The organism is Salmonella sp. SAL-020 (assembly GCF_017372215.1).
Lineage (GTDB): Bacteria > Pseudomonadota > Gammaproteobacteria > Enterobacterales > Enterobacteriaceae > Salmonella > Salmonella enterica.
This window is the reverse complement of sequence record NZ_CP071690.1, coordinates 4,078,795-4,191,367: the sequence shown is the minus strand read 5'-3', so window position 1 is coordinate 4,191,367 and position 112,573 is coordinate 4,078,795. Positions and strand designations below refer to the sequence as shown.

114 protein-coding genes, 4 tRNA genes and 6 pseudogenes (2 of these 124 running past the window's edge) are annotated in these 112,573 nt (G+C 52.2%); 77 read left to right on the top strand and 47 right to left on the bottom strand.

Annotated elements, in window-relative coordinates; translation table 11 throughout:
• A protein-coding gene (locus J1G48_RS20415) for a sensor histidine kinase (RefSeq protein WP_000682894.1) crosses the window boundary here: on the bottom strand, window positions 1-455 show its 5' portion. It extends 1,177 nt beyond the left edge of the window; only the first 455 of its 1,632 coding nucleotides appear in the window; its start codon is at window positions 453-455; the stop codon falls past the left edge of the window.
• A gap of 374 nt (window positions 456-829) precedes the next feature.
• On the opposite strand from J1G48_RS20415, the pseudogene J1G48_RS20410 reads away from it, so the two are divergent.
• From J1G48_RS20410 to J1G48_RS20395, 4 genes and pseudogenes are all read left to right on the top strand, one after another.
• A pseudogene (locus tag J1G48_RS20410) lies at window positions 830-3,259 on the top strand (DMSO/selenate family reductase complex A subunit).
• Between the two features lie 13 nt (window positions 3,260-3,272).
• Window positions 3,273-3,899, top strand: coding sequence for a DMSO/selenate family reductase complex B subunit (locus tag J1G48_RS20405; RefSeq protein ID WP_000816143.1), 627 nt, complete (start codon window positions 3,273-3,275; stop codon window positions 3,897-3,899).
• On the top strand, window positions 3,892-4,665 hold the full coding sequence (locus tag J1G48_RS20400) for a DmsC/YnfH family molybdoenzyme membrane anchor subunit (RefSeq protein WP_000544915.1): 774 nt from the start codon (window positions 3,892-3,894) through the stop codon (window positions 4,663-4,665). Before J1G48_RS20405 ends, J1G48_RS20400 begins: the two co-directional genes overlap by 8 nt.
• Before the next feature lie 74 nt (window positions 4,666-4,739).
• The gene (locus tag J1G48_RS20395) at window positions 4,740-5,333 is read left to right on the top strand and encodes a molecular chaperone (protein ID WP_001676223.1); all 594 of its coding nucleotides are present in this window, start codon (window positions 4,740-4,742) and stop codon (window positions 5,331-5,333) included.
• A gap of 83 nt (window positions 5,334-5,416) precedes the next feature.
• Here the strand turns inward: J1G48_RS20395 and J1G48_RS20390 are convergent, their stop codons facing one another.
• Window positions 5,417-6,817, bottom strand: a complete 1,401-nt coding sequence (locus J1G48_RS20390) for a DUF1996 domain-containing protein (RefSeq protein WP_000773795.1) — start codon at window positions 6,815-6,817, stop codon at window positions 5,417-5,419.
• Window positions 6,818-7,120: 303 nt separating this feature from the next.
• Here J1G48_RS20390 and J1G48_RS20385 point away from each other — a divergent pair, with 303 nt between their 5' ends.
• Window positions 7,121-8,026, top strand: a complete 906-nt coding sequence (locus J1G48_RS20385) for a YjiK family protein (RefSeq protein WP_001268200.1) — start codon at window positions 7,121-7,123, stop codon at window positions 8,024-8,026.
• A 293-nt stretch (window positions 8,027-8,319) separates the two neighbouring features.
• On the opposite strand, the pseudogene J1G48_RS23470 reads toward J1G48_RS20385, so the two are convergent.
• Window positions 8,320-8,451: pseudogene (locus J1G48_RS23470) on the bottom strand (hypothetical protein); the annotation flags it as partial.
• Between the two features lie 111 nt (window positions 8,452-8,562).
• Window positions 8,563-8,811: pseudogene (locus tag J1G48_RS20380) on the bottom strand (Ig-like domain-containing protein); the annotation flags it as partial.
• On the opposite strand from J1G48_RS20380, the gene J1G48_RS20375 reads away from it, so the two are divergent.
• Entirely contained in the window at window positions 8,810-9,118 is a 309-nt protein-coding gene (locus J1G48_RS20375) for an ABC transporter ATP-binding protein (protein WP_072095651.1), read from the top strand. The pseudogene J1G48_RS20380 and the gene J1G48_RS20375 overlap by 2 nt on opposite strands.
• Here J1G48_RS20375 and rtsB read toward each other — a convergent pair.
• From rtsB to J1G48_RS20360, 3 genes are all read right to left on the bottom strand, one after another.
• Window positions 9,111-9,398, bottom strand: a complete 288-nt coding sequence (gene rtsB / locus J1G48_RS20370) for a transcriptional regulator RtsB (RefSeq protein ID WP_001541332.1) — start codon at window positions 9,396-9,398, stop codon at window positions 9,111-9,113. The genes J1G48_RS20375 and rtsB overlap by 8 nt on opposite strands.
• Complete coding sequence (locus J1G48_RS20365; RefSeq protein WP_000921676.1) at window positions 9,395-10,270, bottom strand: AraC family transcriptional regulator; 876 nt, start codon at window positions 10,268-10,270, stop codon at window positions 9,395-9,397. The genes rtsB and J1G48_RS20365 overlap by 4 nt, the downstream gene beginning before the upstream one ends.
• 265 nt (window positions 10,271-10,535) lie before the next feature.
• Window positions 10,536-10,757: a hypothetical protein gene (locus J1G48_RS20360; protein WP_001576552.1), complete on the bottom strand. Its 222-nt coding sequence runs from the start codon at window positions 10,755-10,757 to the stop codon at window positions 10,536-10,538.
• A 316-nt stretch (window positions 10,758-11,073) separates the two neighbouring features.
• Between J1G48_RS20360 and J1G48_RS20355 the strand changes: the two genes are divergently transcribed.
• Window positions 11,074-11,367, top strand: coding sequence for a DUF1778 domain-containing protein (locus J1G48_RS20355; RefSeq protein WP_001110452.1), 294 nt, complete (start codon window positions 11,074-11,076; stop codon window positions 11,365-11,367).
• Window positions 11,364-11,855 (top strand): GNAT family N-acetyltransferase, encoded by a 492-nt coding sequence (locus J1G48_RS20350; protein ID WP_000626100.1) that lies wholly within the window; start codon window positions 11,364-11,366, stop codon window positions 11,853-11,855. The genes J1G48_RS20355 and J1G48_RS20350 overlap by 4 nt, the downstream gene beginning before the upstream one ends.
• Window positions 11,856-12,102: 247 nt before the next feature.
• Here the strand turns inward: J1G48_RS20350 and J1G48_RS20345 are convergent, their stop codons facing one another.
• Together J1G48_RS20345 and J1G48_RS23465 are read right to left on the bottom strand one after the other, a co-directional pair.
• Complete coding sequence (locus J1G48_RS20345) at window positions 12,103-12,855, bottom strand: non-specific acid phosphatase (RefSeq protein ID WP_000842433.1); 753 nt, start codon at window positions 12,853-12,855, stop codon at window positions 12,103-12,105.
• A 99-nt stretch (window positions 12,856-12,954) separates the two neighbouring features.
• Window positions 12,955-13,032, bottom strand: a pseudogene (locus J1G48_RS23465) (porin family protein); the annotation flags it as partial.
• Between the two features lie 379 nt (window positions 13,033-13,411).
• Here J1G48_RS23465 and J1G48_RS20340 point away from each other — a divergent pair.
• Window positions 13,412-13,486: pseudogene (locus tag J1G48_RS20340) on the top strand (helix-turn-helix domain-containing protein); the annotation flags it as partial.
• 79 nt (window positions 13,487-13,565) lie between these two features.
• Here J1G48_RS20340 and J1G48_RS20335 read toward each other — a convergent pair.
• The 6 genes from J1G48_RS20335 to aspA form a co-directional block, all read right to left on the bottom strand.
• Window positions 13,566-13,641, bottom strand: a tRNA-Phe gene (locus J1G48_RS20335).
• A gap of 115 nt (window positions 13,642-13,756) precedes the next feature.
• Window positions 13,757-14,332, bottom strand: coding sequence for a transcriptional regulator (locus J1G48_RS20330; protein ID WP_001188509.1), 576 nt, complete (start codon window positions 14,330-14,332; stop codon window positions 13,757-13,759).
• 36 nt (window positions 14,333-14,368) lie between these two features.
• The gene (locus tag J1G48_RS20325) at window positions 14,369-16,072 is read right to left on the bottom strand and encodes a protein-disulfide reductase DsbD (protein ID WP_000068885.1); all 1,704 of its coding nucleotides are present in this window, start codon (window positions 16,070-16,072) and stop codon (window positions 14,369-14,371) included.
• Entirely contained in the window at window positions 16,048-16,395 is a 348-nt protein-coding gene (cutA, locus tag J1G48_RS20320; protein WP_000887832.1) for a divalent cation tolerance protein CutA, read from the bottom strand. Before cutA ends, J1G48_RS20325 begins: the two co-directional genes overlap by 25 nt.
• A gap of 120 nt (window positions 16,396-16,515) precedes the next feature.
• On the bottom strand, window positions 16,516-17,817 hold the full coding sequence (gene dcuA, locus J1G48_RS20315; protein WP_000637595.1) for an anaerobic C4-dicarboxylate transporter DcuA: 1,302 nt from the start codon (window positions 17,815-17,817) through the stop codon (window positions 16,516-16,518).
• A gap of 114 nt (window positions 17,818-17,931) precedes the next feature.
• Window positions 17,932-19,368: an aspartate ammonia-lyase gene (gene aspA, locus J1G48_RS20310; protein WP_000069440.1), complete on the bottom strand. Its 1,437-nt coding sequence runs from the start codon at window positions 19,366-19,368 to the stop codon at window positions 17,932-17,934.
• A 340-nt stretch (window positions 19,369-19,708) separates the two neighbouring features.
• On the opposite strand from aspA, the gene J1G48_RS20305 reads away from it, so the two are divergent.
• A complete protein-coding gene (locus J1G48_RS20305; protein ID WP_001267291.1) occupies window positions 19,709-20,185 on the top strand; it encodes an FxsA family protein in 477 nt (158 codons plus the stop codon).
• Between the two features lie 58 nt (window positions 20,186-20,243).
• Here the strand turns inward: J1G48_RS20305 and yjeH are convergent, their stop codons facing one another.
• Window positions 20,244-21,485: an L-methionine/branched-chain amino acid transporter gene (gene yjeH, locus J1G48_RS20300; protein WP_001670701.1), complete on the bottom strand. Its 1,242-nt coding sequence runs from the start codon at window positions 21,483-21,485 to the stop codon at window positions 20,244-20,246.
• Window positions 21,486-21,760: 275 nt separating this feature from the next.
• Between yjeH and J1G48_RS20295 the strand changes: the two genes are divergently transcribed.
• From J1G48_RS20295 to J1G48_RS20285, 3 genes are all read left to right on the top strand, one after another.
• A complete protein-coding gene (locus J1G48_RS20295; RefSeq protein WP_000027827.1) occupies window positions 21,761-22,054 on the top strand; it encodes a co-chaperone GroES in 294 nt (97 codons plus the stop codon).
• A gap of 43 nt (window positions 22,055-22,097) precedes the next feature.
• On the top strand, window positions 22,098-23,744 hold the full coding sequence (gene groL, locus J1G48_RS20290; RefSeq protein ID WP_000729126.1) for a chaperonin GroEL: 1,647 nt from the start codon (window positions 22,098-22,100) through the stop codon (window positions 23,742-23,744).
• Window positions 23,745-23,987: 243 nt separating this feature from the next.
• Window positions 23,988-24,341 (top strand): DUF4156 domain-containing protein, encoded by a 354-nt coding sequence (locus J1G48_RS20285; protein ID WP_000558210.1) that lies wholly within the window; start codon window positions 23,988-23,990, stop codon window positions 24,339-24,341.
• 47 nt (window positions 24,342-24,388) lie between these two features.
• Here the strand turns inward: J1G48_RS20285 and J1G48_RS20280 are convergent, their stop codons facing one another.
• The gene (locus J1G48_RS20280; RefSeq protein ID WP_001229228.1) at window positions 24,389-25,246 is read right to left on the bottom strand and encodes a YjeJ family protein; all 858 of its coding nucleotides are present in this window, start codon (window positions 25,244-25,246) and stop codon (window positions 24,389-24,391) included.
• Between the two features lie 281 nt (window positions 25,247-25,527).
• Window positions 25,528-26,556 carry an EF-P beta-lysylation protein EpmB gene (epmB, locus tag J1G48_RS20275; RefSeq protein WP_000940482.1) on the bottom strand — a complete coding sequence of 343 codons (1,029 nt, stop codon included), beginning with the start codon at window positions 26,554-26,556 and terminating at the stop codon, window positions 25,528-25,530.
• Window positions 26,557-26,596: 40 nt separating this feature from the next.
• Between epmB and efp the strand changes: the two genes are divergently transcribed.
• From efp to ecnB, 3 genes are all read left to right on the top strand, one after another.
• Window positions 26,597-27,163: an elongation factor P gene (gene efp / locus J1G48_RS20270; protein WP_000257282.1), complete on the top strand. Its 567-nt coding sequence runs from the start codon at window positions 26,597-26,599 to the stop codon at window positions 27,161-27,163.
• A gap of 60 nt (window positions 27,164-27,223) precedes the next feature.
• The gene (locus tag J1G48_RS20265) at window positions 27,224-27,358 is read left to right on the top strand and encodes an entericidin A/B family lipoprotein (RefSeq protein ID WP_001595192.1); all 135 of its coding nucleotides are present in this window, start codon (window positions 27,224-27,226) and stop codon (window positions 27,356-27,358) included.
• Window positions 27,359-27,465: 107 nt separating this feature from the next.
• On the top strand, window positions 27,466-27,612 hold the full coding sequence (ecnB, locus tag J1G48_RS20260) for a lipoprotein toxin entericidin B (protein ID WP_000239598.1): 147 nt from the start codon (window positions 27,466-27,468) through the stop codon (window positions 27,610-27,612).
• A gap of 30 nt (window positions 27,613-27,642) precedes the next feature.
• Here ecnB and J1G48_RS20255 read toward each other — a convergent pair whose 3' ends face one another.
• Entirely contained in the window at window positions 27,643-28,230 is a 588-nt protein-coding gene (locus J1G48_RS20255; protein ID WP_000912957.1) for a LuxR C-terminal-related transcriptional regulator, read from the bottom strand.
• Window positions 28,231-28,486: 256 nt separating this feature from the next.
• Here J1G48_RS20255 and sugE point away from each other — a divergent pair, with 256 nt between their 5' ends.
• Entirely contained in the window at window positions 28,487-28,804 is a 318-nt protein-coding gene (gene sugE, locus J1G48_RS20250) for a quaternary ammonium compound efflux SMR transporter SugE (protein ID WP_000119127.1), read from the top strand.
• A 16-nt stretch (window positions 28,805-28,820) separates the two neighbouring features.
• Here the strand turns inward: sugE and J1G48_RS20245 are convergent, their stop codons facing one another.
• The 5 genes from J1G48_RS20245 to frdA form a co-directional block, all read right to left on the bottom strand.
• Window positions 28,821-29,354: a lipocalin family protein gene (locus J1G48_RS20245; protein ID WP_001221670.1), complete on the bottom strand. Its 534-nt coding sequence runs from the start codon at window positions 29,352-29,354 to the stop codon at window positions 28,821-28,823.
• A 111-nt stretch (window positions 29,355-29,465) separates the two neighbouring features.
• Window positions 29,466-29,825, bottom strand: coding sequence for a fumarate reductase subunit FrdD (gene frdD, locus J1G48_RS20240; RefSeq protein WP_000609650.1), 360 nt, complete (start codon window positions 29,823-29,825; stop codon window positions 29,466-29,468).
• A gap of 10 nt (window positions 29,826-29,835) precedes the next feature.
• On the bottom strand, window positions 29,836-30,231 hold the full coding sequence (gene frdC / locus J1G48_RS20235) for a fumarate reductase subunit FrdC (RefSeq protein WP_000208749.1): 396 nt from the start codon (window positions 30,229-30,231) through the stop codon (window positions 29,836-29,838).
• Between the two features lie 10 nt (window positions 30,232-30,241).
• Entirely contained in the window at window positions 30,242-30,976 is a 735-nt protein-coding gene (gene frdB, locus J1G48_RS20230) for a fumarate reductase iron-sulfur protein (RefSeq protein ID WP_000829509.1), read from the bottom strand.
• On the bottom strand, window positions 30,969-32,759 hold the full coding sequence (gene frdA / locus J1G48_RS20225) for a fumarate reductase (quinol) flavoprotein subunit (RefSeq protein WP_001192954.1): 1,791 nt from the start codon (window positions 32,757-32,759) through the stop codon (window positions 30,969-30,971). Before frdA ends, frdB begins: the two co-directional genes overlap by 8 nt.
• 322 nt (window positions 32,760-33,081) lie before the next feature.
• Between frdA and epmA the strand changes: the two genes are divergently transcribed.
• From epmA to J1G48_RS20210, 3 genes are all read left to right on the top strand, one after another.
• Entirely contained in the window at window positions 33,082-34,059 is a 978-nt protein-coding gene (gene epmA / locus J1G48_RS20220) for an elongation factor P--(R)-beta-lysine ligase (protein ID WP_000004794.1), read from the top strand.
• 225 nt (window positions 34,060-34,284) lie between these two features.
• Complete coding sequence (gene yjeM, locus J1G48_RS20215; RefSeq protein WP_000149872.1) at window positions 34,285-35,787, top strand: glutamate/gamma-aminobutyrate family transporter YjeM; 1,503 nt, start codon at window positions 34,285-34,287, stop codon at window positions 35,785-35,787.
• 51 nt (window positions 35,788-35,838) lie between these two features.
• Window positions 35,839-36,153 carry a YjeO family protein gene (locus J1G48_RS20210; protein ID WP_000074661.1) on the top strand — a complete coding sequence of 105 codons (315 nt, stop codon included), beginning with the start codon at window positions 35,839-35,841 and terminating at the stop codon, window positions 36,151-36,153.
• A gap of 66 nt (window positions 36,154-36,219) precedes the next feature.
• On the opposite strand, the gene mscM is transcribed toward J1G48_RS20210, so the two are convergent.
• The 3 genes from mscM to rsgA all read right to left on the bottom strand — a co-directional run bounded on the left by mscM (window position 36,220) and on the right by rsgA (window position 41,677).
• Window positions 36,220-39,546 (bottom strand): miniconductance mechanosensitive channel MscM, encoded by a 3,327-nt coding sequence (mscM, locus tag J1G48_RS20205; protein WP_001236755.1) that lies wholly within the window; start codon window positions 39,544-39,546, stop codon window positions 36,220-36,222.
• An 18-nt stretch (window positions 39,547-39,564) separates the two neighbouring features.
• Complete coding sequence (gene asd, locus J1G48_RS20200; RefSeq protein WP_000934949.1) at window positions 39,565-40,533, bottom strand: archaetidylserine decarboxylase; 969 nt, start codon at window positions 40,531-40,533, stop codon at window positions 39,565-39,567.
• A gap of 91 nt (window positions 40,534-40,624) precedes the next feature.
• Window positions 40,625-41,677, bottom strand: coding sequence for a small ribosomal subunit biogenesis GTPase RsgA (rsgA, locus tag J1G48_RS20195; RefSeq protein WP_000041953.1), 1,053 nt, complete (start codon window positions 41,675-41,677; stop codon window positions 40,625-40,627).
• 106 nt (window positions 41,678-41,783) lie between these two features.
• Here rsgA and orn point away from each other — a divergent pair, with 106 nt between their 5' ends.
• The gene (orn, locus tag J1G48_RS20190) at window positions 41,784-42,329 is read left to right on the top strand and encodes an oligoribonuclease (RefSeq protein WP_001271546.1); all 546 of its coding nucleotides are present in this window, start codon (window positions 41,784-41,786) and stop codon (window positions 42,327-42,329) included.
• 61 nt (window positions 42,330-42,390) lie between these two features.
• Here orn and J1G48_RS20185 read toward each other — a convergent pair whose 3' ends face one another.
• Window positions 42,391-43,110, bottom strand: a complete 720-nt coding sequence (locus tag J1G48_RS20185; RefSeq protein ID WP_000922811.1) for an arginine ABC transporter substrate-binding protein — start codon at window positions 43,108-43,110, stop codon at window positions 42,391-42,393.
• Between the two features lie 295 nt (window positions 43,111-43,405).
• On the opposite strand from J1G48_RS20185, the gene J1G48_RS20180 reads away from it, so the two are divergent.
• The 3 genes from J1G48_RS20180 to J1G48_RS20170 all read left to right on the top strand — a co-directional run bounded on the left by J1G48_RS20180 (window position 43,406) and on the right by J1G48_RS20170 (window position 43,945).
• Window positions 43,406-43,481: transfer RNA gene (locus tag J1G48_RS20180), tRNA-Gly, on the top strand.
• 156 nt (window positions 43,482-43,637) lie between these two features.
• Window positions 43,638-43,713, top strand: a tRNA-Gly gene (locus J1G48_RS20175).
• A gap of 156 nt (window positions 43,714-43,869) precedes the next feature.
• A tRNA-Gly gene (locus J1G48_RS20170) sits at window positions 43,870-43,945 on the top strand.
• A 269-nt stretch (window positions 43,946-44,214) separates the two neighbouring features.
• On the opposite strand, the gene queG is transcribed toward J1G48_RS20170, so the two are convergent.
• Window positions 44,215-45,354 carry a tRNA epoxyqueuosine(34) reductase QueG gene (queG, locus tag J1G48_RS20165; protein ID WP_001676220.1) on the bottom strand — a complete coding sequence of 380 codons (1,140 nt, stop codon included), beginning with the start codon at window positions 45,352-45,354 and terminating at the stop codon, window positions 44,215-44,217.
• On the opposite strand from queG, the gene nnr reads away from it, so the two are divergent.
• The 22 genes from nnr (at window position 45,353) to J1G48_RS20055 (ending at window position 68,223) form a co-directional block, all read left to right on the top strand.
• Complete coding sequence (gene nnr / locus J1G48_RS20160; RefSeq protein ID WP_000968664.1) at window positions 45,353-46,900, top strand: bifunctional ADP-dependent NAD(P)H-hydrate dehydratase/NAD(P)H-hydrate epimerase; 1,548 nt, start codon at window positions 45,353-45,355, stop codon at window positions 46,898-46,900. The genes queG and nnr overlap by 2 nt on opposite strands.
• A complete protein-coding gene (gene tsaE / locus J1G48_RS20155; RefSeq protein WP_000981984.1) occupies window positions 46,872-47,333 on the top strand; it encodes a tRNA (adenosine(37)-N6)-threonylcarbamoyltransferase complex ATPase subunit type 1 TsaE in 462 nt (153 codons plus the stop codon). Before nnr ends, tsaE begins: the two co-directional genes overlap by 29 nt.
• Before the next feature lie 16 nt (window positions 47,334-47,349).
• Complete coding sequence (gene amiB / locus J1G48_RS20150; protein ID WP_000640374.1) at window positions 47,350-48,669, top strand: N-acetylmuramoyl-L-alanine amidase AmiB; 1,320 nt, start codon at window positions 47,350-47,352, stop codon at window positions 48,667-48,669.
• 9 nt (window positions 48,670-48,678) lie between these two features.
• On the top strand, window positions 48,679-50,535 hold the full coding sequence (mutL, locus tag J1G48_RS20145; RefSeq protein ID WP_001122550.1) for a DNA mismatch repair endonuclease MutL: 1,857 nt from the start codon (window positions 48,679-48,681) through the stop codon (window positions 50,533-50,535).
• Window positions 50,528-51,478, top strand: a complete 951-nt coding sequence (gene miaA / locus J1G48_RS20140; RefSeq protein ID WP_001000736.1) for a tRNA (adenosine(37)-N6)-dimethylallyltransferase MiaA — start codon at window positions 50,528-50,530, stop codon at window positions 51,476-51,478. The genes mutL and miaA overlap by 8 nt, the downstream gene beginning before the upstream one ends.
• Before the next feature lie 82 nt (window positions 51,479-51,560).
• Window positions 51,561-51,869, top strand: a complete 309-nt coding sequence (gene hfq / locus J1G48_RS20135) for an RNA chaperone Hfq (RefSeq protein WP_001051875.1) — start codon at window positions 51,561-51,563, stop codon at window positions 51,867-51,869.
• 71 nt (window positions 51,870-51,940) lie between these two features.
• The gene (gene hflX / locus J1G48_RS20130; RefSeq protein WP_000460338.1) at window positions 51,941-53,221 is read left to right on the top strand and encodes a ribosome rescue GTPase HflX; all 1,281 of its coding nucleotides are present in this window, start codon (window positions 51,941-51,943) and stop codon (window positions 53,219-53,221) included.
• Between the two features lie 214 nt (window positions 53,222-53,435).
• Window positions 53,436-54,695 carry an FtsH protease activity modulator HflK gene (gene hflK, locus J1G48_RS20125; protein WP_000312505.1) on the top strand — a complete coding sequence of 420 codons (1,260 nt, stop codon included), beginning with the start codon at window positions 53,436-53,438 and terminating at the stop codon, window positions 54,693-54,695.
• A 2-nt stretch (window positions 54,696-54,697) separates the two neighbouring features.
• Complete coding sequence (gene hflC, locus J1G48_RS20120) at window positions 54,698-55,702, top strand: protease modulator HflC (protein WP_001232417.1); 1,005 nt, start codon at window positions 54,698-54,700, stop codon at window positions 55,700-55,702.
• Between the two features lie 78 nt (window positions 55,703-55,780).
• Complete coding sequence (locus tag J1G48_RS20115; RefSeq protein ID WP_001089290.1) at window positions 55,781-55,978, top strand: DUF2065 family protein; 198 nt, start codon at window positions 55,781-55,783, stop codon at window positions 55,976-55,978.
• 102 nt (window positions 55,979-56,080) lie between these two features.
• Complete coding sequence (gene purA, locus J1G48_RS20110) at window positions 56,081-57,379, top strand: adenylosuccinate synthase (RefSeq protein ID WP_000527976.1); 1,299 nt, start codon at window positions 56,081-56,083, stop codon at window positions 57,377-57,379.
• Window positions 57,380-57,586: 207 nt separating this feature from the next.
• Window positions 57,587-58,012, top strand: a complete 426-nt coding sequence (gene nsrR / locus J1G48_RS20105; RefSeq protein WP_001177632.1) for a nitric oxide-sensing transcriptional repressor NsrR — start codon at window positions 57,587-57,589, stop codon at window positions 58,010-58,012.
• 37 nt (window positions 58,013-58,049) lie between these two features.
• Entirely contained in the window at window positions 58,050-60,488 is a 2,439-nt protein-coding gene (gene rnr, locus J1G48_RS20100) for a ribonuclease R (RefSeq protein WP_000076357.1), read from the top strand.
• A gap of 90 nt (window positions 60,489-60,578) precedes the next feature.
• Window positions 60,579-61,310, top strand: coding sequence for a 23S rRNA (guanosine(2251)-2'-O)-methyltransferase RlmB (gene rlmB, locus J1G48_RS20095; protein ID WP_001293277.1), 732 nt, complete (start codon window positions 60,579-60,581; stop codon window positions 61,308-61,310).
• A 132-nt stretch (window positions 61,311-61,442) separates the two neighbouring features.
• On the top strand, window positions 61,443-61,847 hold the full coding sequence (locus J1G48_RS20090; protein ID WP_000312605.1) for a DUF2170 family protein: 405 nt from the start codon (window positions 61,443-61,445) through the stop codon (window positions 61,845-61,847).
• A 14-nt stretch (window positions 61,848-61,861) separates the two neighbouring features.
• Window positions 61,862-62,560 (top strand): PspA/IM30 family protein, encoded by a 699-nt coding sequence (locus J1G48_RS20085; RefSeq protein ID WP_000511974.1) that lies wholly within the window; start codon window positions 61,862-61,864, stop codon window positions 62,558-62,560.
• Window positions 62,560-63,630: an ion channel gene (locus J1G48_RS20080; RefSeq protein WP_000899675.1), complete on the top strand. Its 1,071-nt coding sequence runs from the start codon at window positions 62,560-62,562 to the stop codon at window positions 63,628-63,630. The genes J1G48_RS20085 and J1G48_RS20080 overlap by 1 nt, the downstream gene beginning before the upstream one ends.
• Window positions 63,603-64,286 carry a YjfK family protein gene (locus tag J1G48_RS20075; RefSeq protein WP_000090290.1) on the top strand — a complete coding sequence of 228 codons (684 nt, stop codon included), beginning with the start codon at window positions 63,603-63,605 and terminating at the stop codon, window positions 64,284-64,286. The genes J1G48_RS20080 and J1G48_RS20075 overlap by 28 nt, the downstream gene beginning before the upstream one ends.
• A gap of 17 nt (window positions 64,287-64,303) precedes the next feature.
• Window positions 64,304-64,702 (top strand): DUF350 domain-containing protein, encoded by a 399-nt coding sequence (locus J1G48_RS20070; RefSeq protein ID WP_000547737.1) that lies wholly within the window; start codon window positions 64,304-64,306, stop codon window positions 64,700-64,702.
• Between the two features lie 9 nt (window positions 64,703-64,711).
• Complete coding sequence (locus tag J1G48_RS20065; RefSeq protein ID WP_001085598.1) at window positions 64,712-65,350, top strand: DUF1190 domain-containing protein; 639 nt, start codon at window positions 64,712-64,714, stop codon at window positions 65,348-65,350.
• Between the two features lie 2 nt (window positions 65,351-65,352).
• Complete coding sequence (locus J1G48_RS20060) at window positions 65,353-66,516, top strand: glutathionylspermidine synthase family protein (RefSeq protein WP_000943930.1); 1,164 nt, start codon at window positions 65,353-65,355, stop codon at window positions 66,514-66,516.
• An 84-nt stretch (window positions 66,517-66,600) separates the two neighbouring features.
• Window positions 66,601-68,223: an isovaleryl-CoA dehydrogenase gene (locus tag J1G48_RS20055; protein WP_000118980.1), complete on the top strand. Its 1,623-nt coding sequence runs from the start codon at window positions 66,601-66,603 to the stop codon at window positions 68,221-68,223.
• A 44-nt stretch (window positions 68,224-68,267) separates the two neighbouring features.
• On the opposite strand, the gene yjfN is transcribed toward J1G48_RS20055, so the two are convergent.
• Together yjfN and bsmA are read right to left on the bottom strand one after the other, a co-directional pair.
• Window positions 68,268-68,543, bottom strand: a complete 276-nt coding sequence (gene yjfN / locus J1G48_RS20050; RefSeq protein ID WP_001518964.1) for a DUF1471 family protease activator YjfN — start codon at window positions 68,541-68,543, stop codon at window positions 68,268-68,270.
• Between the two features lie 130 nt (window positions 68,544-68,673).
• Window positions 68,674-69,003, bottom strand: coding sequence for a biofilm peroxide resistance protein BsmA (gene bsmA, locus J1G48_RS20045; protein WP_000586832.1), 330 nt, complete (start codon window positions 69,001-69,003; stop codon window positions 68,674-68,676).
• Window positions 69,004-69,186: 183 nt separating this feature from the next.
• On the opposite strand from bsmA, the gene yjfP reads away from it, so the two are divergent.
• Window positions 69,187-69,936 (top strand): esterase, encoded by a 750-nt coding sequence (gene yjfP / locus J1G48_RS20040; RefSeq protein WP_000560303.1) that lies wholly within the window; start codon window positions 69,187-69,189, stop codon window positions 69,934-69,936.
• Here the strand turns inward: yjfP and ulaR are convergent.
• Both ulaR and ulaG read right to left on the bottom strand, forming a co-directional pair.
• The gene (gene ulaR / locus J1G48_RS20035; RefSeq protein WP_000133618.1) at window positions 69,933-70,688 is read right to left on the bottom strand and encodes an HTH-type transcriptional regulator UlaR; all 756 of its coding nucleotides are present in this window, start codon (window positions 70,686-70,688) and stop codon (window positions 69,933-69,935) included. The two genes, yjfP and ulaR, sit on opposite strands and share 4 nt — an antisense overlap.
• Window positions 70,689-70,792: 104 nt before the next feature.
• Window positions 70,793-71,857, bottom strand: coding sequence for an L-ascorbate 6-phosphate lactonase (ulaG, locus tag J1G48_RS20030; RefSeq protein WP_000049161.1), 1,065 nt, complete (start codon window positions 71,855-71,857; stop codon window positions 70,793-70,795).
• A gap of 362 nt (window positions 71,858-72,219) precedes the next feature.
• Between ulaG and ulaA the strand changes: the two genes are divergently transcribed.
• The 6 genes from ulaA to J1G48_RS20000 are packed head-to-tail and all read left to right on the top strand — an operon-like array spanning window position 72,220 to window position 76,626.
• Window positions 72,220-73,617, top strand: coding sequence for a PTS ascorbate transporter subunit IIC (gene ulaA / locus J1G48_RS20025; protein WP_000404873.1), 1,398 nt, complete (start codon window positions 72,220-72,222; stop codon window positions 73,615-73,617).
• 15 nt (window positions 73,618-73,632) lie between these two features.
• Window positions 73,633-73,938 (top strand): PTS ascorbate transporter subunit IIB, encoded by a 306-nt coding sequence (gene ulaB / locus J1G48_RS20020; RefSeq protein ID WP_000218362.1) that lies wholly within the window; start codon window positions 73,633-73,635, stop codon window positions 73,936-73,938.
• 9 nt (window positions 73,939-73,947) lie between these two features.
• On the top strand, window positions 73,948-74,412 hold the full coding sequence (gene ulaC / locus J1G48_RS20015) for a PTS ascorbate transporter subunit IIA (RefSeq protein ID WP_000776531.1): 465 nt from the start codon (window positions 73,948-73,950) through the stop codon (window positions 74,410-74,412).
• A gap of 13 nt (window positions 74,413-74,425) precedes the next feature.
• The gene (gene ulaD, locus J1G48_RS20010; protein ID WP_000056761.1) at window positions 74,426-75,076 is read left to right on the top strand and encodes a 3-keto-L-gulonate-6-phosphate decarboxylase UlaD; all 651 of its coding nucleotides are present in this window, start codon (window positions 74,426-74,428) and stop codon (window positions 75,074-75,076) included.
• A 9-nt stretch (window positions 75,077-75,085) separates the two neighbouring features.
• Window positions 75,086-75,940, top strand: a complete 855-nt coding sequence (gene ulaE, locus J1G48_RS20005) for an L-ribulose-5-phosphate 3-epimerase UlaE (RefSeq protein WP_000949530.1) — start codon at window positions 75,086-75,088, stop codon at window positions 75,938-75,940.
• Window positions 75,940-76,626, top strand: a complete 687-nt coding sequence (locus J1G48_RS20000) for an L-ribulose-5-phosphate 4-epimerase (protein WP_001170769.1) — start codon at window positions 75,940-75,942, stop codon at window positions 76,624-76,626. The genes ulaE and J1G48_RS20000 overlap by 1 nt, the downstream gene beginning before the upstream one ends.
• Before the next feature lie 128 nt (window positions 76,627-76,754).
• Here J1G48_RS20000 and yjfY read toward each other — a convergent pair whose 3' ends face one another.
• Entirely contained in the window at window positions 76,755-77,030 is a 276-nt protein-coding gene (yjfY, locus tag J1G48_RS19995; RefSeq protein WP_001680087.1) for a DUF1471 family protein YjfY, read from the bottom strand.
• Between the two features lie 193 nt (window positions 77,031-77,223).
• On the opposite strand from yjfY, the pseudogene J1G48_RS23460 reads away from it, so the two are divergent.
• The 6 genes and pseudogenes from J1G48_RS23460 to J1G48_RS19970 all read left to right on the top strand — a co-directional run bounded on the left by J1G48_RS23460 (window position 77,224) and on the right by J1G48_RS19970 (window position 80,013).
• Window positions 77,224-77,429, top strand: a pseudogene (locus J1G48_RS23460) (hypothetical protein).
• Window positions 77,430-77,499: 70 nt separating this feature from the next.
• A complete protein-coding gene (gene rpsF, locus J1G48_RS19990; RefSeq protein WP_001216673.1) occupies window positions 77,500-77,895 on the top strand; it encodes a 30S ribosomal protein S6 in 396 nt (131 codons plus the stop codon).
• A gap of 6 nt (window positions 77,896-77,901) precedes the next feature.
• Window positions 77,902-78,216 (top strand): primosomal replication protein N, encoded by a 315-nt coding sequence (gene priB / locus J1G48_RS19985; protein ID WP_001519453.1) that lies wholly within the window; start codon window positions 77,902-77,904, stop codon window positions 78,214-78,216.
• 4 nt (window positions 78,217-78,220) lie between these two features.
• Window positions 78,221-78,448, top strand: a complete 228-nt coding sequence (rpsR, locus tag J1G48_RS19980; RefSeq protein ID WP_000135199.1) for a 30S ribosomal protein S18 — start codon at window positions 78,221-78,223, stop codon at window positions 78,446-78,448.
• A 41-nt stretch (window positions 78,449-78,489) separates the two neighbouring features.
• Entirely contained in the window at window positions 78,490-78,939 is a 450-nt protein-coding gene (rplI, locus tag J1G48_RS19975) for a 50S ribosomal protein L9 (RefSeq protein WP_001196059.1), read from the top strand.
• A gap of 147 nt (window positions 78,940-79,086) precedes the next feature.
• The gene (locus J1G48_RS19970; RefSeq protein ID WP_000381072.1) at window positions 79,087-80,013 is read left to right on the top strand and encodes a DMT family transporter; all 927 of its coding nucleotides are present in this window, start codon (window positions 79,087-79,089) and stop codon (window positions 80,011-80,013) included.
• A gap of 49 nt (window positions 80,014-80,062) precedes the next feature.
• Here J1G48_RS19970 and J1G48_RS19965 read toward each other — a convergent pair whose 3' ends face one another.
• Entirely contained in the window at window positions 80,063-80,698 is a 636-nt protein-coding gene (locus J1G48_RS19965; protein WP_001119448.1) for an OapA family protein, read from the bottom strand.
• A 219-nt stretch (window positions 80,699-80,917) separates the two neighbouring features.
• On the opposite strand from J1G48_RS19965, the gene fklB reads away from it, so the two are divergent.
• The 4 genes from fklB to J1G48_RS19945 all read left to right on the top strand — a co-directional run bounded on the left by fklB (window position 80,918) and on the right by J1G48_RS19945 (window position 86,117).
• Window positions 80,918-81,538, top strand: a complete 621-nt coding sequence (gene fklB / locus J1G48_RS19960) for an FKBP-type peptidyl-prolyl cis-trans isomerase (RefSeq protein ID WP_000235161.1) — start codon at window positions 80,918-80,920, stop codon at window positions 81,536-81,538.
• Between the two features lie 295 nt (window positions 81,539-81,833).
• Entirely contained in the window at window positions 81,834-83,237 is a 1,404-nt protein-coding gene (gene cycA / locus J1G48_RS19955; RefSeq protein ID WP_000228326.1) for a D-serine/D-alanine/glycine transporter, read from the top strand.
• 337 nt (window positions 83,238-83,574) lie between these two features.
• Window positions 83,575-84,714 (top strand): DKNYY domain-containing protein, encoded by a 1,140-nt coding sequence (locus J1G48_RS19950; protein ID WP_000155543.1) that lies wholly within the window; start codon window positions 83,575-83,577, stop codon window positions 84,712-84,714.
• Window positions 84,715-84,728: 14 nt separating this feature from the next.
• Window positions 84,729-86,117, top strand: coding sequence for a hypothetical protein (locus J1G48_RS19945; protein ID WP_000944340.1), 1,389 nt, complete (start codon window positions 84,729-84,731; stop codon window positions 86,115-86,117).
• Between the two features lie 66 nt (window positions 86,118-86,183).
• Here the strand turns inward: J1G48_RS19945 and ytfE are convergent, their stop codons facing one another.
• The 3 genes from ytfE to J1G48_RS19930 all read right to left on the bottom strand — a co-directional run bounded on the left by ytfE (window position 86,184) and on the right by J1G48_RS19930 (window position 88,843).
• Window positions 86,184-86,846: an iron-sulfur cluster repair protein YtfE gene (gene ytfE / locus J1G48_RS19940; RefSeq protein ID WP_000331471.1), complete on the bottom strand. Its 663-nt coding sequence runs from the start codon at window positions 86,844-86,846 to the stop codon at window positions 86,184-86,186.
• A 102-nt stretch (window positions 86,847-86,948) separates the two neighbouring features.
• Entirely contained in the window at window positions 86,949-87,914 is a 966-nt protein-coding gene (locus J1G48_RS19935; protein ID WP_000623276.1) for a DMT family transporter, read from the bottom strand.
• An 80-nt stretch (window positions 87,915-87,994) separates the two neighbouring features.
• Window positions 87,995-88,843 (bottom strand): SDR family oxidoreductase, encoded by an 849-nt coding sequence (locus tag J1G48_RS19930; protein WP_000560612.1) that lies wholly within the window; start codon window positions 88,841-88,843, stop codon window positions 87,995-87,997.
• A gap of 87 nt (window positions 88,844-88,930) precedes the next feature.
• Between J1G48_RS19930 and J1G48_RS19925 the strand changes: the two genes are divergently transcribed.
• Entirely contained in the window at window positions 88,931-89,317 is a 387-nt protein-coding gene (locus tag J1G48_RS19925) for a helix-turn-helix domain-containing protein (protein WP_001201297.1), read from the top strand.
• Between the two features lie 57 nt (window positions 89,318-89,374).
• On the opposite strand, the gene J1G48_RS19920 is transcribed toward J1G48_RS19925, so the two are convergent.
• The gene (locus J1G48_RS19920; RefSeq protein ID WP_000589390.1) at window positions 89,375-91,318 is read right to left on the bottom strand and encodes a bifunctional 2',3'-cyclic-nucleotide 2'-phosphodiesterase/3'-nucleotidase; all 1,944 of its coding nucleotides are present in this window, start codon (window positions 91,316-91,318) and stop codon (window positions 89,375-89,377) included.
• A gap of 267 nt (window positions 91,319-91,585) precedes the next feature.
• Between J1G48_RS19920 and cysQ the strand changes: the two genes are divergently transcribed.
• Window positions 91,586-92,326: a 3'(2'),5'-bisphosphate nucleotidase CysQ gene (gene cysQ / locus J1G48_RS19915; RefSeq protein ID WP_000893398.1), complete on the top strand. Its 741-nt coding sequence runs from the start codon at window positions 91,586-91,588 to the stop codon at window positions 92,324-92,326.
• Here the strand turns inward: cysQ and J1G48_RS19910 are convergent.
• Window positions 92,316-92,873 carry a YtfJ family protein gene (locus J1G48_RS19910; RefSeq protein ID WP_000175300.1) on the bottom strand — a complete coding sequence of 186 codons (558 nt, stop codon included), beginning with the start codon at window positions 92,871-92,873 and terminating at the stop codon, window positions 92,316-92,318. The genes cysQ and J1G48_RS19910 overlap by 11 nt on opposite strands.
• Before the next feature lie 326 nt (window positions 92,874-93,199).
• Here J1G48_RS19910 and J1G48_RS19905 point away from each other — a divergent pair, with 326 nt between their 5' ends.
• The gene (locus J1G48_RS19905) at window positions 93,200-93,406 is read left to right on the top strand and encodes a DUF1107 domain-containing protein (RefSeq protein WP_000689229.1); all 207 of its coding nucleotides are present in this window, start codon (window positions 93,200-93,202) and stop codon (window positions 93,404-93,406) included.
• An 84-nt stretch (window positions 93,407-93,490) separates the two neighbouring features.
• Here J1G48_RS19905 and J1G48_RS19900 read toward each other — a convergent pair whose 3' ends face one another.
• Window positions 93,491-94,834 carry a hemolysin family protein gene (locus J1G48_RS19900; protein ID WP_000934972.1) on the bottom strand — a complete coding sequence of 448 codons (1,344 nt, stop codon included), beginning with the start codon at window positions 94,832-94,834 and terminating at the stop codon, window positions 93,491-93,493.
• 182 nt (window positions 94,835-95,016) lie between these two features.
• Complete coding sequence (gene msrA, locus J1G48_RS19895) at window positions 95,017-95,655, bottom strand: peptide-methionine (S)-S-oxide reductase MsrA (RefSeq protein WP_000051467.1); 639 nt, start codon at window positions 95,653-95,655, stop codon at window positions 95,017-95,019.
• Between the two features lie 212 nt (window positions 95,656-95,867).
• On the opposite strand from msrA, the gene tamA reads away from it, so the two are divergent.
• From tamA to J1G48_RS19880, 3 genes are read left to right on the top strand one after another with little or no spacing between them, the layout of a single operon-like run.
• On the top strand, window positions 95,868-97,601 hold the full coding sequence (tamA, locus tag J1G48_RS19890) for an autotransporter assembly complex protein TamA (RefSeq protein WP_001120233.1): 1,734 nt from the start codon (window positions 95,868-95,870) through the stop codon (window positions 97,599-97,601).
• A complete protein-coding gene (gene tamB, locus J1G48_RS19885; protein WP_000060826.1) occupies window positions 97,598-101,377 on the top strand; it encodes an autotransporter assembly complex protein TamB in 3,780 nt (1,259 codons plus the stop codon). The genes tamA and tamB overlap by 4 nt, the downstream gene beginning before the upstream one ends.
• A 2-nt stretch (window positions 101,378-101,379) precedes the next feature.
• Window positions 101,380-101,724 carry a gamma-glutamylcyclotransferase gene (locus J1G48_RS19880; protein ID WP_001219167.1) on the top strand — a complete coding sequence of 115 codons (345 nt, stop codon included), beginning with the start codon at window positions 101,380-101,382 and terminating at the stop codon, window positions 101,722-101,724.
• Between the two features lie 53 nt (window positions 101,725-101,777).
• On the opposite strand, the gene J1G48_RS19875 is transcribed toward J1G48_RS19880, so the two are convergent.
• The 4 genes from J1G48_RS19875 to fbp form a co-directional block, all read right to left on the bottom strand.
• Window positions 101,778-102,986, bottom strand: a complete 1,209-nt coding sequence (locus J1G48_RS19875) for an MFS transporter (protein ID WP_000200803.1) — start codon at window positions 102,984-102,986, stop codon at window positions 101,778-101,780.
• Window positions 102,983-104,146, bottom strand: coding sequence for a metallo-dependent hydrolase (locus J1G48_RS19870; RefSeq protein ID WP_000977208.1), 1,164 nt, complete (start codon window positions 104,144-104,146; stop codon window positions 102,983-102,985). Before J1G48_RS19870 ends, J1G48_RS19875 begins: the two co-directional genes overlap by 4 nt.
• A gap of 409 nt (window positions 104,147-104,555) precedes the next feature.
• Window positions 104,556-105,086, bottom strand: a complete 531-nt coding sequence (ppa, locus tag J1G48_RS19865) for an inorganic diphosphatase (protein WP_000055079.1) — start codon at window positions 105,084-105,086, stop codon at window positions 104,556-104,558.
• 226 nt (window positions 105,087-105,312) lie between these two features.
• Window positions 105,313-106,311, bottom strand: coding sequence for a class 1 fructose-bisphosphatase (fbp, locus tag J1G48_RS19860; RefSeq protein WP_000853764.1), 999 nt, complete (start codon window positions 106,309-106,311; stop codon window positions 105,313-105,315).
• Between the two features lie 174 nt (window positions 106,312-106,485).
• Here fbp and mpl point away from each other — a divergent pair, with 174 nt between their 5' ends.
• Window positions 106,486-107,859, top strand: coding sequence for a UDP-N-acetylmuramate:L-alanyl-gamma-D-glutamyl-meso-diaminopimelate ligase (gene mpl / locus J1G48_RS19855; RefSeq protein WP_001219836.1), 1,374 nt, complete (start codon window positions 106,486-106,488; stop codon window positions 107,857-107,859).
• Window positions 107,860-107,965: 106 nt separating this feature from the next.
• Here mpl and yjgA read toward each other — a convergent pair whose 3' ends face one another.
• Entirely contained in the window at window positions 107,966-108,517 is a 552-nt protein-coding gene (yjgA, locus tag J1G48_RS19850) for a ribosome biogenesis factor YjgA (RefSeq protein ID WP_000166287.1), read from the bottom strand.
• Between the two features lie 95 nt (window positions 108,518-108,612).
• On the opposite strand from yjgA, the gene pmbA reads away from it, so the two are divergent.
• From pmbA to J1G48_RS19815, 7 genes are all read left to right on the top strand, one after another.
• Window positions 108,613-109,965, top strand: coding sequence for a metalloprotease PmbA (pmbA, locus tag J1G48_RS19845; protein WP_000852993.1), 1,353 nt, complete (start codon window positions 108,613-108,615; stop codon window positions 109,963-109,965).
• Window positions 109,966-110,063: 98 nt separating this feature from the next.
• The gene (cybC, locus tag J1G48_RS19840) at window positions 110,064-110,450 is read left to right on the top strand and encodes a cytochrome b562 (protein ID WP_001232231.1); all 387 of its coding nucleotides are present in this window, start codon (window positions 110,064-110,066) and stop codon (window positions 110,448-110,450) included.
• A 277-nt stretch (window positions 110,451-110,727) separates the two neighbouring features.
• Entirely contained in the window at window positions 110,728-111,066 is a 339-nt protein-coding gene (locus tag J1G48_RS19835; RefSeq protein WP_001255104.1) for a glycine dehydrogenase, read from the top strand.
• A gap of 10 nt (window positions 111,067-111,076) precedes the next feature.
• Window positions 111,077-111,439, top strand: a complete 363-nt coding sequence (locus tag J1G48_RS19830; protein WP_000435389.1) for an SFCGS family glycine-rich protein — start codon at window positions 111,077-111,079, stop codon at window positions 111,437-111,439.
• Entirely contained in the window at window positions 111,439-111,741 is a 303-nt protein-coding gene (locus tag J1G48_RS19825) for a DUF4312 family protein (RefSeq protein ID WP_000975187.1), read from the top strand. The genes J1G48_RS19830 and J1G48_RS19825 overlap by 1 nt, the downstream gene beginning before the upstream one ends.
• 22 nt (window positions 111,742-111,763) lie before the next feature.
• Window positions 111,764-112,540 carry a DUF4311 domain-containing protein gene (locus J1G48_RS19820; RefSeq protein WP_000478578.1) on the top strand — a complete coding sequence of 259 codons (777 nt, stop codon included), beginning with the start codon at window positions 111,764-111,766 and terminating at the stop codon, window positions 112,538-112,540.
• Between the two features lie 11 nt (window positions 112,541-112,551).
• Window positions 112,552-112,573: the 5' portion of a DUF4310 family protein gene (locus J1G48_RS19815; RefSeq protein ID WP_000392127.1), read on the top strand. It continues 623 nt past the right edge of the window; the window shows 22 of its 645 coding nt (coding positions 1-22); it begins with the start codon at window positions 112,552-112,554; its stop codon lies off the right edge, out of view.

Below are 112,573 nucleotides of genomic sequence, written 5' to 3'. Positions count from 1 at the left end.
ACCGGTGTGAAAACGCGCAGCGCTTTGGCAAGAAAGCCGCGATTAATGGCAACGTTTTCCTTTCCCTGCAGCGCGAGCAGAATATCATCGCCTTTGAACGGTTGGCCGATTCGCTGCGTTTCTGGGTGCGAATAACGGATGCCCTGCATATTGGTCACCACAATAAACAAAAAGCCATTATGCTGGCTCACCGCTTCGGCGAGCGGCTGAATGCCGCTTTCCGCAGGCGGTTTTTTCAGCCCCTCGCGAATTGCCGGAGAGTCCGCCAGCGAGCGAGCCACCGCCAGCGCTTTATCTGCCAGCGCGTCGCGCGTCATGCTGCTGATTTGCGAAAAATAGATCAGATGGACCACAACGAGCACCGAAAACAAAACGGCGCTGACCATCAGAATGACGGTAGTGCCGAGTTTCATGGGGCGTTTGCGTAACGCCCGGCATGGCAGGGAGTGTTTCATAGTGGACCTGAGCGGACGAATCGTAAGGTTATTATCCCTGATGAGGCGTCTAATTCAAAGGCATAGGCGATGTTGCTCCAGTGTTGAAAAGCCCGTCTTGCCTTGCAGGGGGCGCTACCTGCTCATGTCGACTGGCAAACGTCATGTCGTTAATTAATATCGCCGGATACCGTGATGGGTAATTTATTTTCATCAGAATTACATAAAATAATTTTTCATTAATTTTTATAATAACGTATGCGGTATCACATTTTATTTTTACTGACGTTCAGAATGCGTTTGATCACAATCAATCAGCGCTAATATTTAATCTATTATGATTAGTTTTCATTACATATTATTAATAATTATGGAAGCAATGTGAGAAATAAAAAATGGAAATAAAAAAATGGCTGAACACAACCATAACCCGACGTGATGCTATTGTCGCTACTGCAAAAGTAGGGGCGGCGGTGACGCTAAGCTAGGCGATTACGCTGCCTTTTGCTACCACTGCCCAGGCGCAGGATACCCCGATACCGAAGGATGCCAACGGCGAAACCGTCAGGCACAGCGCCTGTCTGGTCAACTGTGGCAGCCGATGCCCGCTTAAGGTTATCGTGAAAAATGATCGCATTGTGCGTATTGAACCGGAAGACGCGAAAGATGACGCGGTATTCGGCGAGCATCAGATTCGTCCCTGCCTGCGCGGGCGTTCCAGTCGCTGGCGCGTCTATAGCCCGGATCGCATTAAGTATCCGATGAAAAGAGTGGGAAAACGCGGCGAAGGAAAATTTAAACGTATTTCATGGGATGAGGCCACAGCCTTTATTGCGGCAGAATTAACGCGCGTTAGCGAAAAATATGGCCGGGAAGCTATTTATTATAATTATCAATCCGGCGCGTATTATCACACGCAGGGCAGACCCGCCTGGATAAGATTACTAAATCTCACCGGCGGTTATTTAAATTATCACAACACCTATTCCACGGCGCAAATCGCCACCGCCACGCCTTATACCCACGGTGATTATGTCGGTAGCCATTTTACGCAGATCGCGCATTCCGATCTGGTGGTGCTATTTGGCCTGAATCTCTCAGAAACGCGGATGTCCGGCGGCGGTCAGGTTGAAGAGCTGCGCCGGGCGCTGGAGACCTCGAAAGCCCGGGTCATTATTATCGATCCGCGCTATACCGATTCGGTGATTACCGAACACGCCGAATGGCTACCGATTCGCCCAACCACGGACGCTGCGTTAGTCGCCGGCATAGCGCATACGCTGATTACCGAACAGCTTCTCGACGAGGCGCTGGTAAACCGCTATTGCGTCGGCTATGACCGTAGCACCTTGCCGGACACGGCTGCGCCTAACGCCAGCTATAAAGATTATGTTCTTGGCACGGGCGACGACGGTATCGCGAAAACCCCGGAATGGGCGGCGGATATCACCGGTATTCCGGCAACGCGTATTCGCCAACTGGCGCGCGAAATCGCCTCGGCGCGCGCCTGCTATATTTGCCAAGGCTGGGGGCCGCAGCGTCATGCCAACGGCGAACAAACCGTGCGTGCTATTCAGACGCTGCCAGCGTTAACCGGCCACTTCGGGCGGCCCGGCACCAACAATGGCAACTGGCCTTACGGTACGCCGTATGGCGTGCCATTGTTGCCTGTCGGTAAGAATCCGATCACAACCTCTATTCCTTGCTATCTGTGGACGGACGCCATTCAGCATCCGGAGAAAATGACCGCGACGACAATGGGTGTGAAAGGCGCGGACAGGCTAAAAACCGGAATTAAGCTGTTTTTCAACCAGGCCGGTAATACCTTGCTGAATCAGCACGGCGAAACGAACCGCACCCGACAAATTCTCGCGGATGAATCGCTGTGTGAAACCATTATCGTGATTGAAAACCATATGACGCCCAGCGCGATGTATGCGGATCTGCTGTTGCCGGAGACCAGCTATCTTGAGGCGGAAGACCTGGTGGACAGCTCCTATGCGGCGGGATCGCATAACTATATGATTGCGATTCAGAAAACCGTTAAACCGATGTGGGAAGTGCGCAGCACGTATGACATCTGCGCGGATATCGCCGGGCATCTTGGACTGCGCGAGCAATATACCGAGGGCCGAACTCAGGCGCAGTGGGCGGAGATGCACTATCAGCAGATCCGTGAAAAACGTCCATACCTGCCGGAGTGGAGCGTGGCGAAAGAGATGGGTGTGATTGACCAGCGTATCGCTACCGAGCAGCAGAGCCTTGCGTTTGCCGATTTCCGCGCCGACGCCGAGGCTAATCCACTCTCCACACCGTCGGGCAAAATTGAAATTTACTCCCAGGCGCTGGCGGATCTGGCGCAAACGTGGACGTTGCCAGAAGGCGAGCGAATTCCCGCATTGCCGGAATTTTGTCCGGCGAAAGAGTCGCACCTTAACAAAGCGCTGACGGCGAAGTATCCGTTGCAGTTAAGCGGCTTCCATACCAAAGGGCATACCCACTCGACCTACAGCAATGTGCTGATGCTGCATGAGGCGGTGCCGGATGAAGTCTGGATTAACCCGATTGACGCCAGCGCCCGCCAACTGAAGTCCGGCGATCGGGTGCATGTATTCAATGACCGCGGCGTGGTGGAGCTTCCCTGTAAAGTGACCCAGCGCATTTTACCCGGCGTGGCGGCGATGCCGCAGGGCGCGTGGACGCGGCTTGACGGCAACGGCGTTGATGTCGGCGGCTGTATCAATACGCTGACCAGCCACCACCCTTCGCCGCTGGCGAAAGGCAATCCGCAGCATACCAATCTGGTTGAAATTAAACGCGCTTAAGGAGTGATGTACGATGAAACAGTATGGCTTTTATGTTGACTCCTCGCGCTGTTCAGGCTGTAAAACCTGCCAGGTAAGCTGCAAGGATAATAAAGATCTGGATGTCGGTCCGAAACTGCGCCGCGTCTATGAATATGGCGGCGGAAGCTGGGTGAAAGAGGGGGAAAGCTGGCATCACGACACCTTTACCTACTACCTCTCTATTGCTTGTAACCATTGCGATGAGCCGGTATGTGTCTCCGGCTGTCCGACCGGGGCGATGCATAAACGCAAAGAAGATGGTCTGGTCGTGGTGGATGACAGCGTATGCGTCGGCTGTCGTTATTGTGAAATGCGCTGCCCCTACGGCGCGCCGCAGTTTGATACGCAGGCGAACGTGATGCGTAAGTGCGACGGTTGTCTTGACCGACTGGAGAACAATCTGCGCCCTATTTGTGTGGATTCTTGCCCGCAGCGAGCGCTGGATTTCGGCCCTGTCGATGAATTACGGGCAAAATATGGCACGGAGAATCAAATCGCGCCGCTGCCTTCGGCGTCGTTCACCCATCCTAACCTCATTATTAAACCGCATCCGAAAGCGAGACCCACGGGCGATACGGAAGGCGCAATCATGAACATTCGGGAGGTGCGCCATGCATGAGTTACCGCTGGTCTTTTTTACGGTCTTTACCCAGAGCGCGGTCGGCGCGTTTATTCTGCTGCTGATTGGCGGCGCAATGGGGCTGGTCGCGCCGCGGCGTAAGGCTATCGGTCTGTTCTCGGTGATGTGCCTGTTTGGGATTGGCGTCGTTGTCGGCACCTTCCACGTCGGGCAACCGCTGCGTGCGCTGAATATGCTGCTGCGCGTCGGACATTCGCCGATGAGTAACGAGATTGCCTTGTCGGCGGCTTTTGCGGCGCTCGGCGGTCTGGGGGCGCTCGGTTTATTCCTGAACCGTGCGACGCCGCTGTGTAACGCGTTGGTCTGGTTGGCGGCGATAGTCGGAGTAGTCTTCTTATACGCCGTTCCGCAGATTTACCAACTGCCGACGGTGGCGACCTGGCGTTCATCTTACACCACGGCAATGATGATATTGACGCCGTTGATTGGCGGCGGCGCGTTGGCGGCATTGTTTGGCGTGCGCCGTCTGGGGCTACTGGTCAGCGTGTTGGCGATTTTGGTGAGCTTTTGTCTGCGCCCGGGCTATATGGCGACGCTGATGAGCGCCGATAGCGCTCTGACCGCTGCGCAGCATAGCTGGTTTACCGCCCAGGCGATATTGCTGGCGGCGGGCGTGGTCGGGGTGGTGGTCTGCGCGCGCCTGAAATCGAGCGCTGCGGTGCTGGCCATGACGGCTGTGGTGGTTATCGCGGCGGAGTTGGCGGGTAGGATTGCGTTTTACAATCTGTGGACGCTGCCAATGTAGTTTTTGCCCGGCTTGTGCCATGTAAGCCTGATCAGCGTAGCGTCATCAGGCGAAATATTTCAGGAGCTATTGCTATGCCTTCCCGTGCTGTTTTGCCGCGTATCCTCGGCGCACTGTTTTACTACTCCCCTGAGAGGCCGGAGGTGAAAGCGTTGTTCGATTGTTTGCCAACGTTGCCTGAGCTTTACCCCTGGCGCGATCGCGGACCTATTGAATCACTGTGTGCGTCATGGTCGCTACCGGATGATGATGCGCTTACATGGCAATTTTCCGTGTTGTTTGAAGGCCAGGGAAAGATGCCCGTCCCGCCCTGGGGATCGGTCTATCTGGAAAAAGATAATTTGCTGATGGGGGAAACCACCGCCGATTATCGAGCTTTTTTACAGTCGCAGGGAATGGTATTCACTGACCGTGAACGCGAGCCGGAAGATCAGTTTGGCCTGATGCTATTAGCCTGTAGCGATCTGCTGGCACGAGGCGACAACGTGGCGGCCAACCGGTTACTGGAGGCGCATCTGCTGCCCTGGGGATTCCGCTATCTGGAATTGCTGCAACGCAATACCGTTAGCGCCTTCTATGCCCGGCTTGCCGTCATAGCGACCTGTTATCTGCAGGATGTTCAGCAGCAACAGGGACTACAGCCTGAGAATAAACGGTTGTTTTTCTGAGGTATTGGTCAGGTTTTGATGACGTGCCGTAATACTTGTGCCGCCATTGTGCCCGCTGTTGCGTCAGCGGGCACAGTTTACTATTACAGCTCCGGCGTCTTTTTGAAACCGGTCAGCATCAGCACCAGGCTCTGTTTTGAGTCCGCTGGCGTGAAGTCGTAGTGATTTCCCTGACGGTCGCCGCCGATATACCAGGATATTTCCGTTTTCCCTTCCGCCAGCGCTTTGCGCACCGCTTTATCGACATCAACCATGCGATACTCATGTGAATGGTCCAGATATAACACGGCATCGGAACGGTAGTTGATCGCCGGTTTATTGTTCCAGGACACGGTACTGACGTGCCAGTCACTGCTGGTCGGGTAAAAGAAAATTTGATCGGCGCCGTTCGTTTCCGTTTTGCCGCCAAAAAGGCGAATACGGTATTTGAATAGCGAAGTGTCCATATTGGCAGGCAGGGGCGGGATCTTAAATTTCACCAGCGTGAGCGTTTCCGGGTGCTGCGTGCGTCCGCCATTTGTCCAGTCATCCTGTACGTACAAGGTATCGACGCTGGCATGAGGCTTGTCGTCTTCGCTGCTTACCCAGGTATTTTCTTCCGCTTTACTGTAGGCGTAAGGAACCGTAGTGCCGCAATCCAGTCCCTGATTCATACACAGATCCGTCATAAACTGCGCGCCATCTTCCGTCCAGCCATTCATAAAATCGGCATGGGCGGTATAAAGACTTCCCCAGCGCTCTTCCCGGGTTTCGCCATGCATTACCGGGTCCATCGACAATTCCACTTTGGACGTATCCAGCGAGGAGATCTGCGGGAGTACCCAGGCGATGTTCATATTCACCGTTGGGATTTTGACCGGATAGTCTGCGGAACATTTCCCGTGGTCGGCATAGATAGCGTTATTGTGGCTATGGGTTGGTTTCAGGTTGACGCCATCCCAACAGTTGGGGAAAGCGATCCCGATATTAAACTGGACGGCATCGCCCGCTTTACGCAGGCCGCATATTTCGCCTACCTTGTTGGTGTAACCTTTGCCGTTGGCACATAAAAAGGTGATTGCGGTACTGGGGCCAGTACCGTGATGATCGCCTGCCAGTAACTCCAGCCCGGCCGGGAATGGATGGAGCGGATATTGCGCTACATTTGTGGATTGATAATAGGTCTTTTGGTAGGTCGGATTTACGATTTCACCATCGGGTAATTTCATGGACGGTGCCCAGTAAGCGGAGCTGTCGGCTTTATTATCACAGGTGGTATCGGGTTGCGCGCGCAACGTCTGGTAGGTAGAGACCGCGTCGGTGTGGGTGTTGCCAAAAAAGTCATGCCACATCGCCTGATTCGCTTTACCAAACATCATAATCGCGTCATCGCCCAGCGTGTGGTGATAGCCGCACACGACATGCGCCTGAGGACCGGCATGGGCCGGGAATGCGCCAGCGGCAACGAGCGTAGCCAGGCTGACGGTAATAAGGTTGAGTTTCATTTTTTTGCTGCCCGGTTGAATAGAAGTGGAAGCAGCAATAGCAGATCAGATTGCGGTGTTACATCTCATTAATTATCACTTTTTGTCATTCGTCCTGCATACAGAGAAGAATTTGCAGACTTACTATTTAAATAATTAGCCGAAACTACCCTCCTCTTGATTATGTCAATTTACAAAAAGGGGACGTTAGTGATTAAAATCGGGCTTTTTGTGATAACCCTCACTATTTCATTTTGCCTATGCTAATGGCGCTCGCCATAACCGAATAACGATTCTATCGGACATCGGCTTTATTTTTAAGAAATGCGTTACGACATCAGTCGTGACGCGATCTGCTATGGATTTTTTATGAGATTACTAAAACGCGTTATTGTGGTTGTACTCTTGGGCGTGATTTTATTTATGGTCAGGGACGATATACGCTATGTTTATCAACTGATCCTCAAATATGGTGATAAACCCTCGGCGCTAGCACTGAGTAGCTATAAAGCGGTTATTCAGCAAAAACCAGTCGCAGGAGTTAAGAGTAACCTTTCAGGTTTGACCTACTCCGCCGAAGACAGGATGCTTTTCGCCGTTATTAATAATCCCCCTGAACTGGTCTGGTTAACGACAGAAGGGCAGCTGGTAGGACGGATGCCGCTGCAGGGCATCCACGACCCGGAGTCTATTGCATGGAGTGGGGGCAACCAGTTCCAGATAGGCAGTGAGAAAGATGGCGCGGTCTATAAAACACAGGTGGATATTCAGCGCGGCACCATGCAGATAATCTCCATGGTGAAGCTTGAGGGCTATGACAAAGCAAAAAATAAAGGGCTGGAAGGTACGGCATGGGATGCGAAAAATGAGAGATTATATGCCGCAAAAGAAAGAAAACCCATTATGATCAAAGAAGTAGAGATGAGCAAAAATGGTATCACCAGAGCGTTGCCTTCTGCCATCACTGCGAGTGTGAGCGATGTCTCCGGACTTGAATACCATGCCCCAACGGATTCGCTGCTGGTGTTGTCGGACGAGTCAAAAATGATTCTTGAGGTCAGTTCCGAGTGGCGGGTGCGCGATCGATTGTTCCTGACGGCGGAGTGGTCAGGGCTCAGAGACGATATCCCCCAGCCAGAAGGGATTGCCATGGATAATGAAAATAATTTGTATATTGTGAGTGAACCAAATCTGTTTTATAAATTTTCGTGTGATATACAGAATGACTAAAATCTATTTTTACTGTCACAGTATGCTAAAACAGAACAAGGTTATTAATACCATGATTTGACGATTGTTTGATTCGTTGATTCATTGTTGGGGATATTTATGTTTTACTTACCTCAGTAACGGATTACTTTGTGGTGTAGCGTAACGGTAATTGTCCTCCTCATATTTGCGGCAGCGTAGTCTGCCGCTTTTTTTTATAAATTAACTCTCTCTGTAATAATTAACAGACAATGAATATTATTCTGTTTTTTCAGCAGGCCTCCGAAGAGACCTCGCATGGTGATGTTTAGTTATCAGGCATAATATTCTTCATCAACACTTACCGAATGCCATGTCGCCTCGCTAAGCGAAATCATTTCATCTACGCCGGAACTCTTGTTAACCGGGTTTTTCGTCGGCGATGTGCCTGTAAATGTTCCACTGGCGGCGGCGCTATTACCAGCGGGATCGGTGGCCGTTATGGTGTACTGATTTGCCCCCGACAGAATAGCGGGTTGCGGAACAGAAACATGTCAGTTACTGATATCGTTATCGATACTGGCGGTGTAGTCCGTATCGTTGACCGTGACCTTCACCTGAATATCCTGATGCGCCTCCACGACTCCCTTAAGGGTGACGGTGTTATCCAGACTGTTAACAGTCGATCCCAACGTTGGTTCGGCGGACGGTTGTGTATCAATAGTCAGCTTAATTGTTGCGTGAGCTTCTGAGGAGCCGATGAAGGTCGGTGTATTGATGTTAGTGATATTATCGCCTCTGGCGCCAATATCACTATTATCCTTCATGGAACGTACTGGCGGTGTAGAGTCTATCGTCAGCCAGCCGATAGACAGCGAAGAATTATCCATAGCGTTTGCGGAACGAACACTGATTGATCAGCTTTCATTCACTGCTGTTCCCGGAGATTTTATGGGTATTATCGGTACATCAGGTTCAGGTAAATCTTCTTTAATCAAAGCACTATCAAATTCCAGTCATTGCTATACGGGAACAGTTAAATTAAACAACGTAGATATCACACCGATCTCTGAAGATGATATCCAGAGTTGCCTTGCCTACCACTCTACCAACATTCTAGGAAAAATTACGTAATATCGACTGATATATAAAACTCATTCAGCATCAAATGGATTAATTCAACATCAGTAGTAATATCCATTTTTTTATAGGCTGATCTCTTTTGTGTTGAAATCGTTTTTATATTTCGATCTAATAAATTTGAGCAACTTTTAACAGATAATCCTGCTGCCACGTAATAAATAACTTTTTTTTCGCTCAATGTTAGGTCGAATTTTTTAGCGAGCAACAGAATCCCGTCTTTTATATTAATATGTTTTGCTTTGTTCTTATACTGCATTGTCAGATATCTCAATTAACATATTGATGACGAGAGGAAGATAAAAACGCTAAAAATTCCGATGGTGTAGTTTTGAAATGTTTTTTAAAAACGCATGTAAAATAAGAAGCACTATCATAACCACACATATAAGCCACTCGAGTAATATTATATTCACTATTGCGTAGAAGTTTTGTCGCTTTATTCATTCGCGCATTAAGGTAAACTTCGCTGAATGAGGTGTTCTCTTGTTTCAATTTCCTTTTTAATGTGGAACAACTCATATAGAGTGAGTCAGAAATATCCTTGAGCGCCCATTTTCGACTTATGTCGCTTATAATAATATTATAGATATTTTCGGCTAATGTATTTTGCGATAGTTCTCTAAAGAGGGCAAATGCTTCAGGTTCATAGATGAACTCTGAAAGTAGAAATCTTATTAAATATTCCTTTTTATCTTGGGATAATTTCTGGCTTTTATTTGAAGAGTGTAAAAGGTTGAATACTCTTGCTACGCCTGTTTCTATTGGCGCTAACAGATGTTTTGTCGTCGGTTTTGTTAATGGGGCCGAAAAGTCTGCATGTTCATACAGAAAAAAATTATAAGCATTTTTTATTGACGCAGAATCTAATTCAATTAAATTATAATTTAACTGTTCATGAGTCTCTTCCATAGTGATATGAATAGTTTGATCTTTAGCTAAAAATATTAACATTGGCCCTGATGCCGTAATATACTCCCCGGACGATGTCGTAATTGAAATTTTACCCGTGGTGAGCTTGATGAGTACGGACTGCAGTAAATTTAATCCCTGAAGTGATAAGGATTTCCTCTGCCAGTTTTGCGCTGATTGTAAACATTCAATGCTCCCCACCTGGACAGGTGAGGGATTAAATACTTTTAGCATGATAATTTCCTTTTATTAAATGTGCGTGTAAATCAAAAATTATTCTGAAAAATATTTCAAAAGAAAACTAATATATAGCTATATAATTATTTGCGAACTTAAGGTATCAGGTGGCGATCTTTTCATTTTCTATGGAAAATGCTATTTTATATTGCATTTCTACATATTATAGTATCGTTAAAAAACTATGTCGCGTATAAAAAAAAGATGGAAATTTACAAGAATTGGCTCATGTTATTATCAATTTATCTCTTTAAAATTTGAATTAAGTAATAATTGCCTTTAATCTTTTAGAGAATAGCTCTTTAATTTCATGGAGGTAGTTAGCATGAGGTATAAGATCTGATGTTAATTTGTGATAAGGTTTATCCTGGATGTAAATATTAACGCTCTCGGCCAGGAAAGGCATACAACGCGGTAAATATATACTGCGGCGGGTAGACGGTGTAGCGATATCCGGAAGTTTGAGGGGAGGGGAAGCATTCAATCGTATGGTTGGCTTTATGAAAAACGGTGTAACACGTTATTGAGGTTCTTACTGTGCGTATCCGTTAGGTTTATGCTTTCTGATTATATAATGTTGCGTGTTTTGGCACGGCAGTATTGAATCTTTTGCTGCGTCGGCCCCGAGGAGGAATCACTCACAGCGAATGCCAGCGCACAGCCTGGTACTGAATCTCTAAATGAGTAGAAAACCTTTCGGTTCGATACTCCGGTTCTATTCCTTCTAAATTTATCGTAATGACATCTGCGTTACGCGTGTTGTATACTTAATATCCACAGAAGTACAAGAGGACAACACTATGCCAGCCGCAAACAGTATGGCGATGAAACGCGAAACCCTGAACCTGCGTATCAAACCCGCCGAGCGCGATCTTATTGATCGAGCGGCGAAAGCCAGAGGGAAAAACCGCACTGACTTTGTGCTGGAAGCTGCCCGTGCTGCCGCCGAGGAAGCGCTGATCGAACAACGCATCATTATGGCCGATCCAGAGGCTTATCAGGAGTTTCTCGTTCGTTTGGATCAAACACCTTCACCTAATGCCGCACTGCGTAAAACCATGCAGACCCCTGCGCCGTGGGAGCAGGAAAAATGATCTCCACCCCTGAGCCGCTTCATGCCGGACATATTCTTACTCCGTTTTGCTGCGGTGTGGATTCTATAGATAACTGGCTGAAACAGCGGGCGATGAAAAATCAGACCACTGGCGCGTCCCGTACCTTTGTGTGTTGTGGCAGCGATTCGAACGTACTGGCCTATTACTCGCTGGCGTCCAGCGCGGTCACGACGAATACCTCCCCCGGTCGCTTTCGTCGCAATATGCCTGACCCGATTCCGGTTGTGGTATTGGGGCGTCTGGCGGTGGATAAATCGCTTCATGGGCAGGGCGTCGCTCGGGCGCTGGTACGCGACGCAGGGCTGCGGGTTATTCAGGTGGCGGAGACTATCGGCATTCGTGGGATGCTGGTTCACGCCCTGTCGGATGAAGCGCGGGAATTTTATCAGCGGGTGGGGTTTGTACCGTCGCCGATGGATCCGATGATGTTGATGGTGACGTTGGGGGATTTGGTGGAGAGTGTTTAAACTCCAGAACGCATCCCTTAGCTTCTGATGGCCGGAATTCGCTGTGGATAGTCAGTGAGCCAGACCGGTTTTACCGCTTCAGCCGGACAACGACGTCATGACGGTCTGGACGGACTGCAAACGGGGGAAGGGGGCGTTGAATTCATGCGAATCGGGGAAACCAAAGGCATTCTCCACGCCCGGCCGCTCCTACGCAGTTGCACTTCCTTTCATTTGCTGTGGCCAGTTTGCGGGAAGACTTTCACCTTCAGTAATTAAGTTCGGGGTGATCTTCTTTACTCAATAAATTATTTTTGTCGTTCAGCTCCTCACGGACTTTTGCCAGTGACTTCTGAAATGCCGGGATTGTTTGCAGTCTTGCAAACTCTACTGCTCCCACATAACGACCAGCATCAACATCGCTTTGCCAGTGAGCACCGCATATCACTCTGCTTTGCCCGAACTCCCATCCTCGTCTGGCGAGCTCCTGCGCGCGTTCCGGTCTGGCCTCGGATAATACTAATGCCAGAAGTGTACCATAAGCAGTATGCCCGGAAGGGTAAGAGCCATCTTTTCGCAAAGTATTCTCATCTTCAGGACGGCAGGTGGAATGATTAAATAAGACAAAGGGACGAGTGCGCATATAATATTTTTTTGCCGAAGCAGTAGCGTAGTAGCCGCCCATTGTCAGAAGATTCTGTAACATATTCCAGGTTTCTGGCGTATCTTTGGGATTAATTTTAGCACCCACTACTGGCGAGAATATTCTGGCTATATTTTCCACGCTTACATCTGCATCCTCAGCAGCTTGTTTCCATCGCGGGGAACTCTTTATCGCATAGCCCTTAAAATAAGCCTCCTTATCATAGCGGAAAGCCGGATCATCATTACCTGGCGGTGGTGGTAAGTAGAACTGACTGTTCACTGATTCTTCAGGAGAATGAAAGGGTTGCACTGTTTCTGCTGATGTATATTTAGCTACGATCAGTGGTAGAAAAAATACTAAATAACGACTTTTCATAAAGACTCACTCCGGATCAGGCAATAATAAACAGATGTAATCCTATAATGATTTATTGCAATGGTTATTCAACATACAGGTAAAAAAGCAGGACGCTGCACTGGTATTATTGTCTGTCCATACCGGACTGACTGTAGCGGACAACAGAACAATACCGGTACTTCCGGCTAACAGCATTTTGTTTAAATTTTCTCCCCGGTTGTTTTTTATCTGCGTGCCTGACTGACACGCATTAGGTTAAAATCTTTCCGTAATAACAAACTATGAATAAGTATTTTAAAGTATGTGCTCTGTTACCCCGGTAACTACCATCAGTCATGATGTGCTGAGTATTAATTTATGATTATGAACAAGAGTCGGAAACAGTATTTAAGAATAAAGAAGCCGACAAAGAAAAAATGCCAAAACTGGCGAAGGGATTATTGTTTTCAGTGATGAAAAAGTTCATGGCGGAGATATTGGACTCACTTGTCGGGGTTAGCGAACCGTCAGATGAAGTGATAGGCGTTATTACTGGTAATAATCTCCCTGTAGCTAAGTAAGCTTTTGACCCTAGCCCAAAGGTGAGCGGCTGATCGACGAAGCGCTGGGCGTTGCGCCAGAGAAAATCTGGCCTTCTCGTTATAGCTAGTCAGACCAGAGATGGGGGCTACGGATTTCCATTCCCAGAAAAGCAAAAACCCAGCCATAGGCTGGATTTTCTGAATAAGTGGTGCCCGGACTCGGAATCGAACCAAGGACACGGGGATTTTCAATCCCCTGCTCTACCGACTGAGCTATCCGGGCAACGGGGCGCATTAAACCGTAAAGGGGCGCGGTCGTCAACGGCTTTACACGAAAAAAGTGATAAAAGCGCGCTGACTGCCTGCTTTTCAGGCAAAATGCATAAAATCAGTACCCGTCAGGTGAGCGCGCCACCCTGACGGCACTGTGCAAAACGCAGAATATCTTCCGCCAACCGCTGAGCGGTATCTACATCAGCCTGACTGCGGTTGACCAGCATTCGGCTGAGACAACCTTCCAGCACGAGCTCCATCTGCCTTGCGACCATCGCCGGATCGTCAATTTCCAGCGTGGTCAGTAGCTCATGGGTAAAATCATGTGCCGCGCGTTTTTGTTGATTGGCCAGTTGGTGAATAGGATGGGTTGGGTCGGGATAAAACGTACAGGCGGCAATGAACAAGCAACCAGGATAACGGTTATTACTGACACATTCCGAAAGCGCGCTGTAGCGTGCCAGTAGCTTTTGTTCAGCAGAAAGCGTCTCATCAAGAAGAAGCTGGCGTCGCCAGATATCTACCTGCTGACTCAGATAACGTAGCGCGTCATATAAAATGGCTTCTTTATCTGGCCAGAAACGCTGTAATGTGTCGAGTGGGCGATTTACGCGCTCCGCCACCATTTCCAGCGTAGTATCGGCTATCCCTTGCGTCTCCAGTAATTTCAGGGCTTCTCCCAGAATATCTTCACGTTGCACGGTATTCTCCTCCGTCTTTGCTTTTGCAAGTGTCGCTCACGGTTGGCGATCGTGCAAATGCGCGCTAAAGGTGGCGGCGTCCATAAAGCCGGTGACTCGCGATTGCGGCTGTTCCTGGCCTTGGGCATTAAAGAACAGAATGGTGGGCAGCCCGAGGACTTGCAGATGCTTTAACAGCGCGACATCCTGCGCATTGTTAGCGGTGACGTTAGCCTGCAAGAGCACCGTGTCGCCGAGCGCCTGCTGGACCCGCGGATCGCTGAAGGTATACTTTTCAAACTCTTTACAGGCCACGCACCAGTCGGCGTAGAAATCCAGCATAACGGGTTTGCCTTTGGCCTGCGCCAGCGCCTGATTGAGTTCGTCCACGGTAGAAATAGCCGTGAAATTGAGGTGCGCTGGAGCTTGCGCGGATGGCGATCCGAACGCCCAATCCTGTAGAGGCCGCACGCTAATGAGCGCTGCCGCCAGCAGGATAATCTGTACGATACGCATCCACGCTCGTCTGGCCTGAAGGCTGGTGATAAAGGCCCAACCAAAGAAAGCGACGCCCAGCAGCGACCACAGACGTAAACCCCAAGCCTCGCCAATAATCCGCTCCAGTAAAAAGACCGGTAACGCGAGGATCACGAAACCAAAAGCGGTTTTAACATGCGCCATCCACGGGCCGCTTTTCGGTAACAGGCGGTTGCCAAACACGGTGACCAGCATTAGCGGCAGACCCATACCTAATGCATACAAATACAGCGTGCCGCCGCCCAGCCACATGTTGCCGCTCTGAGCGATATAAAGCAGAATCGCGCTTAACGGCGCTGTAGTGCAGGGCGAGCAAATTAATCCGGCAATCGCCCCCATAACAAAAACACCGCCGGGCGAGCCGCCTTGCTGACGATTACTCATTAATGTCAGCCGGGTTTGCAGTGAGGAGGGGAGCTGTAGTGTGAACAGGCCAAACATCGACAACGCAAGCAGGGTGAACACGATGGCAAGGCCGATTAACACATAAGGGTGCTGCAGCGCCGCCTGAAACTGTAATCCCGCTGCGGCGACGACCAGACCCAGTGCGGTATAGGTCAGCGCCATCCCTTGTACATAGATAAAGGCCAGCAGCAGTGCGCGCCCCGTCGACAAACGTTGCCTTCCCCCCAGGACAATACCGGAAATCAGCGGATACATGGGTAAAACGCAGGGCGTAAAGGCGATGCCTATGCCGATCAGCAGTGCCCAGAGCGCGGAAAAAGGTAGCTGGGCGGCGGGTTTTGACGTCTCACTCGTCTGGGTGACAGCAGGCGTCGGCGTGGCGTCTATTGCCGCGGCGACTTCACTTAGCGGCACCGTTTTCGTTTCCGGCGGATAACAGAATCCCGCATCGGCGCACCCCTGGTACGTTATCGTTAATGTCGCGCCAGCCGCCGCCTGGTTAACCGTTACCGGAACGTTTAGCCGCTTACGGTAGATTTCGCTTTTCCCGTAGAACTCATCTTCATGCCAGACGCCTGCCGGGAGTTGGACTGCTGCGATATCCGCTTTCGTCGGCGTGATACTGATTTGTTTACGGTAAAGGTAGTAACCCTCTTTTACCTGCCAAGAGAGGGTAAGATCGTGTTGATTTTGCTGAAAATCAAAAACAAACGCCCGGTCGGCAGGGACGAACTGCGAGCGACCCGGCGCGTCGAATAATCCGGCGAAGGCGGATGTGCTGCACAGCAGCAGGATCAGCGTAAAGATGCGTTGAGCCATGAGAGGTAATCAGTATCTCCGTGAGTAACAGGTAAAACCAGAAGTTCAGGCGTTTGATACGGGTGATGAGACTTCAGGCAGTCGATAAGCGCTTGCTGATGTGAAACGGTGGTTTTTAAGATCATTTGAACTTCATACTCCTGCTCCAGTTTGCCTTCCCAGTAGTACAGCGATGTCGCGCCGGGGAGGAGGGTGGCGCAGGCGGCCAGTTTTTCCGCCAGCACTTTGGCGGCCAGATCCTGGGCGGTAGCTTCATCCGGGGCGGTACAAAGCACCACAACGGCCTCGGGGATGGAAATATCCTGACTCTTAACATCAAGCATAAACACCTCGAAAGAACAAAAAGACCCGCAAGTGAACGGTCACTATACAACGGACGAGGGCAGGATGTTAGTCAAAGGGCGGGAGAATGCGGGGCGTGATACGCCCCGCGGGTGAAACACTTACAGCATAAAGCTGCCCAGCAGGAAGCCGAAGCAGACAGCCAGAACGACGCCCAGGGTGCCTGGGATGAAGAACGGGTGGTTAAAGACGAATTTACCGATACGGGTTGTACCGGTGTCATCCATCTGTACCGCCGCAACCAGAGTCGGGTAGGTCGGCAAAATGAACAGGCCGGAAACGGCGGCGAAGGAAGCGACTGCCGTCAGCGGAGAGACGTTCAGCGCCAGCGCCATCGGCATCAGCGCTTTCGCCGTTGCCGCCTGAGAGTAGAGCAGCGCGGAAGCAAAGAAGAAGATGACGGCCAGCAGCCACGGATGCCCCTGGATGACGCTACCCGCAGTGTCTTTGATCCAGTCGATGTTAGCGGATACGAAAGTATCGCCCAGCCACGCCACGCCCAGAATACAGATACAGGCGCTCATCCCTGCTTTAAAGGTACTGGAGTTGAGGATGGCGTCAGTTTCCACTTTACACAGGATGGTGGTCAGCGTTGCGACGCTCAACATGATGATCAAAATAGCGTTGGTGGTGTTCATCAGCGGTTTCTCAACCAGGCCGAGGCTCGGACTGTTAACAATCGCATAAACAACCACGCAAATAACGCCCAGCAGGAACAGCCAGACGGAATTTTTTGCCATCGGTTTGATTTCAATCTGCTTTTCACCACGCAGTTCAATCAGCCCTTCTTCCAGACGCTTGCGGTAAATCGGGTCGTCCGACAGTTTGGAGTTGAACAGCATCGTGACCAGGAAGGACATCACCAGCACCGCCAGCAGCGTAGAGGGGATAACCACGGACAGCAGGTGAATGTAGCTAATGCCATGACCTTCCATAACAGAAGACATATACACCACGGCCGCAGAAATCGGCGAGGCGGTAATCGCAATCTGCGCGGATACCACGGCGGTCGAGAGCGGACGGCAAGGTTTGATTCCCTGCTCCTTCGCGACTTCAGCAATAACCGGCAGCGTTGCCAGGGAAATGTTCCCGGTACCAGCAAAAATAGTCAGGAAATAGGTCACAATCGGTGCGAGGATAGTGATGTATTTCGGGTTCTTACGCAGCAGTTTTTCCGTCTGGTTTACCAAATAATCCAGACCGCCCGCGACCTGCATAGCAGAGATCGCGGCGATAACCGCCATGATGATGGAAATGACATCGAATGGAATTGTCCCTGGCTTCACGCCGATGGCGGCAAGTACCAGAACACCCAGCCCACCTGCGAATCCAATACCGATGCCCCCAAGTCTGGCGCCCAAAAAGATTGCCAGCAAAACAATGATAAGTTCGACAACTATCATATTAGCCTTCCTTGTTGTTTAACAAGTTGATATTAAATTGTTGTTATTTGGTAACTTCTTGTAAGAAAAAAGGCACGTCATCGTGACGTGCCTCTTTGGTACTACCCTGTACGATTACTGTTCGCTTTCATCAGTATAACGTTTAGCTTTATAAGCCGGGTGCATCAAGTTCTGTACGGAGAAAATATCGTCCAGCTCGGCTTCCGTTAACAGGCCGCGCTCCAGCACAACTTCACGTACGCTCTTACCGGTTTCAGCACAGATTTTACCGACGATGTCGCCGTTGTGGTGGCCGATGAACGGGTTGAGGTAAGTGACGATACCGATGGAGTTATAAACGTACCCTTCGCACACTTCTTTATTCGCGGTAATGCCGTTAACGCATTTTTCCAGCAGGTTGTAGCACGCGTTGCTCAGAATGTGGATGGATTCGAACATCGCCTGACCGATAACCGGCTCCATAACGTTCAACTGCAACTGACCGGCTTCCGCCGCCATCGTAACGGTGGTGTCGTTACCGATGACTTTAAAGCATACCTGGTTTACGACTTCCGGTACAACCGGGTTCACTTTGGCTGGCATGATGGAAGAGCCCGCCTGCAGTTCCGGCAGGTTGATCTCGTTCAGGCCGGCACGAGGACCAGAAGAGAGCAAGCGCAGGTCGTTACAGATTTTGGACATCTTCACTGCCAGACGTTTCAGCGCGCTGTGAACCATAACATACGCGCCACAGTCAGATGTCGCCTCAATCAGATCTTCAGCCGGAACACAGGCGAAACCAGTGACTTCAGCCAGTTTTTTCACCGCCAGCGGAGAGTATTCTTTCGGCGTGTTCAGACCAGTACCGATTGCCGTTGCGCCAAGGTTGACTTCCAGCAGCAGCTCAGCAGTACGCTCGATGCTTTTCACTTCTTCTTTCAGCAGGATGCTGAACGCACGGAATTCTTGACCAAGCGTCATCGGTACGGCGTCCTGCAACTGGGTACGACCCATTTTCAGGATGTCCTGGAATTCAACCGCTTTACGTTCGAAACCTTCACGCAACTGGTTGATGGCATCGATCAGTTTGACGATAGAGGCGTAAACCGCTACACGGAAGCCTGTCGGATAGGCGTCGTTAGTGGATTGACATTTATTCACGTGGTCGTTCGGGTTCAGGTACTGATATTCACCTTTCTGATGACCCATCAGTTCCAGCCCGATGTTGGCCAGCACTTCGTTGGTATTCATGTTGACGGAAGTGCCCGCGCCGCCCTGGTAGACATCTACCGGGAACTGGTCCATGCACTTACCGTTGTTAAGGACTTCATCACATGCGGCAATGATGGCATTCGCCACACTCTTAGGAATGGTTTGCAGCTCTTTGTTGGCCAGCGCCGCCGCTTTTTTTACCATAACCATGCCACGCACAAATTCAGGGATGTCGCTGATTTTGTTATTGCTAATGTAGAAGTTTTCAATCGCTCTCAGAGTGTGAACACCATAGTAGGCTTCAGCTGGAACTTCCCTGGTACCCAACAGATCTTCTTCGATACGAATGTTGTTTGACATGTGAACCTTCTTTTTCAAGCTGCCAATGATTTTTACTTTAAAACACACAGGATATATGTGATTTCGAATGTTTTCTGACCGACGATTATCCCCTCCATCGGCCTGATAAACGAGATCATATGCTGGTTCAGAATTCCTACCGTAATCTGGATCACTTAAAGTGTGGGAATTTACCCCTTATTTATTATTTTGTGAAATAGGTCACCGCTTTAGTATTACTACCTAAAATAGGTGTACAAACCACTTGAAATTTTGCTACGCACCACCATATCGAATCGATGCGAATCGCAACCCCATTCAAATGGTCGTCGCAGACGGCCATGACTTACAGGAGAGTCCTTTGCGCTGGATACCCTTTTTAGCTGTCTTTCTCTATGTTTACATTGAGATTTCTATCTTTATCCAGGTCGCCCATGTGCTTGGCGTCCTGATGACGTTAATCCTGGTGATTTTTACGTCTGTTATCGGTATGTCGCTGGTACGTAACCAGGGTTTTAAAAACTTTTTGCTGATGCAACAAAAAATGGCGGCCGGTGAGAGCCCGGCGGCAGAAATGATTAAGAGTGTATCGCTGATCATCGCTGGCTTACTGCTCCTGTTGCCGGGATTTTTCACCGATTTTCTCGGCCTTCTCCTTTTGTTACCGCCAGTGCAAAAACATTTGACGCTGAAGTTGCTGCCGCATTTACGTTTTTCCCGGATGCCGGGCGGCGGGTTTAGCGCGGGTACTGGCGGTGGCGAAACATTTGACGGCGAGTATCAGCGTAAAGATGACGATCGCGATCGTATTGAACATAAAGACGATCGTCGGGATTAAAGGTAGAGATGCTGGCCGGATAAGTCGCGTGAGGCGTTATCCGGCCAACAGATACGTCTTACGCCATGCGTTTTCGCTTCGGTAAAAACAGCCATAATGCTGCCAGCATGATAATGGCATATAAGCTTTTCCACCCCAGCATTACCAGCAATAACAGGCACAGTAGACAACCCGTCACCGCCAGTGCATAGCAGCGCCCTTTCAATAGTCGACAGCCCGCCAGCATACAAAGCAGATAGAGCATAATAAAAATACCGTTAGCATAGACGATCAGCGCATTGAGGTTAATCTTCAGGGCGTAGACGACCAGGGAACTCACGCAACAACAGGCCAGAATAACGTTTAACGCGTGCAAGGGAAGGCGCCCGGGAGAGAGTTGAGCCAGATAGTGATCGGGCTGATATTGCATTTGCGTCCATATCAGACGCGCAAAACTCTGAGCATACACATTCAGGCTGGCAAAGCAGGTGAGATAACCAATAATGCAGGCTATCCACAACGCCTGGATACCGAAGAGATGAACAATAATAAGCGGTAGCGATGCTGTTGCCGCTATCTTGTCGCTATAGACGCCAAAATGCAGCACCACGGCGGTACAGGTCCAATAAATGGAGCCGGCCAGCATCAGGCCAATGATCAATGCGCGCGGAAAATCACGTTCAGGATTTTTAAATTCAGACGACAAATGCGTAAACGCCTCAATTCCCACAAATCCCCAGAACATGATCGCCAGGGCGGTACACAGCCGGGAAAAGGTGATTTCGTTTGCGGCTGGGAAGGTGATATCCGCAGGTTTAATCGCGCCTTTCCACAGAATGGCGGCAATAAGCGCGATAATTAATCCAGCGATAATGGCTTGCAGGTTGGCGCTGGAGCTGGCGCCGCGCGATCCCATAAACCATAGCAAACCTAGAGTACCCAGCTCCCCAAATAAGAGCTGTTCGCTTTGCCAGCCAAACAGCGCCTGGCCGAAACCCACCGCAATATGCAAGGCTGCGGGAAAACTAACAGGAATGACTGATAAAAACAGCCAACTGATCACCCGTTGCAGACGCGGGCCAAATGCCATCCCGACAAAATGCGCTACGCCGCCAGCGTGTGGAAAATGGCGCCCCAGCACAGCAAAGACAATCGCAATAGGGAAAATCAAAATAATGAGCAGCGGCCATGCCCAAAGGCTGATGTCGCCTGCCGCCAGCGCAGCCAGCTCCGGAAGCGCAAAAACGCCAGTCCCTAATAATGATGTGGTTAACAAGATAACGCCCTGAACCAACCCAAGCTCTTTTTTTAGTTCATTCATCAGCTCATTATCCGGCGGCATTGTAACGTCAGGTGACGACAGGCATTTTTAAGCGTATCACACACGCCTTTTCTTATAGCAGGATGTTCTAAACCTTGGGTAAACGTGAGATAAGTAGCGTTTTTACCGCTTTTTTCGCTCAGAAGAATTTTTTTTCATCTCCCCCCTTGAAGGGGCAAAACCCCATCCCCATCTCTCTGGTCACCAGCCGGGAAACCGTTTACGGGCCGGCGTCACCCATAACTGATAATGACTTTCTCAAAGGAGAGCTATCAATGAGTATTCGTCCGTTACATGATCGTGTGATCGTCAAACGTAAAGAAGTTGAGTCCAAATCTGCTGGCGGCATCGTACTGACCGGTTCCGCAGCGGGTAAATCAACTCGTGGCGAAATCATCGCTGTCGGTAAGGGTCGCATCCTGGACAACGGTACTGTACAGCCGCTGGACGTGAAAGTTGGCGACATCGTTATTTTTAACGATGGCTACGGTGTGAAATCTGAAAAGATCGACAATGAAGAAGTGTTGATCATGTCTGAAAGCGACATTCTGGCAATTGTTGAAGCGTAATCCGCGAACGACACTGAACATACGAATTTAAGGGAAAGAGAAAATGGCAGCTAAAGACGTAAAATTCGGTAACGACGCTCGTGTGAAAATGCTGCGCGGCGTAAACGTACTGGCAGATGCAGTGAAAGTAACCCTGGGTCCGAAAGGCCGTAACGTGGTTCTGGATAAATCTTTCGGTGCGCCGACTATCACTAAAGATGGTGTTTCCGTAGCGCGTGAAATCGAACTGGAAGACAAGTTTGAAAACATGGGCGCGCAGATGGTGAAAGAAGTTGCCTCTAAAGCGAACGACGCTGCAGGCGACGGTACCACCACCGCGACCGTACTGGCGCAGTCCATCATTACCGAAGGCCTGAAAGCCGTTGCTGCGGGCATGAACCCGATGGACCTGAAACGTGGTATCGACAAAGCGGTTGCTGCTGCGGTTGAAGAGCTGAAGGCGCTGTCCGTACCGTGCTCCGACTCTAAAGCGATTGCTCAGGTAGGTACTATCTCCGCTAACTCCGACGAAACCGTAGGTAAACTGATCGCGGAAGCGATGGATAAAGTCGGTAAAGAAGGCGTCATCACCGTTGAAGACGGTACCGGTCTGCAGGATGAACTGGACGTGGTTGAAGGTATGCAGTTTGACCGCGGCTACCTGTCTCCTTACTTCATCAACAAGCCGGAAACTGGCGCAGTAGAGCTGGAAAGCCCGTTCATCCTGCTGGCTGATAAGAAAATCTCCAACATCCGCGAAATGCTGCCGGTTCTGGAAGCCGTTGCAAAAGCAGGCAAACCGCTGCTGATCATCGCTGAAGATGTTGAAGGCGAAGCGCTGGCTACCCTGGTTGTTAACACCATGCGTGGCATCGTGAAAGTGGCTGCTGTTAAGGCACCGGGCTTCGGCGATCGTCGTAAGGCGATGCTGCAGGATATCGCTACCCTGACCGGCGGTACCGTAATCTCTGAAGAGATCGGTATGGAGCTGGAAAAAGCAACCCTGGAAGACCTGGGTCAGGCGAAACGCGTTGTGATCAACAAAGACACCACCACCATCATTGATGGCGTGGGTGAAGAAGCTGCCATCCAGGGCCGTGTTGCTCAGATTCGTCAGCAGATTGAAGAAGCGACCTCCGACTACGATCGTGAAAAACTGCAGGAGCGCGTAGCGAAACTGGCAGGCGGCGTTGCGGTTATCAAAGTTGGCGCTGCGACCGAAGTTGAAATGAAAGAGAAGAAAGCCCGCGTTGAAGATGCCCTGCACGCGACCCGTGCTGCGGTAGAAGAAGGCGTGGTTGCTGGTGGTGGCGTTGCGCTGATCCGCGTTGCTTCTAAAATTGCTGACCTGAAAGGCCAGAACGAAGACCAGAACGTGGGTATCAAAGTTGCGCTGCGCGCAATGGAAGCTCCGCTGCGTCAGATCGTGCTGAACTGCGGCGAAGAGCCGTCTGTTGTCGCTAACACCGTTAAAGGCGGCGACGGTAACTACGGTTACAACGCAGCAACTGAAGAATACGGCAACATGATCGATATGGGTATCCTGGACCCAACCAAAGTTACCCGTTCTGCGCTGCAGTACGCGGCTTCTGTGGCTGGTCTGATGATCACTACCGAGTGCATGGTGACCGACCTGCCGAAAAGCGATGCTCCTGATTTAGGCGCTGCTGGTGGCATGGGTGGTATGGGTGGTATGGGCGGCATGATGTAATTGCCCACACCCTGCATCCTTCAGGCTGCAGATGCGTTGGCTAACCCCAGTCACTTACTTGAGTAAGTGACTGGGGATTAACAAACTGGCCGCCTTCCTGCAACCAGAATGATTTGGATGTTTATCTCCCAGAATTGAGAAACCCCCGGGCAGAAATGACCGGGGGTTTTTCTTTTAGTCATCTTTTTAGTATAAGATTCAGATACGGACAAAACGTCCAGCTCATTGATTATGGGGAATAACATGCACGTGAAATATTTAGCAGGGATCGTTGGCGCCGCGCTGCTGATGGCGGGTTGTAGCTCCAGCAACGAACTCACCGCTGCCGGCCAAAATGTACGCTTTGTCGAAGATAAGCCAGGCGCGGAATGCCAGCTAATTGGTACGGCAACCGGTAAACAGAGTAACTGGTTTTCAGGCCAGCACGGCGAAGAGGGTGGCTCAATGCGTGGCGCAGCGAACGATCTGCGTAATCAGGCAGCCGCGATGGGTGGAAACGTGCTGTATGGCGTAAGTAGTCCGTCACAGGGCATGTTGTCCAGTTTTGTCCCGACGGCCAGCGAGATGAACGGCCAGGTTTATAAATGTCCGAATTGATATGTCTGGATCGTAACGCCCTCTGAAAGATTCAGAGGGCGATATGGTTAGCGTTTTCCCTGCGATGATGCCATGCGTAGATTATGCAACGCGCGCATGCATTGATCTTGCGTCAGACGCGCTGCTTTACCGGTTCCAAGCGTTCTGACAAAAACCTTACACGGTTTTCCTTCCAGCTTTTTAAGACGCGGGCTGAAATTCAGCAAGCGGCGTGATATTGCTTCAGCTTCTTTAGAGCCTGACTGACTACGGGTCTTAATGATGGTGCCGCAATCATGCGATTGTCCTGCCTCATCCGTATAACGATAAACGAGCGCTAAATAATGGTTATACAGATTATGTTTCCAGTCAGGCTGGTTATAGGTATCGAATTCGATATTACCGTTTTCCAGGCAGTCAGCATCGTATAATGGTAAAAAGTCCAGCATTGAAGAAATACGCAATGCGAGCTCACGCATTTCGGCATTATTAATGGCGTGAATAATAGCCATCACCAGAACTTCAACCTGCCACTCACCGACCTGTAAATCAAGATGGCTACCATTGTGCAGCTTTAACGTAAAAGTTAATACTTTTTCTGTATTATCGCTCAACGCTAAAGATTCAACACGCTGATTAACATCGGCGTTTTCCAGCTCTTCACGGAGTATTGCCGGAATATTCTCATGCATTTTAAGCACATGACTGCTTTTGGCTTTCTGGCGTTTTTCCTGCTCTTGTTCCGGAAGCGAGTGTTGTAAATAAAGCCGGTGTTCAAGGCCGATCAACAAGTCTCGCAGCGCGAGTACAGGAAAGAAAAGCAGTGTTTCTTTATTTCTCAGTGACTTCACCTTAAGCGCCAGCGCGATAAACTTATCATTGTGACGAATAACGCCGGTATTTAGTCCCTTAATCGTTAAGGCCATGTCAATTCTCCACAAATATAAAATAATTAAATGTTTTACTGCAATGTATTTGATATATAAATTGTTTATGCCGTCCTATAAAAAGGAGAACCAGTATAATTCGAAAATGCAGTACACGCTAAGCGAGTCCTAAAACGGACTTTATTGAAAAGAGAGGACCGGAAAGGTGTATTTAACGAAGGTTAGTTTATCCTCGCCAGAGGGTGAGGAGAATCGCGGGGGAATCTCCTCGTAATATTGCGCGCTAATATTTTTCGTCGTCCCTGACGCGCCCGCGAGGATTAGCACTGCCGAAGCTGTAAATCCAGCGGTGTTTTGCTCGGTTCGCCGCCGATTTCACGCGCCAGTCTTGGCACCATATAGCCGGATACCAGCGTGAGCAGTTCGCGCATGATTTGCCGGGCTTCGTCATCGGTGACCATAAAATGCGCGGCGCCCTGCACTTTATCCAGCACATGCAGGTAATAGGGCATCACGCCAGCGTCAAATAGCGCGTTGCTCAGATTCGCCAGCGTTCGCGCGTTATCATTCACGCCACGCAGCAGGACACTCTGGTTGAGAAGCGTGACGCCCACGTGGCGCAGTTTCTTCATCGCCAGGCAGAACGCCTCGTCCACTTCATTAGCGTGGTTGATATGGTTCACCAACAAAATTTGCAGACGTGACTGGTCAAAGCGGGCGACCAGTTCGTCAGTAATGCGTGCCGGGATGACGATAGGCAACCGACTGTGGATGCGTAGCCGCTTGACGTGCTTAATGGCTTCCAGTTGCGTGAGCAGCCAGTCCAGCTCATGATCTTTCGCCATCAGCGGATCGCCGCCGGAAAAGATGATCTCATCCAGTTCCGGGTGTGCGGCGATATACTCCAGCGCGACTGTCCAGTTGCGCTTATTGCCTTGATTCTCCGCATACGGGAAGTGACGACGGAAACAGTAGCGGCAATTTACCGCACATCCGCCTTTTACCAGCAATAGCGCCCGGTTTTGGTATTTATGCAATAATCCTGGCACCACGCTGTGTTGCTCTTCCAGCGGGTCGGTGGAGAAACCGGGGGCGACAATAAATTCATCCCGGGACGTCAGTACTTGACGTAAAAGAGGATCGTCAGGGTTGCCCTTCTCCATGCGCGCAATAAAAGCGCGCGGCACGCGGAGGGCAAACAAGCGCCTGGCGTCCTGTCCTGCCCGGAGGTTTTCATCAGCTTCAATCTGTAAAAGATGCAGCAGTTCGTCGGGATTGGTCACAACATCGGCAAGTTGCGCTAACCAATCTTCTCGCAATGGGGTATTTAGGGTTACAATATGCGCCATTTTGTGGCTTAGCTACCAGTTAACAATTTCAGAGGGCCTTATGGCGACTTACTATAGCAACGATTTTCGTTCCGGTCTTAAAATCATGTTGGATGGCGAACCTTATGCGGTTGAATCCAGTGAATTCGTGAAACCGGGTAAAGGCCAGGCGTTTGCCCGCGTTAAGCTGCGCCGTCTGCTGACCGGCACGCGCGTTGAGAAAACCTTCAAATCGACCGATTCCGCTGAAGGCGCGGATGTAGTCGATATGAACCTGACTTACCTGTACAACGACGGTGAGTTCTGGCATTTCATGAACAACGAAACCTTCGAGCAGCTGTCTGCAGATGCCAAGGCTATCGGCGACAACGCAAAATGGCTGTTGGATCAGGCGGAATGCATCGTAACCCTGTGGAACGGTCAGCCTATCTCTGTCACTCCGCCGAACTTTGTTGAACTGGAAATTGTTGATACCGACCCAGGTCTGAAGGGCGATACCGCAGGTACTGGCGGCAAACCAGCCACGCTGTCTACTGGCGCAGTGGTTAAAGTTCCGCTGTTCGTGCAGATTGGCGAAGTGATCAAAGTCGATACCCGTTCCGGCGAATACGTATCCCGCGTAAAATAATTTACGTTATCGGGAAAAATGGTGCAGCGTATGCTGCGCCATCCTTTTTTTCGCGCCTCAATGATGAAACGCTTTATCAGCCTTGTCGCGCTGGTTCTTCTTACCAGCACATTATTAACGGCATGTAATACCGCCCGCGGCTTCGGCGAAGATATTCAGCATCTTGGCCACGCCATCTCCCGCGCAGCCAGCTAATCGCTTCTCGTCTTCCTAAAATTAGTCGATCGCCCGTCATTTTCTGGGATGTTGTCTATTATTAAGTTGCTATACACAAACAACATTGGCTAGAAAAGGAAGACATTATGGTTAAAAAGACAATTGCAGCGATCTTTTCTGTTTTGGTACTTTCCACTGTATTAACTGCTTGTAATACCACGCGCGGCGTGGGCGAGGACATCTCGGACGGTGGTAGTGCGATCTCTGGCGCTGCAACCAGAGCTCAGCAGTAATCATCAACGGTACGGCATGGCGTCGTACCGTTAATCGATTTTCTCCGGAAGCATAAGAAAGGGAGAATACCGATTATCCATATGAAGTTTCATACGGATATTACGCTTATAGGTGTAAACCGTTTTCCCGTGAATGCCAAGCGCATACGCAATCTCTTTATTGCTGGTGCCTTCCGTCCACATCGCGAGCACTTTTTCCTCCTGCGGAGAGAGCAATGGCGTGGCGCTTTCCGGCGCTTCCTGCAGTGGATGAGTATGTAGCGCTCCTTTAATTCGTTGTGCAAGCTCATGTAAAGGCGTGTGTTTAGATAACACCGCATGACTGGCATATTGCGGTCTGTACGGCATATTCCCTGACTGTAATAATACCAACGGCGTCATCCTGCAGGCGGCAAAAAATGCATTGATAGGCTGTTCGGGTAAGGCATCGTTGAGAAAACCATATAAATCAGCGATAACCAGGTGGGGCTTCCATTGCAGAATATGTTCTTTCGCCAGTATAAGGTTATTCATCCCGGATACCAGCAGTGAAGAACTGAGCACATCAGTGTGATTAAGCCAGGCCTCCATGCCCGTACGGGTAAAGTGGCATCGGTCTATCACTAAAATTTTCAACATAGTTTTTTGCACCCGGAAGTAGATAAAGCACTTTCTTTCCCAGAAGGCGTTCCATCATAGAGAACTCCTGTGGGCGCTAAATGCGAAAACTACGCGGCTTAAAAGGGCCAATTCCCGCCTTTAGACGGAAAAAAATAAAAAGGTTGAAATTCATTTTCTCTCAGGCAAGAATGGCTTTTCATCCGTATACGTTACAGGACGACCTGTAAACGCTATTCTCACCGGGGACGGCCCCATTAATTATCTGGAGCCTGCTATGTCCTGGAGCATTCTATTAATCGCTGGTTTACTTGAAGTGGTATGGGCTGTCGGCCTGAAGTATACCCACGGTTTTTCTCGTCTGACCCCCAGTATTATCACCATTACGGCCATGGTTATCAGTATGGCGTTACTTTCCTGGGCAATGAAAACGCTGCCTGTTGGAACGGCGTACGCCATCTGGACCGGCATCGGCGCCGTTGGGGCGGCAATCACCGGTATCCTTCTGCTGGGCGAGTCTGCCTCACCGGCGCGTTTGCTCAGTCTTGGCTTGATCGTCGCGGGTATCATTGGGCTAAAACTCAGTGCGCATTAATTCGTCGCTGACATTGCTACGAACCTGATTGTTTTACCCAAATTAATTTATTGACGTCAAACCCCTCCCGGGTCGCGACGGCCAGCATTTGCTGTTTTATTTCCTCAGAAAGCGTTGGCGTGCGAGAGAGTATCCACAGATAGTCGCGATCCGGGCCGCACACCAGCGCATGACGGTATTCCCGGTCAAGCGCAATCACGTTATAGCCGCCGTAGAACGGGCCGAAAAAAGAGACCTTGAGCGCGGCGCGGTTTGGACTACCGGTAAAATACGCTTTGCCTTCTGTTTTTTGCCACATTCCCCGATCCGGGTTATAGCCTTTATTGATGACATTAATCCCGCCATCGTCACGCAGACTATAGGTGGCCGTGACTTGTTCCAGTCCACGTTCAAATCGATGATCGAGGCGTGCGATCTCATACCAGGTGCCGAGGTAACGTTTGGCATCAAAGTTATTTACCACGGTAACGCCTTTAGGCGGAGTAGGCGAACTACAGGCGACAACCAGAAATGCAGCCGTAACTGCAGCAACGACGGGCAGAATGCGCATAAAATTTTCCTTCCAGTGTTTTTTTCTAAGTGTAGAACCTGGCGGGAAAATGAGAGGCAGGAAAAGAAAAAACGCCCTCTTATCGGGTAGATAAGAGGGCGTCGTGGCAACTTAGAGAGTGATAACGCCAATTGCCGTCACAACGGTCAGGATTGCCGCCAGACCGTAAAAGACCCATTTGCCCGCGGGCACGTGGATTTTCAGGTCATGCATCGCGTGGTGCATACGGTGTAGGCCACACCATAGCGGCAGCACGATCATCAGGAACAGAAAAACGCGACCAATAAAGCTTTGGGCGAACGTCAGTACGCGCTCAAAACTCAGGGCATCGCCCGGAAATAGCCCCAGCGGCAGCATGATGCCAACCAGTAGCACGATCACCGGCGCGATGATCGCGCCCCACATACCGCCTGCGCCAAACAGTCCCCAGAATACGGGTTCATCAGAACGTTTTGGGTTTGGATTAATCATCCGGGACTCCTTACCAGAACAGGGCAACATACAGAATGACTACGGTGACTACCGCAGTGACCACCCAAAGCCCTTTGATGATTGGCTCTGGCCCCATTTTTTCGTCTTTTACAATGATATTGGCCGCCTTCGGCGCCAGTTCAAACCAGGTTTTGGTGTGCAGCAGCGCGGCCGCCAGGGTGATCAGGTTTAAGATCACTACCACCGGGTTTTGTAAAAAGCCGACGAATCCCATCCAGGATTCCGCGCCGTGTTTGAGCGCAAACAGACCGAAAATCAGTTCAATACTGAACCAGACTGCCGGCACCGCTGTGCCTTCGCGCAGCATATAAAAGCGATAAAACGGCAGTTTTTTCCACCAGGTGGACGTCATCGGCCGCACATAGGGTTTGCGTTTAGTCGTCATGTTGCACTCCTTAGCGTGGTTTCAGGGTGGCGATAAGAAAGTCTTTCGAGCTTTCCACTTTACCCTGCTGAATGGCCGCAGCCGGATCGACATGTTTTGGACAGACTTCGGAGCAGTAGCCCACGAAAGTACAGGTCCATACGCCGTTCGGACTGTTCAACTGCGCCATACGCTCCTTCTTACCGTGATCGCGGCTATCTTCGTTATAGCGATGCGCCAGCGTAATCGCAGCCGGTCCGATAAACTCAGGATTCAGACCGAACTGCGGGCACGCGGCGTAGCACAGACCACAGTTGATGCAACCGGAGAACTGGTGATACTTCGCCATTTGCGCCGGGGTCTGGACATTCGGCCCCTGATCTGGCGTGCGAGAGTTGCCAATAATGTACGGTTTGATCGCTTCCAGGCTTTCGATAAAGTGCGTCATATCGACAACCAGATCGCGCTCAATCGGGAAGTTCGCCAGCGCTTCCACCTTCATACCGTTGGTGTAATCGCGCAGGAAGGTTTTACACGCCAGTTTAGGGACGTTGTTGACCATCATGCCGCAAGAGCCGCAGATCGCCATACGGCAGGACCAGCGGTAGCTCAGGTCTGGCGACAGGTTATCTTTGATGTAGCCCAACGCGTCCAGTAGCGATGTTGTTTCATCATAAGGAACTTCATAGAAAGCACTGTGCGGCGCGGTATCGGTTTCCGGGTTATAGCGCACCACCTCAACTTTCAGGTTTTTCATCTCAGCCATTCGCCTTCTCCTTCTTATCGGCTGCTTCCGCTTCACCGCCGTAAACACGTTTGGCTGGCGGCAGGGTGGTGATTTTCACGTCGCTGTATTCCAGACGGGTCGTGCCATCAGCATCGCGGAAGGCGAGGGTGTGCTTGAGGAAGTTCACATCGTCGCGCTCGGTACAGCCTTCATCCAGACGCTGATGCGCGCCGCGGGACTCTTTACGCGCCAGCGCAGAGTGCGCCATACATTCCGCCACGTTCAGACCATGACCCAGTTCGATGGTATACAGCAGGTCAGTGTTGAACACGCTGGAAGTATCGGAGATACGTACGCGCTTGAAACGTTCCTGAAGCTCGGCCAGTTTATCAACGGTTTTCTGCATCAGTTCCGGGGTACGGTAAATACCGCAACCTTCTTCCATAGACAGACCCATCTCATCGCGGATCTTCGACCAGTTTTCGTTGCCTTCCTGGTTCACCAGATTTTTCAGACGCTGTTCAATATCGGCAACCTGGGCGTCGAGCGCGGCGCTATTTGCGGCGCCTGCCGTAGCAGCGCGTTCCATTGCTTGTTCGCCAGCCAGACGACCAAACACCACCAGTTCCGCCAGCGAGTTGGAACCGAGGCGGTTCGCGCCATGCAGGCCAACAGAGGAGCATTCGCCAACGGCAAACAGCCCTTTGACACGGCTTTCACAGTTCTGGTCGGTTTCAATGCCGCCCATGGTGTAGTGCGCGGTCGGACGTACTGGAATCGGTTCTTTAACCGGATCGACGCCGACATAGGCTTTCGCCAGTTCGCAAATGAACGGCAGACGTTCATGCAGTTTCTTCTCGCCGAGATGACGCAGATCGAGGTGAACCACATCGCCGCGCGGCGTGGAGATGGTGTTGCCTTTACGCCATTCGTGCCAGAAAGCCTGGGATACTTTGTCGCGCGGCCCCAGTTCCATATATTTGTTTTTCGGCTCGCCCAGCGGCGTTTCGGGGCCCATGCCGTAGTCTTGCAGGTAACGGTAGCCATTTTTATTGACCAGAATACCGCCTTCGCCGCGGCAACCTTCAGTCATCAGGATACCGGAACCTGGCAGGCCGGTCGGGTGATACTGAACGAATTCCATATCACGCAGCGGAACGCCGTGGCTCAGCGCCATGCCCATCCCGTCGCCGGTGACGATGCCGCCGTTGGTGTTATAGCGGTATACGCGGCCTGCGCCGCCTGTCGCCATGACCACGGCGTTGGCGCGGATTTGCACCAGCGTGCCTTCCATCATGTTCATTGCCACCAGGCCGCGCGCATGGTTGTCATCAACCAGAATATCCAGCACGAAATGTTCGTCAAAGCGCTGGATTTGTGGGAACTGCAGGGAAGTCTGGAACAGGGTATGCAGCATATGGAAGCCGGTTTTATCCGCGGCGAACCAGGTACGCTCGATTTTCATACCACCGAAGCGACGCACGTTAACGCTACCGTCCGGACGGCGGCTCCACGGGCAGCCCCATTGCTCCAGCTGCGTCATCTCAGTGGGACAATGGTGGACAAAGTAATCCACGACATCCTGCTCACACAGCCAGTCTCCGCCTGCTACCGTATCGTGAAAATGGTAGTCAAAGCTGTCATGATCCTGGGCGACAGCGGCTGAACCCCCTTCGGCAGCGACGGTGTGGCTGCGCATCGGGTACACTTTTGAGATCAGTGCGATTTTAGCATTGGGATTCGCCTGTGCGGCAGCAATTGCAGCACGTAATCCCGCGCCACCGGCGCCTATAATGGCAAGATCGGCTTGAAAGGTTTGCACGACATTCCTCCAGATTATTGTAATTTCACCCTCGCGCAGCCAGATAAAGCCTCTGGGTTCTGCGAAGTATGAATGCGTTTCCACTGCTCCTTTATGGGTACAACAGTATAGTCTCAGGGATGTGAGGGAAATTTGACGTGTTCGATTTTTTTAGCGTATCAGAGGGATGAATTATCATTGATTTTGATTAATTTAATTACTAAACCATCTGAAATCACTTTTTTTACCCTCCAGAAGGCGCCCGATACGCCAGTGCAAAATTTGTTTCGCCCGCGCGTTGCGAGTAGACTTCGTGACCTTGTCTTAAACTGGAGAAAGAATCATGAGCGAAACGGCAACCTGGCAGCCGAGCGCGTCCATCCCCAATTTATTAAAACGTGCGGCGATTATGGCGGAAATCCGTCGTTTCTTTGCCGATCGTGGAGTGCTTGAGGTTGAGACGCCCTGCATGAGTCAGGCGACGGTCACAGACATTCATCTGTTCCCGTTCGAAACGCGTTTCGTCGGACCTGGCCATTCCCAGGGGATCAACCTCTATTTAATGACCAGTCCGGAATACCATATGAAACGCCTGCTGGCGGCAGGGTGCGGCCCGGTTTTCCAGCTATGCCGCAGTTTCCGTAATGAAGAGATGGGACGACATCATAATCCGGAATTCACTATGCTGGAGTGGTATCGCCCGCATTACGATATGTACCGCCTGATGAATGAAGTGGATGATTTGCTTCAGCAAGTGCTGGATTGTCAACCTGCGGAAAGTCTCTCCTATCAACAGGCGTTTCAGCGCCATCTGGAGATTGACCCGTTATCAGCAGATAAAACGCAACTGCGTGAGGCGGCGGCAAAGCTTGATTTAAGCAATATCGCCGATACGGAAGAAGACCGTGATACGTTGCTGCAACTGTTGTTCACGATGGGGGTTGAGCCGCATATAGGTAAAGAAAAGCCGACCTTTATTTATCACTTTCCGGCAAGTCAGGCATCGCTGGCACAAATCAGTACCGAGGATCATCGCGTCGCCGAGCGCTTTGAGGTGTACTACAAAGGTATTGAGCTGGCGAATGGTTTCCACGAACTGACGGACGCACGTGAGCAACAACAGCGCTTTGAACAGGACAATCGTAAGCGCGCCGCTCGCGGTCTGCCGCAGCAGCCGATTGACCAAAATCTACTGGATGCGCTGGCCGCCGGTCTACCGGATTGTTCCGGCGTGGCGCTGGGTGTTGATCGTCTGGTGATGCTGGCGCTGGGAGCAGAAAGCCTGGCGGACGTGATTGCTTTTACGGTCGATCGGGCGTAAATCTGAAATTCACTCTTTCGCGAGATAAAATGGCGCAATAAGCGCCATTTTGTAGCATATTTTTTCAATTATCCTCTGTTTGCCACAACATAAGGCTGGAACTTTGATGCCATTTAGGTATCAATCCTGTGTTGATTTTTTTATCGCTGACCTTCGTAAAAAAGAAGGCGGCGTCAATCGGTGAGCGGCGTCTGGCAAACGCGCTCGAGCGTAAGGGATGGTTGAATGACCCACACGATAAAAAAGATGAGCCTTATTGGGCTTATCCTGATGATTTTTACTTCTGTTTTTGGTTTTGCGAATAGCCCGTCGGCGTTTTATTTAATGGGGTATAGCGCAATCCCGTGGTATATATTTTCTGCCTTGCTGTTTTTTATTCCATTCGCCTTAATGATGGCTGAAATGGGTTCCGCTTATCGCAAAGAAGAGGGCGGGATCTATTCGTGGATGAATAATAGCGTGGGGCCACGTTACGCGTTTATTGGCACGTTTATGTGGTTTTCATCGTATGTCATATGGATGGTAAGTACGGCGGCAAAAATTTGGGTACCGTTTTCTACTTTTGTTTTTGGCGCCGATATGACGCAGCACTGGCGTATTGCAGGGCTTGAGCCTACGCAGGTTGTCGGGCTGCTCGCCGTCGGCTGGATGATTCTGGTGACGTGTGTCGCCGCCAGAGGGATCAATAAAATTGCGCGAATTACGGCGGTCGGAGGTATTGCCGTAATGTGTCTTAATTTAGTTTTATTGTTAGTGAGTGTCGCTATTTTGTTATTAAATGGTGGGCATTTTGCACAAGAAATTAATTTTACCTCGTCACCGAATCCGGGTTATCACTCCGGCCTGGCAATGTTGTCATTTGTGGTATTTGCTATTTTTGCGTACGGCGGTATTGAGGCTGTCGGCGGACTGGTGGATAAAACCGAGAAACCGGAAAAGAATTTTGCGAAAGGTATTGTTTTCGCGGCTATTGTGATTTCAATTGGTTATTCTTTGGCGATCTTTTTATGGGGCGTCAGCACTAACTGGCAACAGATATTAAGTAATAGCGCCGTTAACTTAGGGAATATTACCTACATTTTGATGTCGAGTTTAGGCACGACATTAGGTAACGCGTTAAACCTTTCTCCGGACGCAGCGATGACGGTGGGCGTCTGGTTTGCGCGTATCACCGGCCTTTCTATGTTTCTGGCTTATACCGGCGCGTTTTTTACGTTGAGCTATTCACCGCTGAAAGCCATTATTCAGGGGACGCCAAAAGCGTTGTGGCCCGCGCCGATGACGACACTGAACGCTAACGGTATGCCGGCGACCGCTATGTGGCTACAGTGCGTGCTGGTGAGTCTGTTTATTTTGCTGGTCTCTTTTGGCGGTGACACCGCATCGGCGTTTTATAACAAACTCACGCTGATGGCGAACGTCTCAATGACCTTGCCATACCTGTTCCTTGCGCTGGCATTTCCCTTCTTTAAAGCGCGTCAGGATCTGGAGCGGCCATTTGTTCTCTTTAAAACCAAAGCCTCTACCCTGGTCGCGACGGGTGTTGTGGTGCTGGTGGTGACGTTTGCCAACGTCTTTACCATCATCCAGCCGGTGATTGAAGCTGGGGATTGGGACAGCGCCTTGTGGATGATCGGTGGGCCGATCTTCTTCTCGCTGCTGGCGATGGCGATTTATCAGAATTACAGCAGCCGCATGAGCGCTGATCCGGAGTGGGCGGCGGAGTAATCTTTGTCCGGATAGCGTTAGCTCATCGGCTTTATGAAAAGGATATTTATAATGAGTCCGAAAATGTTTGCATTGTGCGCTATCTGGCTTTTACTGGCTATCCCACTCATCGCTGTATTTTCAGTCCTGGATAAAGAGTGGATGATTGGCGAGAGTGGGATAAACAACATTTGTGATGTGATGAGAACTGTCGAAAATGATGATTCCAGAGGTTTTGGCGCGATGATGACGCTGCCCCTGTTTTTCCCGTTTTTTTACGTTACTGTGTATAAGAAAATACGTAGTTGGTTTTTGTACTGTGTCGCGTTGGTGATATTTGCTTACTGGTCCTGGCAATTCTTCCTGCGCTATCAGTTTTGTGTGTGATCTATGCTAAAAGACCTGATAAGCCTATGTCATCGAGTCTTTTAGCGTCATCCGGCGCCATTGCGTTTACAAACTCCCCGCCGGGCGGCTGGTTTTACCCGCTGACGTTAACGTTCTCCCCGTTTGTTTACCGCCGAGGCTCTCCAGACGCATCTGGAACGGCGGGAACGGCATATCAATACCGTGCTCGCGGAAGCCCGCCAGAATCAATTGGTGGATCTCATGGCGTAATGGCATACGGTGTCCCATTTCCGCGGCATAGATACGCAGTTCGAAAATCTGAATACCCTGCTGGAGATCCACCAGAAAGATTTCAGGCGGCGGGTTATCAAGCACCAAAGAACAGCGCTGCGCCGCCGTCAGCAGAATTTGCGTCACCTCTTCGCTATTGGCATCCGCTGGCGCCGGGATGGTTAACACCACGCGCGTAACGGAGTCAGACAGCGACCAGTTGATAAACTGTTCGGTGATAAAGGCTTTATTCGGCACGATAATCTCTTTACGATCCCAGTCACTGATAGTGGTGGCGCGGGTATTGATTTTGGTCACGCTGCCGGTGAGATCGCGAATGGTCACCGTATCGCCGATACGAATCGGCTTTTCAAACAAAATAATCAGGCCGGAGATAAAGTTAGCGAAAATTTCTTGCAGGCCAAAACCAAGCCCAACGCCGAGCGCGGCCACCAGCCATTGTAGCTTCGACCACTCAATGCCGATCATCGAGAAACCGACCAGCCCGCCAATCAGCATTAACAGATATTTGGTGATGGTCGTGATGGCGTAACCGGTACCAGGCGTTAAATCGAGATGCTGTAATAACGCCAGTTCCAGCAGCGCAGGCAGATTACGCACCAACTGCGTGGTGATGATAAAGACCAGAATCGCAATGAGCACCGCCCCCAGAGTAATCGGCTCCAGGCTTTCCACGCCTTGCACCGTAGAGGTGACATCCCACAGCGAAATATTCTCCAGGAAGCCGAATGCCGAGTGGATTTCCGACCACAGTACAATTACCGATAGCAGGGCGATAAGCATCAGAATTGAGCGGACCAGACGCAGCGACTGAGCGCTAATAGCGTCAAGATCGATTTCACTTTCATCGATGTCGACCGCGCCTTCCAGGCTGGAGGAGTGCGCCGGTTCTTCTTCGCCGCGCGCGCGCTGCGCCAGCATTTCCGCCCGACGATGTTTGGCGCGGTCAAAAGCCAGTCGGCGTCGTTGGATCAGCATCCAGCGGCGAATGACGTGATAGATGACCAGCAACAGGAACCAGATGGCGACCGAGGTTTCCAGTCTCGCCAGTAGCGCCTGCGCCGTGGCCAGATAACCCACCGCCGCCGCCAGAATCGCGATAAGCGGCGCGCCCATCAGCATATTCCACAGCAGGCTGTTGACCATGTTGTCGCCGTTGCCTTCTTTATCAAGATAGAGCGGGATGCCCGCTTTTTTCAGACTCAGCGTGACCAGCGCCAGCGCGCCGCATATCAGGATGAAGCAAAGGCGGCCCAACGAGCCGGAAAACTCCCGATCGTTAAGATTATCAAACATGATCACTGCCATGATGAGCGGCACGATCAGCCCAATGCTCATCAGGTAGTAGCGCATCGCTTTCGCTACCCGGTTTCGCGGCCAGCCGAAATGCGCCACAAACAGACCATTAGGACGGGCAAAAGCGGCGCAAATCATGACTACCCACAACAGCGGTACTGTCGCCGTCACGCCATCACCGATGGCGACGGCCAGCGGATACGGCCAGGCTTCCTGTAGACCATAGCCGAGCGTCGCCCACAAGACCGGCAGCGGCGAGGCGACCAGAATCGACCAGAACACCGTTCGCAGCGTCAGCGAGAAGTGATCCTGGGTGACTTTCCCGACGCGCGAGGCCGAGCGCTCAAGGAACCGGTTGAAGTGTTGACGTGAATAGAGGCTAAACCCGACCAGCGCCAGCGCGCCGAATAACGGCAGTAGCGTCTCTTTGCTGGTCAGCATCATGATGCTGGCTTTACCTAACTGATTAAACGTATCTAATGAGATAAGCCGGCGTAAATCCTGAACCAAATCAACAGGCCAGGAGAGCGATAGCGGGCTAACGTCAGCGGTCCAGAACAGATAACGGTGGGTCGCTTCATTAACCTCTTTAAGCGCATCCTCCAGTTGGCTGTTGGAGACTTTCAGTTTGGTCAGCTCCAGGATCAGCGTATCGCCGCCCTGTAACAAAGAGTTGAGCAGCTCGCGCTGAGTGCGAAGCTGGGCGTCAAGAATCTGGTTTTGCTCGGCGGTCAGCGGCTGTCCATTGGCCTGACGTATTTGCCGTAGCTGCGGCTGTTTATTGAGTAATTCTTCATAGCGCATACGGTGAACGCGTAGCTGCGCCATTTCCGTATCAAGCTGCTGCGGTTTAGGCATCTCTGGCAGACGGGCGACCTGCGCGCGCAGCGCTTCGCCAAGCATGTTGGACACGCCAAGCCATTGCGACTGCTCCCGCAGCGTATTGAGCGCCTGACGCACCTGTAACGTTTGGCTGGTGGCCTGTCGCTGCTGCGAGGCGACCAGATCCATCCGCTGCGCTTGTTGATTAAGCGCCTGTGACAGCTCGCGGTTGACTTTAAATTGTTCGACGATACCTTCCGGCAAACCGGCGCTGTTTTCCGCCAGCAGCTCAGTGCTTTCCAGCGCGCGTTCCGCTTCACGTTGACGCAGGCTGTTGAGCTGATTGCGCAGCGCCTGAAGATACGCATCCAATTGCTGACTCTGTTTTTCCGCCAGCTCGGAACGCAGACGAGCCAGTTCCTGCCGGTTGTTGGCGGACAGTTGCGCCAACTCCAGTTCGTCGACTAACGCTTTTAGTTTGGCGGACTCCGCCTGCATACTGAGACTTTGCGCCTGGCTAAGCGCGGCACTTCCGCCTGCGGCGCCGAGTCGTCGCTCAATCTCATTAAGCTGGCGGCGGGCGTCGTTTTGCTGTTGGGGAAGCTGGCTGAGCGAGTCGGCGATCTCCCTGACGCGCTCCTGCTCCTGTTGCGCCTCGCGGGTTTTATCCAGTAGCTGGCTGCTAACCTGCAAGATCTCCTGATTTAACGCTTCGGTGGACATCTCTGGCGGTACGCTGCGAGGTTCATCGCGCAGATTATTCAACTGGGCGCGCAAGGTGGCGGATAGCTTAGGGAAATTATCAATAACGTGTTGATATTGTTTCGCGCGCTCAAGCGAGCCTTTTCGCTCTTCAAGCGCGTTTAACGCAGTCTGGAGCGCCTCAACGGCTTCCGGCTGAGCGGGCTTCGCCGCTTTTGCCTGCTCCAGTTCCTGCGTGATTTGTTTGGCGTCGGGGGCCGTTGCGGCAAACGCCCCCGTGCTGAGGCACCAGGCCATCAGAAAAGCGATAATCAGGCGCACGTCAGCATTCTCTCTTGATTAGGTGTCGTCTTTTTTATTGTCAACCAGCGGGCTGGCGTCGTGTTCGGCTTTAATTTCTTCTGCCGGCAGCGGAGCAGGTTCTACCTCCGGCGCGACGAATGTTTCGGTCGACGTCGCCAGCGGTTGGCCAATTTTGGTAACGGACAGGCTTGCCAGCGACGCGATCAGATTCACTTTCCCCGGCGCAAATAAGTTGATAACCGTGGAACCCAGTTTAAAGCGCCCCATCTCCTGGCCTTTCAACAAGGCGACAGACCCTTCATGTTCGCCTTCTGGCCAGGTCCAGCGCTTGATGATGCCTTCGCGCGGCGGGGTAATGGTCCCCGCCCAGACGGTTTCGATACTGCCGACAATAGTTGCGCCGACCAGAATCTGCGCCATAGGGCCGAACTCGGTATCAAACAGACAGATAACGCGCTCGTTGCGGGCAAACAGGTTGGGGACGTTTTGCGCGGTCAGATGGTTAACGGAGAACAGATCGCCCGGTACGTAGATCATTTCGCGCAGGATGCCGTTGCATGGCATATGCACGCGATGGTAGTCGCGAGGGGAGAGGTAAGTGGTCACAAACGTGCCGTTGCGGAACTTATCCGCCATCAGGTAGTTACCCGCCAGCAACGCTTCAAGGCTGTAATTATGGCCTTTGGCCTGCAAAATTTTATCTTCTTCGATACGACCCAACTGGCTTATCACGCCGTCGGCAGGCATAACCAGGATGTTAGGATCGGTATTGAGCGGACGCACGTCATCACGCAGCGGACGAACAAAGAAATCATTGAACGTACGATAGCTGGCGGTATCCGGTTTTTGCGCCTCGGTCATATCGACTTTGTAATACTTTACGAAGAGATCGATAACCAGTTTTGTCAGCCATCCTGCTCGTTTGCTTGCGCCCCAGCCCGCCAGGCGAGTGAGCCATAGTTTCGGCAGAATGTATTGTAGCGAAAGTTTAAATGAGTTTAACAAGGTAGCCTCCAGGCCATTGTTGTTCCTGAACCGGCAGTTATACCGGTATCCTGAAAAAAGGGGACGATTCTAACGACGCCTAGCGTATCTGTCAGTCGTCCGTATCAGAAAAGTTTTTACGCGTTTTTACCTGCGCCATACTTTCAAGAATTCGGTGATAATTTTCGAAACGGGTTTCCGCAATAGCGCCGTTCTCTACCGCCTCGCGAATGGCGCAGCCTGGATCGGCGTCATGCTTGCAGTCCCGGTATTTACAATGTCCCAAATAGTCATGAAATTCGACAAAGCCCTGGGTGATTTGTTCCGGCTCCAGATGCCATAAGCCGAACTCGCGCACGCCGGGGGAATCAATGACATCGCCGCCATGCGGGAAATGATACAGACGAGCAGCGGTAGTGGTATGTTGACCCAGACCGGAGACATTCGACACATCGTTCGTCAGAATCTCGTTCTGTAAGCCGAGCAGAGCGTTTAGCAGACTGGATTTTCCGACGCCGGACTGCCCGGCAAAAATACTGATGCGACCGGTTAACGCTTCTTCCAGCGGTTTCAGACCATCCTGCGTATGGCTGGAGACCATCAGCACGCGATAGCCGATATTGCGGTAGATATCCATCTGCTCATTAACGAAGTCCATACCTTCGTCGTCCAGCAGATCAATTTTATTGAGTACGATAAGCGGCTCAACCTGTAGGGTTTCACAGCCGACCAGATAGCGATCGATGATATTCAGCGACAGCTCCGGCAAAATCGCGGAGACGATAACGATTTGGTCAATGTTGGCGGCAATAGGCTTCACGCCGTCGTAGAAGTCCGGGCGCGTCAATACCGAGGTGCGCTCATGCACCGCTTCAACGATGCCTTTTACGTTGACGCCCTCTGCGGCGGCTTTGCCCGGACGCCAGACGACGCGATCGCCCGTCACCAGCGAACGGATAGTGCGGCGGATATTGCAACGGTGAACCTCGCCGTCAGCAGACTCCACATCGGCATGCATACCAAGACGGCTAATGACGATACCTTCTGCAGGCTCGCCAAACAGGTTGTCATCGTAGTCGGCTTTCTCCGCGGACGTTTTTAAACGACGCTGGTGATTGGCGTTCACACGGCGCTGCTGGCCTTTGGAGAGTTTATTTTTGCTCAATCGTACTGGCTCCTGGTCGCCCATAGTGGGCAAAACATCTATGATACACGCAATTGTAGATGAATATAGTCACAGTGAATGTGACCTCTGAAGGGTGGAAAATAGCATGAGTGCCGATGAAAACAACCTGATTTGGATCGATCTGGAGATGACAGGTCTGGACCCCGAGCGCGATCGCATTATTGAGATAGCCACGCTGGTAACGGATGCCAGCCTGAATATTCTGGCGGAAGGGCCGACGATTGCGGTACATCAATCCGATGCGCAACTGGCGTTAATGGATGACTGGAACGTGCGCACCCATACCGGCAGCGGCCTGGTAGATCGCGTTAAGGCAAGTACGATGGGCGAACGAGACGCTGAACTGGCGACGATTGAATTTCTGAAAACGTGGGTGCCTGCGGGTAAGTCGCCGATTTGCGGTAACAGCATCGGTCAGGATCGTCGTTTTCTGTTTAAATATATGCCGGAACTGGAGGCCTACTTCCACTATCGCTATCTGGATGTCAGTACGCTCAAGGAACTGGCGCGCCGCTGGAAGCCGGAGATTCTGGCCGGCTTTACCAAGCAGGGCACGCACCAAGCGATGGATGATATTCGCGAGTCGGTGGCGGAGCTGGCTTACTACCGCGAGCATTTCATTAAGCTGTGAGGCGTAACATGCCGGATGGCAACGCCAGAGCGTCTCATCCGGCAGCTCTCCCGCCACTGAATTACTGCGTAAACCATTTCTCCTGCATCTGCGCATATTCCGGCGACGCTTTCACCTTGTCGAGCGCGGCATTAATTTCTTGCAATAGCGCGTCGTTGCCTTTGCGTACCGCAATGCCTAACCCTTTTCCGTAGTAGTCAGGATCGCTGGCGCGTTCATCCATGATGGCGTAATCCGGATTGTTTTTTAGCCACTTACCAATCGCGGCGACATCGCCAAACACGCCCTCAAGACGGTTATTTTTCAGATCGGTAAAAGCGTTTAGATAGCTGTCATAGGCGACAGGCGTGATGGCTTGTTGTTTATCCTGCAAATAGCGCTGATGCGTTGTACCGTTTTCCAGACCGACTTTTTTGCCTTTCAGATCGGCAAAAGTGTGATAAGCCCCTTTACGCGTGACGACTACCGCCGATAGACCTTCGTAATAGGGTTGGCTAAAGGAGACCTGCTGCTCACGTTTGGGCGTCATATCCATACCGGCGATCACCGCATCAAACTTTTTGAAGCGTAGGCTGGGGATCAGACTATCAAAGCTCTGGTTAGTGAATGAGCACTCCGCTTGCATCTCTTTGCAGACCGCGTTGGCGACATCAATATCGAAACCAACAATTTTATTATCGGCATCGACAAACTCATAGGGCGCATAGGTGGCGGAGGTGCCAAAATGTAATGTTCTGGCGGAAACGGAAGCGGCGTGAACGGAGAGGCTGGCTAACAGCATGACAATAAGTTTTTTTTCATCTTGATCCCTGATATCAATTGGATGTTGTGGTCACCGTGCTATTCTTTTTTTGGCGCAGGGTGCTATTCTGATTCTGTGCCTTTAGGCGTGGCGTGAAAAGTTTTTTGTTGCATAGCGCACGCTTTGCTCGTTTTTTGTCTTGTTTGGTGATTTAATCAGCATTCAAACAAAAATCGCGAAAAAATGCGTTCAGGGGCTTGCAGCTAAATGGATTTCTCGTATAATGCGCCTCCCGTAACGACGCAGAAATGCGAATTACGACAGCAACAAATTTGCGGGAATAGCTCAGTTGGTAGAGCACGACCTTGCCAAGGTCGGGGTCGCGAGTTCGAGTCTCGTTTCCCGCTCCAAAATTTGAAAGTACTTGTTAAGTACAGACCACCAATCGCAGGATTTCGAGTTGCGACAAGGCGGCAACTGAATGAGTCCTCAGGAGCTTACTGAAGTAAGTGACTCAGGCGAGTGAAGGCAGCCAACGCAGTAGCGGTTCGAAAGACGAAGATTATGCGGGAATAGCTCAGTTGGTAGAGCACGACCTTGCCAAGGTCGGGGTCGCGAGTTCGAGTCTCGTTTCCCGCTCCAAAATTTGAAAGTGCTTGTTAAGCACAGACCACCAATCGCAGGATTTCGAATTGCGACAAGGCGGCAACTGAATGAGTTCTCAGGAGCTTACTGAAGTAAGTGACTGAGGCGAGTGAAGGCAGCCAACGCAGTAGCGGTTCGAAAGACGAAGATTATGCGGGAATAGCTCAGTTGGTAGAGCACGACCTTGCCAAGGTCGGGGTCGCGAGTTCGAGTCTCGTTTCCCGCTCCAATTCTTATCTACAGTAAAATTGTCCACAACGAATATCGCGTTGGGGCACGTTTTGTTCCGCTTTCGTCAGATCCTTGTAAACAGACTTATCCACAGGGCGGCCCATTACTCCTGGAATGTAAAAAATTATACCTGACGCGTAGAATTTTTATAATTTACTGAAAAATATAGAAAAAATAAGATTTCAAAACGTTAGCGTTATTGTCTGTTCCTTTTTTCCCTCTTGAATCGCAATGTGTTTTTATTTTTATACACAGCCTGTGAATAATTCAGGCATCGCGCACCAGCCCTTTTTCAATCACCCTGACCAGACGCTGTTTTTTCGGTAGCTGCACTTCAATGATGCAGGCGTTCCGCTTTTCAATTTGTTGCGCAATCGCCCATTCGATATGCTCATCAAGAAGTGGATGTTCACCCTTGCGGCTTTCCAGCGCCGTAATGACGGCATTACTCCACGGCGCATTCCCCAGCGCGACGGCAACATTGCGCAGCCAGCGTAAATGACCAATGCGCCGAATCGCAGTACCTTCAGTGACTTTCAGAAACTGCGCTTCGCTCCAGCTAAACAACTCAACCAAATCTGGGTTATGCAGCGCCTTGCGTGGGCTAAAATCTGCTTCGTCGGTCAACTGAGAGTAACGATTCCACGGACAGATAAGCTGGCAGTCATCGCAGCCGTAAATACGGTTGCCTATCAGTGGGCGAAATGCTTCCGGAATAGCGCCTTCCAGCTCAATGGTGAGATAAGAAATACAGCGCCGCGCGTCCACCGTATACGGTTCGACAATCGCCCCGGTCGGGCAAATGGTCATACAGGCGACGCATTTGCCGCAACCTTCCTCGACCGGCTGGTCGACCGGCAGCGGTAAATCAATCAGCAATTCCCCCAGGAAAAAGAATGAGCCCGCCTCCCGATTAAGGATAAGTGAGTGCTTACCCGTCCAGCCAAGTCCGGCTTTTTCCGCTAATGGGCGTTCAAGAATAGGCGCAGAGTCGACAAACGGTCTAAAATTCAGCGAACCGCAGTACTGCTGGATCTGCTCGCCCAGTTTTTTAAGACGGCTGCGTAACAGCTTGTGATAATCACGCCCCAGCGCATATCGGCTAACGTAGCCCAGCGTGGGATCCTTCAACGTACTGGCAAACGCGGCGTTGGCGGGCAGATAGTTCATGCGCACGCTGATGACACGTAGCGTACCGGGTAAGAGTTCATGAGGCCGGGCGCGCATCATACCGTGGCGCGCCATCCATGCCATCTCGCCGTGGTATTGTTTGTCCAGCCACGCCTGCAGCGCAGGTTCGGATGCGCGCAGATCGGTATCAGTAATACCGACCTGCTGAAAGCCCAGCTCCAGCCCCCACTGCTTAATATTTTGCGCTAACTGATTGAGATCGAGGGGCTTTGACATGATGGACCATAACATGAAGAAAAACCCTGTAAGTATACCACACTCCATTTGGCTCGCCGATGACATCAAACGGCTGGAACGCGATGCGGCGGATGCCTTCGGACTCACACTCTATGAATTGATGCTGCGCGCTGGCGACGCGGCATTTCGGGTAGCCCGTGACAGTTATCCTGACACCCGACACTGGCTGGTGTTGTGTGGTCATGGCAACAACGGCGGCGATGGTTACGTCGTGGCGCGACTAGCGCAAGCGGCGGGCATTAGCGTAACGTTGCTGGCGCAGGAGAGCGACAAACCGTTGCCTGAAGAAGCGGCGCAGGCGCGCGATGCCTGGCTGAATGCTGGCGGCATTATCCATGCTGCCGATATTATCTGGCCGGAAGCGACGGATCTGATTATCGACGCGCTGCTTGGCACCGGCATAGCCCAGGCGCCGCGCGACCCGGTAGCCGGTCTGATTGAACAGGCGAACGCTCATCCTGCGCCGGTTGTCGCCGTCGATATCCCGTCAGGTCTGCTGGCGCAAACGGGCGCCACGCCTGGCGCGGTGATAAGCGCCGCGCATACGGTCACGTTTATCGCCCTGAAACCAGGCCTGCTGACCGGCAAAGCGCGTGACGTTACCGGCATATTGCATTATGACGCGTTGGGGCTGGAAGGCTGGCTGGCGAGCCAGACGCCGCCGCTCCGGCGTTTTGACGCGACGCAGTTGGGGCAATGGTTAACGCCGCGTCGACCGACCTCGCATAAGGGCGATCATGGTCGTCTGGCGATCATCGGCGGCGACCAGGGAACAGCGGGCGCAATTCGGATGGCTGGCGAGGCGGCGCTGCGTACGGGGGCTGGGTTGGTCAGAGTACTGACTCGCGGTGAAAACATCGCGCCGTTGCTGACAGCCCGCCCGGAACTGATGGTACATGAACTCACGCCTCAGTCGCTGGAAGAGAGCCTGACCTGGGCTGACGTTGTGGTGATCGGCCCGGGGCTTGGGCAGCAGGAATGGGGCAAAAAAGCCTTACAGAAAGTAGAAAACGTCCGTAAACCTATGCTGTGGGATGCGGATGCGTTGAACCTACTGGCAATCAATCCTGATAAACGTCACAATCGCGTGATTACGCCGCATCCGGGAGAGGCAGCCCGCCTGTTAGGATGTTCTGTGGCAGAAATTGAAAGTGATCGCTTACTTTCAGCACAGCGTCTGGTAAAACGGTATGGAGGCGTGGTCGTGTTAAAAGGCGCAGGAACGATTATTGCCGCTGAACACCACCCTCTGGCTATCATTGACGCTGGTAATGCGGGGATGGCGAGCGGCGGGATGGGCGATGTCCTGTCCGGCATCATCGGCGCATTGCTCGGACAGAAGTTTACCCCGTATGATGCGGCATGTGTGGGATGTGTGGCTCACGGCGCGGCGGCGGACTTACTGGCAGCGCGTTATGGCGCTCGCGGCATGTTGGCGACCGATCTTTTTACTACGCTGCGGCGTATTGTTAACCCTGATGTGATTGACGTAAACCATGATGAATCGAGTAATTCCGCTACCTGACGAACAGGCGACGCTAGACCTGGGGCAACGGGTAGCCAACGCCTGTGATGGCGCGACCGTTATTTATCTGTATGGCGATTTAGGTGCCGGTAAAACGACGTTTAGCCGGGGATTTTTACAGGCGTTAGGCCATAACGGTAATGTAAAAAGCCCCACCTATACGCTGGTAGAGCCTTATGCGCTTGATAACATGATGGTATATCACTTCGACTTATACCGTCTTGCGGACCCGGAGGAGCTGGAGTTTATGGGCATTCGCGATTATTTCGCCAACGACGCCATTTGTCTGGTGGAGTGGCCGCAACAAGGTAAAGGCGTTCTCCCCGACCCGGACGTCGAAATCCATATTGATTACCAGGCGCAGGGGCGTGAGGCTCGCGTAAGCGCGGTATCCTCATCGGGTCATTCGTTACTGGCGCGTTTAGCCGATTAGCTATAAAGGTGGCGGGATGATTTATCGCATCAAAAATGCCGTAATAGCAGTCTTAATCCTGCTGTGCGCGCAGGCGGGCGCCGCCAGTCTCTCTGATATTCAGGTGTCCAACGGCGAGCAGCAGGCGCGCATTACGCTGAGTTTTATCGGCGAGCCGGAATATGCTTACTCACAGGACGGTAAACGGACCGTGGCGCTGGATATCAGGCAGACCGGCGTGATTCAGGGGCTGCCGCTTCAGTTTAGCGGTAACAATCTGGTAAAAACGATCCGTGCTGGAACGCCGAAAGATGCGCAATCTTTACGGTTGCTTGTCGATCTGACGGAAAATGGTAAAACCGAGGCGGTGAAGCGGCAAAACGGCGGCAACTATACGGTCATTTTCACCATTAATGCCGATGTTCCGCCGCCACCGCCGCCTGTCGTCGCGAAACGGGTTGAAAGCGCGCCTCGCCCGACGGAGCCGGCCCGTAATCCGTTTAAATCTTCTGATGATCGCCTGACCGGCGTAACCAGCAGCAATACCGTTACGCGGCCTGCGGCGCGCGCGTCGGCAGGCGCTGGCGATAAAGTGGTGATTGCTATTGATGCCGGACATGGAGGCCAGGACCCCGGCGCGATAGGCCCGGGCGGTACGCGCGAGAAAAATGTCACCATCGCCATCGCGCGTAAGTTACGCACATTGCTGAATAACGATCCGATGTTTAAAGGCGTGCTGACGCGTGACGGCGACTATTTTATTTCGGTGATGGGGCGGTCTGACGTGGCGCGTAAGCAAAACGCCAACTTCCTTGTCTCTATTCATGCGGATGCCGCGCCAAATCGCGACGCCACCGGCGCCTCCGTCTGGGTATTGTCCAATCGTCGCGCGAACAGCGAAATGGCAAACTGGCTTGAGCAGCATGAGAAGCAATCCGAACTGTTAGGCGGCGCTGGCGATGTGCTGGCGAACAGTCAGTCAGACCCTTACCTGAGCCAGGCGGTACTGGATTTGCAATTCGGTCATTCGCAGCGGGTAGGGTATGATGTGGCGACGAACGTACTAAGCCAACTGGACGGCGTGGGGTCGCTGCATAAACGTCGCCCGGAACACGCGAGCCTGGGCGTGCTGCGTTCGCCGGATATCCCGTCCATTTTGGTGGAGACGGGCTTTATCAGTAATCACGGCGAAGAGCGATTGCTGGCGAGCGACCGCTATCAGCAGCAGATTGCTGACGCTATATACCGAGGGTTGCGTAAGTACTTTGCAGCGCATCCGATCCAGTCTGCGCCGCAGGGCGGCCCAGGCCAGACGGCCAGTACCAACCAGCCTGGCACCATAACCGCCGCGAATTAAGGAGATTTCATGCCGATTCAGGTTCTGCCGCCGCAGCTTGCGAACCAAATCGCCGCTGGCGAAGTGGTGGAACGCCCTGCGTCGGTTGTTAAAGAGCTGGTAGAGAATAGTCTGGATGCAGGCGCCACCCGCGTTGATATCGACATTGAGCGTGGCGGCGCGAAGCTTATTCGTATTCGCGACAATGGCTGCGGCATTAAAAAAGAGGAGCTGGCGCTGGCGCTGGCCCGTCATGCCACCAGTAAAATCGCCTCGCTTGACGATCTGGAAGCGATTATCAGTCTGGGATTTCGCGGCGAAGCGCTGGCGAGTATCAGTTCGGTCTCGCGTTTGACGCTAACGTCGCGCACGGCGGAGCAGGCGGAAGCCTGGCAGGCGTATGCGGAAGGGCGTGACATGGACGTGACGGTAAAACCCGCCGCGCACCCGGTCGGCACCACCCTGGAAGTTCTGGATCTCTTTTACAATACGCCCGCCCGGCGCAAATTCATGCGTACCGAAAAAACGGAATTTAATCATATCGATGAGATCATCCGTCGTATTGCATTGGCCCGTTTTGACGTCACGCTTAACCTGTCGCACAACGGCAAATTGGTACGGCAGTATCGCGCTGTCGCAAAGGACGGGCAAAAAGAGCGCCGGTTAGGCGCCATCTGCGGCACGCCGTTTCTCGAACAGGCACTGGCGATCGAGTGGCAGCATGGCGATCTGACCCTGCGCGGCTGGGTCGCCGATCCGAATCACACCACCACGGCGTTAACGGAGATCCAGTACTGCTATGTGAATGGCCGCATGATGCGCGACCGCTTGATCAACCATGCCATTCGCCAGGCCTGTGAAGATAAGCTGGGCGCGGACCAACAGCCTGCGTTTGTGTTGTATCTGGAGATTGACCCGCATCAGGTGGATGTCAATGTTCATCCCGCCAAGCACGAAGTGCGTTTTCATCAATCCCGGCTGGTGCACGACTTCATCTATCAAGGGGTGCTGAGCGTCCTGCAACAGCAGACGGAAACGACGCTGCCGCTGGAGGAGATTGCGCCAGCGCCGCGGCATGTCCCGGAAAACCGTATCGCCGCCGGGCGCAACCATTTTGCTGTACCCGCCGAGCCAACTGCGGCGCGCGAGCCCGCGACACCGCGTTATTCCGGCGGCGCATCGGGCGGCAACGGCGGGCGTCAGTCCGCGGGTGGTTGGCCGCACGCTCAGCCAGGTTATCAGAAGCAGCAGGGCGAGGTTTATCGCGCGCTTTTACAGACGCCGGCGACGAGCCCCGCGCCGGAGCCGGTTGCGCCTGCGCTTGACGGACATAGCCAGAGTTTTGGTCGCGTACTGACGATAGTCGGCGGTGACTGTGCGTTGCTGGAACACGCGGGGACTATCCAGCTCTTGTCGCTGCCGGTTGCGGAGCGTTGGCTGCGTCAGGCGCAGCTTACACCGGGTCAAAGTCCGGTTTGCGCGCAGCCGTTGCTGATTCCGCTGCGTTTAAAAGTGAGCGCCGATGAAAAAGCCGCGCTGCAAAAAGCCCAATCTTTGTTGGGAGAATTGGGTATTGAATTTCAGTCAGATGCGCAGCATGTGACCATTCGGGCAGTGCCTTTACCCTTACGACAACAAAATTTACAAATCTTGATTCCTGAACTGATAGGCTACCTGGCGCAACAGACCACATTTGCAACGGTCAATATTGCACAATGGATAGCGCGTAATGTGCAGAGCGAACATCCGCAGTGGTCGATGGCGCAGGCCATATCGCTGCTGGCGGATGTTGAGCGGCTATGTCCGCAGCTGGTAAAAGCGCCGCCGGGTGGCCTGTTACAACCTGTTGATTTACATTCGGCGATGAACGCCCTGAAGCATGAATGATGTAAGCAAAGCGAGCCTGCCTAAGGCGATATTTTTGATGGGGCCGACGGCCTCCGGCAAAACGGCGCTGGCGATAGAACTGCGTAAAGTTTTGCCAGTAGAGTTGATAAGCGTTGATTCCGCCCTCATTTATCGGGGAATGGATATTGGCACGGCTAAGCCGAATGCCGATGAGCTGAAAGCGGCGCCGCATCGACTGCTGGATATACGCGACCCGTCGCAGGCGTATTCGGCGGCGGATTTTCGCCGCGACGCGTTAGCGCAAATGGCGGAGATCACCTCTGCGGGGCGTATCCCGCTGTTAGTGGGCGGTACCATGCTGTATTTTAAGGCATTGCTGGAAGGGTTATCGCCGCTGCCTTCAGCAGATCCGGAAGTCAGATCCCGGATAGAGCAGCAAGCAGCGGAGCTTGGATGGGAGGCGTTGCATCAGCAACTTCAGGAGATAGATCCGGTTGCCGCCGCGCGAATTCATCCAAATGATCCGCAAAGACTTTCCCGGGCACTGGAAGTTTTTTTCATTTCGGGTAAAACTTTAACGGAGCTAACGCAAACGTCAGGAGACGCGCTACCGTACCAGGTGCATCAGTTCGCTATCGCCCCGGCGAGCCGTGAACTGCTCCATCAGCGCATTGAACTGCGTTTTCATCAGATGTTGGCTTCAGGTTTTGAAGCAGAAGTCCGGGCGCTTTTTGCCCGAGGAGATTTGCATACGGACTTGCCTTCCATCCGTTGTGTGGGATACCGCCAGATGTGGTCATACATTGAGGGCGAAATCTCATATGATGAAATGGTTTATAGAGGTGTTTGCGCCACGAGACAGTTGGCGAAGCGCCAGATGACCTGGTTGCGCGGTTGGGAAGGGGTGCGCTGGCTTGACAGTGAGAATCCCGATCGGGCGCGAAAAGAAGTATTACAGGTTGTTGGTGCTATCGCAGACTGAATGTGTACAATTGAGACGTATCGTGCGCAATTTTTCAGAATCGAAAGGTTCAAAGTACAAATAAGCATATAAGGAAAAGAGAATGGCTAAGGGGCAATCTTTACAAGATCCGTTCCTGAACGCATTGCGTCGGGAACGTGTTCCAGTTTCTATTTATTTGGTGAATGGTATTAAGCTGCAAGGTCAAATCGAGTCCTTTGATCAGTTCGTGATCCTGTTGAAGAACACGGTCAGCCAGATGGTTTATAAGCACGCGATTTCTACTGTTGTCCCGTCTCGCCCGGTTTCTCATCACAGCAACAATGCCGGTGGCGGCGCCAGCAATAACTACCATCACGGTAGCAACGCGCAGGGTTCTACTGCGCAACAGGACAGCGAAGAGACTGAATAAGTTCACGCGCTGTTTATCCATGTCGGGGGCGTCGGATAATCGCCCCCGCTGGTTATTAAGAGGGTTTACGCTTGTTTGACCGTTATGATGCCGGTGAGCAGGCGGTACTGGTACACATCTATTTTTCGCAAGACAAAGATATGGAAGACCTCCAGGAGTTTGAATCTCTGGTCTCTTCCGCCGGTGTCGAAGCAATGCAGGTGATTACCGGTAGCCGTAAAGCACCGCACCCGAAGTACTTTGTAGGTGAAGGTAAGGCAGTTGAAATTGCGGAAGCCGTGAAAGCGACTGGCGCAGCGGTCGTATTGTTTGATCATGCATTGAGTCCAGCCCAGGAGCGAAACCTGGAGCGTTTGTGCGAGTGCCGGGTTATCGATCGCACCGGTCTTATCTTAGATATTTTTGCCCAACGTGCGCGAACCCATGAAGGTAAGTTGCAGGTTGAGCTGGCGCAGCTACGCCATCTGGCTACGCGTCTGGTGCGTGGCTGGACCCACCTTGAACGTCAGAAAGGCGGGATTGGTTTGCGCGGTCCGGGTGAAACCCAGCTCGAAACCGACCGTCGTTTACTGCGTAATCGCATTGTGCAGATTCAGTCGCGCCTGGAGAAAGTTGAGAAGCAACGTGAGCAGGGGCGGCAGTCGCGCATCAAGGCCGACGTTCCGACGGTATCGCTGGTGGGCTATACCAACGCCGGAAAATCCACCCTTTTTAATCAGATCACTGAAGCGCGGGTCTATGCGGCAGATCAGCTATTTGCGACGCTGGACCCGACCTTACGTCGTATTGATGTAGCGGATGTCGGTGAAACCGTTCTGGCGGATACGGTAGGCTTTATCCGCCATTTACCGCACGATCTGGTGGCTGCCTTTAAAGCTACCCTGCAGGAGACGCGTCAGGCGACGCTGCTGCTGCATGTGGTCGATGCGGCGGATGTTCGTGTGCAGGAAAACATCGAGGCGGTAAACACCGTTCTTGAAGAGATTGACGCTCACGAAATCCCCACCTTAATGGTGATGAACAAAATCGATATGCTGGACGACTTTGAACCGCGTATCGACAGAGATGAAGAGAATAAACCCATCCGCGTTTGGCTTTCAGCGCAAAGCGGCGTGGGGATACCACAGCTTTTTCAGGCTTTGACGGAGCGTCTTTCCGGCGAGGTGGCGCAGCATACGCTGCGTTTGCCGCCGCAGGAAGGGCGTCTGAGAAGCCGGTTTTATCAGCTTCAGGCAATAGAAAAAGAGTGGATGGAGGAAGACGGTAGCGTCAGTCTGCAGGTACGAATGCCGATTGTCGACTGGCGTCGCCTCTGTAAACAAGAACCGGCGTTGATCGAATACGTGATCTAGACGCGAAGTCATTCAGGTCGTATTGAAGCGGTAGCTGAGAGAATTTCAGGAGCTCACAACGAAGTGACCTGGGGTAAAAAAGCCGCCACTCAAGACGCAGCCTGAAAGATGATGTCTGTAACGGCGGTTCGTCTGAAGCATGGAGTAATTTCGCCTTATCCTCTGAGGTCGAAAGACAACGGGGATCACCGCATAACAAATATGGAGCACAAACATGGCGTGGAATCAGCCCGGTAATAACGGACAGGACCGCGACCCGTGGGGAAGCAGCAAACCTGGCAGCAACTCTGGGGGAAATGGAAACAAAGGTGGCCGCGATCAGGGACCTCCCGATCTGGATGATATCTTCCGTAAGCTGAGTAAAAAACTCGGTGGTTTTGGGGGCGGTAAAGGCACCGGTTCCGGCGGCGGTAGCTCATCGCAAGGCCCGCGTCCGCAACTGGGAGGCCGTATTGTCGCCATCGCGGCGGCGGCAGTAGTCATTATCTGGGCGGCCAGCGGTTTTTATACCATTAAAGAAGCCGAGCGCGGCGTTGTGACGCGTTTTGGTAAATTCAGCCATCTGGTAGAGCCAGGTCTGAACTGGAAGCCGACATTTATTGACGACGTTACGCCGGTGAACGTCGAAGCGGTGCGCGAACTGGCGGCGTCAGGCGTGATGCTGACGTCTGATGAAAACGTCGTGCGCGTTGAAATGAACGTGCAATACCGCGTCACCGATCCGCAGAAATATCTGTTTAGCGTGACCAGCCCGGACGATAGCCTGCGTCAGGCCACCGACAGCGCGCTGCGTGGCGTCATTGGTAAATACACGATGGATCGCATCCTGACCGAAGGTCGTACCGTTATTCGTAGCGATACCCAACGCGAGCTGGAAGAGACTATCAAACCGTACAACATGGGGATTACCCTGCTGGACGTGAACTTCCAGGCTGCGCGCCCGCCGGAAGAGGTGAAAGCCGCCTTTGACGACGCGATTGCCGCACGTGAAAACGAGCAGCAGTACATTCGTGAAGCGGAAGCGTATACCAACGAAGTTCAGCCGCGCGCCAACGGTCAGGCGCAGCGTATTCTGGAAGAGGCACGCGCCTATAAAACCCAGACTATCCTGGAAGCGCAGGGTGAAGTCGCCCGGTTTGCGAAGATTTTGCCGGAATATAAAGCCGCGCCGCAGATTACACGCGAGCGTCTGTATATTGAAACGATGGAAAAAGTGCTGAGCCATACCCGTAAAGTACTGGTTAACGACAAGAGCGGTAATTTAATGGTGCTGCCGTTAGATCAGATGCTGAAAGGCGGGAATGCGCCGGCGGCAAAGAGCGACAATAGCGCTAGCAACCTGCTGCGCCTGCCGCCGTCCACAAAGTCTAACGCCAGCGGAGCAAGCAACACGTCGTCCTCAAATCAGGGCGATATTATGGACCAACGCCGCGCGAATGCGCAGCGTAACGACTACCAGCGTCAGGGGGAATAACGATGCGTAAGTCAGTTATTGCGATTATCATCATCGTGCTGGTAGTGCTCTACATGTCCGTCTTTGTGGTCAAAGAGGGCGAGCGCGGCATTACGCTGCGTTTTGGTAAAGTTCTGCGTGACGATGAGAACAAACCGCTGGTTTACGCGCCGGGTCTGCACTTTAAGATCCCGTTTATTGAATCAGTGAAAATGCTTGATGCGCGTATCCAGACGATGGATAACCAGGCCGATCGCTTTGTGACTAAAGAGAAGAAAGACCTGATTGTCGACTCCTACATCAAATGGCGTATCAGCGACTTTAGCCGTTACTATCTGGCGACCGGCGGCGGCGATATTTCGCAAGCCGAAGTGCTGTTAAAACGTAAATTCTCGGACCGTTTGCGTTCTGAGATTGGTCGCCTGGACGTAAAAGACATCGTGACCGATTCTCGTGGTCGTCTGACTCTGGAAGTGCGCGACGCGCTGAACTCCGGTTCAGCCGGTACCGATGATGAAGTAGCGACCCCGGCGGCGGATGACGCGATTGCCGAAGCGGCGGAACGCGTCACGGCGGAAACCAAAGGTAAAGTACCGGTCATCAACCCGAACAGTATGGCGGCGTTGGGTATCGAAGTGGTCGATGTGCGTATTAAGCAGATCAACCTGCCGACCGAGGTTTCTGAGGCGATTTACAACCGTATGCGCGCCGAGCGTGAAGCGGTCGCGCGTCGTCATCGTTCACAAGGTCAGGAAGAAGCGGAAAAACTGCGTGCGGCTGCTGACTATGAGGTGACGAAAACTCTGGCGGAAGCCGAGCGTCAGGGGCGAATCATGCGTGGTGAAGGTGATGCTGAAGCCGCGAAGCTGTTTGCCGACGCGTTCAGTCAGGACCCTGATTTCTACGCGTTCATTCGTAGTCTGCGCGCTTACGAGAAGAGCTTCGAAGGTAATCAGGACGTGATGGTATTGAGCCCGGACAGCGATTTCTTCCGCTACATGAAGACACCGAGTTCGACGACACGCTAAAATAGCGTCAGCGGTTTTAGACCAGCAAAACCACCGCATCCAAAGGATGCCGGTGGTTTTCTTTTATAAGGGCGATAAATGAATTCAACAATCTGGTTGGCGCTTGCTCTGGTATTAGTCCTCGAAGGGCTGGGACCGATGCTGTATCCCGGCGCATGGAAAAAAATGGTTTCGGCACTGGCGCAACTGCCGGAAAATGTTTTACGACGTTTTGGCGGCGGACTTGTGGTTGCGGGAGTTGTGGTCTACTACATGTTGAGGAAAACGATTGGCTGAACAAAAAGTGGTCGGATTTGCCGCAGATTGAGTGCAAAAAGTGCTGTATATCTGAAAAAGCGATGGTAGAATCCATTTTTAAGCAAACGGTGATTTTGAAAAATGGGTAACAACGTCGTCGTACTGGGCACCCAATGGGGTGACGAAGGTAAAGGAAAGATCGTCGATCTTCTGACTGAACGGGCTAAATATGTTGTACGCTACCAGGGCGGTCACAACGCAGGCCATACTCTCGTAATCAACGGTGAAAAAACCGTTCTCCATCTTATTCCATCAGGTATTCTTCGCGAGAATGTAACCAGCATCATCGGTAACGGTGTTGTGCTGTCTCCGAGCGCGCTGATGAAAGAGATGAAAGAACTGGAAGACCGTGGCATCCCCGTTCGTGAGCGTCTGCTGCTGTCTGAAGCCTGTCCGCTGATCCTTGATTATCACGTTGCGCTGGATAACGCGCGTGAGAAAGCGCGTGGCGCGAAAGCGATCGGCACCACCGGTCGTGGAATCGGGCCTGCTTATGAAGATAAAGTGGCACGTCGCGGTCTGCGTGTTGGTGACCTTTTCGACAAAGAAACCTTCGCTGAAAAACTGAAAGAAGTGATGGAATATCACAACTTCCAGTTGGTTAACTACTACAAAGTTGAAGCGGTTGATTACCAGAAAGTTCTGGATGATACGATGGCTGTTGCCGACATCCTGACTTCTATGGTTGTTGACGTTTCGGACCTGCTCGACCAGGCGCGTCAGCGTGGCGATTTCGTCATGTTTGAAGGTGCGCAGGGTACCCTGCTGGATATCGACCACGGTACTTATCCGTACGTAACTTCTTCTAACACCACAGCAGGTGGCGTGGCGACCGGTTCCGGCCTGGGCCCGCGTTATGTTGATTACGTTCTGGGTATCCTCAAAGCTTACTCCACTCGTGTAGGTGCAGGTCCGTTCCCGACCGAACTGTTTGATGAAACCGGCGAGTTCCTCTGCAAGCAGGGTAACGAATACGGCGCCACTACCGGCCGTCGTCGTCGTACCGGCTGGCTGGACACCGTTGCCGTTCGTCGTGCGGTACAGCTGAACTCCCTGTCTGGCTTCTGCCTGACCAAACTGGACGTGCTGGATGGCCTGAAAGAGGTGAAACTCTGCGTGGCTTACCGTATGCCGGATGGTCGCGAAGTGACTACCACTCCGCTGGCAGCTGACGACTGGAAAGGTGTAGAGCCGATTTACGAAACCATGCCGGGCTGGTCTGAATCCACCTTCGGCGTGAAAGATCGTAGCGGCCTGCCGCAGGCGGCGCTGAACTACATCAAACGTATCGAAGAACTGACCGGCGTGCCGATTGATATTATTTCTACCGGCCCCGATCGTACTGAGACGATGATTCTGCGCGACCCGTTCGACGCGTAAATCTGGTACGCCTGGCAGATATTTTGCTTGCCGGGCTAACAGTGTGATACATTGCTGTGTCGGGTAAGCCATTACGCTATCCGACACAGTGCTAAATCCTCGCTTTTTTCCTTCCCCGAACTGAAATAAATTAGCGACACAGCTTGTGGCTGGTTTATCATCAATACAGATAAGTTATATCCCGTTTTCCCTTTTCCTGAGGTTGATGTGCAGTTAACGAGTTTCACCGATTACGGCTTACGTGCGCTAATCTATATGGCGTCGTTACCAGATGGACGAATGACCAGCATTTCTGAGGTGACAGAAGTCTACGGCGTGTCCCGTAATCATATGGTCAAAATTATCAATCAGCTTAGCCGGGCGGGCTTTGTCACTGCCGTTCGGGGAAAAAATGGCGGTATCCGCCTGGGTAAACCGGCTAATACTATTTGTATTGGCGATGTGGTGCGTGAGCTGGAACCCTTATCACTGGTCAACTGTAGCAGCGAATTTTGCCACATCACCCCTGCCTGTCGTCTGAAACAGGCGCTTTCTAAGGCCGTGCAGAGTTTTCTCAAGGAGCTGGATAACTACACGCTTGCCGATTTGGTTGAAGAGAATCAACCGCTTTATAAATTATTACTGGTGGAGTGAAGTAAACTTCATTAGAGATGACAATGGAGGAACCTCAATGTCACAAGATCCTTTCCAGGAACGCGAAGCAGAAAAATACGCGAATCCTATCCCGAGCCGGGAATTTATCCTCGAACATTTAACGAAACGTGAAAAACCGGCCAGTCGCGAAGAACTGGCCGTAGAACTGAATATTGAAGGCGAAGAGCAGCTTGAAGCCTTGCGTCGCCGCCTGCGCGCGATGGAACGCGACGGACAACTGGTCTTTACCCGCCGCCAGTGCTATGCGCTGCCGGAACGCCTCGACCTGCTGAAAGGCACCGTGATCGGTCATCGTGACGGTTACGGTTTCTTACGTGTCGAAGGCCGCAAAGACGATCTGTATCTTTCCAGCGAGCAGATGAAAACCTGTATTCATGGCGATCAGGTGCTGGCGCAGCCGCTGGGCGCCGATCGTAAAGGTCGCCGCGAAGCGCGTATCGTCCGTGTACTGGTACCGAAAACCAGTCAGATAGTCGGGCGTTATTTCACCGATGCGGGCGTCGGCTTTGTGGTGCCGGACGACAGCCGTCTCAGCTTCGACATTCTTATCCCGCCAGAAGACGTCATGGGCGCGCGGATGGGGTTCGTGGTCGTGGTTGAACTGACCCAACGTCCAACTCGCCGTACTAAAGCGGTAGGGAAAATCGTCGAAGTGCTGGGCGACAATATGGGCACCGGTATGGCGGTTGATATGGCGCTGCGTACCCATGAAATACCTTACATCTGGCCGCAGGCGGTAGAGCAGCAGGTCGCCGGGCTGAAAGAAGAGGTGCCGGAAGAGGCGAAAGTCGGTCGTGTCGATCTGCGCGATTTGCCGCTGGTCACTATTGATGGCGAAGATGCCCGTGACTTTGACGACGCGGTTTACTGTGAGAAAAAACGCGGCGGCGGCTGGCGTTTGTGGGTCGCTATTGCTGACGTGAGCTATTATGTACGGCCGCCAACGCCGCTGGATCGCGAGGCGCGCAATCGCGGCACGTCGGTTTACTTCCCGTCACAGGTTGTCCCAATGTTGCCGGAGGTGCTCTCCAACGGTCTGTGTTCGCTAAACCCGCAGGTTGACAGGCTGTGTATGGTCTGTGAAATGACCATCTCGGCGAAAGGTCGGCTGACCGGCTACAAATTCTATGAAGCGGTGATGAGCTCCCATGCGCGTCTGACCTATACCAAAGTCTGGCATATGCTGCAGGGCGATCAGGATCTGCGTGAACAATATGCGCCGCTGGTGAAGCATATTGAAGAGCTGCACAACCTCTACAAAGTGCTGGATAAAGCGCGTGAAGAGCGCGGGGGGATCTCGTTTGAGAGCGAAGAGGCGAAGTTTATCTTTAACGCCGAACGTCGCATTGAGCGTATCGAACAGACCCAGCGTAATGACGCGCATAAGCTTATCGAAGAGTGCATGATCATGGCGAATATCTCGGCGGCGCGCTTTGTCGAAAAAGCTAAAGAGCCGGCGCTATTCCGTATTCATGATAAGCCCACCACCGAAGCGATCACCTCATTCCGCTCCGTACTGGCGGAGCTGGGGTTGGAGCTGCCGGGCGGAAATAAACCGGAACCGCGCGATTATGCCGAACTGCTTGAATCGATTGCCGACCGGCCGGACGCCGAAATGCTGCAAACTATGCTGCTGCGTTCAATGAAGCAGGCGATTTACGATCCGGAAAACCGCGGGCACTTTGGCCTGGCGTTGCAGTCTTATGCGCACTTTACCTCGCCGATTCGCCGCTATCCGGATCTTTCTTTGCACCGCGCCATTAAGTACCTGCTGGCTAAAGAGCAAGGGAACAAGGGCAACACCACAGAAACGGGCGGTTATCACTACTCGATGGAAGAGATGTTGCAGCTCGGCCAGCACTGTTCGATGGCGGAACGCCGCGCTGATGAAGCGACGCGTGATGTCTCCGACTGGCTGAAATGTGACTTTATGCTGGATCAGGTAGGCAACGTCTTTAAGGGCGTGATTGCCAGCGTCACCGGTTTCGGCTTCTTTGTCCGTCTTGATGAACTGTTTATCGATGGGCTGGTACACGTTTCCTCACTGGATAACGATTACTATCGCTTCGATCAGGTAGGGCAACGTCTGATTGGCGAGTCCGGTGGGCAGACATATCGCCTGGGCGACCGGGTCGAGGTACGCGTCGAAGCGGTGAATATGGACGAACGGAAAATTGACTTTAGCTTGATTTCCAGCGAGCGCGCACCGCGTAACGTCGGCAAAACGGCGCGTGAAAAAGCGAAAAAAGGTGAAAGTAAAAACGCCGGTAAACGTCGTCAGGTAGGTAAAAAAGTTAACTTCGAGCCTGATAGCGCCTTCCGCGGCGAGAAAAAAGCGAAGCCGAAAGCAGCGAAGAAAGACGCGAGAAAAGCAAAAAAGCCATCGGCTAAAACGCAGAAAATAGCCGCAGCGACCAAAGCGAAGCGTGCGGCGAAGAAAAAAGCGGCAGAGTGAGCAATACCCTCTTCAAACAGAAGAGGGTGAATTATCTGTAGGCCGGGCAAGCGTAGCGCCCCCGGCAAAACGTAAACAACGAGTACATTAATGAGCGAAATGATTTACGGCATCCACGCAGTGCAGGCCCTGCTGGAGCGCGCCCCTGAACGTTTTCAGGAAGTCTTTATTTTAAAAGGCCGTGAAGATAAACGTCTGTTGCCGCTGATTCACGCCCTTGAGTCCCAGGGCGTTGTTATCCAGCTGGCAAACCGCCAATATCTCGACGAGAAAAGCGACGGTGCCGTGCATCAGGGTATTATCGCTCGCGTGAAACCAGGCCGGCAGTATCAGGAAAACGATCTGCCGGATCTGATCGCATTACACGAACGCCCCTTTTTGTTGATCCTCGATGGCGTCACCGATCCGCATAATCTTGGCGCCTGTCTGCGCAGCGCCGATGCCGCTGGCGTACATGCGGTAATCGTGCCGAAAGACCGCTCCGCGCAACTTAACGCGACGGCGAAGAAAGTCGCCTGCGGCGCAGCGGAAAGCGTGCCGTTGATCCGCGTCACCAACCTGGCGCGCACGATGCGCATGTTGCAGGAAGAGAATATCTGGATTGTCGGAACGGCGGGCGAGGCTGACCATACGCTGTATCAGAGCAAAATGCCTGGCCGCATGGCGCTGGTCATGGGCGCAGAAGGTGAAGGTATGCGTCGTCTGACCCGTGAGCACTGCGATGAGCTGATCAGCATTCCTATGGCCGGTAGCGTGTCGTCGCTGAATGTCTCTGTGGCGACCGGGATTTGTCTGTTTGAAGCCGTTCGCCAGCGAACCTGACGCTAATAGTATTTTTTAAGAAAATAACCATCCATAATCGGATGGTTTTTTTTTATCTTTGGCTGGTAATATAAAAAGCAAAACCTACCCTGTAACTCCCTTTATTTATAAAAAAGAGATAGAGATAATAATATGGCATGGACTCCACGGACGCTGGCGGATGCGTTAAACAACATCGCCGAATTAGATATTGATATAGAAAATAATGAGTCTTCATTAATAATAAAAATGAATGATTATGGCGATTTACCACTGGCGGTTTTATTTACCTCGCAACAAATAGTTATCGAGACTTATATCTGTCCGGTAAATACGATTAGAGATACCGCGGAATTTAATCTTTTCTTACTGAGAAATCAGAAGGTTTTACCGCTGTCTTCGGTCGGTATTACTCAGGTAAAACAGGAGGAATATTATGTCGCTTTTGGCGCGCTGTCGTTAAATTCGTCGCTTGCCGACGTGACGCTGGAAATCACCACGCTTGTAGAAAATGCGTTGGATATCGCTGAAATAACACAAGTCTATTCACAGGAATAATACAGGCGGCTTACATGGGAATTTTAAAAAGTTTGTTCACATTAGGTAAATCATTCGTTGCTCAGGCAGAAGACGCCATTGATGAAGCGCAGGGTGTACGTATGCTGGAGCAGCATATTCGCGACGCAAAAGCCGAGCTGGATAAAGCGGGTAAATCCAGAGTGGATTTATTGGCGCGGGTGAAGTTAAGCCATGACAAGCTGAATGATTTACGTGAGCGTAAAGCCAGCCTTGAAACACGGGCGTTGGCGGCAATGAGTAAGAATGTCGACGCCGCTTTACTCAACGAAGTGGCGGAAGAAATAGCCCGTCTGGAAAATGCCATTCTTGCCGAAGAACAGGTGCTGACTAATCTGGAAGCCTCTCGTGATGCGGTGGAGAAGGCCGTAACGGCGACAGGCCAGCGGATTGCGCAGTTTGAGCAGCAACTTGAAGTGGTTAAGGCGACAGAAGCCATGCAGCGCGCGCAGCAGGCGGTGACGACCTCGACCGTCGGAGCCGCGTCGAATGTGTCTACGGCGGCGGAGTCGCTTAAACGTTTACAAACGCGTCAGGCTGAACGCCAGGCCCGGCTGGATGCCGCCGCGCAGCTGGAAAAAGTCGCCGATGGACGCGACCTGGACGAAAAACTGGCGCAGGCCGGTATTGGCGCAACCAATAAAAGCAATGCTCAGGATGTGTTGGCGCGTTTACAGCGTCAACAAGGCGAATAATGCTCTTTACGTGGATTGTCAAAACCTGCCAGCGTCATTTGTCCAGACTGACCTGGCCCGCTTTGCTGGGCCTGTTTATCGGGCAGTATCTGCTTTGCTATCTGGTGCTGCGCCTGTTGCGCGAAAGCGCGTTGGTGAGCCAGTTAAGCGATTTTATCTATTACTGCTCGGTGGTGGGTTCCACATTAGGTTTTGGCGATCTTAGCCCGCAGACGGCGCCAGGACGTCTGTTCACCGCGCTGTGGCAAATTCCGGTTAGCGTCGGGTTGTTCGGCGCGTTAATGGGAAAAGTGATTGCGCAGGTGCAGGGAATGTTAGCGAAAGGAATAACGGGCATGGGCGATTATCGCCATTTACACCATCATATGCTGGTGATTGGCTGGCGGGGTCATCAAACCGAAAAGATGATCTCATTGCTGCTATATGACAAGCGGCGTGCCTTTGAACGGGTTCTGCTGTGCGAACTGGAAGATATTCAGCATCCGCTGCCGGGTAATAACTGGGTGGATTTTATCCGCATCAGCAACTTTAACGATCCGCAGGAACACCAGCGCATGGGGCTGGAGCAGTGCCAGAGCGTGATTATTTTCGCTCGTACCGATGAGCAGACCTTCACGGCGGCGCTCTCGCTGGCAGACTATGTACCCGCGCAGTGCCATATTGTGGTTTATCTGGAAGACGAGCGTTATGCCGGATTACTGGAAACCCACTGCCCGCGCATGGAGATAGTCCGTAACCTTTCCGCTGAACAACTTTCCCGTTCCATTCAGGACCCAGGATCATCGCAATCTGTCGCTTCCATTATGAATCCGATGCTGGGCGATACCGGATTCGCGCTGCCTGTCCCGGCTTCTGTCGCGCCTATGCGATACGGCGCGCTAATGCGTTATATGAAGCTTCATCATGACGCGACGGTGCTGGGGATCAGTCACTGCAAGAATGGTCGTGGTATGGAATTGAATCCGGTGATTTCAACTGAAGTCAGAGGCGGTATGTGGCTACATCTGGTCGGTAATAATCGCATTCTGGCTGAAGAGGTCGCATGGCAAGAGATAGAGGTTCCCCTATGATGCAATTTTTTCAGCGTTTGCTCGGTAAAACAAGCGCGCCAGCGCCGATTCGCGGACCATTAGGATTACATCTTAACGCCGGTTTCACGCTGGATACGCTGGCATTTCGGCTACTGGAGTCGTCGTTGCTGGTGGCGCTACCGGGTGAAAAATACACTGTCGCGGCAGCGAGTCGTATAGATTTAGGCGGCGGCAGTCAGATTTTTCGCTACTACACCTCTGGCGATGAGTTTCTACAAATTAACACCACTGGCGGCACGGATGTTGACGACATTGATGACATCAAACTCTTTGTATATGAGGAAAGTTTCGGTATTAACGAGGAACGTCACTGGCGTTCAGCCATTGCGCCAGCGGCAATAGGGCCGATGACGCTCAACTGGCAAGAACGGCGCTGGCAGCGCTTTTTTAACCATGAAGAGCCGGGCAATATTGAACCTGTCTACATGCTGGAAAAGGTTGAAAATCAGCAGGCAGAGAAATGGGACGTTCACAATTTTACGATGGGCTTCCAGCGCCAGGTGACGGATGACGCCTGGGAGTATCTTCTATTGAACGGGGAAGAATCATTTAATGAGCGCGGTGAGCCTGAATGGGTGTTTTCACGCGCCCTCGGCGTGGATATCCCGCTCACTTCACTGACGGTTATTGGTTAAGCACATACAGGGAAATTATGCATATACTGGACGCATTACTGGCTTTCTGCGCCTATTTTTTTATTGGCGCGGCAATGGTCATTGTATTTCTTTTTATTTACTCAAAGATAACGCCGCATAATGAATGGCAGCTGATAAAAAATAACAATACTGCGGCATCGCTGGCCTTTAGTGGTACGTTGCTGGGCTATGTCATCCCCTTATCCAGCGCGGCGATAAACTCGGTCAGTATCCCGGACTATTTTGCCTGGGGCGGCATTGCGCTGGTGATTCAACTACTGATTTATGGTTGCGTAAGGTTATACATGCCTACGCTGAGCGAAAAAATTATTCATCACAACGTGGCGGCGGGGCTATTTATGGGAACCGCAGCGCTGGCTGGCGGTATTTTTAACGCTGCCTGTATGACATGGTAACGGAAGATCATGGCAAAAAAACGAAAATCCAGAAGCACATCCGGCGTAGGCCATTCGGCAATAAGACGAATAGCCGAACCGGTCAATCCCTTTGAGCGGCAACGAAATCGCTACACGCCAAAATGCCTGACGCTGGCGATTATGGGTGGAGCGGCCTTTTTTCTCCTGAAAGGGTGCGGTGATGGCGGCAATACTGACAACGACGGCGATGGGACGTTTTACGCCACGGTGAACGACTGTATTGACGATGGCAATAGCGCCAGCGTTTGCGCTGACGGCTGGAATAATGCGAAAACAGAATTTTACGCTAATGTGCCTAAGCAATTGACGCAGGAGCGCTGTCAGACGCAGTTTGGCGATTGCTACTTTGATATCACCGAGCGGAGCTGGGTTCCGGTATTAAGCGGCTTTTTACTCAGCCGCGCGATTCGTCAGAACCGTGATGAACAATACATCTATAGCAGCGGCGGTTCATCTTACGTCTCCCGTCCCGTCTGGCGCACCACATCCGGCGATTATGCGTGGCGCAGCGGCACAGGGAAAAGCGATACCGTGACCAGCCCTGGTTATATCACACGGAAAGCGTCCACCGTCTCCCGCGGCGGCTATGGCCGTTCTTCCAGCGCCCGCGGGCACTGGGGAGGCTAACCATGCTACGACACAACGTACCGATACGCCGGGATCTGGATAAGATCGCCTGCGATCACGGTTTTGACTTTCATGTTATCGATAACGAAATTTACTGGGATGAAAGCCGGGCCTACCGTTTTACATTACGGCAAATTGAAGAACAGATCGAAAAACCGACCGCAGAGCTTCATCAGATGTGTCTGGAGATTGTCGAGCGGGCCGTCCGGGATGAGCAGATCATGCAGCAGCTGGCGATCCCGCCATTGTACTGGGATGTCATCGCCGAAAGTTGGCGCAGCCGCGATCCTTCGCTTTACGGGCGGATGGATTTCGTCTGGTGCGGCAAAGATCCGGTTAAATTGCTGGAATACAATGCGGATACGCCGACGTCGCTCTATGAGTCCTCCTACTTTCAATGGCTATGGCTGGAGGATGCTCGTCGTAGCGGCGCCATCCCGCGTGATGCCGATCAATACAACGCGATACAGGAGCGGCTGATCGCCCGCTTCAGCGAGCTGTACAGTCGGGAACCGCTCTACTTTTGCTGTTGTGAAGATACCGACGAAGATCGCACGACGGTGCTGTACCTTCAGGATTGCGCGCAGCAGGCGGGCCAGGAAACGCGATTTATCTATATTGAAGAACTGGGACTTGGCGTAGGCGGTGTGCTGACCGATCTGGACGATAACGTGATTCGCCGCGCCTTTAAGCTCTACCCGCTGGAATGGATGATGCGCGATGACAACGGCCCGCTGTTGCGAAAACGTCGTGAGCAATGGATTGAGCCATTGTGGAAAAGTATTCTGAGTAACAAAGGGCTGTTGCCGTTATTGTGGCGCTTTTTCCCTGGCCATCCGAATCTTCTGCCGGCCTGGTTTGAGGGCGAAAAATCGCTCGCAGCGCCAGGCGAAAGCAGCGTACGGAAGCCGATTTATTCACGTGAAGGCGGCAACGTCACGATTTTCGACGAGCGGCAAAATGTTATCGATCATGCCGACGGCGACTACGCTGACGAGCCGATGATTTACCAGGCGTTTCAGCCTTTGCCGCGCTTTGGCGATAGCTATACGCTGATTGGCAGTTGGATCATTGACGATGAAGCCTCCGGGATGGGGATTCGCGAGGACAATACGCTAATTACCAAAGACACTTCCCGTTTCGTCCCACATTATATTGCCGGTTAATCATACTTTTGTGATCTTGCTCCGGCGTCAATGGCGCAGTCATGACCATACTTGACTTCAGCGCCATTGAAGGAGGGAGACACCATGTCCTGGCAAACACATACCGTCTTTAATCAACCTGCTCCGCTCAATAACAGTAACTTATTCCTGTCTGATGGCGCGCTGTGTGAAGCGGTTTCCCGGGAAGGCGCGGGATGGGATAGCGATCTTCTCGCCAGCATTGGCCAACAACTGGGAACGGCGGAATCACTGGAACTGGGGCGTCTGGCGAACGCGCATCCTCCTGAGTTGCTACGTTACGATCCCCAGGGACAGCGTTTGGATGACGTTCGCTTTCATCCCGCCTGGCACCTGTTGATGCAGGGGCTTTGCGCTAATCGGGTACATAACCTGGCCTGGGAGGAAGAGGCAAGGGCGGGAAGTTTTGTCGCCCGGGCGGCGCGTTTTGTATTACATGCTCAGGTAGAAGCGGGAACACTCTGTCCTGTCACGATGACCTTTGCCGCGACACCGTTGCTATTGCAGATGCTTCCCACCACTTTCCATGACTGGCTGGCGCCGCTGCGCAGCGATCGCTACGATTCGCATTTGCTGCCGGGCGGGCAAAAACGGGGCCTGCTCATCGGCATGGGAATGACGGAAAAGCAGGGCGGATCTGACGTACTCAGTAATACGACCCACGCGGAGCGGCTGGCGGATGATTCATATCGGCTGGTGGGACATAAATGGTTTTTCTCTGTGCCGCAAAGTGATGCGCACCTCGTGTTGGCGCAGGCAAAAGGAGGACTATCCTGTTTCTTTGTGCCGCGTTTCCTGCCAGACGGGCAACGGAACTCTGTTCGTCTTGAACGCCTGAAAGATAAACTCGGTAATCGATCTAATGCCAGCGCCGAAGTCGAGTTTCAGGATGCCGTCGGCTGGCGGCTGGGAGAAGAGGGCGAAGGGATTCGGCATATCTTAAAGATGGGCGGTATGACGCGTCTTGATTGCGCGCTCGGGAGTCATGGCTTAATGCGGCGTGCGTTTTCAGTCGCCATTTACCATGCTCATCAGCGTCAGGCTTTTGGTAAGCCGCTGATCGAACAACCGTTGATGCGACAAACCTTAAGTCGTATGGCGCTATGCCTGGAGGGGCAGACGGCGCTTTTGTTTCGGCTGGCGCGCGCCTGGGAGCAACGTCGCGAGGCGAAAGAGGCATTATGGGCGCGATTATTCACGCCAGCGGCGAAATTCGCCATCTGTAAGCAGGGAATCCCTTTTGTGGCTGAGGCGATGGAGGTTCTCGGCGGGATGGGGTATTGCGAAGAGAGCGAACTCCCGCGCCTGTACCGTGAAATGCCGGTGAACAGTATCTGGGAAGGTTCCGGCAATATCATGTGTCTGGATGTACTTCGGGTGCTGACAAAACAACACGGCGTCTATGACGTATTGAGTGAAGCTTTTGCGGAAGTCAAAGGTCAGGATCGCCATTACGACCGCGCGGTACGTCAGCTACAGCAACGTTTACGCAAACCGGACGAAGCAATGGGCAGAGAGATTACGCAGCAGCTTTTCTTGCTGGGGTGCGGAGCGGAAATGCTGCGTCATGCCTCGCCGCCGCTGGCGCAAGCGTGGTGTCAGATGATGCTGGATACACGCGGCGAAATGCCGCTGTCTGCCCAGGTACAAAATGATTTACTGTTAAGGGCGACCGGGGGACTGCGGTAACGTTTGGCCTGTAGTACATGCCATCCGGCGCGAGCCACGCGGCATCAGGCATAGAGTATCGCCTGTACGCGCCAGTTATCCGACTGTTGTTCTTCATACATTTGAATAATTCTGTACCAGGACGCACCCTGTTCATCGGCTTTCAGGGCGATAATCCGCTCCACATCCTGTGGGTTTCCTGCAACATTACTGACCGAGATCAGGCCGATTTCATTCAGACCCGTTACGCAGTCAGCACTGGCGAATTCGGCAGACTGTGCCGTCGTACTCACCAGTCCGGCAGAAAGCAGCAGTGAGGATAAGGCAAGTTCTTGTTTCATCGTCAGCTCCTTATTACATACCCCGCATTTAACAGGACGCTCCATCACGGTAAACCTGTTTGTTTATTGTGCACAGGTAAACGCATAGGGGCGCAAAGCAATGTAAAACTGACTAAAAATCAATCTACTGTTATTGACGATACAAAATGGCTTGTGAATACCACTGGCCGGTTACAACCGTTTCATCAACCATTAAGATAACGTAATAATCGGCTTTCGCAGCGACGGCTTTCGCTCTGATTTCATCTATTGCATCATCCGGGGAGCCCCGAACCAGCGCGCTTACGGTCCCCATCCGCTGTAGTCCTTGCGTTTGATCGCGACGGATTTCCTGCGGGTGATCGGCGATAGGCGGCGCAGGTTGCGGCGTACCCTGCAGCACGCTACACGCGCTTAATAACAGCGCTGCTATCAATGAAGCAAACCGACGCATAACTCTATCTCGTTTCCTGATAATCATAGTGTAATGCCTTATTGATTTCCCTTTAGGGGGAATGTTCCCGAAGTGTTACCTGTCACGCGATTTTCGAATGAAAACGTTGCGAAAGCGTAACCCAGTTCTCAAACATTATGAATTATTGCGCTATCCATAAACTTGCGTTAAGTATTTCTCCGTGGCATACCGGATAAAAAGGAGAGAATAATGATAGCGATTGAAACACGACAATTAGCCGGAGGCGTCGTACTACATGCCTTCCCGGAAGGGAAACGCGCCGTGCCGCTTCCCTGTGTGGTGTTCTATCATGGCTTCACCTCCTCCAGCCTGGTTTATAGTTATTTTGCCGTTGCCCTGGCACAGGCAGGATTCCGGGTAGTCATGCCGGATGCGCCGGAGCATGGCGCTCGCTTCGGCGGCGACTCACAGGGACGGATACACCGATTCTGGCAGATTCTGCACCAAAACATGCAGGAATTTACGACGTTACGTGCGGCGATTCAGGCGGAAAACTGGCTACTTGACGGGCGGTTGGCGGTGGGCGGCGCATCCATGGGCGGTATGACGGCGCTGGGCATTATGACGCGTCACCGAGAGGTAAAATGCGGGGCCAGTTTAATGGGGTCGGGCTATTTTACCGGGCTCGCCCGGACGCTTTTCCCGCCGTTATCCCCGCAGAACCCGGCGCAGCAGGCGGAATTCGACAATATCATCGCGCCGCTACGTGAATGGGAAGTCACACATCAGTTAGAGCGCCTGGCCGACAGGCCGCTTCTGTTGTGGCATGGTCAGGAGGATGACGTGGTGCCTGCTATCGAAACCTTCCGGCTCCAGCAGGCACTCGCCGCGGCGAAGCTGGATAAGCATGTGACCTGTTTATGGGCCGCAGGCGTGCGGCATCGCATTACGCCAGAAGCGTTGTCGGCGACGGTAGCGTTTTTCCGACAGCATCTTTAAACGCGGAGTATGCTTACACCCTGGGCTTCAAGCTGTTGCAAAACCTGCGGATTGGCATTTTTGCCGGTAATCAGCATAGCGATCTGATCGGCGCGGCTGAACAGCATCCCCGCGCGCTCGCCAATTTTACTGCTATCGACCAGCGCGACCAGTTTCCCGACGACGCTGAGCATTTTTTGTTCCGCCATGGCGGTTAGCATATCGGTCTTGTACAGGCCATCCGCGGTTAAGCCCTTTCCGCTGGTAAACATCCAGTGGCCAGCATAGAGACTGTTTTCACTTCCCTGCGGGCTCAGGGTAATCGACTGGCTTTTATTATACTGACCACCCATGATAATCACGCTGTCATGCTCTTGATCGATCAGATAATTCGCCAGCGGCAGATAGTTGGTAATGATCTGTACCGGTTTCCCGCACATTTCACGCCCCAGCAGGAAAGCGGTGGAGCCGCAGTTAATCACTACGCTTTCACCCGGGTTTACCAGCTGCGACGCCGCTTTCGCGATGCGTACTTTTTCATCGTGGTTTTGCGCCTGGTGCAGATTCATCGGCGTCCAGCGGGGCCGCTGTTGGGTAATGGCCTCTGCGCCGTTGCGCACTTTTTTAAGTTTCCCGCTTTCGTCGAGCTTGTTGATGTCGCGGCGCGCTGTCGCCGGGGAGATCCCCAGACGCTCAATCACGTTTTCGACGGTAACAAAGCCCAACTGTGCCAGCATATCCAGCAGTATTTGATGTCTTTGTGCTTCAGTCATGAGCTATTCCGATACAAATTGATTTGAAAAGATGATATTTGAAATAGCCTGGAAATACTAAAGTAAATGGAAAAAATGCCGGGTAATCCCGGCATGATATCGACTCACAGGAAGGATTTGAACGGTAGATCGGGTTCAATGGTAAAGCAATCGTCAAACCCACGCGGATAGTGGTATTCGAAATTGTCTTTATCCAGCGGCCAGGTAAACTTGCCGCCAACCTGCCAGATAAACGGTTTAAAACCATACTTCAGGCGATCTTTCTTCATTTCCCATAGCACGCGGATCTCTTGCGGATCGGCCTGGAAGTTCGACCAGATATCGTGATGGAACGGGATCACCACTTTGGTATTCAGCGATTCCGCCATGCGTAAAATATCCGCGCTGGTCATTTTGTCCGTAATACCGCGCGGGTTTTCACCGTAAGAACCGAGCGCGACATCAATTTGATGTTCGTTGCCGTGTTTCGCGTAGTAGTTGGAATAGTGAGAATCGCCGCTGTGATAGAGATTGCCGCCCGGCGTTTTAAACAGATAGTTAACCGCGCGTACATCCATGCCGTCCGGCAGTACGCCAGCAGCTTTCTGATCGGCAGGCAGGGTGATTAATGCAGTGCGGTCAAAGGCATCAAGCGCATGAATTTCAATATCTTTCACTTTCACGACATCGCCCGGTTTTACCACGATGCAGCGTTCTTTCGGCACGCCCCAGCCAACCCACAAATCCACGCAGGTCTGCGGGCCGATAAACGGAACATCATCGGCGCAATTCTGCATTACGGCAGCCGCGACATTGACGTCAATGTGATCGTTATGGTCGTGGGTCGCCAGTACGGCGTCAATCTGACGGATAGCGAAAGGATCGAGAACAAACGGCGTGGTGCGCAGGTTAGGCTGTAATTTTTTGACGCCAGCCATACGCTGCATCTGATGGCCGGTTTTCATCAACGGATTACCGTGGCTCTGTTTACCGGTACCGCACCAGAAATCGACGCATACGTTAGTGCCGCCTTCAGATTTTAGCCAGATACCGGTACAGCCCAGCCACCACATAGCGAACGTACCCGGCGCGACCTGCTCTTGCTCAATCTCTTCGTTCAGCCAGCTTCCCCACTCCGGAAACGTGCTCAGAATCCATGATTCACGCGTGATGCTTTGTACTTTACTCATCGCATTTACCTTCATGTTTGTTCAAAATAGTTCAAAATGTGATTTGTTTTGATTAATCCTGACACTATTTTCTCAAGAAGGCAATGGGCTATTTTTTGACTTTTGGGTAGAGGAGAACGCAGCCAGAAGAAAATTTAATCTTTTCTGGCGTCATGGGGATGTATTCATCTTTATGATTTTACTTATTTTAATGAAGAAATGAGTTATTTATAAGTAAACCATGTATTAAGTGTGCTAATTATTTGCGCGCTACGTCACATTTAATCAAATTCAATCTTGTTGTGATTACTTTTGAAAATTACAGTGGAGGGACATTATTCTGAGCGCCTGTGACTCAGCAACCTTGTCTACCGGAGATCGTTATGGAGATCCTCTACAACATCTTTACCATTTTTTTTAATCAGGTAATGACCAATGCCCCGCTATTACTGGGTATTGTGACCTGCCTGGGCTATATCCTGCTGCGTAAAAGCGTCAGCGTGATCATCAAAGGGACGATCAAAACCATCATTGGCTTCATGCTGCTACAGGCCGGGTCCGGCATTCTGACCAGCACCTTTAAACCGGTGGTGGCGAAAATGTCTGAGGTCTACGGCATCAACGGCGCGATTTCCGATACCTATGCTTCGATGATGGCAACGATCGAACGGATGGGTGATGCGTATAGTTGGGTAGGCTACGCGGTGTTGCTCGCGCTGGCGCTGAATATTTGTTACGTCTTGTTGCGACGCATTACCGGTATTCGCACCATCATGTTGACCGGGCACATCATGTTCCAGCAGGCGGGGCTGATTGCGGTCTCTTTCTATATCTTCGGCTATTCCATGTGGACCACCATTATCTGCACGGCGATACTGGTTTCCCTGTACTGGGGTATTACCTCCAACATGATGTACAAGCCGACTCAGGAAGTGACCGATGGCTGTGGTTTCTCCATCGGTCACCAGCAGCAGTTTGCTTCCTGGATTGCCTATAAAGTCGCGCCGTTCCTGGGCAAAAAAGAGGAAAGCGTTGAAGACCTCAAACTGCCGGGCTGGCTGAACATTTTCCATGACAACATCGTCTCCACGGCGATTGTAATGACCATCTTCTTTGGTGCCATTCTGCTCTCCTTTGGTATCGATACCGTACAGGCGATGGCGGGTAAAACCCACTGGACAATCTATATCCTGCAAACCGGTTTCTCCTTTGCGGTGGCGATCTTCATCATCACCCAGGGCGTGCGTATGTTTGTCGCCGAGCTCTCTGAGGCCTTTAACGGTATCTCCCAGCGTCTGATTCCGGGCGCAGTACTGGCGATTGACTGCGCCGCTATTTATAGCTTCGCGCCGAACGCGGTGGTCTGGGGCTTTATGTGGGGCACCATCGGTCAGCTGATTGCGGTTGGCATCCTGGTTGCCTGCGGCTCCTCGATCCTGATTATTCCTGGCTTTATCCCGATGTTCTTCTCTAACGCCACTATCGGCGTGTTCGCTAACCACTTCGGCGGCTGGCGTGCGGCGCTGAAGATTTGTCTGGTGATGGGGATGATCGAAATCTTTGGTTGCGTCTGGGCGGTGAAACTCACGGGGATGAGCGCCTGGATGGGTATGGCGGACTGGTCGATTCTGGCACCGCCGATGATGCAGGGCTTCTTCTCCCTCGGTATCGCCTTTATGGCCGTCATCATTGTAATTGCACTGGCTTATATGTTCTTCGCTGGCCGCGCACTGCGCGCAGAAGAAGATGCAGAAAAACAACTGGCAGAACAGTCTGCTTAATAAGGAGTTTTGATTATGACCGTACGTATTCTGGCTGTGTGTGGCAACGGACAGGGCAGTTCCATGATCATGAAAATGAAAGTGGACCAGTTTTTAACCCAATCAAACATTGACCACACGGTAAACAGCTGCGCGGTTGGCGAGTACAAAAGCGAGTTGAGCGGCGCGGATATCATCATCGCTTCTACCCATATTGCGGGCGAAATCACCGTGACCGGCAACAAATATGTGGTTGGCGTGCGTAACATGCTCTCTCCTGCTGACTTCGGCCCGAAACTGCTGGAAGTGATCAAAGAACATTTCCCGCAAGACGTGAAGTAAGGATGCAACATGAAATTACGTGATTCACTGGCGGAGAATAATTCTATCCGCCTGCAGGCTGAAGCGAATACCTGGCAGGAAGCCGTCAAGATCGGCGTCGATTTACTGGTGGCTGCCGACGTGGTGGAGCCGCGCTATTACCAGGCCATTCTCGATGGCGTTGAGCAGTTTGGCCCCTATTTTGTGATTGCCCCCGGCCTGGCGATGCCGCATGGCCGCCCGGAAGAAGGGGTGAAGAAAACCGGTTTTTCGCTGGTGACGCTGAAAAAGCCGCTGGAGTTCAACCACGAAGATAACGACCCGGTCGATATTCTGATCACCATGGCGGCGGTTGATGCCAACACTCACCAGGAAGTGGGCATCATGCAGATCGTCAACCTGTTTGAAGACGAAGCTAATTTTGACCGTTTACGCGCCTGCCGCACCGCGCAGGAAGTCCTGGATCTCATTGACCGCACCAACGCGGCAGCTTAAGAAGGAATTGAAAATGTCATTACCAATGTTGCAGGTCGCGCTGGACAACCAGACTATGGATAGCGCCTATGAAACCACTCGCCTGATTGCCGAAGAAGTCGACATTATCGAAGTGGGCACCATTCTGTGCGTGGGCGAAGGCGTGCGTGCGGTTCGCGATCTGAAAGCGCTTTACCCGCACAAAATCGTGCTGGCGGACGCCAAAATTGCCGATGCCGGTAAAATCCTCTCCCGTATGTGTTTCGAAGCCAACGCGGACTGGGTGACGGTCATTTGCTGCGCCGACATCAACACCGCGAAAGGCGCGCTGGATGTGGCGAAAGAGTTCAACGGCGACGTGCAGATCGAACTGACCGGTTACTGGACCTGGGAACAGGCGCAGCAGTGGCGCGATGCGGGCATTCAGCAAGTGGTTTATCACCGCAGCCGTGACGCGCAGGCCGCAGGCGTGGCGTGGGGCGAGGCGGATATTACCGCGATTAAGCGGCTCTCCGATATGGGCTTTAAAGTGACCGTGACCGGCGGACTGGCGCTGGAAGACCTGCCGCTGTTCAAAGGCATTCCGATCCATGTCTTTATCGCGGGGCGCAGCATTCGCGATGCCGAATCGCCGGTAGAAGCCGCACGGCAGTTCAAACGCTCCATTGCCCAACTGTGGGGCTAAGGAGTGGCTATGCTGTCGAAACAAATTCCGCTCGGCATCTATGAAAAAGCGCTCCCTGCCGGGGAGTGCTGGCTGGAGCGCCTGCGGCTGGCGAAAACGCTGGGTTTTGACTTTGTTGAAATGTCGGTGGACGAGACCGACGCCCGACTGGCGCGGCTCGACTGGAGTCGCGAGCAGCGCCTGGCGCTGGTGAGCGCGGTTGCTGAAACCGGCGTGCGCGTGCCGTCCATGTGTCTGAGCGCGCATCGTCGTTTTCCGCTCGGTAGCGAAGATGACGCGGTACGGGCGCAGGGGCTGGAGATTATGCGTAAAGCGATTCAGTTTGCGCAGGACGTCGGGATTCGCGTCATTCAACTGGCGGGGTACGACGTTTACTATCAGCAGGCCAATGACGAAACGCGTTGCCGCTTCCGCGATGGGTTAAAAGAGAGCGTTGATATGGCTAGCCGCGCCCAGGTGACGCTGGCGATGGAGATCATGGATTATCCATTGATGAATTCCATCAGTAAAGCGCTGGGCTATGCTCACTACCTCAATAACCCGTGGTTCCAGCTCTATCCGGATATCGGCAATCTGTCTGCCTGGGATAACGACGTACAGATGGAGCTACAGGCGGGAATCGGGCATATCGTCGCGGTACACGTCAAAGATACTAAACCCGGCGTGTTCAAAAATGTGCCGTTTGGCGAAGGCGTTGTCGATTTCGAACGCTGCTTCGAAACGCTCAAACAGAGTGGCTATTGCGGGCCCTATCTGATTGAGATGTGGAGTGAAACAGCAGAGAACCCGGCGGCAGAGGTAGCGAAAGCGCGTGACTGGGTGAAAGCGCGCATGGCCAGCGCCGGTCTGGTGGAGGCAGCCTAATGCAAAAGCTCAAGCAGCAGGTATTTGACGCTAACATGGATTTGCCCCGTTATGGACTGGTGACGTTTACCTGGGGCAACGTCAGCGCTATCGATCGCGAACGCGGGCTGGTGGTGATTAAGCCAAGCGGTGTCGCCTATGAAACCATGAAGGTAGATGACATGGTGGTGGTGGATATGGATGGCAAAGTGGTGGAGGGAGGTTATCGTCCTTCTTCCGATACCGCTACCCATCTGGCGCTGTATCAACGCTATCCGTCGCTTGGCGGCGTCGTTCATACCCACTCCACCCACGCCACGGCATGGGCGCAGGCGGGGATGGCTATTCCGGCGCTCGGTACCACGCACGCGGACTATTTCTTTGGCGATATTCCTTGTACCAGGGCGTTAAGCGAAGAAGAAGTGCAGGGCGAGTACGAGCTGAACACCGGTAAGGTGATCATCGAAACGCTGGGCGAGGTGGAACCGCTGCATACGCCAGGCATTGTGGTGTATCAACACGGGCCGTTCGCCTGGGGGAAAGATGCGCACGATGCGGTACATAACGCGGTCGTCATGGAGGAAGTGGCGCGAATGGCGTGGATTGCGCGCGGTATTAACCCTGGCCTCAACCCCATCGACGATTATCTGATGAATAAACACTTCATGCGTAAGCATGGCCCGAATGCGTATTACGGGCAGAAGTGAAGTATGAGCTCCGGAATGTGAATATTATCGGGATGTCACAGGTCTAATTCCAGAGCCATCTTTCCGCGAAAAAAAGCCCCCTGTTCAGGGGGCAAATCAACTATGATTTTTCGTTGGTTTTCCTGATGCTAGCGATAAATATTCGCGCTGGCGTGTATGTTGCCGTTGCTACCCGGTTCCCGGATAAGTATGACGTGATAATACATTGCGTTTCGCGCGTCGGCCTCGTCATTCAGCGCCAGATTGGCTTCGCTTTCCGTGGCGAACTTATGGTTGATGTAGATCACGCCTAAGCTGCGCACATCATCCATATTTCTGGCCTGGTGATTATTTAACTCGATGGCTGCCGTTGCCGTTACGCCAGGCAAAAGCGCAGCCAGAAATAACATTATCCGGGCTCGCATCATGTACCTCCTCAGCAGCGCGGTCTGGTTGGCGATATCCCCCTTTAGTGAATCGCTTCTGGTTTAATTTTAACCATAACCCGCCGCAGAGATGGCGACCTTTTCTGATGCTGTTGTTCAAAAAATTATCGCATTGTCGTTTTTTACCTGATTAACAACCCGTTGATGTATGCCGCTATGTTTAAGAAACCCTGTGTGGCAAAAAAGCGCGCTGACCACAGTGTCAATTCTCTGCCGGAACAGGCCGTTTATAGTGGCGCGCGATATAACGTTAATATCTCAGCAGCAAAATGCGACGGGACAGGCGTTACGTTCGGCACGATAAATAATTGTACAATCACCTTGAGTTTGCCCGCAGGCGCCAGTATTATAACGCGTCATTTTTCAGCCGACCTTTAACACGTTCCTTGCCTCCATGGGCTGCGGCTGACCCAGACAGGAGGCTGAATAATCCGTAAGGAGCAATTCGATGCGTCATTACGAAATCGTTTTTATGGTCCATCCTGACCAGAGCGAACAGGTTCCGGGCATGATCGAGCGTTACTCTGCTGCCATCACTGGCGCAGAAGGCAAGATCCACCGTCTGGAAGACTGGGGCCGCCGTCAGCTGGCTTACCCGATCAACAAACTGCACAAAGCGCACTACGTTCTGATGAACGTTGAAGCGCCGCAGGAAGTGATCGATGAGCTGGAAACTACCTTCCGCTTCAACGATGCCGTTATCCGCAGCATGGTTATGCGTACTAAGCACGCTGTTACCGAAGCTTCTCCGATGGTTAAAGCGAAAGACGAGCGCCGTGAGCGTCGCGATGATTTCGCTAACGAAACCGCAGATGATGCTGAAGCTGGGGATTCTGAAGAGTAATTTCTGATGACCAACCGTCTGGCGTTGTCCGGCACCGTGTGCAGGGCCCCCCTTCGAAAGGTCAGTCCATCAGGAATTCCGCATTGCCAGTTCGTGCTTGAGCATCGTTCTGTGCAAGAGGAAGCCGGCTTTCACCGGCAGGCGTGGTGCCAAATGCCCGTTATTGTTAGCGGACACGAAAACCAGGCCATTACTCACAGTATAACGGTCGGCAGCCGCATAACCGTTCAGGGGTTTATTTCTTGCCACAAGGCAAAGAACGGTCTGAGCAAAATGGTTCTGCATGCCGAGCAGATTGAATTGATAGATTCTGGAGACTAGCCATATGGCACGTTATTTCCGTCGTCGCAAGTTCTGCCGTTTCACCGCGGAAGGCGTTCAAGAGATCGACTATAAAGATATCGCTACGCTGAAAAACTACATCACCGAAAGCGGTAAGATTGTCCCAAGCCGTATCACCGGTACCCGTGCAAAATACCAGCGTCAGCTGGCTCGCGCTATCAAACGCGCTCGCTACCTGTCTCTGCTGCCGTACACTGATCGCCATCAGTAATCGGTCACGGTCCATTAATACGACTTTGAGAGGATAAGGTAATGCAAGTTATTCTGCTTGATAAAGTAGCAAACCTGGGTAGCCTGGGTGATCAGGTTAACGTTAAAGCGGGCTATGCTCGTAACTTCTTGGTACCAAAGGGTAAAGCTGTTCCGGCTACCAAGAAAAACGTTGAATACTTCGAAGCACGTCGCGCTGAACTGGAAGCTAAACTGGCTGACGTTCTGGCTGCTGCAAATGCACGCGCAGAGAAAATCAACGCCCTGGAAACCGTTACTATCGCGTCTAAAGCAGGCGACGAAGGTAAACTGTTCGGTTCCATCGGTACTCGCGACATCGCTGACGCTGTGACTGCGGCTGGCGTTGACGTGGCTAAGAGCGAAGTTCGTCTGCCGAACGGCGTTCTGCGTACCACTGGCGAACACGAAGTGAACTTCCAGGTTCACAGCGAAGTATTCGCAAAAGTTATCATCAACGTGGTTGCTGAGTAATCAGGCATTCTCGTTTTTGCTAGCAACGAAACGTCGGCCCAGCGCCGACGTTTTGCTTTTTTAACCCCATCGCTTTTCGACTGGCTATCTCCCCCTCTTTTCGCGATAATCAAAAATAAAACATTATTTTAATTTCTTGGTGAAAGAATGGATACCCAACGCCAGGCCTCCCCGTTTGCCCGCAAAAACGTCGTTTATGTGTGTGCCGCATTTTGTTGCTTGCTATGGGGCAGCGCTTATCCAGCCATCAAAAGCGGTTATGACCTCTTTCAGATAGCCACCGATGATATCCCTTCTAAAATTGTTTTTGCTGGTTATCGTTTTTTGTTTGCGGGTGGGTTGCTACTACTGTTCGCGCTGCTTCAGCGTAAACCGATTGGTCGGTTTCGTCCGCGCCAGTTTGCTCAGTTGACGTTACTGGGGCTGACTCAGACGTCGCTGCAATATCTCTTTTTCTATATCGGCCTTGCGTTCACCTCCGGCGTGAAAGGCTCAATCATGAACGCGACAGGCACATTCTTCAGCGTATTGCTGGCGCACTTTATTTATCAGAACGACCGATTGAGCTACAACAAAACGCTCGGCTGTATTCTGGGCTTTGCGGGCGTCATGGTGGTGAACGTCAGCAACGGCCTGGATTTCAGCTTTAATCTGCCGGGAGAAGGCTCCGTGGTGCTGGCGGCGTTTATTCTTTCTGCGGCCACATTGTATGGCAAACGTCTCTCGCAGACGGTCGATCCGATGGTCATGACTGGCTATCAATTGGGGATTGGCGGTCTGGTACTGGTCATTGGCGGTTACGTTTTTGGCGGTACGCTGACGATACATGGCTTCTCGTCGGTGGCGATTTTAGTCTACCTGACGCTGCTCTCGTCGGTCGCTTTTGCGCTATGGAGCATTTTACTCAAATATAATCGCGTGGGGATGATTGCGCCGTTTAACTTTCTGATCCCGTTTTCTGGCGCGGCTCTTTCGGCTATTTTTCTCGGCGAGAATATATTGGAGTGGAAATACATGATTGCGCTGGTGCTGGTGTGTTCGGGGATTTGGTGGGTGAATAAGGTGAAGCGGTAATGCTTCACCTGAACGAATAGGGTATAGACGGGGTAAGGCGCAGCCGGCGTTACTGTGCGCGAATAAAACTGCCGTCAGGCTGACGCGTAAACAGCACCTGTTGACCGTTATCGCCATCTATCGTTAAACCTGTCACCACCCCGCTGGCATTCTGGCGAATTTTAATCATTTGACCATTTTTGAGATTACTCAGCGGTTTGCCAGCGCCTTCTACCTGCGCCATTGCATAAACGTCTGTCGGGGGCAGCCCGTGGTCACGGAACAGTTGCGCCAGAGTTTTACCAGACTCTACCCGGTACGAGCGCCACTGTTGACCGATGCCGCTATCCTGCTGGAAAGGCTGCGTCTGCGGCTGGTTTTGTTCTTCCGGCTGGCCTTCCTGGATAGGTTCCGGCGCAACGGGCGCCACCTGATCCGGATCGTTTTGCGGCGCGACCAGCTGCGCCTGAAGCTGGGCCTCCGTCGGCGGCTGTGATTGCGATTGCAGATCCAATTGCGCTTCCCGCGTGACGACAGGTGAGTCGCTGGTCTCGCTGGCGGGCAGCAGGAAACCGATCACCAGCACGATAGCGGCAATGATAATGCCACGACGATGCATAGGCGGCAGCGGTTCCATGATGCGAAAATTATCCGGCGCGTGCCAGATTTTCGCCAGGGTTGGTTTTAATTCAAAGCGCCCGGGCATGGTTTACCTCCTGCTCCGCATCTCGTTCCTTAATCATAGAGTATAGATGGCTAACGCTATGATACTGGTAGTGCTATCCGCTTTCGTGACATCAATACGGATAATCTATTGTTTCTTTTTCCCTGCGATTTGTCATCCTCCCTGAGACAAAGTTTTACCAGAAGAAGCGTGGCTGTTATGCTGCCCGCTACTTTTTTGATATCCGATGAAGGAAAAATAATGGCCACCCCGACTTTTGACACTATTGAAGCGCAAGCGAGCTACGGCATTGGTTTGCAGGTAGGGCAGCAGCTCAGCGAATCCGGTCTTGAAGGGCTGTTGCCTGAAGCGCTGGTTGCAGGCATTGCTGATGCGCTGGAAGGTAAACACCCGGCGGTTCCTGTTGATGTGGTGCATCGTGCGCTGCGTGAAATTCATGAGCGTGCGGACGCGGTGCGTCGTGAGCGTTTCAAAGCGATGGCGGCCGAAGGCGTGAAATACCTGGAAGAAAACCGCGAAAAAGACGGTGTGAACAGTACTGAATCTGGTTTACAGTTCCGCGTTCTGACGCAGGGCGAAGGCGCGATTCCGGCGCGTACCGACCGCGTACGCGTGCATTACACCGGTAAGCTTATTGATGGCACCGTATTTGACAGCTCCGTCGCGCGCGGCGAACCGGCTGAATTCCCGGTAAATGGCGTGATCGCCGGCTGGATTGAAGCTCTGACTCTGATGCCGGTAGGTTCCAAATGGGAACTGACTATCCCACAGGAGCTGGCCTATGGCGAGCGTGGGGCCGGGGCCTCTATTCCGCCATTCAGCACCCTGGTGTTTGAGGTGGAACTGCTGGAAATTCTGTAAGCGCCCCGGGTTTGCCGGATGATGGCGTAAACGCCTTATCCGGCAACCCTGACTTCAGCAGATGCCAATATTTTATTTTGCAAATGGCGTCGTTACGTGTATTTTTGTGAGCTAATTCGCATTATCAAAGTGATATAACACTCATTTTAAACATAAAATTAACATTGTATTTGAATCTTAGTATTCATCCCGCCGATTCTTACCTAATATCGATGAGTCCTGATAACAGGATCGTCGTATCATAGACCAAAGGCCGTAGAGCCCGCACAACACAGACAGGTACAGGAAGAAAAACATGGTAGATCAGGTAAAAGTCGCAGCCGACGAACAGGCTCCGGCTGAACAGTCGCTACGGCGCAATCTTACAAACCGTCATATACAGCTTATCGCTATTGGCGGCGCTATTGGTACCGGTCTGTTTATGGGATCGGGTAAAACGATCAGTCTCGCCGGACCGTCGATCATTTTTGTGTATATGATCATCGGTTTTATGCTTTTTTTCGTGATGCGCGCCATGGGGGAATTGCTGCTCTCGAATCTGGAATATAAATCGTTTAGCGATTTTGCTTCCGACCTGCTTGGCCCCTGGGCGGGATATTTCACCGGCTGGACGTACTGGTTTTGCTGGGTAGTGACCGGTATGGCTGACGTGGTGGCGATTACTGCCTACGCGCAGTTCTGGTTTCCCGGCCTTTCCGATTGGGTCGCCTCGCTGGCGGTAGTGATCCTGCTGCTAAGCCTCAACCTCGCCACCGTTAAAATGTTTGGTGAAATGGAATTTTGGTTTGCTATGGTCAAAATCGTCGCCATTGTGGCGTTGATTGTGGTCGGGCTGGTGATGATTGCGATGCACTTTAAATCGCCGACAGGCGTTGAAGCGTCTTTCGCGCATCTGTGGAATAACGGCGGCTGGTTCCCGAAAGGTATTAGCGGGTTCTTTGCCGGTTTCCAGATTGCAGTGTTCGCTTTCGTGGGCATTGAGCTGGTTGGTACTACCGCCGCAGAAACTAAAGATCCGGAAAAATCGCTGCCGCGCGCGATTAACTCAATACCGATCCGTATCATCATGTTCTACGTCTTTGCGCTGATTGTCATTATGTCGGTGACGCCGTGGAGTTCCGTGGTGCCGGATAAGAGCCCGTTCGTTGAGCTGTTTGTACTGGTGGGTCTGCCTGCCGCCGCGAGCGTGATCAACTTTGTTGTGCTGACCTCGGCGGCGTCTTCCGCCAACAGCGGCGTCTTCTCGACCAGCCGTATGCTGTTTGGCCTGGCGCAAGAAGGCGTGGCGCCAAAAGCGTTCGCTAAGCTATCGAAACGCGCGGTACCGGCGAAAGGCCTGACCTTCTCCTGTATCTGCCTGCTGGGCGGCGTGGTTATGCTGATGGTCAACCCGAGCGTGATTGGCGCATTCACCATGATCACTACGGTTTCGGCTATCCTGTTTATGTTTGTCTGGACCATCATTCTGTGTTCATACCTGGTGTACCGCAAAAAGCGTCCCCACCTGCATGAAAAATCCATCTATAAGATGCCGCTCGGTAAGCTGATGTGCTGGGTCTGCATGGCGTTCTTTGCGTTCGTGCTGGTATTACTGACGCTGGAAGACGATACGCGCCAGGCGCTGATCGTGACGCCGCTGTGGTTTATCGCGTTGGGTCTGGGCTGGCTGTTCCTGCGTAAGAACAAACTGGCTAAATGACGGATTTATCCCTCTCGCTTAGGCGAGGGGGTATGCGCATAACGTACCCGCCGGGGCGCTTTCTTCATTTTTACGCCCCATTTTGTCGCTTCCCGCTCCTTAACGAGCTATTTTTCTCGCCACATTTGATAGCGTATGGAGATGAAAAGCTCAGGAAATGAGTGTTTGTCCGCTGATGCAATGACGCGAAAAACGTTTCTTCAGGAAGGGCAGCTGTAAATTGCAGGCTGACGGTAAGTGCCGCCTTGATGAATTCCTATAATGGCGGCTCGCGCTGGATAATACGTTGAAAAAGTGGTTTAAGTAACAAATTAATCTCCTATTTCAAACTGTAATTATGACCATTCGACGCTGGATTTTAAGCGCTACGCTTTTGCTGCTGCCTGTTCCTGCGTTCGCAGATTTTCAGTATCAGCAGGATAAGGACGGCGTTTTTTATACCGCCGACGACGAACCGCAAATTCTCTCCCGACTGCCTGACGTTAGCTATTCGCATTTACGGCGTATTGCCGATTTATCTCACCCGCAAGACCCTCGCCCGTTAATAGAAATCAATCCCGACAGCCATAACTGCGACGACAATCATATTTGTCAGCACGCTTATCTCAGCGATGGGCGCTTTATCCTGTGGGCAGGCAAAATCGTCCAGAATACCGGGGATGAGCCTGCCGTTGATGTTGCCAGCTTTCAGTCTTTTGGCGCCTTTGCCGCCGATAAACACGGTCTCTATTTTGATGGTAAACGTCGTGATAGCAATGCGGGTGAAAAACGTGTGGATATGGCGACTCTGGCAGAGACGAAAATCTGGAATCTGCTGCGGGATAAAAATAATCTCTATTATGAAGGCCGCTGGCTGGGGCGGGCCGATGGGTTTCGCGTGTTGAGGCTGGATTCCACTTCGGCAAGGGAGTTTATTGTGACGACGGCGCAACGGGTGATTGTGAACGGCATACCCATTACCGCTGATGCTAATACGTTTCAAATCATTCGCTGGATGCCTGGCGAGGTACTAATTTATCGTGATAAAACCGGTAAGCATGACTATGAGATTGATAATTCCAGTCGGTACTGCGGCTATTTTAATATTGGCCTGCGTGAGGTGACATGGCTGAAACATGAGGCAACCAACGCCGGGAGCAGTTGTAAAGTGGAAACCCTGCCGGGTGTCGATCCGGAGTATTTTTTTCGTCTGAACGGGAACACCGGTTGGTATAAGGATCGTATTTATCAGGTGAGCACGAATGCGTTGGGCGAGGGGGTACTGCGCATTTTTACGTCGCAGGAAAAACTTCCGGCGCTGAAAATAGATAGAGTTACCTATAATTACTACCATCTGGCTTTGTCCGCGGATGGGCAATTATATCGCCAGATCTCACGTGATCAATGGCAGCGCTATAACCCGATATTAACAGAGTGGACGACGGTATCACCAGCGCCCACTGACGTTATCTCTTTGCTTCCCTCTGATTACCACTAGCGCAGGATGGCGCAATGTTGAGAATAAAACAGTTCTGTTTATCGATTTTATTAATGCTGGCACCAGTGTTAGCTCTGGCCTGTTCCGGCATTCCATATGCTTTGTTTCACTATCAGCCGTGGGGGCAGGGAACGAAATATGTAGTTGAAGAAGATTATGATTATGGTATTAATTTTAAAGATATTGAAATTCGAGAGGTAAAATTTAGTCAACTACGGCACGTTCCTGACCGCATTGTTAATGAATATAATGACCGTGGAAAAATGAGTAATGATTTTGTTCATGTCGCCGCTTTTTCATCGCTAATAAAAAATGATTTCTGGCAGTTTTATTGGCTAACCGACGGCCAGCATATTTTATGGGTTGGGAAAATCGTACAAAATCCACCGGGTAAGCCGCCAGTGGATGCAGCGACTTTTCGGGCGTATGGACGCTTTGCCGCTGATAAAGATAGTCTTTACTTCGACGGCGAGCGCACAGATGATAATCATGGTGAAAAAAGGGTCGATATAGATTCGTTGCAGCAGGTCGGCGGCAACATCAAATTAAACGACTCCGGCGATGTGCTTAAAGACAGGCGCAACCTCTACTTTCAGGGACGCTGGCTGGCTAGTGCGCAGGGATATTCCATCCTGGGCGTTAAATCCTGGGAGCAGCGTAATATTCTGTTTTCGCCGACCAGCTGCGATACTACATCTAATCCTGGCCCGTGGGACACTATTCTGCGTACCGCCACGCAGGTTTTTGTTAATGGTGTGGCAATTGATGCCGATCCGAACTCTTTTCATGTTGTGCGCTGGGTCGCTGGCGTGCAGTTACTCTATCGCGACAAAGCAGGCGTAAAACGCTATTACTTCGGCAAAGACTGTCTCAATACGTTTAATGTACAGCGGGATAAGGTGACATGGATGACGCGAGAGGCATCGCGCCGAGGCGATGACTGCCGAATAGCGACTATTCCCAATGTTGATCCAGAATATTTCCATCCCATTCATTACAATTGGACGGTAGCACAGTACAAAGATCTATTGTACCAGGTGAAGTATGTCTCTCCGGTCGACAGGGTATTAACCATCACCCGCTTGCCTGATCCGCAGGTACAGCTGAAAGCTGGCGCTAATTTGGTGGGTAAACAGATCTATTTTATCGGCGATGGGGGCGTGCAGATTATCGACCCTATTGGACCATTGGTGTGGTTTAAAAATCCCGATGGTTCATTTTCTGATGTTTTTGCTCATGACGATCGTTATCTCTATTTCTTCGGTGATACGCTGGTGGATAGCGGGCAACGGCGTAACGTAACGCGGACGCTGGATACTGCGCATATCGACAAGAGCGGTTATTATCTGGTCACTGAGGAGGGGAAATATGAGGTTATTAATAATGCATTCACCTCTCGCTAAAAAGCGTTAGTCGATTCAGAATAAACGATCCTGTCTATACGTTCAGGATCGTTTATTGGCGGTGGATTATTCCCCGGCCAGCGCGCGTGGGAACAGCACGTTATTCTCCAGGCTGATGTGCTCCATCAGATCATCAATCATCTCATTAATGCCGTTATACATCGCTTTCCAGGTGGTGCAGGCTTCTGGCGGCGGCGTTACATTTTGGGTGACGTGTTTGATGACGTCTACCAGCTCTCCCGCCTCGTCATGCTCGCTTTCCATTACGCTTATCGGGCCCGTTGCCTGGCGACCCATACCCTGTTTGATCATGGGGAACAGGATCTGTTCTTCTTTCATCATATGGCTGGAAAGCTCTTCATGCAGCGCGGTGAGATATTTTGTCAGGCCGCGTGGGACGTTTGGCTTATCCGCGTGAACGCGTTCCACTTTGGTTGCCTGCAGAATAAGCTCCGGCAGTTGTTCGCGATGTCGGTCATGATAGCGAACAACGATATGGTCAATAATGTCCGCCAGCGGAACGGCGCGCCAGTCTTTTTCGATGGGCTGTTCAGCCAATTGCGCCAGTTGCGCTTCAATGATGTCAATATCGACGTCGTGACGCGCGGCGGCGCGTGCCAGCGTCTGTTTTCCACCGCAGCAGTAATCCATATCGTACTGGCGAAACAGCGCCGATGCGCGGGGAATAGAGAGCGCCAGTTCGCCTAAAGGTTGATCGCGATAAGCCATAGCCGTTACCTCATTTGCAATAATATAAGTTGTATTCTAAATGCATCTTTAAGGCGAGGCTATAACACTTTCGGGGTGCGTATAATTTAAGCGAGTATGAAATTAGCGTTCCGTGACCGGAACGACGGTCGCTTTTTCCGGTTTCGCTCTCACGGCAATGACCACGCCCGCCACCAGGAGCGCAATGCCGCTTAACGTCAGGAATGGCGGGATTTCTTGGCGCAGAATGAAGGTATAGAGCAGTCCCGCCAGCGTTTCAAAAACAATCAGCGGCCCTAAAATAACGGTTGGCAATTTTTGGCTGGCGATATTCCAGCACAGCGTGCCCACCCAGGAACACAGCACCGCGATGGCGATCATCAGACCGATAAACAGCGCGGGATGCGGGCCAAAGGGCAGGGTAAACAACGGTTTCTGGATACTCAGCCACAGACAGACCGCCGCATAGCCGATTAACGAGACCGGCAGCGTAACCAGCGCCTGCGCCGTTGCCCACATCATGGGATGTTTGTCGGGATTTTCCCGCAGCCAGCGGGCGTTGCGCAGCGCATACCATGCCCAGCACGCTACGGAAATCAGCGCCAGCACAATGCCTGAACCATAGCGCCAGCCGCTAACATCGGACAATCCCTGACTAAGTTCAGCAATATTGACGCACAGCAGGCCAAAACCGATAAGCGCCAGCGCGGGCGCTAAACGCCGCCAGGATAATCTGCCGTCTCGTTGGCTATAGAGAACGTTAGCGAAAAGCGGAATGACGACCGGCAATGTCCCGATGATCATCGTCGAAACCGGCGCGCCGGTTCGCTGAATAGCGCTGGCGAGGCAGGCGTAATAGATTACATTGCCCATCAGAGTCAGCGACAGGGCGGTGAACCAGTCTTTGCGCGTCAACTGGCGTAACCGCGTGCGGCCTAACCAGGCAATCGGCAGGGCAATCAGCCCCAGCGCCAGGTAGCGTCCCATTGACTGTAAGAGGGCCGGGTAATCCGGCACGATTAACGGGCCGACGAAAATCAATCCCCACATTAGCCCTGCCAGCAGGGCGTATAGCACGCCGCTAATCATCAGATTCTCCTCATAAACCGTTCCGTCATTATCAGAGAAGGTCTATGAGGATGCCACATAAATTAACTAAATTTTAACACTTACAGTACGGAGCGAAGGCTTTCTGTGAGCGTCGTCGTCGGGCGACCGATGAGTTTACGCAGCGTATGGCTGTCATCAAACAAGCCGCCTTTCGCCGCGCCAGCGTCAGAATTGGCCAACATATCCGCCAGTCCGTCAGGCAGGCCTGCGCCTTTTAACGCGGCGGCAAAATCGACTTCGCTCAGGTTCTGGTAGACGATTTTTTTTCCGCTCTGATGAGTAAGTTCATCCGCCAACTGGCGTAATGTCCAGGCGTCATCACCCGCCAGCTCGTAGACATTCCCGGCGTGACCCTCTTCACTGATGACGCGCGCGGCGGCGGCGGCATAGTCAGCGCGCATTGCGGAGGCGATTTTCCCTTGTCCCGCTGCGCCAATAAAGACGCCATGCTTCAGCGCGGCAGGGACGCTCGCCAGGTAGTTTTCCGTATACCAGCCGTTACGTAATAGCGTGTGAGGAATACCTGACTCAGCCAGCATCTTTTCCGTTTCAATATGTTCATCGGCGAGCGCCAGCGGCGATTTATCCGCATGTAGCAGGCTGGTATAGGCGATGAATTTCACCTTCGCGGCAATGGCGGCCTGAATAACGTTGCGGTGCTGCGCGGTGCGTTGTCCCACTTCGCTGGATGATATAAGCAGCAGTTTATCAACGCCCTGTAAGGCGGTGGTCAGCGCGGCTTCGTTAGCGTAATCCGCCTGGCGAACGGCGATCCCGCGCTGACTGAGCGGGGCGGCTTTTTTCGGGTTACGGGCGATCGCGACGAGGTGACTGGCGGGCGTCGTTTTTAGCAGGTTTTCAATAACGTGTTGGCCCAGTTGGCCTGTTGCGCCAGTGATAGCAATCATGGTGAACTCCTCAGTGTTGGTCTTGTGTTTTATTACGCTACCACCTAAACTTACTTTTAGTAAGTACGTACAAAAAGGTAAGTATCAATGCGCGCTCATACTCTTTCCCGGCAGTTGCGTGAAGGTAATCTCTTTGCTGAACAGTGCCCGTCCCGTGAGGTGTTAAAACATGTCACCAGTCGCTGGGGCGTACTGATTCTGGTCGCGTTACGCGACGGTACACACCGTTTTAGCGACCTGCGCCGCAAGATGGGAGGCGTGAGTGAAAAGATGCTGGCGCAGTCGTTACAGGCGCTTGAACAGGACGGATTTCTTAACCGGGTGTCATATCCAGTTGTTCCGCCGCATGTGGAGTACAGCCTGACGCCGCTTGGCGAGCAGGTGAGCGATAAAGTCGCCGCGCTGGCGGACTGGATAGAACTGAATTTGCCGCAGGTATTGGCGCAGCGGGAGCGTTTATCAGATGGCGGCTAGCGCTTTATTCGGCCTGCCAGTCAGGCCGAATAAACGCAGCGCCATGCGGGACTCACGTTACTTGCTCAAATCCACCTGATAAATGGCAAAACCGATATCATCGACAGCAACCTTCTTCATCGGATACTGCCCTTTCTCTTTAATGAAGGCAGCGGCTTTATCGCCTGGCGATGTTTCAAAGCGGATATCCAGCGTCGTATCGCTGTGGATTGGCGCCAGACGCCAGTTATTATCCGCCGCCGGATGGATTTCGCCCGCGCGTTTTGACTCTGCGCCAATCCATGCCGCCAGCACGGCGCGATTTTCATCCGGAGACGCAAAGGCGATATGGCTGTCGCCCGTGCCGGCAAACTTGTCGCCGTAAGCGCGATAGTTATTCGTGGCGACCAGGAACGTAGCGTTCGGGTCGACAGGCTTACCGTTAAAGGTCAGGTTTTTAATACGTTCCGCCTGCGGATTCACCATCTGGCATTCGCCATCATAGCGGGCGGGCTGTGACACATCGATTTGATAATTCACGCCGTCAATGACATCGAAATTATAGGTGCGAAAGCCATCCCAATTGATCAACGATTGCGGTTTGTTGCTGTGAATATCAATTTGATTAAACTGTCCGGCAGAACATTCCAGCCACTCTTTTACCTCCTTGCCGCTGGCTTTCACCACCACCAGCGTATTCGGATAGAGATAAAGATCGGCGGCGTTACGGAAGGTCAACTGGCCTTTTTCCACTTCGACAAAGCTGGCAGGATCGTTCTTACGCCCGCCAACTTTAAACGGCGCGGCGGCGGACAGCACCGGCAGTTTCGCCAGATCCGGATCGCCCTGAATAAAGTGTTCCACATACGCTTTTTGCGCGTTATTCACCACCTGTACGGTAGGATCGTCCTGCACCAGAGCAAGATAACTGTACATATTATCGGCGGATTTACCGATGGGCTTGCTGACAAACTCGCTGGTGGCATCGTGATCGGCTTTCAGAATACCGACCAGCCTACTGTCTTCCGCCGCCAGCGACTTTTTAGCGGCGGCGTCGTAAATAGGCCGCGCTTCCGCTTTCGCCTGCGTAACCTGCCATTTGCCGCTGTCGTTATTGAGCACCAGATCGACCACTCCCAGATGGTCGCCCCACATGCCAGGCATTACCGCAGGAATGCCGTTAAGCGTACCTTTGGCGATATCCGCGCCTTTGATGTCGGCAAAATCTTTACCGGGGAAGACGGCGTGGGCGTGGCCAAACATAATCGCGTCGACGCCGGGAACTTCGCTGAGGTAATAAACCGAGTTTTCCGCCATGCTGTGGTACGGATCGGCAGAAAGGCCTGAGTGAGCAATGACTACCACGATATCAGCGCCTTTCTCGCGCATTTCGGGCACATATTTCCGGGCGGTTTCCGTAATGTCATTGACGGTAACTTTGCCGCTCAGATTCGCTTTATCCCAAATCATGATTTGCGGCGGAACAAAGCCGATATAGCCGATTTTCAGAGTTTGCGGGTGGCCGTCTTTATCAATAACGCTCGTCTCTTTAATCAGATAAGGCGTAAAGAGCGGCTTTTGGGTTTTAACGTCGATAATATTGGCGTTAACATAAGGGAATTTCGCGCCGGCCAGCGCGTTATGCAGATAGTCCAGACCATAATTAAACTCATGGTTGCCGAGGTTTCCAACCGCGTAATCCAGAGTGTTGAGCGCTTTATAGACCGGGTGAACATCACCGTCTTTGAGCCCTTTTGCCGCCATATAATCGCCCAGAGGGCTCCCCTGAATCAGGTCGCCGTTATCCACCAGCACGCTGTTTTTGACTTCATTTCGGGCGGCATGAATCAAACTTGCGGTACGTACCAATCCGAATTTTTCGGTTGCGGTATCCTTGTAATAATCGAAATCCATCATGTTGCTATGTAAATCAGTAGTTTCCATGATACGGAGATCGACGGTGGCCGCATTCACGCTGGCGGCGATCAGCGTAGCCAGAAGCGTTGCACTAAACTTAATCATCAGAGGCACCTTTTAAGAACGCAATAGAAAAGCCGGATAGTGAAAAATAGCGATGATAAACAGTGAAACCCGATATCGTTCCGACCGTCGCCAGAAGAAGGCGAAACTGCCTCATCCGGCCGATTTTTTGCGAGTGTTCACAGAAAGGTGAATCATGCCATGAAAGCTATTATCAAAACCGCTGACGGTATCACAGTTGGCGGAACCCTTAACGATCGGGTATAAGTAAAACAACGAGTTAACGCCCCTGTCATAAAGAGGTGGAGAATGTTAGAACAAGTATGCCAGCTTGCACGGAACGCGGGCGATGCCATTATGCAGGTTTATGATGGAGCCAAACCGATGGAGTACGCCCGCAAGCAGGACGATTCTCCAGTCACTGCGGCGGATATCGCCGCACATACCGTGATTCTCGAAGGGTTACGCACGCTCACGCCGGATATTCCGGTGCTTTCAGAAGAAGATCCGCCCGCCTGGGAAGTGCGCCAGCACTGGCAGCGCTACTGGCTGGTCGATCCGCTCGACGGCACCAAAGAGTTCATCAAGCGCAATGGCGAATTCACGGTCAATATTGCGCTGATTGAGCAGGGCAAGCCGGTGTTGGGCGTTGTCTATGCGCCGGTGCTGAAAGTGATGTACTACGCGGCGGAAGGTAAGGCCTGGAAAGAGGAGTGCGGGGTGCGTAAGCAGATTCAGGTGCGGGATGCCCGCCCGCCGCTGGTGGTGATTAGCCGTTCGCATACGGATGATGAACTCACCGAATATCTCCAACAGCTTGGCGAACATCAGACCACCTCTATTGGTTCCTCGCTGAAATTCTGTCTTGTGGCGGAAGGCCAGGCGCAGCTTTACCCCAGATTTGGGCCGACCAGCGTCTGGGACACTGCCGCAGGTCATGCCATTGCTGTTGCAGCCGGGGCGCACGTTCACGACTGGCAGGGAAAAACGCTGGACTATACCCCTCGTGAGTCGTTCCTTAACCCCGGCTTCCGGGTGACTATTTACTGAGGAGCTTATGCAGCAGGTCGACCACCTGCTGTACCTCTTGCTGGGTTAACGCGCCATCTTTCACCCATTGAACCCGACCGTCTTTGTCAAGCACGATGACGGCGGACCCCTCTTCTTTTAATTGCCAGGCGTTACGCGCCACGCCATTGCTGTCGACAATAAATTGCGACCACGGGTAGAGCTTTTTATTACTTTCTATACTGCTACGCACGAACATACCGGAGCCGGGGATCGCATCATCGGTGTTCACAATTGTGGTCGTCTGGTATCTGTCATGCGGAAGCCCGGCGGATTTAATCGCTTCAATCAGCGTGGCGTTTTTTTCCTTCGCTGACGTTCGACCCGCAATGTGCAGCAGGACGCGCACTTTTCCCGCCAGCTGCGCGCTATTCCAGTTTTTATAACTAAACTCATCTTTATTCAACGTCAGTTCGCCACGATCGGCAATGCCTACCGGCGGCACCCGTTGGTTATCTTCAAGGTTATGCGCACAAGCCATTATGGGGAGTAGCAGACACGACATCGCCAGAATTTTACGTAGGGTCATGGTCATTCCTTCTTTATTTTTTTGCAGGTGATCCGACCACTTTGGGCCGACAGTTAATCATATGTGCGATTGATGCTTTTTCCCGCAAAGGGGATGCCAGTTTGCGGGCGGGCGCACACTTCCTGTGAAAAATGAAGGCATATACTGAGAAAAATGAGCTGATGTTTAGATAATTCTGAATAACTGTAATCAAAAGGTAAATATACTTATGCACACTGGAAACGACGTAGATATGGTCTATAGTCATATGGCATTAAAATTTGCGCCTTAAAACTGTTGGGCCGATTGTGGCACCGCAAGGGCGTAATACTCTGCAGGAGACAACAATGAAAATTTTCCAACGCTACAACCCGCTACAGGTGGCGAAGTACGTGAAGATCCTGTTCCGTGGACGGTTATATATCAAGGATGTTGGCGCTTTTGAGTTCGATAAGGGTAAGATTCTTATCCCAAAAGTGAGAGACAAGCAGCACTTGTCTGTGATGTCTGAAGTTAACCGTCAGGTTATGCGTCTGCAAACTGAGATGGCGTAACCAAAAGTGCTATGCAGTAGGTTAAAAAAGTAAAAAAAAACGGCTCCTGAATCAGGAGCCGTTGATGTTTCTGGCAAACGGATTTCAGGCCGCGCTGTCTTCTTTGTCTTTTGCATCGGGCAGTTTCGGCGCCGGTACGTTGCTTTTATTGTCGAGACGCGTCACCAGCAACTGATCGATACGGTAGTTGTCGATATCCACCACTTCAAATTTGTAGCCGGAAAACTTCACCGAATCAGTGCGTTTTGGGATCTTGCGCAGCATAAACATCATAAAGCCGCCAATGGTTTCATAGTTGCCGGATTGCGGAAACTCATCGATATCCAGCACGCGCATGACGTCGTCAATCGGCGTGCCGCCGTCAACCAGCCAGGAATTTTCATCGCGCGCCACAATTTGCTCTTCCAGTCCCTGGCCGACCAGGTCACCCATTAGCGTGGTCATCACATCGTTCAGCGTAATGATACCGACGACCAGTGCGTATTCATTCATAATGACCGCGAAATCTTCGCCCGCCGTTTTGAAACTTTCCAGCGCCTCAGAAAGGGTCAGCGTATCCGGCACAATCAAGGTATTGCGAATTTGCACGCCGCTATTCAGCGCCATACTTTGGTTCGCCAGCACGCGATTCAGCAGATCTTTGGAGTCTACATAGCCGATGATGTGGTCGATATCTTCATTACACACCAAAAATTTTGAGTGCGGATGTTCGGCGACCTTTTTCTTCAGGCTTTGTTCGTCTTCGTGCAGATCAAACCAGATGATACTTTCGCGCGACGTCATAGAAGACGGTACGGTGCGGGATTCAAGTTCAAACACATTTTCAATCAGTTCGTGCTCTTGCTTGCGCAAGACGCCCGCCAGCGCGCCGGCTTCCACCACTGCGTAAATATCATCAGAAGTAATGTCGTCTTTCCGCACCATTGGAATTTTGAACAGGCGGAAGATGTTGTTTGCCATGCCGTTAAACAGCCACACCAGCGGGCGAAAAACGAACAGGCAGAAGCGCATCGGGTTGATGATACGCAAAGCCACAGCTTCTGGCGCAATCATACCGATGCGTTTCGGGGTTAAATCCGCGAACAGGATAAACAGCCCCGTCACCAGCGAGAAGGAGAGAATAAAGCTCAGCTGCTCGGAGAGTTCTGGCGACATATAGTGCGAGAAAAGGGCGGAAAAGGCGGGCGAAAATGCCGCATCGCCGACGATACCGCCAAGAATAGCGACGGCGTTCAGGCCAATTTGCACAACGGTGAAAAACATGCCGGGATTTTCCTGCATTTTCAATACGCGTTGTGCGTTGATACTGCCTTCATCAGCTAATAACTTAAGTTTAATCTTACGTGATGCGGCAAGCGAGATCTCGGAGATGGAGAAGAACGCACTTACAGCGATCAGGCAGAATATAATGAATATACTGTTTAACATATCTTATCCGGCGAAACGCCAGATCCTCGGAAGGGAAGTTTATAAATCCGTGTGGTAACGTTTAATGAAAACCGGCTCGTAGCAGTGAGCCGATAAGTTCAGGGCTAGTATAGCGTAAGCTACTGTAAAGTCGCCAGAGGGTTCATTTTCAACTCCGACAAGTTCCCCCTACGCCTGCGTCGTCACGCGTCAGGCGGCAGGCAAACGCCGATCCCGCCAATCCCGCAGTAACCGTATGGATTTTTGTGCAGATACTGTTGGTGTTCATCTTCGGCGTAGTAAAACGGCGTCGCATGGGCGATTTCCGTGGTAATCGGGCGATGGTCTCCGGCGGCGGCCATTGCCGACTGAAAGCGCTCGCGACTGGCGTGAGCGGCGGCATTCTGTTCCGGCGTTAAGGGATAAATCGCAGAACGGTATTGCGTACCGTGATCGTTACCCTGTTGCATCCCCTGCGTCGGATCGTGATTTTCCCAGAAGGTCTGTAAAAGCTGCTCATAACGGATAACGGCAGGATCGTACACTATCCGTACCGCTTCGGCATGACCGGTCTGCCCGGAACAGACTTCCCGGTAGGTTGGATTAGGCGTGTAACCGCCTGCATACCCTGCCGCGGTGCTATATACGCCGGGCAATTGCCAGAATAAACGTTCTACGCCCCAGAAACAGCCCATAGCGAAGTAGGCGATCTCCATCCCGGCAGGGACATTGGTCATAGAGTGTTCATTTACCGCATGCAGAGTGGCGATCGGCATCGGGGTGTTGCGTCCTGGTAACGCATCTGCTTGAGTAACCAGATGTTTTTTATCAAATAAACTCATGAGCTATTCTCCCGAAAGCGTTAATTGGCGTTAAGGTTGTAACGAGACGCATCTTTGCACACAATAACAACATTAATGTATCTGGATTTAACCATAAGAAATATTTGGGCAGTCGTCTGCTTTTCAATCGAAATTGTTGATTTTATGTTAAGCCGCGGAGCGGTAGTGTGATTTTTTCCAGGGGTGGGAATAGGGGATATTCAGGAGAAAATGTGCCACATATCCGTCAGTTATGTTGGGTTAGCTTACTGTGCCTGAGCAGTTCTGCGGTAGCCGCAAATGTTCGTCTGAAAGTCGAAGGGCTATCCGGAGAGCTGGAAAAAAACGTTCGCGCACAGCTCTCTACGATTCAGAGCGATGAGGTGACGCCGGATCGGCGCTTTCGCGCCCGAGTTGATGATGCGATTCGCGAAGGGCTTAAAGCGTTAGGCTATTACGAACCCACTATCAAATTCGACTTGCTTCCACCGCCTGCGAAAGGACGGCAGGTATTAATCGCCAGGGTTACGCCCGGCCAGCCGGTGTTGATTGGCGGTACAGAAGTCATTTTACGCGGCGGCGCGCGCACGGACAAAGATTATCTGGCCTTACTGAAAACGCGTCCGGCAATCGGCACGGTGCTGAACCAGGGAGACTATGACAATTTTAAAAAGTCGTTAACCAGCGTGTCGCTACGTAAAGGCTATTTCGACAGCGAATTCGTTAAAAGTCAGTTGGGAATTGCTCTGGGCTGCCATCAGGCGTTTTGGGATATTGATTATGATAGCGGTGAGCGCTATCGCTTCGGACCTGTCACCTTCGAAGGTTCGCAGATTCGTGATGAATATTTACAAAATCTGTTGCCGTTTAAAGAGGGCGATGAGTACGAATCGAAAGATTTGGCGGAACTAAACCGCCGACTTTCCGCTACCGGATGGTTTAATTCTGTCGTGGTGGCGCCGGAATTTGAGAAATCGCGTAAAACAAAAATTCTGCCGTTAAAAGGCGTGGTATCGCCGCGAACCGAAAATACGATTGAAACCGGGGTGGGGTACTCCACCGACGTCGGGCCGCGCGTGAAAGCGTCGTGGAAAAAACCGTGGATGAACTCTTACGGTCATAGTCTGACCACCAGCACCAGTATTTCTGCGCCGGAACAGGTGCTGGATTTTAGTTATAAAATGCCGCTGCTGAAAAACCCGCTGGAGCAATACTATCTGGTACAGGGCGGTTTTAAACGTACCGATTTGAATGATACGGAGCAGGACTCGACCACGCTTGCCGTGTCGCGTTACTGGGACCTTTCCAGTGGTTGGCAGCGGGCGATTAACCTGCGCTGGAGTTTCGACCACTTTACCCAGGGGAACGTCACCAATACCACCATGCTGTTCTACCCGGGCGTGATGATCAGCCGAACCCGCTCGCGAGGGGGACTGATGCCAACCTGGGGCGATTCGCAGCGCTATTCAGTAGACTATTCGAATACGGCCTGGGGCTCCGACGTGGATTTCTCCGTGCTGCAGGCGCAAAACGTCTGGATTCGGACTTTGTACGATCGCCACCGTTTTGTGATGCGCGCCAATTTGGGCTGGATAGAAACCGGTGATTTCGACAAAGTTCCGCCGGATTTACGTTTCTTCGCCGGGGGCGACCGCAGTATTCGCGGCTATAAATACAAATCTATTTCGCCTAAAGATAGCGACGGCAATCTTAAAGGCGCCTCAAAACTGGCAACCGGATCGCTGGAGTACCAGTATAACGTCACTGGCAAATGGTGGGGGGCAGTGTTTGTCGATAGCGGCGAGGCGGTGAGTGATATTCGCCGTAGCGATTTCAAAACCGGGACCGGGGTCGGCGTGCGCTGGGCGTCGCCGGTTGGGCCTATCAAACTCGATTTTGCCGTACCGGTCGGCGACAAAGACGAACACGGTTTACAGTTTTATATCGGTCTGGGGCCTGAATTATGAGTTTATGGAAGAAAATAAGCCTCGGCGTGTTGATTTTCATTGTGGTGTTACTGGCGAGCGTTGCGTTTCTGGTCGGGACGACGACGGGGCTGCATCTGGTATTCAGTGCGGCGAACCGCTGGGTGCCGGGGCTGGAGATTGGGCAGGTCACCGGCGGCTGGCGGGACTTATCGTTAAAAAATATCCGCTATGAGCAGCCGGGCGTTGCGGTGAATGCGGGCGAAATTCATCTGGCCGTCGGGCTTGATTGCCTGTGGCGCAGTAGCCTGTGCGTCAATGATCTGGCGCTAAAAGACATTAATGTCGCTATCGACAGCAAAAAAATGCCACCCTCCGAACCGGCGCAAGAAGAGGAAGAAAGCGGACCGCTGAACCTCTCCACGCCCTGGCCCATCACGCTGTCGCGCGTGGCGTTGAATAACATCAATATCAAGATTGATGACACTACCGTTTCGGTGCTGGATTTTACCTCCGGGCTGGCATGGCAGGAGAAAAACCTGACCCTGAAACCGACGCGGCTTCAGGGATTGCTGATCGCGCTGCCGAAGGTCGCTGACGTGGCGCAGGAAGAGGTGGTTGAACCCAAAATCGAGAAACCTCAACCGGATGAAAAGCCGCTTGGCGAAACGCTAAAAGATCTGTTTGCAAAACCAGTAATGCCGGAGATGACCGATGTTCACCTGCCGCTCAATCTGAATATCGAGTCATTTCGCGGCGAGCAGCTACGCATCACCGGCGATACCGATCTGACGGTGCGCACGATGCTGCTTAAAGTCAGCAGTATCGACGGTAATATGAAGCTGGATACTCTGGATATCGACGCCAACCAGGGCACGGTGAAAGCCTCCGGTACGGCGCAGCTCGCCAATAACTGGCCGGTTGATATTACGCTCAACAGTACGCTGAATATCGATCCGCTAAAGGGTGAAAAGATAAAACTCAAGGTCGGCGGCGCGTTACGCGAACAACTGGAGGTCGGGGTGAACCTTTCCGGGCCGATGGATGTCGCGCTTCGCGCCCAGACGCGGCTGGCGGAGGCCGGTTTACCGCTCAATCTTGAAGTCGTCAGCCAACGCATTGCCTGGCCATTGACGGGTGATACCCAGTTTCAGGCTGACGATCTGAAGCTCAAACTGAGCGGTAAGATGACCGACTATACGTTGTCGATGCGAACCGCCGTGAAAGGACAAGATATTCCGCCGGCGACCATTACGCTGGATGCTAAAGGGAATGAGCGGCAGATTAATCTCGATAAACTCACCGTCGCCGCTCTGGAGGGAAAAACCGAACTGAAAGCGCTGGTGGACTGGCAGCAGGCGATTAGCTGGCGTGGCGAACTGACGCTGAATGGCATCAATACCGCTAAAGAGATCCCGGATTGGCCCGCGAAGCTTAACGGCGTCATGAAAACCAAAGGCAGCCTCTACGGCGGCACCTGGCAGATGGATGTCCCGGAGCTCAAGCTGACCGGCAATGTGAAGCAGAACAGCGTTAACGTCAACGGGACGCTAAAGGGCAACAGCTACATGCAGTGGACGATCCCGGGGCTGCACCTTGCGCTGGGCCCAAACAGCGCCGATATAAAAGGCGAGCTTGGCGTTAAGGAGCTGAATCTTGACGCCGCCATCGATGCGCCGGGGCTGGATAATGCGCTGCCAGGACTGGGCGGCATGGCAAAAGGAATCGTTAAAGTCCGCGGTACGGTAGAAGCGCCGCAGCTGTTGGCGGATATCACCGCCCGCGGTCTGCGTTGGCAGGAGCTGTCTGTCGCCCAGGCGCGCATTGAGGGCGATATTAAATCCACCGATCAGATAGCGGGCCATCTCAACGTTCGCGTAGAGCGGATTTCGCAGCCCGACGTTAACATCAATCTGGTGACGCTTGACGCCAAAGGCAGCGAGAAGCAGCATCAGCTACAGCTCCGTGTTCAGGGAGAACCGGTATCCGGTCAACTTTCCCTGACAGGCAGTTTTGATCGCGAGGCGGCGCGCTGGAAAGGGACAGTAAGCGACACCCGTTTCCAGACGCCAGTGGGGCCATGGTCGTTGACCCGCGCGATTGCGCTGGACTACCGTAATAAAGAACAGAAAATCAGTATCGGGCCGCATTGTTGGCTGAACCCGAACGCCGAGCTGTGCATCCCGCAAACCATTGATGCGGGCGCCGCAGGACGGGCGGTGGTCAATCTCAACCGCTTTGATCTGGCGATGCTGAAGCCATTTATGCCTGATACCACGCAGGCCAGCGGGATCTTTAGCGGGAAGGCGGACGTGTCGTGGGACACCACCCAGGAGGGATTGCCGCAGGGGAAGGTCACGCTTTCCGGTCGTAATGTGAAGGTCACGCAGACCGTCAATGACGCGCCATTACCGGTCGCGTTTGAGACGCTGAACCTCAGCGCCGATCTGCACAATAATCGCGCCGAGCTGGGATGGCTGATTCGCCTGACGAACAATGGTCAATTCGATGGCCTGGTGCAGGTAACCGATCCTCAGGGGCGGCGCAATCTCGGCGGTAACGTCAACATGCGCAATGTCAATCTGGCGATGGTCAACCCTGTCTTTTCGCGCGGCGAAAAAGCGGCGGGAATGTTAAACGCCAGGCTACGTCTGGGCGGCGATGTGCAAAGCCCGCAGTTGTTTGGTCAGTTGCAGCTTAGCGCGCTGGATATTGACGGTAATTTTATGCCGTTTGAGATGCAGCCGAGCCAGCTCACCATGAACTTTAGCGGGACGCGTTCGACACTCGCCGGTATCGTGCGAACACAACAAGGGCAAATTAACCTGAACGGTAACGCCGACTGGAGTCAGATTGACAACTGGCGCGCGCGGGTGACGGCGAAAGGCAGCCGGGTGCGGATTACCGTTCCGCCGATGGTGCGCCTGGATGTCTCGCCGGATGTGGTCTTTGACGCGACGCCTTCGCTGTTCACGTTGGATGGGCGTGTGGACGTTCCGTGGGCACGAATTGTGGTGCACGACCTGCCGGAGAGCGCGGTCGGCGTCTCCAGCGATGTGGTTATGCTCAATAATGACCTGCAACCAGAAACGCCGCAGACAGCGTCTATTCCCATCAACAGTAATCTGACGGTCCACGTCGGCAACAACGTGCGCATCGACGCCTTCGGGCTTAAAGCGCGTTTGACCGGCGATTTGAAAGTCGCGCAGGATAAGCAGGGGCTGGGGCTGAATGGTCAAATCAATATTCCTGACGGCCGATTCCGCGCCTACGGCCAGGACCTGCTTGTCCGTAAAGGCGAGCTGCTGTTCTCCGGCCCGCCGGATCAGCCGCTGCTCAATATCGAAGCGATCCGTAACCCTGACGCCACCGAAGACGATGTCATTGCGGGTGTGCGCGTCACAGGCACTGCTGATGAACCCAAAGCGGAAATCTTCTCCGATCCGGCGATGCCGCAGGCTGAAGCGCTTTCTTATCTGCTGCGTGGGCAGGGGTTGGACAGCAATCAGAGTGATAGCGCAGCAATGACCTCCATGCTTATTGGCCTGGGGGTTGCGCAAAGTGGTCAGGTTGTGGGTAAAATCGGAGAGACATTCGGTGTAAGTAATCTGGCGCTGGACACGCAAGGGGTGGGCGATTCGTCCCAGGTTGTGGTCAGCGGCTATGTACTGCCGGGTCTACAGGTGAAGTATGGTGTAGGGATATTTGACTCTCTGGCGACGCTCACGTTACGTTATCGCCTGATGCCTAAGCTATATCTGGAAGCAGTGTCTGGCGTAGATCAGGCACTTGATTTGCTCTATCAGTTTGAGTTTTAGCAATGCGAATATTTGTCTATGGCAGTTTACGACAGAAACAAGGCAACAGTCACTGGATGACCAATGCCCAATTGCTTGGCGATTACCGTATCGATAACTACCAGTTGTATAGTCTGGGCCACTATCCAGGCGCAGTTCCGGGAAACGGAGCGGTATACGGTGAAGTTTATCGAATTGATAACGCCACGCTGGCCGAACTTGATGCTTTGCGCACCAGGGGCGGTGAATACGCACGCCAGTTAATCCAGACGCCTTACGGCAGCGCATGGATGTATGTATATCAACGTCCTGTTGATGGGTTAACTCTGATTGAAAGCGGTGACTGGTTAGACAGAAACCAGCCCTGAACTGAACACGCCACCCTCGGGTGGCGTTGTTTTTTACATTCTGGCTGATGGCGTTAACGCCGGGCATGGTGAGCTCTTATTCTGCCGTAAATCAATAATGACGCGCCGCCCAGGATAACAATGCATCCGAGAACCATAAATCCCTGCATATAGCTGCCGGTTGTCCGGTAAAAATAGCCGACCATTAGGCCTGCCAACGTACCGCCGCCGCCGGCGCCGATGCCATTAATAATACCGGAGGCTGGGCCAATCGCATGGGGTTTAACGTTCGACTGGATAATCGACCAGATATTGGGGGTAAAGCTGGCGGCATAATAACCCATCGCCAGGGTAATGAGCGTGATTTTAAAGCCCGGCGCATCGACAAATGGCAGGAGAAATAACATCACGCCGGGGATTAGTAGGCCCAGTGAAGCAATAAGTACACGCTTTTGTGTCTTATCACTGATCCATGAGATAGGGATTGCCAGTATAACCGCAGTCAGATAAGGCAGAGAACTGACCAATGCTTTACTGAATCCGGTATAGCCGAGAGAATTGACAACCATGGGTATCCATAACGTAATTCCCCAGAACAACATCCCTTGAGTGATGTAGGTAAAAATAAGAAGTAGGAAGGGGGTTCCGCCCAGCGATTCCAGGGTAAGTTTAGTTTTCTCTGTTGGCGCCGGCGCACGATAATAAGGCGCTTCTTCCTGTTTTTTCAGCATTGTTATATAAAGTGGAACAACAACAACAATGCCGATCACACCAGTGATAATAAAAACATTTCGCCAACCGAAGGCAGCATCCAGCGGGGACAAAATCATAAATCCCAGGCCTAATGCCAGGAACTGTCCATAATACTGGATAATACTATTCGCCTGCGTCCGTTCTTTGTCTGAAAACCAGTCGCTGGCGAAGCGGGACTGCTGCGGCCAATAAATGCCTTCGGTAATGCCAAGCACCAGCCGACAAATCAAAATAACGTACACTGACGAGGTAAATCCGACAAAAACGGTCGCAATCGACCAGATTAGCACCATCAGAATGACTATTTTTTTCGGATCGTATCGCTGGGTAAATACGCCGCCAAAAATATTTGAAAAGGCATAGCCAATAAGAAATATGGTTAATACAATGCTGGCCGTTGCGCCATCAATATTCAGGTCGTGTGTAATCGTAGGTAACGTAACGGAAAGATTAGAACGGTCAAGATAAGCAACAAAAAGGCCGAACATTAATGTCGCGCCGATCCGTAGCCATTTTTGTATTGAGGTCATTTTTCAACTCCGTTTGGCCGCGCGCCAAAATCAATTTGACGAAATAATATCTCACCGGATTTTATGGTCATTTGTGGTACCAGCACATGCGTCCCCGTGAGCGTTTCACCATGAATATCGGCAAATTCAACATGCCTGTTTTTTAATTTAAAGATGGCGATATCGGCAAATGCCCCAGGGGCCAGCGTACCAATTTCTGCTGCCATACCCATTAAAACTGCTGGGGTATGGGTACAGGCGTTAATGACATCGGTAAGCGCGACGCCGAGTGCTAAATATTTCGATAAAATCCATGGTAAGGCGTAAACAGGCCAGGCGAGTTTAGTGATGGTTGAGAGATCGCTACTGATGATATCCGGAAGAAAGCCATTGGCGATGGCCCGGCGTGCCGTGTTCATTGAAAAATGGCTGCGACCATTGGCGGCATCAAATATAACGCCTCTTTCCCTTGCCTGACGGACTTCGGCTAAGACAGCGCCTTCATCAGTAAGAATGGTGCTACCTTTGCCGTGAAACGCATGAGCGATAATATCGCCGCGGCGTAGCAAGGAGACAAGTTCTTTCATGGGAACGACGGGATGAGTCGAGTGTATTGCTACGGGGCACCTTAAATCGTTGGCAATACGAAGGGATTCAGTCAGCGGTTTTAAGCCATATTCAGCAATGTCCTCAGTCTGAACCTTGAGTTTTAATCCCTGAAGAACGTTGCGATACTGGCGAAACAGCGCGTGGATCTTATTTTCATCAATATTGTCAGGATCATAATTTTCTTGTGACCAGGTTTGGCCCGGCGGCGACACGGTCAGAAACGCTTTGATTCGAACTTTGCTGGCGCAAATCACCGTTCGGTAGAAGGCATCAAAGTTTGCCGTACCGGCAGAACCTGCATCCACGACGGTGGTGACGCCATTCGGCGGCATGTACATATCAGGCCTGACGCCGCCTTCCGTCGCGTCATAAAAAACATGCGCGTGATAATCGATAAGACCGGGAGTGACGATCATGCCGTCGGCATGGATAATCCGGGTCTCCGAAGTTACAGGATATTTATCGGCATCAACGATAATATCGTTAATGATGCGTAAATTGTTAATCTCATTAATATTACGAGCGGGATCGATGATATGTCCACCGGTAATTAATATATCATTTTTCATCATAATCTCTTAAAGTAGTAAATAATTATGGCAGCCCTTAAAAATATATTAAAAAGTGTGTTTTGAGCGGATGTTATGTTGGATTAAAAATACGGTTATTGGTAGGGAGAGCTTAGGATGCCTTATTAAAAAGGTAATCGGGCTTATGCACTAAATAAGAATTTGGCGCTTGCTAATATTTAGGGCGTAAGTCCATGGGAGTCTGCGGGAATTCACAAAAAAATTATTATCTTAAGCTTTTTAGAGAAAGCGTGAGTGTATTCAACCCTTTTTAATAAAAAATCAGGTAAAGTCTTATTCATTCCGTGAATGTTAAACTAATAATGATAAAAATTGTGCTCTATTCATTAGCCAATAAAAAGGCCCTCATTACTATGAGAGCCTTTATCTTGACGCTTATGTAAAAGCGAACTTATTTCTTCGCTGCGCGCTCGAAGGAGGCAACGATTTCCGCTTTAGCCGCTTCGGCGTTGTCCCAACCGTCAACTTTCACCCATTTGCCTTTTTCGAGATCTTTATAATGCTCGAAGAAATGAGTGATCTGCGCTTTCAGCAGTTCCGGCAGATCGTTCACATCTTTAATGTGATCGTACTCTTTGCTCAGTTTGGTGTGCGGTACGGCAACCAGTTTCGCATCTTCACCGGATTCGTCGGTCATTTTCAGTACGCCAACCGGACGGCAACGGATGACGGCGCCTGGCTGCAGCGGGTACGGCGTCGGGACCAGAACGTCTACCGGGTCGCCGTCCAGAGACAGGGTATGGTTGATGTAACCGTAGTTGCACGGATAGAACATCGCGGTGGACATGAAGCGGTCAACGAACAGCGCGCCGCTCTCTTTGTCAACTTCGTATTTGATCGGATCTGCGTTAGCCGGGATCTCGATAACGACGTAGATATCTTCCGGCAGTTCTTTACCCGCCGGGACGTTGAGTAAGCTCATGTCTGTTTCCTTTGAATTTATGACAAACAAGTGGCGAGTATTATAGCCAACTCACGCCGAAAGTCTTCGCTTGTTTTCGTTTCCGCCTCATCTGGCGCGTCGTTGCGGAGCATAAACGACAAAGGTTAAGAACCGGAAAAATCACGGGCCTGATAAGGCAACGCCGCCATCGGACATGTTATTGCCCAATGGCGGCTTCATGCGTTAGTCCGCATGGTGGTAAAGATTACGCGTCCGGGTATTCGCGGATAAAGCGTTCCACATCGTCAACCATATGGCGGTTGCCAACGAAGAACGAGCGGCGCTGGTGCAGGCTTTCCGGAATGATATCCAGAATACGTTCTTTACCATCGCTTGCTTTGCCGCCGGCCTGTTCCGCGAGGAACGCCATCGGGTTGCATTCATACAGCAGACGCAGTTTTCCCTGCGGATGGCTGGCGGTGCTGGGGTAGAGATAGATGCCGCCTTTCAGCAGGTTGCGATGGAAATCGGCCACCAGAGAGCCAATGTAACGTGAGGTATAAGGGCGACTTGTTGAACTATCCTCTTCCTGGCAGAATTTGATGTACTTCTTCACGCCATTCGGGAATTTAATGTAGTTGCCTTCGTTAATGGAGTAGGTTTTACCCTTTTCCGGGAAACGCATACGTTCCTGGCACAGACAGAACACGCCTAACGACGGATCGTAGGTGAAAGCGTGTACGCCGCAGCCGGTGGTGTAAACCAGCATGGTGGACGAGCCATACACGACATATCCCGCAGCGACCTGTTTGTTGCCGGGTTGCAGGAAATCTTCTTCGGTGACTGGCGTGCCGACGGGCGTCACGCGGCGATAAATCGAGAAAATCGTACCGACAGAGACGTTAACGTCGATGTTAGAAGAGCCATCCAGAGGATCCATCAGCACCACATATTTCGCGTGTTCGCAGCCTTCAAAGACGACAATTTCGTCCTCTTCTTCCGATGCGATGCCCGCTACAATATCGCGCGCTTTTAGTGCAGCTTTCAGTTTCTCGTTCGCGAACAGATCGAGTTTCTGCTGAACCTCGCCCTGTACGTTCTCAGCACCGCTGGCACCCAGGATATCGACCAGACCGGCCTTGTTGATATCGCGGTGGATGATCTTGGCGCCCAATTTTATTGCCGACAGCAAAGCAGTGAGCTCACCGGTAGCCTGAGAGAACTCGTGCTGCTTTTCGACAATAAATTCACCTAACGTTTTCATAACACTTTCCCTGCAATTGATTGGAGTAAAGCGACCGTAACAATCTTAACAAACATTTCAGATGATGCGCTCAGGTGAATCGCGCCAGCAAAGTACAGATTTACCTGAAATGCGTTTCTCACTTGCCAGACATGTGCGTAAAATGGCTCGCAGATAAAAAAAGGATAGTGACGTATGCGCATTCATATTTTGGGAATTTGTGGCACTTTCATGGGGGGGCTGGCGATGCTGGCTCGCTCGCTTGGTCATGAAGTAACGGGTTCGGACGCCAATGTGTATCCGCCGATGAGTACCTTACTTGAGAAGCAAGGCATTGATCTGATCCAGGGGTATGACGCCAGCCAGCTCGATCCGCAGCCGGATCTGGTGATTATCGGCAATGCGATGACGCGTGGGAATCCGTGCGTGGAAGCGGTGCTGGAAAAAAACATTCCCTTTATGTCTGGTCCACAGTGGCTGCATGACTTTGTGTTGCGCGACCGCTGGGTACTGGCGGTCGCCGGTACCCACGGCAAAACCACGACCGCAGGCATGGCGACCTGGATACTGGAAGCGTGCGGGTACAAACCGGGCTTCGTGATTGGCGGCGTACCGGGCAACTTTGAGGTTTCCGCGCGCCTGGGCGAGAGCCCATTTTTTGTTATCGAAGCGGATGAGTACGACTGCGCGTTCTTTGATAAACGTTCTAAATTTGTGCATTACTGCCCGCGGACGTTGATCCTCAACAACCTTGAGTTTGATCATGCCGACATCTTCGACGATCTGAAAGCGATCCAGAAGCAGTTCCACCATCTGGTGCGCATCGTGCCGGGGCAGGGGCGCATCATCTGGCCGGAAAACGACATCAACCTGAAACAGACCATGGCGCTGGGCTGCTGGAGCGAGCAGGAGCTGGTGGGCGAGCAGGGACACTGGCAGGCGAAGAAGCTGACTACGGATGCTTCCGAGTGGGAAGTGTGGCTGGACGGCGAAAAAGTCGGCGATGTGAAATGGGGCCTGGTCGGCGAACATAACATGCACAACGGTCTGATGGCGATTGCCGCCGCGCGCCACGTGGGCGTCGCGCCCGCAGAAGCGGCCAGCGCGCTGGGGTCATTTATTAACGCCCGCCGCCGTCTGGAGCTACGCGGTGAAGCGAACGGCGTGACGGTGTATGACGATTTTGCTCACCATCCGACGGCAATTCTGGCCACGCTGGCGGCGCTGCGCGGTAAAGTGGGCGGCACCGCGCGCATTATCGCAGTGCTGGAGCCGCGTTCTAACACGATGAAGATGGGGTTATGCAAGGATGACCTGGCGCCGTCGTTAGGGCGTGCGGATGAAGTGTTCCTGCTGCAGCCGCCGCATATTCCGTGGCAGGTTTCAGAAGTGGCGGACGCCTGCGTACAGCCTGCTCACTGGAGTGGAGATGTCGATACGCTGGCGGAAATGGTGGTGAAAACCGCACAGCCTGGCGATCACATCCTGGTGATGAGCAACGGCGGTTTCGGCGGCATCCATCAGAAATTGCTGGATGGGCTGGCGAAAAAAGCACTGGTTGTGGAGTAAAAAATGCCCGGTGGCGCTGCGCTTACCGGGCCTACAATACGTACATTCCCGTAGGCCGGATAAGGCGCCAGCGCCGCCATCCGGCAGACGCTATCAACGTGTAAAATTACCCTTCGTTTTCCGCCAGCTCGCGCAGATACTGGAAGATCTGACGCGCTGATTTCGGCGGTTTGTTGCCTTCTTTCTCTTTCTTCGCATTGCGGATCAATGAACGAAGCTGTTGACGATCGGCGTGCGGCCACAGGGTCAGTACTTCGGCTACCGCGTCATCGCCTTCGACGATCAGACGATCGCGCAGATGCTCAAGCTTGTGAAACAGCACCACCTGCTGATTATGGCGGTTTTTCAGCTTGTCCAGCGCCTGGCGAATAGGTTCAACGTCGCGTTGGCGCAGCATTTTTCCGATAAGCTGCAACTGGCGGCGGCGTCCTTCCATTTTGATACGCTGGGCCAGTTCAATGGCGTCGCGCAGATCGGCGTCCAGCGGGATCTTATCCAGCGCGTTTTTCCCCAGATCCACCAGTTCCGCGCCCAGGCGTTTTAATTCCTCGGCATCGCGTTTAATTTCACTTTTACTGACCCAGATAATTTCATCGTCTTCGTCTTCGATGTCATCACCGGGAACGTCGTCGAGCCAGTCTTCGGGCTGCTTTGTCATGTCAGGCTCCTTAAAAAAAGAGGCTAATGTTACCAGTTAAGATGCGCACTGAAAAACGGTTCTCTGTTAGACTTCAGAGAAACTCTCTCTACATTATGGCATTTGCAATGAAAGTAATCTCACAAGTTGAAGCGCAGCGTAAGATTCTGGAAGAAGCAGTTTCGACAGCGCTGGAGTTAGCCTCAGGCAAATCGGATGGGGCGGAAGTCGCCGTCAGCAAGACCACCGGCATTAGCGTCAGCACCCGTTATGGTGAAGTAGAGAATGTCGAATTTAATAGCGACGGCGCGCTGGGAATTACGGTGTATCACCAGAACCGCAAAGGCAGCGCCTCTTCGACGGATTTAAGCCCGCAGGCGATTGCCCGTACCGTGCAGGCCGCGCTGGATATCGCGCGTTACACGTCGCCGGACCCGTGCGCAGGCGTGGCGGACAAAGAACTGCTGGCGTTTGACGCGCCGGATCTGGACTTGTTCCACCCGGCAGAGGTTACGCCAGACGAAGCCATTGAACTGGCCGCGCGTGCGGAACAGGCTTCTCTAAAGGCGGATAAACGCATCACCAATACCGAAGGCGGGAGCTTTAACAGCCATTACGGCATTAAAGTGTTCGGCAACAGCCACGGCATGTTGCAGGGATATTGCTCCACGCGCCATTCGCTCTCAAGCTGCGTCATCGCCGAAGAGAACGGCGATATGGAGCGTGATTACGCTTACACCATCGGTCGGGCAATGGCGGATCTGCAAGCGCCGGAATGGGTCGGGGCCGAGTGCGCGCGCCGTACCTTATCCCGCCTGTCGCCGCGCAAGCTCTCCACCATGAAAGCGCCGGTCATTTTCGCCAATGAAGTGGCGACAGGGCTATTTGGTCATCTGGTCGGGGCGATTGCCGGCGGCGCGGTATACCGTAAATCCACTTTTCTGCTCGACTCGCTGGGCAAACAAATTCTGCCTGAATGGTTAACCATCGAAGAACACCCGCATCTGCTAAAAGGGCTGGCGTCTTCACCGTTCGACAGCGAAGGCGTGCGTACGGAGCGCCGGGACATTGTGAAGGATGGCGTACTGATGCAATGGTTGCTGACCAACTATTCCGCCCGCAAACTGGGGCTGAAAAGTACCGGTCATGCCGGCGGCATTCATAACTGGCGTATCGCCGGGCAGGGGCTGAACTTTGAGCAATTGCTAAAAGAGATGGGCACCGGCCTGGTGGTGACGGAACTGATGGGCCAGGGCGTCAGCGGTATTACCGGCGACTACTCCCGCGGCGCTGCGGGATTCTGGGTTGAAAATGGTGAAATCCAGTACCCGGTAAGTGAAATTACCATTGCCGGTAATTTAAAAGAGATGTGGCGTAATATTGTCACCGTGGGTGATGATATTGAAACGCGCAGTAATATACAGTGTGGTTCGGTATTGTTACCGGAGATGAAAATCGCCGGACAATAATACCCGTCATACTTCAGGCTGCAGGCGCGTTGGCTGCCTGCGACCCGAATTATTCAGGGTATTACACTTATCGTTAATAATAAAAAAGGAAGTGAGCAATGCGTAAAAGCCTGTTAGCTATTCTTGCTGTGTCATCGCTGGTATTCGGTTCGGCTGTTTTTGCTGCCGATCTTGAAGATAATATGGATATTCTCAATGATAACCTGAAAGTTGTTGAGAAAACGGATAGTGCCCCTGAACTGAAAGCGGCATTAACCAAAATGCGCGCGGCCGCGCTGGATGCTCAAAAAGCTACGCCGCCAAAGCTGGAAGATAAAGCGCCGGATAGCCCGGAAATGAAGGATTTTCGTCACGGTTTTGACATTCTGGTCGGCCAAATTGATGGCGCGCTGAAGCTGGCGAACGAAGGTAACGTTAAAGAAGCGAAAGCGGCGGCGGAAGCGCTAAAAACCACCCGCAATACGTATCATAAGAAGTATCGTTAATTTTTGTGGGATGGCGGCTTCGCTTTATCCGTAGGTCGCCATCCGGCAAAATGTAATACCCATCACACTTTCTCACTTTATACGACAACGTCATTGTTTCGCCATTTCCTCTTTATGCCGCGATAGATCTCACACTTTCCCGGCGATAATTCATTAATGCCGCCTTTTCTGTGGCGCAGATCACCTATCCCACTCGCGTTTCCACTTCGAGGTGGAAAATAACTCGCTACAAACTTTTAACCCTTACCGCTAGTTTTATCTCATTGCCATTAACGGGGTGAGACGCGTGGATAACGGAGCAGTAAAACACGATGCTGGTGAGCGAATTAACGAACTGGCTGAACAGGTGTTAACGCAGGTGGATAGCCTGCTGGGGCGGCATCACATTGTCCCCAATGCGGTACAGACGCAAATGCTGACCTCGCACGTTCGCGCGATGGCGCACCGGTCAATTACCGGCGAGCCTTTACCGGAAGTCGATGCCAGCTTGTTTGATGAAATCTCAGCCGAATCAATGGCGCTCGCCCGCGAAATCGTGGCGGCGTTTGGCAACCTTCCTGACGAAGAAGCCTGGCTATTATCGGTACATTTTGAAGTCGCGAAAGACAACCTCTAAGGAGCAAAAAATGGAACAGATTACCGTCGTGATTGGCGATCGCCTGGGTAAAGGCCAGAAAGTAGCGGCAGGCGTGGAAAAAGCGGGCGGTCGCGCGGTCGTCGTACCGGGCGTCGCGGCAGACATGAAGCTGGGCGATGTGATGAAAGCGGAAAACGCCACCTTCGGCATTTCATTTTGCGGCAGCGGCGGCGCGGGCGCTATCACCGCGCAAAACAAGCATGGCTACAAAGCCAAATATGGAATGCGGTCAGTGGATGAAGGCGTCACCGCTATCAATGAAGGCTGCAACGTGTTGGGTTTCGGCTTTATGGATAAAGAAGAGCTCGGCGAGCGCCTGGTGCAGGCGTGGCAAAAGAAATACGGCGCCTGATGATGAAAGAGCAATTCACCACCACGGTGAGAGTAAAAGGCAAGGGCGACGCCAAAGCACGCGCCTTTGCCGATGCGCTGAACCATGTTCAGTCGGCGGTGATGAGAGAGTCGCCGTATATCTTACTGCGTATTGAGCCACAGGATGTGCGGATTGTTCAGGCGCATGAGTCGGTGCGTAAAGAGGCCTTTCTGTTTTTCTTTTTGCGCCGGGAACGACGCACTTACAGCGTGGAGCTGGATGTGACCGTCAACGTGACCGCCATCAATCTCGACAGGGTGGATTTCGTCGCGAAACGCTGATTTTTATTAAAAAGGCATAGTTATGTTCCTGATAATACTAATTAAATCGCTCATTATCGGCGCGCTGGTCGGCGTAGGGGTGGGCGCTGGGGCTGCACGCATGTTTCACGCGCCAACCACGCAGGGGATGGGCGCGTTCCGTACGTTGGGCGAACTCAACTCTTGTGAAGGCGACCCGGCATCTCACTTCTCCTTTGGGCTGGGTTTCTTCTTTAACGCCTGGGCGTCGTCTGTGGCGGCCGGATCGTTCACCCAGGATGTCGATCACCGCATCATCCCTAACTGGGGCGCGGCGGCGCTAATGATCAAAAACCGTAACGTCGGCGAGACGCTGCACGACCCGAAAAAAATGGCGATCGCCTGCGCCGTCATCGGCATGATTGTCGTAACGTTCCTTAACCTGACCGCCTCATCCGTGCCAGAAGCGCTACAGGTGACGGCGGTTAAGGTGCTGGTACCGGCGGCAAACCTGCTGGTCAATATCGTCATGCCTGTGATCTTCTGGTTAGCGGCGATCGACGCTGGTAAAAAATCGGGCTTCTGGGCCACCGTTTTCGGCGGCGCGGCGCAGCTCATCATGGGGAACGCCGTACCGGGGCTGGTGCTGGGTATTTTGATCGGCAAAGGCGTAGAAGAGAGCGGCTGGAACCATGTCACCAAAGTGATGATGGTCGCCATCGTTTTGCTGTTTGTGTTGAGCGGCTTCTTCCGCGGCTTCGACATGAAAATGATCGAGTCTTTCAACATGACGGTACCGAACTGGCTTGAACTGATCCACAACTCGCTCAGCGGCAAATAACGGAGGCCACAATGGAAGAGAATAAAGGTTTTT

What these genes read in the sequence shown, in the direction of transcription:
- J1G48_RS20405 (WP_000816143.1), top strand. Translation starts at nt 3,273, where the DNA reads ATGAAACAGTATGGCTTTTATGTTGACTCCTCGCGCTGTTCAGGCTGT.
- J1G48_RS20400 (WP_000544915.1), top strand. Translation starts at nt 3,892, where the DNA reads ATGCATGAGTTACCGCTGGTCTTTTTTACGGTCTTTACCCAGAGCGCG.
- J1G48_RS20395 (WP_001676223.1), top strand. Translation starts at nt 4,740, where the DNA reads ATGCCTTCCCGTGCTGTTTTGCCGCGTATCCTCGGCGCACTGTTTTAC.
- J1G48_RS20390 (WP_000773795.1), bottom strand. Translation starts at nt 6,817, where the DNA reads ATGAAACTCAACCTTATTACCGTCAGCCTGGCTACGCTCGTTGCCGCT.
- J1G48_RS20385 (WP_001268200.1), top strand. Translation starts at nt 7,121, where the DNA reads ATGCGTTACGACATCAGTCGTGACGCGATCTGCTATGGATTTTTTATG.
- J1G48_RS20375 (WP_072095651.1), top strand. Translation starts at nt 8,810, where the DNA reads ATGGAACGTACTGGCGGTGTAGAGTCTATCGTCAGCCAGCCGATAGAC.
- J1G48_RS20365 (WP_000921676.1), bottom strand. Translation starts at nt 10,270, where the DNA reads ATGCTAAAAGTATTTAATCCCTCACCTGTCCAGGTGGGGAGCATTGAA.
- J1G48_RS20355 (WP_001110452.1), top strand. Translation starts at nt 11,074, where the DNA reads ATGCCAGCCGCAAACAGTATGGCGATGAAACGCGAAACCCTGAACCTG.
- J1G48_RS20350 (WP_000626100.1), top strand. Translation starts at nt 11,364, where the DNA reads ATGATCTCCACCCCTGAGCCGCTTCATGCCGGACATATTCTTACTCCG.
- J1G48_RS20345 (WP_000842433.1), bottom strand. Translation starts at nt 12,855, where the DNA reads ATGAAAAGTCGTTATTTAGTATTTTTTCTACCACTGATCGTAGCTAAA.
- J1G48_RS20325 (WP_000068885.1), bottom strand. Translation starts at nt 16,072, where the DNA reads ATGGCTCAACGCATCTTTACGCTGATCCTGCTGCTGTGCAGCACATCC.
- cutA (WP_000887832.1), bottom strand. Translation starts at nt 16,395, where the DNA reads ATGCTTGATGTTAAGAGTCAGGATATTTCCATCCCCGAGGCCGTTGTG.
- dcuA (WP_000637595.1), bottom strand. Translation starts at nt 17,817, where the DNA reads ATGATAGTTGTCGAACTTATCATTGTTTTGCTGGCAATCTTTTTGGGC.
- aspA (WP_000069440.1), bottom strand. Translation starts at nt 19,368, where the DNA reads ATGTCAAACAACATTCGTATCGAAGAAGATCTGTTGGGTACCAGGGAA.
- yjeH (WP_001670701.1), bottom strand. Translation starts at nt 21,485, where the DNA reads ATGAATGAACTAAAAAAAGAGCTTGGGTTGGTTCAGGGCGTTATCTTG.
- J1G48_RS20295 (WP_000027827.1), top strand. Translation starts at nt 21,761, where the DNA reads ATGAGTATTCGTCCGTTACATGATCGTGTGATCGTCAAACGTAAAGAA.
- groL (WP_000729126.1), top strand. Translation starts at nt 22,098, where the DNA reads ATGGCAGCTAAAGACGTAAAATTCGGTAACGACGCTCGTGTGAAAATG.
- J1G48_RS20285 (WP_000558210.1), top strand. Translation starts at nt 23,988, where the DNA reads ATGCACGTGAAATATTTAGCAGGGATCGTTGGCGCCGCGCTGCTGATG.
- J1G48_RS20280 (WP_001229228.1), bottom strand. Translation starts at nt 25,246, where the DNA reads ATGGCCTTAACGATTAAGGGACTAAATACCGGCGTTATTCGTCACAAT.
- epmB (WP_000940482.1), bottom strand. Translation starts at nt 26,556, where the DNA reads ATGGCGCATATTGTAACCCTAAATACCCCATTGCGAGAAGATTGGTTA.
- efp (WP_000257282.1), top strand. Translation starts at nt 26,597, where the DNA reads ATGGCGACTTACTATAGCAACGATTTTCGTTCCGGTCTTAAAATCATG.
- J1G48_RS20265 (WP_001595192.1), top strand. Translation starts at nt 27,224, where the DNA reads ATGATGAAACGCTTTATCAGCCTTGTCGCGCTGGTTCTTCTTACCAGC.
- ecnB (WP_000239598.1), top strand. Translation starts at nt 27,466, where the DNA reads ATGGTTAAAAAGACAATTGCAGCGATCTTTTCTGTTTTGGTACTTTCC.
- J1G48_RS20255 (WP_000912957.1), bottom strand. Translation starts at nt 28,230, where the DNA reads ATGTTGAAAATTTTAGTGATAGACCGATGCCACTTTACCCGTACGGGC.
- sugE (WP_000119127.1), top strand. Translation starts at nt 28,487, where the DNA reads ATGTCCTGGAGCATTCTATTAATCGCTGGTTTACTTGAAGTGGTATGG.
- J1G48_RS20245 (WP_001221670.1), bottom strand. Translation starts at nt 29,354, where the DNA reads ATGCGCATTCTGCCCGTCGTTGCTGCAGTTACGGCTGCATTTCTGGTT.
- frdD (WP_000609650.1), bottom strand. Translation starts at nt 29,825, where the DNA reads ATGATTAATCCAAACCCAAAACGTTCTGATGAACCCGTATTCTGGGGA.
- frdC (WP_000208749.1), bottom strand. Translation starts at nt 30,231, where the DNA reads ATGACGACTAAACGCAAACCCTATGTGCGGCCGATGACGTCCACCTGG.
- frdB (WP_000829509.1), bottom strand. Translation starts at nt 30,976, where the DNA reads ATGGCTGAGATGAAAAACCTGAAAGTTGAGGTGGTGCGCTATAACCCG.
- epmA (WP_000004794.1), top strand. Translation starts at nt 33,082, where the DNA reads ATGAGCGAAACGGCAACCTGGCAGCCGAGCGCGTCCATCCCCAATTTA.
- yjeM (WP_000149872.1), top strand. Translation starts at nt 34,285, where the DNA reads ATGACCCACACGATAAAAAAGATGAGCCTTATTGGGCTTATCCTGATG.
- J1G48_RS20210 (WP_000074661.1), top strand. Translation starts at nt 35,839, where the DNA reads ATGAGTCCGAAAATGTTTGCATTGTGCGCTATCTGGCTTTTACTGGCT.
- orn (WP_001271546.1), top strand. Translation starts at nt 41,784, where the DNA reads ATGAGTGCCGATGAAAACAACCTGATTTGGATCGATCTGGAGATGACA.
- J1G48_RS20185 (WP_000922811.1), bottom strand. Translation starts at nt 43,110, where the DNA reads ATGCTGTTAGCCAGCCTCTCCGTTCACGCCGCTTCCGTTTCCGCCAGA.
- nnr (WP_000968664.1), top strand. Translation starts at nt 45,353, where the DNA reads ATGATGGACCATAACATGAAGAAAAACCCTGTAAGTATACCACACTCC.
- queG (WP_001676220.1), bottom strand. Translation starts at nt 45,354, where the DNA reads ATGTCAAAGCCCCTCGATCTCAATCAGTTAGCGCAAAATATTAAGCAG.
- tsaE (WP_000981984.1), top strand. Translation starts at nt 46,872, where the DNA reads ATGATGAATCGAGTAATTCCGCTACCTGACGAACAGGCGACGCTAGAC.
- amiB (WP_000640374.1), top strand. Translation starts at nt 47,350, where the DNA reads ATGATTTATCGCATCAAAAATGCCGTAATAGCAGTCTTAATCCTGCTG.
- mutL (WP_001122550.1), top strand. Translation starts at nt 48,679, where the DNA reads ATGCCGATTCAGGTTCTGCCGCCGCAGCTTGCGAACCAAATCGCCGCT.
- miaA (WP_001000736.1), top strand. Translation starts at nt 50,528, where the DNA reads ATGAATGATGTAAGCAAAGCGAGCCTGCCTAAGGCGATATTTTTGATG.
- hfq (WP_001051875.1), top strand. Translation starts at nt 51,561, where the DNA reads ATGGCTAAGGGGCAATCTTTACAAGATCCGTTCCTGAACGCATTGCGT.
- hflK (WP_000312505.1), top strand. Translation starts at nt 53,436, where the DNA reads ATGGCGTGGAATCAGCCCGGTAATAACGGACAGGACCGCGACCCGTGG.
- hflC (WP_001232417.1), top strand. Translation starts at nt 54,698, where the DNA reads ATGCGTAAGTCAGTTATTGCGATTATCATCATCGTGCTGGTAGTGCTC.
- J1G48_RS20115 (WP_001089290.1), top strand. Translation starts at nt 55,781, where the DNA reads ATGAATTCAACAATCTGGTTGGCGCTTGCTCTGGTATTAGTCCTCGAA.
- purA (WP_000527976.1), top strand. Translation starts at nt 56,081, where the DNA reads ATGGGTAACAACGTCGTCGTACTGGGCACCCAATGGGGTGACGAAGGT.
- rnr (WP_000076357.1), top strand. Translation starts at nt 58,050, where the DNA reads ATGTCACAAGATCCTTTCCAGGAACGCGAAGCAGAAAAATACGCGAAT.
- rlmB (WP_001293277.1), top strand. Translation starts at nt 60,579, where the DNA reads ATGAGCGAAATGATTTACGGCATCCACGCAGTGCAGGCCCTGCTGGAG.
- J1G48_RS20090 (WP_000312605.1), top strand. Translation starts at nt 61,443, where the DNA reads ATGGCATGGACTCCACGGACGCTGGCGGATGCGTTAAACAACATCGCC.
- J1G48_RS20085 (WP_000511974.1), top strand. Translation starts at nt 61,862, where the DNA reads ATGGGAATTTTAAAAAGTTTGTTCACATTAGGTAAATCATTCGTTGCT.
- J1G48_RS20080 (WP_000899675.1), top strand. Translation starts at nt 62,560, where the DNA reads ATGCTCTTTACGTGGATTGTCAAAACCTGCCAGCGTCATTTGTCCAGA.
- J1G48_RS20075 (WP_000090290.1), top strand. Translation starts at nt 63,603, where the DNA reads ATGGCAAGAGATAGAGGTTCCCCTATGATGCAATTTTTTCAGCGTTTG.
- J1G48_RS20070 (WP_000547737.1), top strand. Translation starts at nt 64,304, where the DNA reads ATGCATATACTGGACGCATTACTGGCTTTCTGCGCCTATTTTTTTATT.
- J1G48_RS20065 (WP_001085598.1), top strand. Translation starts at nt 64,712, where the DNA reads ATGGCAAAAAAACGAAAATCCAGAAGCACATCCGGCGTAGGCCATTCG.
- J1G48_RS20060 (WP_000943930.1), top strand. Translation starts at nt 65,353, where the DNA reads ATGCTACGACACAACGTACCGATACGCCGGGATCTGGATAAGATCGCC.
- J1G48_RS20055 (WP_000118980.1), top strand. Translation starts at nt 66,601, where the DNA reads ATGTCCTGGCAAACACATACCGTCTTTAATCAACCTGCTCCGCTCAAT.
- yjfN (WP_001518964.1), bottom strand. Translation starts at nt 68,543, where the DNA reads ATGAAACAAGAACTTGCCTTATCCTCACTGCTGCTTTCTGCCGGACTG.
- bsmA (WP_000586832.1), bottom strand. Translation starts at nt 69,003, where the DNA reads ATGATTATCAGGAAACGAGATAGAGTTATGCGTCGGTTTGCTTCATTG.
- yjfP (WP_000560303.1), top strand. Translation starts at nt 69,187, where the DNA reads ATGATAGCGATTGAAACACGACAATTAGCCGGAGGCGTCGTACTACAT.
- ulaR (WP_000133618.1), bottom strand. Translation starts at nt 70,688, where the DNA reads ATGACTGAAGCACAAAGACATCAAATACTGCTGGATATGCTGGCACAG.
- ulaG (WP_000049161.1), bottom strand. Translation starts at nt 71,857, where the DNA reads ATGAGTAAAGTACAAAGCATCACGCGTGAATCATGGATTCTGAGCACG.
- ulaA (WP_000404873.1), top strand. Translation starts at nt 72,220, where the DNA reads ATGGAGATCCTCTACAACATCTTTACCATTTTTTTTAATCAGGTAATG.
- ulaB (WP_000218362.1), top strand. Translation starts at nt 73,633, where the DNA reads ATGACCGTACGTATTCTGGCTGTGTGTGGCAACGGACAGGGCAGTTCC.
- ulaC (WP_000776531.1), top strand. Translation starts at nt 73,948, where the DNA reads ATGAAATTACGTGATTCACTGGCGGAGAATAATTCTATCCGCCTGCAG.
- ulaD (WP_000056761.1), top strand. Translation starts at nt 74,426, where the DNA reads ATGTCATTACCAATGTTGCAGGTCGCGCTGGACAACCAGACTATGGAT.
- ulaE (WP_000949530.1), top strand. Translation starts at nt 75,086, where the DNA reads ATGCTGTCGAAACAAATTCCGCTCGGCATCTATGAAAAAGCGCTCCCT.
- J1G48_RS20000 (WP_001170769.1), top strand. Translation starts at nt 75,940, where the DNA reads ATGCAAAAGCTCAAGCAGCAGGTATTTGACGCTAACATGGATTTGCCC.
- yjfY (WP_001680087.1), bottom strand. Translation starts at nt 77,030, where the DNA reads ATGCGAGCCCGGATAATGTTATTTCTGGCTGCGCTTTTGCCTGGCGTA.
- rpsF (WP_001216673.1), top strand. Translation starts at nt 77,500, where the DNA reads ATGCGTCATTACGAAATCGTTTTTATGGTCCATCCTGACCAGAGCGAA.
- priB (WP_001519453.1), top strand. Translation starts at nt 77,902, where the DNA reads ATGACCAACCGTCTGGCGTTGTCCGGCACCGTGTGCAGGGCCCCCCTT.
- rpsR (WP_000135199.1), top strand. Translation starts at nt 78,221, where the DNA reads ATGGCACGTTATTTCCGTCGTCGCAAGTTCTGCCGTTTCACCGCGGAA.
- rplI (WP_001196059.1), top strand. Translation starts at nt 78,490, where the DNA reads ATGCAAGTTATTCTGCTTGATAAAGTAGCAAACCTGGGTAGCCTGGGT.
- J1G48_RS19970 (WP_000381072.1), top strand. Translation starts at nt 79,087, where the DNA reads ATGGATACCCAACGCCAGGCCTCCCCGTTTGCCCGCAAAAACGTCGTT.
- J1G48_RS19965 (WP_001119448.1), bottom strand. Translation starts at nt 80,698, where the DNA reads ATGCCCGGGCGCTTTGAATTAAAACCAACCCTGGCGAAAATCTGGCAC.
- fklB (WP_000235161.1), top strand. Translation starts at nt 80,918, where the DNA reads ATGGCCACCCCGACTTTTGACACTATTGAAGCGCAAGCGAGCTACGGC.
- cycA (WP_000228326.1), top strand. Translation starts at nt 81,834, where the DNA reads ATGGTAGATCAGGTAAAAGTCGCAGCCGACGAACAGGCTCCGGCTGAA.
- J1G48_RS19950 (WP_000155543.1), top strand. Translation starts at nt 83,575, where the DNA reads ATGACCATTCGACGCTGGATTTTAAGCGCTACGCTTTTGCTGCTGCCT.
- J1G48_RS19945 (WP_000944340.1), top strand. Translation starts at nt 84,729, where the DNA reads ATGTTGAGAATAAAACAGTTCTGTTTATCGATTTTATTAATGCTGGCA.
- ytfE (WP_000331471.1), bottom strand. Translation starts at nt 86,846, where the DNA reads ATGGCTTATCGCGATCAACCTTTAGGCGAACTGGCGCTCTCTATTCCC.
- J1G48_RS19935 (WP_000623276.1), bottom strand. Translation starts at nt 87,914, where the DNA reads ATGATTAGCGGCGTGCTATACGCCCTGCTGGCAGGGCTAATGTGGGGA.
- J1G48_RS19930 (WP_000560612.1), bottom strand. Translation starts at nt 88,843, where the DNA reads ATGATTGCTATCACTGGCGCAACAGGCCAACTGGGCCAACACGTTATT.
- J1G48_RS19925 (WP_001201297.1), top strand. Translation starts at nt 88,931, where the DNA reads ATGCGCGCTCATACTCTTTCCCGGCAGTTGCGTGAAGGTAATCTCTTT.
- J1G48_RS19920 (WP_000589390.1), bottom strand. Translation starts at nt 91,318, where the DNA reads ATGATTAAGTTTAGTGCAACGCTTCTGGCTACGCTGATCGCCGCCAGC.
- cysQ (WP_000893398.1), top strand. Translation starts at nt 91,586, where the DNA reads ATGTTAGAACAAGTATGCCAGCTTGCACGGAACGCGGGCGATGCCATT.
- J1G48_RS19910 (WP_000175300.1), bottom strand. Translation starts at nt 92,873, where the DNA reads ATGACCCTACGTAAAATTCTGGCGATGTCGTGTCTGCTACTCCCCATA.
- J1G48_RS19905 (WP_000689229.1), top strand. Translation starts at nt 93,200, where the DNA reads ATGAAAATTTTCCAACGCTACAACCCGCTACAGGTGGCGAAGTACGTG.
- J1G48_RS19900 (WP_000934972.1), bottom strand. Translation starts at nt 94,834, where the DNA reads ATGTTAAACAGTATATTCATTATATTCTGCCTGATCGCTGTAAGTGCG.
- msrA (WP_000051467.1), bottom strand. Translation starts at nt 95,655, where the DNA reads ATGAGTTTATTTGATAAAAAACATCTGGTTACTCAAGCAGATGCGTTA.
- tamB (WP_000060826.1), top strand. Translation starts at nt 97,598, where the DNA reads ATGAGTTTATGGAAGAAAATAAGCCTCGGCGTGTTGATTTTCATTGTG.
- J1G48_RS19880 (WP_001219167.1), top strand. Translation starts at nt 101,380, where the DNA reads ATGCGAATATTTGTCTATGGCAGTTTACGACAGAAACAAGGCAACAGT.
- J1G48_RS19875 (WP_000200803.1), bottom strand. Translation starts at nt 102,986, where the DNA reads ATGACCTCAATACAAAAATGGCTACGGATCGGCGCGACATTAATGTTC.
- J1G48_RS19870 (WP_000977208.1), bottom strand. Translation starts at nt 104,146, where the DNA reads ATGATGAAAAATGATATATTAATTACCGGTGGACATATCATCGATCCC.
- ppa (WP_000055079.1), bottom strand. Translation starts at nt 105,086, where the DNA reads ATGAGCTTACTCAACGTCCCGGCGGGTAAAGAACTGCCGGAAGATATC.
- fbp (WP_000853764.1), bottom strand. Translation starts at nt 106,311, where the DNA reads ATGAAAACGTTAGGTGAATTTATTGTCGAAAAGCAGCACGAGTTCTCT.
- mpl (WP_001219836.1), top strand. Translation starts at nt 106,486, where the DNA reads ATGCGCATTCATATTTTGGGAATTTGTGGCACTTTCATGGGGGGGCTG.
- yjgA (WP_000166287.1), bottom strand. Translation starts at nt 108,517, where the DNA reads ATGACAAAGCAGCCCGAAGACTGGCTCGACGACGTTCCCGGTGATGAC.
- pmbA (WP_000852993.1), top strand. Translation starts at nt 108,613, where the DNA reads ATGGCATTTGCAATGAAAGTAATCTCACAAGTTGAAGCGCAGCGTAAG.
- cybC (WP_001232231.1), top strand. Translation starts at nt 110,064, where the DNA reads ATGCGTAAAAGCCTGTTAGCTATTCTTGCTGTGTCATCGCTGGTATTC.
- J1G48_RS19830 (WP_000435389.1), top strand. Translation starts at nt 111,077, where the DNA reads ATGGAACAGATTACCGTCGTGATTGGCGATCGCCTGGGTAAAGGCCAG.
- J1G48_RS19825 (WP_000975187.1), top strand. Translation starts at nt 111,439, where the DNA reads ATGATGAAAGAGCAATTCACCACCACGGTGAGAGTAAAAGGCAAGGGC.
- J1G48_RS19820 (WP_000478578.1), top strand. Translation starts at nt 111,764, where the DNA reads ATGTTCCTGATAATACTAATTAAATCGCTCATTATCGGCGCGCTGGTC.